Annotated in this window: 102 protein-coding genes (1 of these 102 running past the window's edge); 48 read left to right on the top strand and 54 right to left on the bottom strand. The window is 66.9% G+C overall.

The genetic code is table 11. From position 1 onward, the window contains the following. The 3 genes in view from LK542_RS11120 to LK542_RS11110 are tightly spaced (each overlapping or abutting the next) and all read right to left on the bottom strand, a layout consistent with a single transcriptional unit that may run on beyond the window. Nucleotides 1-388 carry the 5' portion of an ABC transporter permease gene (locus tag LK542_RS11120; RefSeq protein WP_227799281.1) on the bottom strand. 836 nt of this gene lie to the left of the window's left edge, so 388 of the gene's 1,224 nt are visible here — the first part of the coding sequence; the start codon lies at nt 386-388; the stop codon falls past the left edge of the window. Then, nucleotides 385-1,131: an ABC transporter ATP-binding protein gene (locus LK542_RS11115; RefSeq protein ID WP_227811948.1), complete on the bottom strand. Its 747-nt coding sequence runs from the start codon at nt 1,129-1,131 to the stop codon at nt 385-387. The genes LK542_RS11120 and LK542_RS11115 overlap by 4 nt, the downstream gene beginning before the upstream one ends. Then, complete coding sequence (locus tag LK542_RS11110) at nt 1,131-2,345, bottom strand: efflux RND transporter periplasmic adaptor subunit (protein WP_227811947.1); 1,215 nt, start codon at nt 2,343-2,345, stop codon at nt 1,131-1,133. The genes LK542_RS11115 and LK542_RS11110 overlap by 1 nt, the downstream gene beginning before the upstream one ends. A 166-nt stretch (nt 2,346-2,511) precedes the next feature. Between LK542_RS11110 and rpiA the strand changes: the two genes are divergently transcribed. Together rpiA and LK542_RS11100 are read left to right on the top strand one after the other, a co-directional pair. Beyond that, complete coding sequence (gene rpiA, locus LK542_RS11105; RefSeq protein WP_227799768.1) at nt 2,512-3,189, top strand: ribose-5-phosphate isomerase RpiA; 678 nt, start codon at nt 2,512-2,514, stop codon at nt 3,187-3,189. 26 nt (nt 3,190-3,215) lie between these two features. Continuing rightward, on the top strand, nt 3,216-3,545 hold the full coding sequence (locus tag LK542_RS11100; protein WP_374040133.1) for a hypothetical protein: 330 nt from the start codon (nt 3,216-3,218) through the stop codon (nt 3,543-3,545). 18 nt (nt 3,546-3,563) lie between these two features. Here the strand turns inward: LK542_RS11100 and LK542_RS11095 are convergent, their stop codons facing one another. Then, on the bottom strand, nt 3,564-5,399 hold the full coding sequence (locus LK542_RS11095; protein WP_227811946.1) for a phytase: 1,836 nt from the start codon (nt 5,397-5,399) through the stop codon (nt 3,564-3,566). Then, complete coding sequence (locus LK542_RS11090) at nt 5,399-7,891, bottom strand: TonB-dependent receptor (protein ID WP_227799276.1); 2,493 nt, start codon at nt 7,889-7,891, stop codon at nt 5,399-5,401. The genes LK542_RS11095 and LK542_RS11090 overlap by 1 nt, the downstream gene beginning before the upstream one ends. A gap of 276 nt (nt 7,892-8,167) precedes the next feature. On the opposite strand from LK542_RS11090, the gene LK542_RS11085 reads away from it, so the two are divergent. Then, nucleotides 8,168-9,028, top strand: a complete 861-nt coding sequence (locus LK542_RS11085; protein WP_227811945.1) for a GGDEF domain-containing protein — start codon at nt 8,168-8,170, stop codon at nt 9,026-9,028. After that, nucleotides 9,025-10,053, top strand: a complete 1,029-nt coding sequence (locus LK542_RS11080; protein WP_227799274.1) for an AraC family transcriptional regulator ligand-binding domain-containing protein — start codon at nt 9,025-9,027, stop codon at nt 10,051-10,053. Before LK542_RS11085 ends, LK542_RS11080 begins: the two co-directional genes overlap by 4 nt. Before the next feature lie 34 nt (nt 10,054-10,087). Here the strand turns inward: LK542_RS11080 and LK542_RS11075 are convergent, their stop codons facing one another. Further along, nucleotides 10,088-10,363 (bottom strand): oxidative damage protection protein, encoded by a 276-nt coding sequence (locus tag LK542_RS11075; protein ID WP_027864371.1) that lies wholly within the window; start codon nt 10,361-10,363, stop codon nt 10,088-10,090. Between the two features lie 52 nt (nt 10,364-10,415). Then, complete coding sequence (argA, locus tag LK542_RS11070; RefSeq protein ID WP_227811944.1) at nt 10,416-11,729, bottom strand: amino-acid N-acetyltransferase; 1,314 nt, start codon at nt 11,727-11,729, stop codon at nt 10,416-10,418. 55 nt (nt 11,730-11,784) lie between these two features. On the opposite strand from argA, the gene hrpA reads away from it, so the two are divergent. Then, nucleotides 11,785-15,963, top strand: a complete 4,179-nt coding sequence (hrpA, locus tag LK542_RS11065) for an ATP-dependent RNA helicase HrpA (protein ID WP_227811943.1) — start codon at nt 11,785-11,787, stop codon at nt 15,961-15,963. Nucleotides 15,964-16,085: 122 nt separating this feature from the next. Here hrpA and LK542_RS11060 read toward each other — a convergent pair whose 3' ends face one another. Both LK542_RS11060 and LK542_RS11055 read right to left on the bottom strand, forming a co-directional pair. After that, entirely contained in the window at nt 16,086-16,739 is a 654-nt protein-coding gene (locus LK542_RS11060; RefSeq protein WP_227811942.1) for a PRC-barrel domain-containing protein, read from the bottom strand. A 413-nt stretch (nt 16,740-17,152) separates the two neighbouring features. Further along, nucleotides 17,153-18,178 carry an SDR family oxidoreductase gene (locus LK542_RS11055; RefSeq protein ID WP_227811941.1) on the bottom strand — a complete coding sequence of 342 codons (1,026 nt, stop codon included), beginning with the start codon at nt 18,176-18,178 and terminating at the stop codon, nt 17,153-17,155. A gap of 151 nt (nt 18,179-18,329) precedes the next feature. Between LK542_RS11055 and LK542_RS11050 the strand changes: the two genes are divergently transcribed. Then, nucleotides 18,330-18,944 (top strand): TetR/AcrR family transcriptional regulator, encoded by a 615-nt coding sequence (locus tag LK542_RS11050; protein ID WP_227811940.1) that lies wholly within the window; start codon nt 18,330-18,332, stop codon nt 18,942-18,944. A 210-nt stretch (nt 18,945-19,154) separates the two neighbouring features. Here LK542_RS11050 and LK542_RS11045 read toward each other — a convergent pair whose 3' ends face one another. Further along, nucleotides 19,155-20,057 (bottom strand): LysR family transcriptional regulator, encoded by a 903-nt coding sequence (locus LK542_RS11045; protein WP_227811939.1) that lies wholly within the window; start codon nt 20,055-20,057, stop codon nt 19,155-19,157. Nucleotides 20,058-20,163: 106 nt separating this feature from the next. Between LK542_RS11045 and LK542_RS11040 the strand changes: the two genes are divergently transcribed. Further along, nucleotides 20,164-21,381, top strand: a complete 1,218-nt coding sequence (locus tag LK542_RS11040) for an MFS transporter (protein WP_227799267.1) — start codon at nt 20,164-20,166, stop codon at nt 21,379-21,381. A 1-nt stretch (nt 21,382) separates the two neighbouring features. Here LK542_RS11040 and LK542_RS11035 read toward each other — a convergent pair whose 3' ends face one another. The 4 genes from LK542_RS11035 to LK542_RS11020 all read right to left on the bottom strand — a co-directional run bounded on the left by LK542_RS11035 (nt 21,383) and on the right by LK542_RS11020 (nt 28,281). Continuing rightward, nucleotides 21,383-24,187: an Hsp70 family protein gene (locus LK542_RS11035; protein ID WP_227811938.1), complete on the bottom strand. Its 2,805-nt coding sequence runs from the start codon at nt 24,185-24,187 to the stop codon at nt 21,383-21,385. 5 nt (nt 24,188-24,192) lie between these two features. Next, entirely contained in the window at nt 24,193-26,028 is a 1,836-nt protein-coding gene (locus LK542_RS11030; RefSeq protein ID WP_227811937.1) for an Hsp70 family protein, read from the bottom strand. After that, nucleotides 26,025-26,609, bottom strand: coding sequence for a DUF2760 domain-containing protein (locus LK542_RS11025; protein WP_227811936.1), 585 nt, complete (start codon nt 26,607-26,609; stop codon nt 26,025-26,027). Before LK542_RS11025 ends, LK542_RS11030 begins: the two co-directional genes overlap by 4 nt. 154 nt (nt 26,610-26,763) lie before the next feature. Beyond that, nucleotides 26,764-28,281, bottom strand: a complete 1,518-nt coding sequence (locus tag LK542_RS11020) for a BCCT family transporter (protein WP_227811935.1) — start codon at nt 28,279-28,281, stop codon at nt 26,764-26,766. Between the two features lie 375 nt (nt 28,282-28,656). Between LK542_RS11020 and LK542_RS11015 the strand changes: the two genes are divergently transcribed. Next, nucleotides 28,657-28,854 carry a hypothetical protein gene (locus LK542_RS11015; RefSeq protein ID WP_227811934.1) on the top strand — a complete coding sequence of 66 codons (198 nt, stop codon included), beginning with the start codon at nt 28,657-28,659 and terminating at the stop codon, nt 28,852-28,854. 63 nt (nt 28,855-28,917) lie between these two features. Here LK542_RS11015 and LK542_RS11010 read toward each other — a convergent pair whose 3' ends face one another. Genes LK542_RS11010 through LK542_RS11000 form a run of 3 tightly spaced genes read right to left on the bottom strand, consistent with a single transcriptional unit; the run spans nt 28,918 to nt 30,449 of the window. Next, on the bottom strand, nt 28,918-29,058 hold the full coding sequence (locus LK542_RS11010) for a hypothetical protein (RefSeq protein WP_227799261.1): 141 nt from the start codon (nt 29,056-29,058) through the stop codon (nt 28,918-28,920). A gap of 11 nt (nt 29,059-29,069) precedes the next feature. Continuing rightward, nucleotides 29,070-29,987 (bottom strand): DUF2145 domain-containing protein, encoded by a 918-nt coding sequence (locus LK542_RS11005; protein ID WP_227811933.1) that lies wholly within the window; start codon nt 29,985-29,987, stop codon nt 29,070-29,072. Nucleotides 29,988-29,990: 3 nt separating this feature from the next. Next, nucleotides 29,991-30,449 (bottom strand): hypothetical protein, encoded by a 459-nt coding sequence (locus LK542_RS11000; RefSeq protein WP_227799259.1) that lies wholly within the window; start codon nt 30,447-30,449, stop codon nt 29,991-29,993. 351 nt (nt 30,450-30,800) lie between these two features. On the opposite strand from LK542_RS11000, the gene LK542_RS10995 reads away from it, so the two are divergent. Then, on the top strand, nt 30,801-31,826 hold the full coding sequence (locus LK542_RS10995; protein WP_227811932.1) for an NADP-dependent oxidoreductase: 1,026 nt from the start codon (nt 30,801-30,803) through the stop codon (nt 31,824-31,826). 23 nt (nt 31,827-31,849) lie between these two features. On the opposite strand, the gene LK542_RS10990 is transcribed toward LK542_RS10995, so the two are convergent. After that, nucleotides 31,850-32,005, bottom strand: coding sequence for a hypothetical protein (locus LK542_RS10990; protein WP_227799257.1), 156 nt, complete (start codon nt 32,003-32,005; stop codon nt 31,850-31,852). Between the two features lie 212 nt (nt 32,006-32,217). Between LK542_RS10990 and LK542_RS10985 the strand changes: the two genes are divergently transcribed. Further along, nucleotides 32,218-33,309: an endonuclease/exonuclease/phosphatase family protein gene (locus tag LK542_RS10985; protein ID WP_227811931.1), complete on the top strand. Its 1,092-nt coding sequence runs from the start codon at nt 32,218-32,220 to the stop codon at nt 33,307-33,309. Between the two features lie 8 nt (nt 33,310-33,317). On the opposite strand, the gene LK542_RS10980 is transcribed toward LK542_RS10985, so the two are convergent. From LK542_RS10980 to LK542_RS10970, 3 genes are read right to left on the bottom strand one after another with little or no spacing between them, the layout of a single operon-like run. Beyond that, a complete protein-coding gene (locus tag LK542_RS10980; protein WP_227811930.1) occupies nt 33,318-33,743 on the bottom strand; it encodes a DUF4375 domain-containing protein in 426 nt (141 codons plus the stop codon). Then, the gene (locus tag LK542_RS10975; RefSeq protein ID WP_227811929.1) at nt 33,743-34,180 is read right to left on the bottom strand and encodes a HepT-like ribonuclease domain-containing protein; all 438 of its coding nucleotides are present in this window, start codon (nt 34,178-34,180) and stop codon (nt 33,743-33,745) included. Before LK542_RS10975 ends, LK542_RS10980 begins: the two co-directional genes overlap by 1 nt. Before the next feature lie 23 nt (nt 34,181-34,203). After that, a complete protein-coding gene (locus LK542_RS10970) occupies nt 34,204-35,442 on the bottom strand; it encodes a putative Na+/H+ antiporter (protein ID WP_227811928.1) in 1,239 nt (412 codons plus the stop codon). Between the two features lie 230 nt (nt 35,443-35,672). On the opposite strand from LK542_RS10970, the gene imuA reads away from it, so the two are divergent. From imuA to LK542_RS10955, 3 genes are all read left to right on the top strand, one after another. After that, complete coding sequence (imuA, locus tag LK542_RS10965; RefSeq protein WP_227799252.1) at nt 35,673-36,407, top strand: translesion DNA synthesis-associated protein ImuA; 735 nt, start codon at nt 35,673-35,675, stop codon at nt 36,405-36,407. Further along, nucleotides 36,337-37,854 carry a DNA polymerase Y family protein gene (locus tag LK542_RS10960; RefSeq protein WP_227811927.1) on the top strand — a complete coding sequence of 506 codons (1,518 nt, stop codon included), beginning with the start codon at nt 36,337-36,339 and terminating at the stop codon, nt 37,852-37,854. Before imuA ends, LK542_RS10960 begins: the two co-directional genes overlap by 71 nt. A gap of 189 nt (nt 37,855-38,043) precedes the next feature. After that, nucleotides 38,044-38,493, top strand: coding sequence for a response regulator (locus LK542_RS10955; RefSeq protein ID WP_227799250.1), 450 nt, complete (start codon nt 38,044-38,046; stop codon nt 38,491-38,493). 7 nt (nt 38,494-38,500) lie between these two features. On the opposite strand, the gene LK542_RS10950 is transcribed toward LK542_RS10955, so the two are convergent. Beyond that, on the bottom strand, nt 38,501-39,190 hold the full coding sequence (locus tag LK542_RS10950) for a GNAT family N-acetyltransferase (protein WP_227799249.1): 690 nt from the start codon (nt 39,188-39,190) through the stop codon (nt 38,501-38,503). A gap of 86 nt (nt 39,191-39,276) precedes the next feature. On the opposite strand from LK542_RS10950, the gene LK542_RS10945 reads away from it, so the two are divergent. Continuing rightward, nucleotides 39,277-39,504 carry a hypothetical protein gene (locus LK542_RS10945; protein WP_227811926.1) on the top strand — a complete coding sequence of 76 codons (228 nt, stop codon included), beginning with the start codon at nt 39,277-39,279 and terminating at the stop codon, nt 39,502-39,504. Between the two features lie 41 nt (nt 39,505-39,545). Here LK542_RS10945 and arfB read toward each other — a convergent pair whose 3' ends face one another. Then, entirely contained in the window at nt 39,546-39,962 is a 417-nt protein-coding gene (gene arfB, locus LK542_RS10940; protein WP_374040132.1) for an alternative ribosome rescue aminoacyl-tRNA hydrolase ArfB, read from the bottom strand. 115 nt (nt 39,963-40,077) lie between these two features. Here arfB and LK542_RS10935 point away from each other — a divergent pair, with 115 nt between their 5' ends. Further along, nucleotides 40,078-42,477 carry an EAL domain-containing protein gene (locus LK542_RS10935; RefSeq protein WP_227811925.1) on the top strand — a complete coding sequence of 800 codons (2,400 nt, stop codon included), beginning with the start codon at nt 40,078-40,080 and terminating at the stop codon, nt 42,475-42,477. A gap of 66 nt (nt 42,478-42,543) precedes the next feature. Then, the gene (locus LK542_RS10930) at nt 42,544-44,850 is read left to right on the top strand and encodes a hypothetical protein (protein WP_227811924.1); all 2,307 of its coding nucleotides are present in this window, start codon (nt 42,544-42,546) and stop codon (nt 44,848-44,850) included. Between the two features lie 3 nt (nt 44,851-44,853). Here LK542_RS10930 and LK542_RS10925 read toward each other — a convergent pair whose 3' ends face one another. Next, on the bottom strand, nt 44,854-46,065 hold the full coding sequence (locus LK542_RS10925) for a protease complex subunit PrcB family protein (protein WP_227811923.1): 1,212 nt from the start codon (nt 46,063-46,065) through the stop codon (nt 44,854-44,856). A 239-nt stretch (nt 46,066-46,304) separates the two neighbouring features. Here LK542_RS10925 and LK542_RS10920 point away from each other — a divergent pair, with 239 nt between their 5' ends. After that, nucleotides 46,305-46,754: a cupin domain-containing protein gene (locus LK542_RS10920; protein WP_227811922.1), complete on the top strand. Its 450-nt coding sequence runs from the start codon at nt 46,305-46,307 to the stop codon at nt 46,752-46,754. A gap of 194 nt (nt 46,755-46,948) precedes the next feature. Here the strand turns inward: LK542_RS10920 and LK542_RS10915 are convergent, their stop codons facing one another. The 3 genes from LK542_RS10915 to LK542_RS10905 form a co-directional block, all read right to left on the bottom strand. Beyond that, nucleotides 46,949-47,524 carry a helix-turn-helix domain-containing protein gene (locus LK542_RS10915; protein WP_227811921.1) on the bottom strand — a complete coding sequence of 192 codons (576 nt, stop codon included), beginning with the start codon at nt 47,522-47,524 and terminating at the stop codon, nt 46,949-46,951. A 70-nt stretch (nt 47,525-47,594) separates the two neighbouring features. After that, on the bottom strand, nt 47,595-48,704 hold the full coding sequence (locus tag LK542_RS10910) for a metallophosphoesterase (RefSeq protein WP_227811920.1): 1,110 nt from the start codon (nt 48,702-48,704) through the stop codon (nt 47,595-47,597). A 28-nt stretch (nt 48,705-48,732) separates the two neighbouring features. After that, a complete protein-coding gene (locus LK542_RS10905) occupies nt 48,733-49,422 on the bottom strand; it encodes an aspartate/glutamate racemase family protein (RefSeq protein WP_227811919.1) in 690 nt (229 codons plus the stop codon). Between the two features lie 213 nt (nt 49,423-49,635). Between LK542_RS10905 and LK542_RS10900 the strand changes: the two genes are divergently transcribed. From LK542_RS10900 to LK542_RS10885, 4 genes are all read left to right on the top strand, one after another. Further along, entirely contained in the window at nt 49,636-50,094 is a 459-nt protein-coding gene (locus LK542_RS10900) for an Hsp20 family protein (protein WP_227799238.1), read from the top strand. 362 nt (nt 50,095-50,456) lie between these two features. Further along, nucleotides 50,457-51,980 (top strand): Do family serine endopeptidase, encoded by a 1,524-nt coding sequence (locus LK542_RS10895; protein ID WP_227811918.1) that lies wholly within the window; start codon nt 50,457-50,459, stop codon nt 51,978-51,980. A gap of 48 nt (nt 51,981-52,028) precedes the next feature. Beyond that, nucleotides 52,029-52,691 carry a response regulator transcription factor gene (locus tag LK542_RS10890; protein ID WP_227799236.1) on the top strand — a complete coding sequence of 221 codons (663 nt, stop codon included), beginning with the start codon at nt 52,029-52,031 and terminating at the stop codon, nt 52,689-52,691. Nucleotides 52,692-52,705: 14 nt separating this feature from the next. Next, the gene (locus LK542_RS10885; RefSeq protein WP_227811917.1) at nt 52,706-54,043 is read left to right on the top strand and encodes an ATP-binding protein; all 1,338 of its coding nucleotides are present in this window, start codon (nt 52,706-52,708) and stop codon (nt 54,041-54,043) included. Nucleotide 54,044: 1 nt separating this feature from the next. Here the strand turns inward: LK542_RS10885 and LK542_RS10880 are convergent, their stop codons facing one another. Next, a complete protein-coding gene (locus LK542_RS10880) occupies nt 54,045-54,821 on the bottom strand; it encodes a LytTR family DNA-binding domain-containing protein (protein WP_227811916.1) in 777 nt (258 codons plus the stop codon). A gap of 5 nt (nt 54,822-54,826) precedes the next feature. Further along, nucleotides 54,827-55,930, bottom strand: a complete 1,104-nt coding sequence (locus LK542_RS10875; protein ID WP_227811915.1) for a sensor histidine kinase — start codon at nt 55,928-55,930, stop codon at nt 54,827-54,829. 145 nt (nt 55,931-56,075) lie between these two features. Here LK542_RS10875 and dacB point away from each other — a divergent pair, with 145 nt between their 5' ends. Both dacB and LK542_RS10865 read left to right on the top strand, forming a co-directional pair. Continuing rightward, a complete protein-coding gene (gene dacB / locus LK542_RS10870) occupies nt 56,076-57,551 on the top strand; it encodes a D-alanyl-D-alanine carboxypeptidase/D-alanyl-D-alanine-endopeptidase (protein ID WP_227811914.1) in 1,476 nt (491 codons plus the stop codon). Nucleotides 57,552-57,580: 29 nt separating this feature from the next. Then, entirely contained in the window at nt 57,581-59,722 is a 2,142-nt protein-coding gene (locus LK542_RS10865) for a TonB-dependent siderophore receptor (RefSeq protein WP_227811913.1), read from the top strand. A gap of 8 nt (nt 59,723-59,730) precedes the next feature. Here the strand turns inward: LK542_RS10865 and LK542_RS10860 are convergent, their stop codons facing one another. Continuing rightward, on the bottom strand, nt 59,731-59,904 hold the full coding sequence (locus LK542_RS10860) for a hypothetical protein (protein ID WP_227811912.1): 174 nt from the start codon (nt 59,902-59,904) through the stop codon (nt 59,731-59,733). Nucleotides 59,905-60,215: 311 nt separating this feature from the next. On the opposite strand from LK542_RS10860, the gene LK542_RS10855 reads away from it, so the two are divergent. Next, on the top strand, nt 60,216-61,343 hold the full coding sequence (locus LK542_RS10855; protein WP_227811911.1) for a branched-chain amino acid ABC transporter substrate-binding protein: 1,128 nt from the start codon (nt 60,216-60,218) through the stop codon (nt 61,341-61,343). An 11-nt stretch (nt 61,344-61,354) separates the two neighbouring features. Beyond that, complete coding sequence (locus tag LK542_RS10850; protein WP_227811910.1) at nt 61,355-61,606, top strand: hypothetical protein; 252 nt, start codon at nt 61,355-61,357, stop codon at nt 61,604-61,606. A gap of 104 nt (nt 61,607-61,710) precedes the next feature. On the opposite strand, the gene LK542_RS10845 is transcribed toward LK542_RS10850, so the two are convergent. Then, nucleotides 61,711-61,929, bottom strand: a complete 219-nt coding sequence (locus LK542_RS10845) for a hypothetical protein (protein WP_227799227.1) — start codon at nt 61,927-61,929, stop codon at nt 61,711-61,713. A gap of 119 nt (nt 61,930-62,048) precedes the next feature. On the opposite strand from LK542_RS10845, the gene LK542_RS10840 reads away from it, so the two are divergent. After that, nucleotides 62,049-62,858 (top strand): nucleotidyltransferase domain-containing protein, encoded by an 810-nt coding sequence (locus LK542_RS10840; protein WP_227811909.1) that lies wholly within the window; start codon nt 62,049-62,051, stop codon nt 62,856-62,858. Nucleotides 62,859-62,862: 4 nt separating this feature from the next. Here LK542_RS10840 and LK542_RS10835 read toward each other — a convergent pair whose 3' ends face one another. From LK542_RS10835 to LK542_RS10825, 3 genes are all read right to left on the bottom strand, one after another. After that, the gene (locus LK542_RS10835; RefSeq protein ID WP_227811908.1) at nt 62,863-64,587 is read right to left on the bottom strand and encodes a response regulator; all 1,725 of its coding nucleotides are present in this window, start codon (nt 64,585-64,587) and stop codon (nt 62,863-62,865) included. Beyond that, nucleotides 64,574-66,067, bottom strand: coding sequence for an ATPase domain-containing protein (locus LK542_RS10830; protein WP_227811907.1), 1,494 nt, complete (start codon nt 66,065-66,067; stop codon nt 64,574-64,576). Before LK542_RS10830 ends, LK542_RS10835 begins: the two co-directional genes overlap by 14 nt. Nucleotides 66,068-66,207: 140 nt before the next feature. Further along, nucleotides 66,208-68,616 carry a TonB-dependent receptor domain-containing protein gene (locus LK542_RS10825; RefSeq protein WP_227811906.1) on the bottom strand — a complete coding sequence of 803 codons (2,409 nt, stop codon included), beginning with the start codon at nt 68,614-68,616 and terminating at the stop codon, nt 66,208-66,210. A 254-nt stretch (nt 68,617-68,870) separates the two neighbouring features. Between LK542_RS10825 and LK542_RS10820 the strand changes: the two genes are divergently transcribed. Further along, a complete protein-coding gene (locus LK542_RS10820; protein WP_227811905.1) occupies nt 68,871-70,403 on the top strand; it encodes a methyl-accepting chemotaxis protein in 1,533 nt (510 codons plus the stop codon). 15 nt (nt 70,404-70,418) lie between these two features. Here the strand turns inward: LK542_RS10820 and LK542_RS10815 are convergent, their stop codons facing one another. The 3 genes from LK542_RS10815 to LK542_RS10805 all read right to left on the bottom strand — a co-directional run bounded on the left by LK542_RS10815 (nt 70,419) and on the right by LK542_RS10805 (nt 72,914). Beyond that, entirely contained in the window at nt 70,419-70,940 is a 522-nt protein-coding gene (locus LK542_RS10815; protein WP_227799221.1) for a PH domain-containing protein, read from the bottom strand. Further along, nucleotides 70,937-72,136, bottom strand: coding sequence for an acyltransferase family protein (locus tag LK542_RS10810; protein ID WP_227811904.1), 1,200 nt, complete (start codon nt 72,134-72,136; stop codon nt 70,937-70,939). Before LK542_RS10810 ends, LK542_RS10815 begins: the two co-directional genes overlap by 4 nt. Before the next feature lie 88 nt (nt 72,137-72,224). Then, complete coding sequence (locus tag LK542_RS10805) at nt 72,225-72,914, bottom strand: sigma-70 family RNA polymerase sigma factor (protein ID WP_227811903.1); 690 nt, start codon at nt 72,912-72,914, stop codon at nt 72,225-72,227. Nucleotides 72,915-73,058: 144 nt separating this feature from the next. Here LK542_RS10805 and clpP point away from each other — a divergent pair, with 144 nt between their 5' ends. Further along, a complete protein-coding gene (gene clpP / locus LK542_RS10800) occupies nt 73,059-73,667 on the top strand; it encodes an ATP-dependent Clp endopeptidase proteolytic subunit ClpP (protein WP_227811902.1) in 609 nt (202 codons plus the stop codon). Nucleotides 73,668-73,725: 58 nt separating this feature from the next. Here clpP and LK542_RS10795 read toward each other — a convergent pair whose 3' ends face one another. From LK542_RS10795 to LK542_RS10785, 3 genes are all read right to left on the bottom strand, one after another. Further along, nucleotides 73,726-75,543: a M61 family metallopeptidase gene (locus tag LK542_RS10795; protein WP_227811901.1), complete on the bottom strand. Its 1,818-nt coding sequence runs from the start codon at nt 75,541-75,543 to the stop codon at nt 73,726-73,728. A gap of 125 nt (nt 75,544-75,668) precedes the next feature. Then, nucleotides 75,669-76,109: an RcnB family protein gene (locus LK542_RS10790; protein ID WP_227811900.1), complete on the bottom strand. Its 441-nt coding sequence runs from the start codon at nt 76,107-76,109 to the stop codon at nt 75,669-75,671. A gap of 103 nt (nt 76,110-76,212) precedes the next feature. Next, a complete protein-coding gene (locus LK542_RS10785; protein WP_227811899.1) occupies nt 76,213-77,022 on the bottom strand; it encodes a PhzF family phenazine biosynthesis protein in 810 nt (269 codons plus the stop codon). A gap of 99 nt (nt 77,023-77,121) precedes the next feature. Here LK542_RS10785 and LK542_RS10780 point away from each other — a divergent pair, with 99 nt between their 5' ends. Then, nucleotides 77,122-80,304, top strand: a complete 3,183-nt coding sequence (locus tag LK542_RS10780) for an error-prone DNA polymerase (protein WP_227811898.1) — start codon at nt 77,122-77,124, stop codon at nt 80,302-80,304. Here LK542_RS10780 and LK542_RS10775 read toward each other — a convergent pair. Then, a complete protein-coding gene (locus tag LK542_RS10775) occupies nt 80,301-81,917 on the bottom strand; it encodes a PAS domain-containing methyl-accepting chemotaxis protein (RefSeq protein WP_227811897.1) in 1,617 nt (538 codons plus the stop codon). The two genes, LK542_RS10780 and LK542_RS10775, sit on opposite strands and share 4 nt — an antisense overlap. Before the next feature lie 177 nt (nt 81,918-82,094). Between LK542_RS10775 and LK542_RS10770 the strand changes: the two genes are divergently transcribed. The 3 genes from LK542_RS10770 to LK542_RS10760 all read left to right on the top strand — a co-directional run bounded on the left by LK542_RS10770 (nt 82,095) and on the right by LK542_RS10760 (nt 84,960). After that, nucleotides 82,095-82,604: a gluconokinase gene (locus tag LK542_RS10770; RefSeq protein ID WP_227811896.1), complete on the top strand. Its 510-nt coding sequence runs from the start codon at nt 82,095-82,097 to the stop codon at nt 82,602-82,604. A 103-nt stretch (nt 82,605-82,707) separates the two neighbouring features. Next, complete coding sequence (locus LK542_RS10765; RefSeq protein ID WP_227811895.1) at nt 82,708-84,306, top strand: mucoidy inhibitor MuiA family protein; 1,599 nt, start codon at nt 82,708-82,710, stop codon at nt 84,304-84,306. A 108-nt stretch (nt 84,307-84,414) separates the two neighbouring features. Next, nucleotides 84,415-84,960: a c-type cytochrome gene (locus LK542_RS10760; protein ID WP_227799210.1), complete on the top strand. Its 546-nt coding sequence runs from the start codon at nt 84,415-84,417 to the stop codon at nt 84,958-84,960. A 15-nt stretch (nt 84,961-84,975) separates the two neighbouring features. On the opposite strand, the gene LK542_RS10755 is transcribed toward LK542_RS10760, so the two are convergent. After that, complete coding sequence (locus LK542_RS10755; RefSeq protein WP_227811894.1) at nt 84,976-87,225, bottom strand: penicillin-binding protein 1A; 2,250 nt, start codon at nt 87,223-87,225, stop codon at nt 84,976-84,978. Between the two features lie 161 nt (nt 87,226-87,386). On the opposite strand from LK542_RS10755, the gene LK542_RS10750 reads away from it, so the two are divergent. Together LK542_RS10750 and LK542_RS10745 are read left to right on the top strand one after the other, a co-directional pair. Then, nucleotides 87,387-87,893 carry a hypothetical protein gene (locus tag LK542_RS10750; RefSeq protein ID WP_227811893.1) on the top strand — a complete coding sequence of 169 codons (507 nt, stop codon included), beginning with the start codon at nt 87,387-87,389 and terminating at the stop codon, nt 87,891-87,893. After that, on the top strand, nt 87,886-88,296 hold the full coding sequence (locus LK542_RS10745) for a DUF4352 domain-containing protein (RefSeq protein WP_227799207.1): 411 nt from the start codon (nt 87,886-87,888) through the stop codon (nt 88,294-88,296). The genes LK542_RS10750 and LK542_RS10745 overlap by 8 nt, the downstream gene beginning before the upstream one ends. On the opposite strand, the gene LK542_RS10740 is transcribed toward LK542_RS10745, so the two are convergent. From LK542_RS10740 to LK542_RS10725, 4 genes are all read right to left on the bottom strand, one after another. Next, entirely contained in the window at nt 88,293-88,829 is a 537-nt protein-coding gene (locus LK542_RS10740; protein WP_227799206.1) for a TetR family transcriptional regulator, read from the bottom strand. The two genes, LK542_RS10745 and LK542_RS10740, sit on opposite strands and share 4 nt — an antisense overlap. Nucleotides 88,830-88,864: 35 nt before the next feature. After that, nucleotides 88,865-89,401 (bottom strand): dihydrofolate reductase family protein, encoded by a 537-nt coding sequence (locus LK542_RS10735; protein ID WP_227811892.1) that lies wholly within the window; start codon nt 89,399-89,401, stop codon nt 88,865-88,867. A gap of 85 nt (nt 89,402-89,486) precedes the next feature. Further along, on the bottom strand, nt 89,487-90,647 hold the full coding sequence (locus LK542_RS10730; protein WP_227811970.1) for a YaiO family outer membrane beta-barrel protein: 1,161 nt from the start codon (nt 90,645-90,647) through the stop codon (nt 89,487-89,489). Nucleotides 90,648-90,818: 171 nt separating this feature from the next. Then, entirely contained in the window at nt 90,819-92,525 is a 1,707-nt protein-coding gene (locus LK542_RS10725) for a methyl-accepting chemotaxis protein (protein WP_227811891.1), read from the bottom strand. A gap of 280 nt (nt 92,526-92,805) precedes the next feature. Between LK542_RS10725 and LK542_RS10720 the strand changes: the two genes are divergently transcribed. Beyond that, nucleotides 92,806-94,143 carry an amidohydrolase gene (locus tag LK542_RS10720; RefSeq protein WP_227799203.1) on the top strand — a complete coding sequence of 446 codons (1,338 nt, stop codon included), beginning with the start codon at nt 92,806-92,808 and terminating at the stop codon, nt 94,141-94,143. Nucleotides 94,144-94,216: 73 nt separating this feature from the next. Here the strand turns inward: LK542_RS10720 and LK542_RS10715 are convergent, their stop codons facing one another. The 3 genes from LK542_RS10715 to LK542_RS10705 all read right to left on the bottom strand — a co-directional run bounded on the left by LK542_RS10715 (nt 94,217) and on the right by LK542_RS10705 (nt 98,233). Further along, nucleotides 94,217-95,911: a methyl-accepting chemotaxis protein gene (locus LK542_RS10715; RefSeq protein WP_227811890.1), complete on the bottom strand. Its 1,695-nt coding sequence runs from the start codon at nt 95,909-95,911 to the stop codon at nt 94,217-94,219. Between the two features lie 126 nt (nt 95,912-96,037). Beyond that, nucleotides 96,038-97,084, bottom strand: a complete 1,047-nt coding sequence (locus LK542_RS10710) for a M48 family metallopeptidase (protein ID WP_227811889.1) — start codon at nt 97,082-97,084, stop codon at nt 96,038-96,040. A gap of 12 nt (nt 97,085-97,096) precedes the next feature. Then, nucleotides 97,097-98,233, bottom strand: a complete 1,137-nt coding sequence (locus LK542_RS10705; RefSeq protein WP_227811888.1) for a YjgN family protein — start codon at nt 98,231-98,233, stop codon at nt 97,097-97,099. A 198-nt stretch (nt 98,234-98,431) separates the two neighbouring features. Here LK542_RS10705 and LK542_RS10700 point away from each other — a divergent pair, with 198 nt between their 5' ends. The 5 genes from LK542_RS10700 to LK542_RS10680 all read left to right on the top strand — a co-directional run bounded on the left by LK542_RS10700 (nt 98,432) and on the right by LK542_RS10680 (nt 103,044). Next, nucleotides 98,432-100,111 (top strand): CTP synthase, encoded by a 1,680-nt coding sequence (locus tag LK542_RS10700; protein WP_227811887.1) that lies wholly within the window; start codon nt 98,432-98,434, stop codon nt 100,109-100,111. Beyond that, entirely contained in the window at nt 100,108-100,962 is an 855-nt protein-coding gene (gene kdsA / locus LK542_RS10695; RefSeq protein WP_227811886.1) for a 3-deoxy-8-phosphooctulonate synthase, read from the top strand. Before LK542_RS10700 ends, kdsA begins: the two co-directional genes overlap by 4 nt. A 127-nt stretch (nt 100,963-101,089) precedes the next feature. Next, a complete protein-coding gene (gene eno, locus LK542_RS10690) occupies nt 101,090-102,376 on the top strand; it encodes a phosphopyruvate hydratase (RefSeq protein WP_227799197.1) in 1,287 nt (428 codons plus the stop codon). Nucleotides 102,377-102,425: 49 nt separating this feature from the next. Beyond that, a complete protein-coding gene (ftsB, locus tag LK542_RS10685) occupies nt 102,426-102,767 on the top strand; it encodes a cell division protein FtsB (protein ID WP_227799196.1) in 342 nt (113 codons plus the stop codon). Between the two features lie 16 nt (nt 102,768-102,783). Further along, complete coding sequence (locus tag LK542_RS10680) at nt 102,784-103,044, top strand: hypothetical protein (RefSeq protein ID WP_227811885.1); 261 nt, start codon at nt 102,784-102,786, stop codon at nt 103,042-103,044. A gap of 284 nt (nt 103,045-103,328) precedes the next feature. Here the strand turns inward: LK542_RS10680 and LK542_RS10675 are convergent, their stop codons facing one another. The 5 genes from LK542_RS10675 to LK542_RS10655 form a co-directional block, all read right to left on the bottom strand. Beyond that, entirely contained in the window at nt 103,329-103,835 is a 507-nt protein-coding gene (locus LK542_RS10675; protein ID WP_227799194.1) for a Dps family protein, read from the bottom strand. 164 nt (nt 103,836-103,999) lie between these two features. Continuing rightward, complete coding sequence (locus tag LK542_RS10670; RefSeq protein WP_227811884.1) at nt 104,000-104,614, bottom strand: DVUA0089 family protein; 615 nt, start codon at nt 104,612-104,614, stop codon at nt 104,000-104,002. A gap of 178 nt (nt 104,615-104,792) precedes the next feature. Continuing rightward, entirely contained in the window at nt 104,793-105,221 is a 429-nt protein-coding gene (locus LK542_RS10665) for a thioesterase family protein (protein WP_227811883.1), read from the bottom strand. A gap of 33 nt (nt 105,222-105,254) precedes the next feature. Further along, nucleotides 105,255-106,208: an Hsp33 family molecular chaperone HslO gene (gene hslO, locus LK542_RS10660; RefSeq protein WP_227799191.1), complete on the bottom strand. Its 954-nt coding sequence runs from the start codon at nt 106,206-106,208 to the stop codon at nt 105,255-105,257. A gap of 3 nt (nt 106,209-106,211) precedes the next feature. Continuing rightward, nucleotides 106,212-106,736 carry a gamma carbonic anhydrase family protein gene (locus tag LK542_RS10655; RefSeq protein WP_159702913.1) on the bottom strand — a complete coding sequence of 175 codons (525 nt, stop codon included), beginning with the start codon at nt 106,734-106,736 and terminating at the stop codon, nt 106,212-106,214. A 145-nt stretch (nt 106,737-106,881) separates the two neighbouring features. Between LK542_RS10655 and LK542_RS10650 the strand changes: the two genes are divergently transcribed. The 8 genes from LK542_RS10650 (at nt 106,882) to LK542_RS10615 (ending at nt 112,987) form a co-directional block, all read left to right on the top strand. Beyond that, nucleotides 106,882-107,778, top strand: a complete 897-nt coding sequence (locus tag LK542_RS10650; RefSeq protein WP_227811882.1) for an alpha/beta fold hydrolase — start codon at nt 106,882-106,884, stop codon at nt 107,776-107,778. Nucleotides 107,779-107,888: 110 nt separating this feature from the next. Further along, nucleotides 107,889-108,560: a hypothetical protein gene (locus LK542_RS10645; RefSeq protein WP_227811881.1), complete on the top strand. Its 672-nt coding sequence runs from the start codon at nt 107,889-107,891 to the stop codon at nt 108,558-108,560. Between the two features lie 7 nt (nt 108,561-108,567). Beyond that, complete coding sequence (locus LK542_RS10640) at nt 108,568-109,116, top strand: FlgO family outer membrane protein (RefSeq protein WP_373889510.1); 549 nt, start codon at nt 108,568-108,570, stop codon at nt 109,114-109,116. Between the two features lie 84 nt (nt 109,117-109,200). Further along, nucleotides 109,201-110,031, top strand: a complete 831-nt coding sequence (locus LK542_RS10635; protein ID WP_227811880.1) for a 3',5'-nucleoside bisphosphate phosphatase — start codon at nt 109,201-109,203, stop codon at nt 110,029-110,031. Between the two features lie 118 nt (nt 110,032-110,149). Beyond that, on the top strand, nt 110,150-111,025 hold the full coding sequence (gene htpX / locus LK542_RS10630; RefSeq protein ID WP_227811879.1) for a protease HtpX: 876 nt from the start codon (nt 110,150-110,152) through the stop codon (nt 111,023-111,025). An 18-nt stretch (nt 111,026-111,043) separates the two neighbouring features. After that, on the top strand, nt 111,044-111,667 hold the full coding sequence (locus tag LK542_RS10625; protein WP_227811878.1) for an L-threonylcarbamoyladenylate synthase: 624 nt from the start codon (nt 111,044-111,046) through the stop codon (nt 111,665-111,667). Nucleotides 111,668-111,745: 78 nt separating this feature from the next. Then, nucleotides 111,746-112,405 (top strand): site-2 protease family protein, encoded by a 660-nt coding sequence (locus LK542_RS10620; RefSeq protein ID WP_227799184.1) that lies wholly within the window; start codon nt 111,746-111,748, stop codon nt 112,403-112,405. A 15-nt stretch (nt 112,406-112,420) separates the two neighbouring features. Next, a complete protein-coding gene (locus LK542_RS10615; RefSeq protein ID WP_227811969.1) occupies nt 112,421-112,987 on the top strand; it encodes a bifunctional 2-polyprenyl-6-hydroxyphenol methylase/3-demethylubiquinol 3-O-methyltransferase UbiG in 567 nt (188 codons plus the stop codon). The last annotated feature ends 56 nt before the right edge of the window (nt 112,988-113,043 follow it).

The following is a 113,043-nucleotide window of genomic DNA, read 5'->3' as shown; positions in this document are numbered from 1 at the left end:
TGAACATGGCCGGGGTGACTCCGTGCACGGCGCTGTTCGCCGTTTCGTTGCCGGCGCTGAGTTTGAAGCTGCCCTGCAGGGCCGGCGCAGCCCCGACCAGGCTCGGCATCCGGTTCAGCGTCGCCGCGTCCTCGAGGGTGATCGACTGCACGGCGCCGGTCCGCGCGCGGCGCTCGCTGGTACGGTCGCCGCCCGGGAACACGTAGAGCATGTTGGTGCCGAGCGCCTGGAGTTCCTTGCCGATGAAGCGCTGCATGCTGTCGCCGATGGCCAGCAGCAGCACCACCGAGGCGATGCCGATGACGATGCCGAGCATGGTCAGTGCGGTGCGCAGGCGGTTTGCCGCCATCGAGCGGAAGGCCTCGATCAGGATCTGGATGAAATTCATGCCGGCACCTCCGCCGGGTGTGTGTGCACATTGGCGTTCAGCTGGCGCAGGCCTTCCGCGGCAGGGCCGTCATACAGCACGCGGCCATCCTTCAGGCGCACCAGGCGGCGGCTGTAGGCCGCCACGTCGGCTTCGTGGGTCACCAACACGATGGTGATGCCGCGCTCCTGGTTCAGCTGGCGGAAGCTGTTCATGATGTCGTCGCTGGTCTGGGTGTCGAGGTTGCCCGTCGGTTCGTCGGCCAGCAGCATCGGCGGATCGGTGGCCAGGGCGCGCGCGATCGCCACGCGCTGCTGCTGGCCGCCGGACAGCTGGCTCGGGGTGCGTTTCGCCAGCCCGTCCAGGCCGACGCGTTCGAGCTCCTGCAGCGCGCGCGCATGCGCCTTGCCGCGGCCGACGCCCGCATAGATCAGCGGCAGCGCCACGTTCTCCGCCACGCTCATGCGCTTGATCAGGTTGAAGCTCTGGAACACGAAGCCGATGCTGCGGTTGCGGATGTCGGCCAGCTGGGCGCGCGACAGCGAGAGCGTATCGACGCCATCCAGCAGGTAGGTGCCGGACGTGGCCTGGTCCAGGCAGCCGAGGATATTCATGAAGGTCGACTTGCCCGAGCCCGACTGGCCCATGATGGAGACGAAGTCGCCGCGCGCCACCTGCAGGTCGATTCCGTGCAGTACGCGGGTCTCGACGCTGCCGCTGACGTAGGTCTTGGTGACGCCGCGGATATCGATCAACGACGTCATTACAGGCCTTCTTTGGTCTGCGCCAGCGCACGCGTGACCACCTGGTCGCCCACCTTCAGGCCGCCCGACAGCACTTCGGTATAGCGGAAGTTCGACAGGCCGACGCGGATATCGACGGGCTGCGGCTGGTTCTGCGCGTCCAGCCGGTAGACCTTGAACATGCGCGCGGTCTCGCTCGCGCTGCGGAAGGCCAGGTCGTCGTCCGGCGTCGACGCCGGGCTCAGGGCGACCTGCTGCACCTTGCCCTTTTCCTTGTCCTTCTTGCGCTGCTTTTCCAGCTCTTCCTCGGGCAGGGTGAAGCGCAGCGCCGTGGTCGGGATGCGCATCACGTTCGGGCGGTTGGCCACCACCAGGCGCACCTGGGCCGTCATGCCGGGTTTCAGCATCTCGTCCTTGTTGTCGACGTCGAGCACCACGTTGTAGGTGACCACGTTCTGCACCACGTTGGCGGCCAGGCGGAACTGGCGCATGGTGGCGTGGAATTCGCGGTCCGGGTAGGCGTCGACCACGAAGCGTGCCGGTAGGCCGTCCTTCAGGGGGCCGACGTCGGCTTCCGACACGCTGGTGTCGATCTGCATCTTGGTGAGGTCGCGCGCGATCTGGAACAGGTTCGGCGTGTTGAACGAGGCCGCCACGGTCTGGCCCAGGTCGATGGTGCGCTTGATGATCACGCCGTCGATCGGCGAGCGGATCACGCTGTTGTTCAGGTCCGCGCGTGCGCGGTCGAGCTGGGCCTGCGCCAGCTGCACGTTGGCGCGCGCCACGTCCATCTCGCGCTTGCTCTGGTCGAGGACCGTGCTGGACACGAAGTTCTGCGTCACCAGCTGCTGGTTGCGGTGGTAGTTGGCCTCAGCCAGCTTCAGGTTTGCCATGCTGGAGGCGCGGCTGGCCTCGGCCTGGCGGATCTGGGCATTGAAGATGGTCGGGTCGAGCTTGAGCAGCACCTGGCCCTTGGTGACGCGGTCGTTGAAGTCGGCGTTCAGCTCGACCACGGTGCCGGACACCTGGGAACCGACGTTCACCAGCGCGACCGGGTTGATGGTGCCGGTGGCAGTGACGGTCTGCTTGATGGCGCCCATGTCGACCGCGGTGCTGCGGTACTTCGAGGGCGGCAGCTTGGGCTCGCCTTTGGGCGCCAGCCAGGCGGCTGCAGCGCCGCCCACCACGATCACCGCGGCGGCGATCGCCACCCGCTTCCTGGTAAACAGTTTCATTGTTCTCTACTCTTGCCAAGGGAAAGATCCAGTTTGCTGTAGAGCCAGGGGCTTGGCAATGCAATATGCATCGACCGGCTGATCCATGCGATGAAGCGTCGTTTTCGGGGAATAGAGCGTGCGATCCGCTAAAATGACGGCTTCCCTTATTCACTCCAACAGCATCATGACCCAGGACGAACTCAAGCAAGCCGTGGCGCGCGCCGCGATCGATTACGTGGTGGACGGCGAAATCATCGGCGTCGGCACCGGCTCGACGGCCAACTTCTTCATCGACGAGCTGGCGAAGATCAAGGACCGCATCAAGGGCACCGTGGCCTCGTCCGAAGCGACCGCGAGCCGCCTGCGCGGCCATGGCATCCCGGTGTTCGACCTGAACGAGGTGACCGAGATGGCGGTCTACATCGACGGCGCGGACGAGATCACCGCCAGCGGCGCCATGATCAAGGGCGGCGGCGCGGCGCTGACGCGCGAGAAGATCGTGGCGTCCGTCGCGAAGAAATTCGTGTGCATCGCCGACGGTTCGAAACTGGTCGAGACCCTGGGCAAGTTCCCGCTGCCGGTGGAAGTCATCCCGATGGCGCGCGCCTCGGTGATGCGCCAGCTGGCGGCGCTGGGCGGCCAGCCGCGCCTGCGCACCAAGGCGGGCAGCGATGAAGCCTTCATTACCGACAACGGCGGCGAGATCATCGACGTGGTGGGCATGTCGATCACCGACCCGATCGCCCTGGAAGAACAGATCAACCAGATCGTCGGCGTGATCGCCGTCGGCCTGTTCGCCAAGGCGGGCGCCAACGTCTGCCTGCTGGGTACGCCGGACGGCGTCAAGACCCTGACTTTCTGAGCGAGGAAAGCATGAAGCGCGCGCTGGTGCTGGTTGCCGTCCTGCTGGGCGGCTGTACGTCGTTCAAGGGCAGGGTGGCGCCGGCGCCCGCGCCGGTTGCCGCCGTCAAGCCGGCGGCGCCGGGGCTGCTCGATCCAAACGGCACACCGATCGAGCGGGTACCATTCAGGACCGGCGTGTCCTCGGCAACAGTCGAGAAGATGGCGAAGCAGGCCGGCTGCGGCGGCGGGCAGGGCGCCGGGCTGGTGACCGAGCCCGGCCCGGTCGAGGTCTACCGGATGCGCTGCGAGGAGGGCCCCATGCGCGGCAAGGTATTCACCGCGCGCTGCGAGCTGCGCCAGTGCGCGAAGATGTAGGCCGGGCCACGGTTCGCATCAGCGCGCGCCGTCGTCCAGTCCCAGGGCGGCGGCGATATCGTTCCAGGCGACCGCCTTGAAATTCTGCGCTCCGTCCGGCAGTCGCTTGAAACCATCCTGCACCACCAGCATGCCGCGGCCATAAGCGCCGCCCAGGTTCGCCGAACTCACCTCCAGCCCGTCGGTCTCCGACGCCCCATCGATGCCTTTCACGGCATCCATGCCGATCCGGAATGCCCCGCGCACCGCGAACGGGGCTGCCGCATCCAGCACCACATAGCTGTTGTTACCCTGGCTTGACACGACCAGGTAGCTCCGCTTCGACCCATGATAGATCCCCATGCCCTCGACATCCGCGTGCAGGAGCGGGCCCACCGGCATCACCATCTTCAGGGACGCCGGCTGGTCTGCGCGCGCCGAGGTCACCCATACGCCGCGCCGCTCCTCGCCGACGAACAACAGGCCGCTGCGATCGTCCGCCACGCAGCCTTCCGGCTGGGAAGCCAGCCGGAAGCTGCGCGCCAGCCTTGCACCGAAGCGTCCTGCGCTGCGGGTGATCCGGTAATGCTCGTAGCGTCCGTCCTTGTCGTTCACGAAGGCGTCCATCCCGCCCTCCGGGGTCCGCAGCACGCAGGCGCCATAAATGTCGTCCAGCCCGGTCGGCAGCCGCGCTGCCTCGCGCAAGCCGCCCTCGGCGTCGATCGTGAACAGCACCATGGCGTTTTCGTCGCGCTGGGTTGCCAGCGCCAGGTCGAAGCGCTCGGTCCCGAAACGGACATCCTGGCGCAGGTCGACGTTGTTCAGGCGCCCCGACTCGAGCAGCTGCACCTGGCGACCCTGCAGGTCGTAGACCAGCAGGCCCTGCTTCTTGTTGGTGCCGAGGATGCGCGACCTGGACGGGTCGGTGGGGTGGACCCAGATCGCCGGATCGTCGGCCGCGTCGCCGGCCCGCGCGACAGGCTCGGTCTGCATGCGCGGCAGCACCACGGGCAGCGTGGGCGCTGCCGGCGTTCCGGCCTTCCAGCCGAGCACAGGGGCTTGCCATCCCTTGCCGGTACGCACCAAGAGGCTGGCGGATGCGCCGGCGCCGGAGGCCAGTCCCTGCGCACGAAGCCTGCGGGCGGGCAGCGGCTGCCAGTTTGCGCCTGCACGGCGCCAGCTAAGCAGGGCGCCCTTGCCATCGACGGCGGCCAGGCCTCCCGGCAGCACCGCCAGCGCGGCGACTCCGTCCTTCAGTGCGCCCCATGGTGCGCGCAGCGCTACCGGCGTGCGTGTCGGCGGGCCTTCCGCCTCGGCGCCGTAGGCCCAGACCCCCAGGGCTTCTTCCGCCACGAACAGGGTGGCGTGCGCATCATCGACCCGGCAGTGCTCGACGCCGGTTGGCAGCGCGAGCCGGCGCACCAGGCGGTACTCGCCGCCCAGCAGCCATTGCTGGGCCTGGCCATCCTTGGCCACCAGGAAGACATGGTCGAGGCCTTGGGCGTCGCGGAACAGGCAGGCCGCTTCGATGCCGAAGCCGGTGTCGGGCAGCGCCGCCAGCGCGGCCAGGGTGCCTGCCCGGGTGTCGACGCGCACCGGTTGCAGGCGCTCGGCGTTCGAATCGACCACGATGGCGAGCGCGCCGCCGTCCAGCGGGCGCAGGTCGAGCCCCTCGCCGCGCAGGGGCAGGCTGGCCCGCTCGCGGCCGTCGGCATCCACCAGGCGCAGGGCGCGCTTGTCGAGCGCCAGCCAGGCGCCGTTGGGCAGCGGCGCCAGCTCTTCCGCGTCGCGCAAGGATGGAGGAGGCTCGGCCGCCATTACTGGGAGGGCGGCCAACAGCAGGGCCAATGCCGCGGGAATGAAGGTCCGTTTCATCAGAAGATGCTCGCTTTCAGGCCGATCTTGTAAGTGCGGCCATATTGTTCGTACTGGGCGTTGCGGGCCTTGTCGCCCTGGTACACATAGTACTTTTCATTGTTCAGGTTACTTGCATCGAAGCTCAGCTGCCAGCGCTTGTTGATGGTCCAGGACATCGACAGGTCGAGCTGCTTCTGGCTGTCCACCCAGCGGTCCTGGCCGGCGTCGAGCAGGTCTTCGCCCAGTTCCAGCAGGTAGGGCGACTTGTAGTTCATGGCCAGGCGCGCGCTGAAGGGCCCGCGCTCGTAGCCCAGCATGAGGTTGCCGACACGGTTCGATTGTCCGGGCATGCGGATGCTGCGGGCCATACGCAGGCCATCGCCGTCGGCGCTGTCGATGCTGGCGCGCGAATGGATCAGTGCACCGTTGATGCCGACCAGCAGGCCATCGAAGGGCGCCGGCAGCATGCGCAGCGGCTGCTGCCAGGCCAGCTCGATGCCGCGCACCCGGGCCTCGCCGCCATTGGCGTAGGATAGCGCGCTGGCATACTCGGCCCAGGCGCCGCTGCCGGCCAGGTTGGTGGCGTAGGTGAAGTCGCGGATCTGCTTCGAGAACAGGTAGGCGGACATGACCCCGTCCTTGCCAAGCAGGCGTTCGACGCCCAGGTCCAGGTTGTGCGAGCGCAGCGGCGCCAGGTCCGGATTGCCGATGGTGGCTTCGTCGCCGTCGATGCTGATGGCCGGCGCCAGCTGGCTGAAGTTGGCGCGCACCACCGAGTTGGTCCAGGCGGCGCGCAGGCTGGTCGCGTTATCGATGTCGTAGCGCAGGTGCAGGCCCGGCAGCCAGTTGGTGTACGAACGGGCGGCATTGCGCGCGCTGATCTCATCGTCCGCGACCTGGTTGCCGCGGGCGTCGAAGCGGGTGCGTTCGGCGCGCACGCCGGCGAGCAGCCACCAGGCGCCGCTGCGCAGGCTGGCCTGCAGGTATGCCGCGTCGATGTTCTCCTGCATGCGGAAGTCGTCCAGCGCCGATTCCGCATCCAGGCGGGCGCCGGCGCGGTCCAGTCCCGCGACCCGGGCGCGCACCAGCGCCGGCTCGATCGCGTAGCCGATCCGTCCCAGCTTGTAGTCCAGCTGGCGTCCGCCGACGAAGGCGGCCAGCGAGGTCGAGCCGGCGCCGAAATAGTCGCCGTCCTCCGGATCGTCGCTGCCGAACTCCCACTGCTCCGATTCGTTGTCCTTGTCGCGGCGGGTCGCCTTGGCGCCGAATTTCAGCGTGCCGTTCCATTCGCCGGCCCCAAAGTCGCGCTGCAGGTCCAGGCGCAGCTGGCGCGTGCGGTCGCGGGCCAAGCTGCGCTCGAGCGCGAACTCGCGCAACTCGTAGTTGGCCGGATCGAAGGCCGCGGCCGGAGCGATCAGGCGCGGTACCCTGCCGTTGGAAAAGCCGACGCCGGAGAAGTCATCGACGTTGCGAAAGCGTGCGTCGCCCAGGGCATCCGGGGTCTCGTCGGTGGCGCGGCTGGCGGCCGCTTCCAGGTGCAGTTTCCAGCCATCGCCGAAGCGGTGGTCAAGCGCGCCGGTGAGGGAGCGGATCTCCTGCGTATACTTGCGCTGGCGCAGGCGGCGTTCCAGGCGTGCCGTGTCCAGCTCTCCCTCGGCGACGTCGTCGCCTTCGAAGTCGCCGACTGTGAGGCGGTCGCGCGATTCCTCGTCGGAGAAGCGGCTGACGAAGCCGCGCAGCGCGACGCTGGTGAAGGCGTCGGGACGGTAGTCGAGGTTGAAGGCGCCGGCACGGCGCTCGCGCTGGGGCAGGTAGTCGCGCAGCTCGAAGCCCGACAAGCGCGGGCCGTCCCAGGCGCCGCCGGTCTCGACGTTGTCGGAGCCGAACTTGCGCTTTTCCCCAGACGCGCCGGCAGCGATGCCGAGTTTGCCGTCCATGAAGCGTTGCGCCCACAGCAGGTTGGCCTGCGGACTGGTCTGGCGGGTGTTGCCGTCGCGCCCGACAGCTGCGCCGACGCTGAACAGGGTGCCTGGCAGGTCGAATGCCGACAAGGTCTTGACCTCGACGCTGCCGCCCAGCGAATTCGCGTCCTGGTCGGGTGTACTCGACTTCGACACTTCCAGCGAGCGCACCAGCCCCGCAGGCAGCACGTCGAGCGCCACCGCGCGGCGCGAGGCTTCAGGCGAGGGAACCAGCGCGCCGTTGATGGTCACGCTGTTGTAGTCGGCATCCAGGCCGCGCACGACCACGTAGCGGCCTTCGCCCTGATCGCGCTGGACCGAGACGCCCGGCATGCGCGCCAGCGCTTCGGCGGCGTTCTTGTCGGGCAGGTGGCCGATGTCGTCGCTGCTCACCACACTGACGATGGTGTCCGCGTGCTCCTGCGCGGCAATGGCGTGCGCCAGGCTGGCGCGCTGTCCGGTGATGATCACGCTGGGTTCGTCGGCGGCGTGGACACCGGCCGCGGACAGCAGTCCGGCGGTGAGGGCGGGGAGGGCGAAGTAGCGCATGGGGGCACCAGGTTGTTGGGATGCGGCGGATTCTGGTGGCCGAATGTGACGTATCGGTGACGGCCGCCGCATCCGGCAGCCGATTCGGGCGCAGATGAGCTGAATTGACCCGGCCCGCGCCTTGCCGGTCGCGGCGCCAGGCAGGCTGAGGTGGGAAGATATGGCGCAGGCATGAGCCGTTCGGACCCGTGCGGCGCCGCCACGGCTTTGTCTTTCTGTCATGCTGCGGTCACACCGCTGCACTAGGGTAGGGCGATCCACGTCCCGACTTCCACCATGACTTTCGCGATCCGCCCCGTCCTCCTGCTTGCCGGCCTGTCGTGCAGCCTGCTCCTCCTGTTCATCGCCACCGGTACCGTGCTCCCGCTCGCCCAATGGAACTGGATGGATATCGCGGGCGAAGGCGGCACCGCCCTGCTGGCGGCGCTATGGTGCATGATCGTGCTGGGAAGCCGCCCGGACGGACGGGTGACGCGCCTGCTGGCGGGCGGCCTGGCCTGCATCATGCTCGGCTCCTGGGCCGACTGCCTGGACGAAGCGATCGATATCGGCAAGGCTGCCTGGTGGGACAATGCCTTCGAGGCGCTGCTGCCGCTGGGGATGCTGGTGCTGACGGCCGGCCTGTATTACTGGCGGCAGGAGCAGGCCACCTTGTCCGAGCACATGAGGAAGCGCGAGCGCCTGTTCCGCAGCCACCGGCCGTTCGACCGCATCACCCAGCTGGCCGACGCCGCCTACCTGCGCGAACAGCTGCGCCTGGAGACCCGGCGCGACGCAGCGCAGGCTTGCGTGCTGGTGCTGTTCGATATCGACGGCTTCCATCGCATTAACCGCGAACACGGCCCGGCGGAGGGCGACCGCGTACTGCAGGCGGTGGCGCACATGCTGCTGCTGAACCTGCGCAACGACGACCTGCTCTGTCGCTATGCCGGTGACCGCTTCGCCGTCCTGATGCCGGAGCGCGAGATCGACGAGGCCGCCGAGGCCGCGCAGCACCTGTGCGGGATGGTGTCGGCGATGCGTCACCACGCGAAAGGAGAAGCGCTGCAGCTGACGCTGCGCCACGGCTGTGCACCCGCGCGCGGAACGCCGGACGCCCTGCTTGCCGACCTGTGCCGAAGGATGGATGCGGCGTGATCGCCTGGCAGAGCGCCGGAGAACCCACGATCCCGGCGCACCAGCAGCCGGCGCTGGCCCTCGAGTACGGGCGCTCGCGCGATGCGGCCGACGCCGACCTGCTGCGCGATACCGGCCTGCTGGGCGGCCTGGGGCCTGACCGTCTGGTCGCGCCGGCCCAGTACCTGCAGCAGCTGTTGAACACCCTGCGCGTGCTGGACAGCCCGGACACCAGCTTCATGCTGGGCCAGTTGCTGCTGCCGGGCCACGACGGCGCGGCCAGCCACGCGCTGGTGCAGGCACCCAGCCTACGCGTGCTGCTCGAGACCCTGTGCCGTTTCCATGCGCGCCTGACGCCGCTCCTGCGTCCGCGCTTCGAAAGCCGCGGCGACGTGGCACTGGTGTACTGGGTCGATGCTTACGGCGCCCCGGGTATCCGGGCCGCGCTGGTCGAGATGCACATGACAGCCCTCGTGGGCCTGTGCCGCTGGCTCGGCGGCGAGCGCCTGCCCTGGCGCTTCTGCTTCAGCCGCGCCGCGCCGCGCCACATCGAGCAGCACCATGTCCACCTGGGCGCCGAGCTGCGTTTCGGCTGCCAGCTCGACGCGATGTTGCTGCCGTCCGCGTGGCTGGACCGGCCATGGCCGCGCGCCAGCGAACTGGCCGCGCGCCTGGCCTGGCAGCAGGCGGCAGCCGAAGCGGCGCGCGCACCGGGCCTGCTGGCTGCGCTCTATGACTATCTGCTGGAACATGTGCGCTCCGTGCCGACGCTGGAGCGAACCGCGAGCGACTTCGGCGTCAGCCCGGCGACCTTCAAGCGGCAACTGCTGCGTCACCATACCCATTTTCAGGGTGAACTGGACCAGGTGCGCACGCATGTCGCGCTATGGCTGCTGCAGGTGGAGAGGGCGGATAACGAAGAGGTGGCGCGCTATCTCGGCTTTCACGATGCGGCCAATTTCCGGCGCTCGTTCAAGCGCTGGACCGGGCTGACGCCGGGACCGATCCGGGCTGCGCTGGATGGGGTGCTGGGATGGGCCGGCTAGCGGCGCGGCGGCCGCCAGCCGGAGAAGCCGATGCTCAGGCCGCCGGCGGCACGTAACCCTGCGCCTGGTCCGCAGCGCCATCACCAAAGAAGTGACGTTCCATCTGCGTCGCCAGGTATTTGCGGGCGCGGTCGTCCGCCAGGTTCAGGCGGTTTTCGTTGATCAGCATGGTCTGGTGCTTCAGCCATGCCTGCCAGGCTTCCTTCGAGACCGACTGGTAGAGCTTCTTGCCCATTTCGCCTGGTACCGGCGGGAAGTCCAGTCCTTCGGCTTCCTTGTTCAGTTTGATGCATTGGACGGTGCGGGCCATGGTGTACTCCTGTAATCCTGTTGGTTGCGCTATAAAATCGGGTAGACCGCCATTATAGAGTCTTGATGAAAACCTGTGACCGGCGCTGCCAGTTATACATGTGCTGGCGGTCCTTCGGCAGGTCGTCCACCGTGGCAGGGACGAAGCCGCGTTTCTTGAACCAGTGCGCGGTGCGGGTGGTCAGCACGAACAGCTTGGTCAGGCCGGCGGCGCGCGCGCGGTTTTCGATGTGCTTGAGGATGCGTTCGCCGTCGCCCTGGGTCTGGGCGTCCGGGCTCACGGTCAGGCAGGCCATCTCGCCCATCTTCGCTTCCGGGAACGGGTAGAGCGCGGCGCAGCCGAAGATCACGCCGTCGTGGTCGATGACGGAGAACTGGTCGATTTCGCGCTCGATCAGCTCGCGGCCGCGATAAACCAGGGTGCCGTCGGCTTCCAGCGGTTCGATGAGCTTGATAATCCCGCCAACGTCCTCAATTGTGGCCTGGCGCAGGCTTTCCAGGTTTTCGTGGCTGATCATGGTGCCGACGCCGTCGTGCGTGAACAGCTCGAGCAGGGCGGAACCGTCCATCTCGAAGGGCACGATGTGGACGCGGTCGACGCCGCTGTTGCAGGCCTTGATGGCGTGCTGCAGGTAGAAGGCGGCGTCCGGCGGCAGGAAACCGGCCTGCAGCACGGCTTCGGCCTGGTGCGAGGACAGTTCGCGGATCTCGGTGCCGGTGGCGTCGCTCATCATGCCGGTCTCGGTGACGTAGATGAGCTTGTCGGCGTGCAGGGCGATCGCGGCCGCGGCGGCCACGTCTTCCATCGTCAGGTTGAAGATCTCGCCGGTGGGCGAGAAGCCCAGCGGCGACAGCAGCACCAGGCTGTCTTCGGTCTGCAGGATCGGCTGGATCTTGTCGGCGGCGATCTTGCGGGTCACGCCGGTGAGTTCGAAGTCGACGCCGTCGATCACGCCGAGCGGACGGGCGACGACGAAGTTGCCCGAGACGATGCTGATCTGGGCGTGCGACATCGGGGTGTTCGGCAAGCCCTGGCTGAAGGCCGCCTCGATGTCGAGACGCAATTCGCCGGCGGCTTCCTTCGCGCATTCGAGCGCCGCGCTGTCGGTGACCCGGATACCGTTGTGGAAACGGCCTTCGACGTTACGCAGGGCGAGCTGTTCGGCGACCTGCGGACGCGAGCCATGTACCAGCACCAGGCGGATGCCGAGTCCGAGCAGCAGAGACAAGTCCTGGGCCAGCACCGGCAGGGCGCCGGCGGCGACCAGTTCGCCCGGAAAAGCGACGACAAAGGTCTTGCCGCCGAAGGTGTGAATGTATGGCGCGACAGAGCGCAGCCACTGGACGAATTGGGTAGGGTTTTCCATTTGCCGCATTATAATTCGCTGCGCGTCGTGCGCACCAAATACCTCGTAAAAATCAATGTCTGAACAGAGTAACAAGCCTTCGCCGCAGCAGGCGCGCGCCGCGTCCCCGAACCCTTCCGCCAACGAGCCGCGCAAGCAACGGCCTGCGGGCGAACTGCGCGCACCCATGACGCAGACGCGCGATGGCGAACTGCAGACCAGGCGTGAGAACAGTGGACCGCGCCGCGCTCCGGCGCCGCGTGACGATAAGGGCCAGCGTCCGGCGAACGGGCAGGGTGGTGCGAAGCCGAATCCGCCGCGTGAGCGCGGCGAGCGTCCCCCGCGCGAGGACGATCGCAATCCACCGTTCCGCAATCCCATCCCGCCGATTACCTTCCCCGAAGACCTGCCGGTCTCCGGTCGCCGCGCCGAGATCGCGAAGGCGATCGAAGCGAGCCAGGTGGTCATCGTCTCGGGCGAGACCGGCTCCGGTAAAACCACCCAGCTGCCGAAGATCTGCCTGGAGCTGGGCCGCGGCCAGAAGGGCCTGATCGGCCACACCCAGCCGCGCCGTATCGCGGCATCCAGCACCGCCAAGCGCATCGCACAGGAACTTGGTTCGCCGCTAGGCGAACATGTGGGCTTCAAGGTGCGCTTCAACGACACGCTGCAAAAGGGCGCCTCGGTCAAGCTGATGACCGACGGTATCCTGCTGGCTGAAACCCAGACCGATCCGCTGCTGCGCGCCTACGACACCATCATCATCGACGAAGCGCACGAACGCAGCCTGAACATCGACTTCCTGCTCGGCTACCTGAAGCAGCTGCTGCCGCGCCGTCCGGACCTGAAAGTGATCATCACCTCGGCGACCATCGACGCGGAGCGCTTCTCGCGCCACTTCGGCACGCCGGAAAAACCGGCGCCGGTGATCGAGGTGTCGGGCCGCCTGTACAAGGTGGAGGTACGCTATCGTCCGGTGGACCGCGACCCGGTCACGACCACCAACGCCAAACCTGGCGAGCCGGCGCCGAAGGCCCAGGTCGCACGCGACAAGCGCGACCTGATGGAAGCCGTGGTCGACGCGGTCGATGAGCTGTGCCGCATCGGCTCGGGCGACGTGCTGGTCTTCCTGCCGGGCGAGCGCGAGATCCGCGACTGCGCAGAAAGCCTGCGCAAGCACCATCCGCCGCACGTCGAGATCCTGCCGCTGTTCGCGCGCCTGTCGGTGGAAGAGCAGGACCGCGTGTTCCGCACCACGAACGCGCGCCGCATCGTGCTGGCGACCAACGTGGCAGAGACCTCCCTGACGGTGCCGGGCATCCGCTACGTGGTCGATACCGGCCTGGCGCGCGTAAAGCGCTACAGCTTCCGCAACAAGGTCGAGCAGCTGCAGATCGAGCCGGTGGCGCAATCCTCGGCCAACCAGCGCGCCGGCCGTTGCGGCCGCGTGGCCGATGGCGTCTGCATCCGCCTGTACGAAGAAGACGATTTCAACAAGCGCCCGAAGTTCGCCGACCCGGAGATCCTGCGTTCCTCGCTGGCCTCGGTCATCCTGCGCATGAAGTCGCTGCACCTGACCGACGTCGAGACCTTCCCCTTCATCGAGCCGCCGCAGGGCCGCGCGATCGCCGACGGCTACCAGCTGCTGCAGGAAGTCGGCGCGGTCGACGACGCCAACGAACTGACGCCGCTGGGCAAGAAGCTGGCCAAGCTGCCGCTTGACCCGCGCGTGGGCCGCATGATCCTGGCCGCGGTCGACAACGACTGCCTGACCGAGATGCTGATCGTGGCTTCCGCGCTGTCCACGCAGGACCCGCGCGACCGGCCGATCGAATACCAGCAGCAGGCCGACGAGAAGCACAAGAAGTTCGCCGACGAGAAGTCCGAGTTCCTCAGCTACCTCAAGATCTGGGCCTGGTTCGAGGATGCGATCGAACACAAGAAATCGAACCGCCAGCTGCAGGAAAACTGCCGTGCCAACTTCCTGTCGCAGCTGCGCCTGCGCGAGTGGCGCGACGTGCATTCGCAGCTGCTCACCGTCGCGCGCGAGCAGGGCTGGCGCCTGAACGCCGCGCCCGCGACCTACGACCAGCTGCACATGGCGCTGCTTACCGGCCTGCTCGGCAATATCGGCTTCAAGGCCGAGGACGAGCCGGTGTTCCTCGGCGCGCGCGGCATCAAGTTCCACATCTGGCCGGGTTCCTACCTCGCCAAGAAGCCGGGACGCTGGGTGATGGCGGCCGAACTGGTCGAGACCACGCGCCTGTACGCGCGCACCATCGCGCAGATCCAGCCGGAATGGGTGGAGAAGATCGGCGCGCACCTGCTCAAGAAATCCTGGGGCGAGCCGCGCTGGGAGAAGCGCCAGGCCCAGGTGACGGCGCTGGAGCGCGCGACCCTGTACGGCATCGTCGTCTACAGCAACCGCCGCATCAACTACAGCCAGCACAACCCGACGGAAGCGCGCGAGATCTTCATCCGCGACGCGCTGGTGGCGGGCGACTACGAAACCCGTGCGCCGTTCTTCGCGCACAACCACAAGCTGGTACGCGAAATCGAGAACCTCGAACACAAGTCGCGCCGCCTGGACGTGCTGGTGGACGAACAGCTGATCGCCGCCTTCTACGATAACGAGATCCCGCACACGGTCGTGAATGGCGCCGGTTTCGAGAAGTGGTACAAGGACGCCGCGCGCGACAACCCGAAGCTCCTGTACCTGAACCGCGAAGAGCTGATGCGGCACGAAGCGGCCGGCGTCACCACGGAACTGTTCCCGAAGACGATGAACGTCACCGGCATCGAGATGGGCCTGACCTACCACTTCGAGCCAGGCAGCGCGCGCGACGGCGTGACCCTCGCGGTGCCGCTGTTCGCGCTGAACCAGATCCCGCAAGAGCGCGCGGGCTGGCTGGTGCCGGGCATGCTGAAGGAGAAGGTGCACCTGCTGCTGAAATCCCTGCCGCAGAAGCTGCGCCGCCACTGCGTGCCGCTGCCGGACTACGCGGCGAAGTTCTTCGAGCGCCACCAGGAACCGCTGCGCTTCGCCAAGGGTGACCTGATCGACGCCCTGATCGCCGACATCCACATGCACACGAGTGCCCGGGTGCTCACGAGCGACTTCAAGCTCGAGACCCTGCCGGCGCACCTGTTCATGAACTTCAAGGTGATCGACGAGCACGGGCGCCAGCTCGACATGGGCCGCAACCTGGCAACGCTGCAAGCGGAGCTGGGCGGACAGGCGCGCGAAAGCTTCCAGAAGATGGCGGAAGCCACGCCGGCCGCGCCCGCGAAGCTGCAGGCCTTGCAGCCGAGTGCAGCGCCGGCGCCGGCGAAAGGGAAGGGCAATGCGCCGGTAACGAAGGCGGCTGCCGCCACGGCGGCGCCGACGCCGGCGCCGGGCGCCGTCCAGCACACCGGCCTCACCACCTGGAGCTTCGGCGAGCTGCCGGAACTGCTCGAGATCACGCAGGGCAAGCTGACCCTGATCGGCTTCCCGGCACTGGTGGACAAGGGCACGCACTGCGACCTGGAAGTGTTCGACGACCCGAACGTGGCGGCGCGCACCCACCGCGTCGGCCTGCGCCGCCTGTTCGCGCTGCAGCTCAAGGACCAGCTCAAGTTCGCCGAGAAGAACATTCCCGGCCTGCAGGGCATGGGCATGCAGTTCATGGTCGTCGGCACGCAGGAAGACCTGCGCGACCAGATCATCGCCAAGGCGATCGACATCGCCTGCCTGCAGGATCCGCTGCCGATCAACTCCGGTGAGTTCAACAAGCGCAAGGACGAGGGCAAGGGGCGCATTGGCCTCCTGATCAACGAGATCGCGCGCCTGGTGGGGTCGATCCTGGCCGAGTTCCACGGCATGCCGAAGCGCATCCAGAGCCTGCCGCAGGCGGTGCAGCAGGATATCCAGGCGCAGCTGCAGGGATTGATCCACAAGCGCTTCATCGCCGACAACGAGTACAGCCAGCTGGCGCACTTCCCGCGCTACCTGAAGGCGATCAATGTGCGCATCGAGAAACTGCGCGGCAATCCCTCGCGCGACGCGCAGCTGATGGCGGAATGGCAGAACGCGGCCAGCCAGTTCCAGCGCACGCTGAAGAACCAGGCGGGCAAGAACAACGATCCGCGCATGATCGAGTTCCGCTGGATGCTGGAGGAGCTGCGGGTGTCGCTGTTCGCGCAGGAGCTGAGGACGCCGATGCCGGTGTCGGCCAAGCGCTTGCAGAAGGTGTGGGAGTCGATGATACGCTGAGTAGTGGAAGTTCGTAGGGTGGGCGGCTTTGCCGCCCACGCGGTGATACGTGCAATATGAAGTTTCGCGGTGGCGTTGACAGCGGTTGACCGCGTGGGCGGAAAATCCGCCCACCCTACAGATCAGCCGATATTGCTGCCGCGGATGCGGCTCAGGTCCTTGTCGTCGCCTTCATGACTGGGCCGTGGATCGGCGCTGCCGCCGACCCCGTACGAATCGCCATGCAGGCTGCCCGAGCCGACGCTGGCACCTAGGCTGCTGCCGGCGCCGCCGCTGCTTCCGGCCGAGCCTGCACCCACGCTGGAACCCATACCACGGCCCATCGCGGAGCCGGCATCCGAGCTGGCGCTGCCGATCATGCCGCCACCCATCGAGCTGCCCGGGCCCATCGTTGGCGCCCCGGAACGCTGCGGGTCGGTGCCGTAGAAGCTGTGGATGCTGCTGGCCCAGCTCATGTCGCTCATGTCGGGCCAGGCGTCCTTGTCGAAGCCCGGCGCGTTTTTCAATCTTTCCTTCTCGACGTTGAGCACCATGCGCTTGTTGACGGTGTCCAGGTGCAGGGCCTGCCATGGCACGGCGAACAGCTTTTCGCCGATGCCGAGGAAGCCGCCGAAGGCCAGCACGGCGTAGGCCACCTGGCCTGTCTGCATGTCCAGCATGATTTCCTTGATGTCGCCGAGGTCTTCTTCCTGTGCATTCACGACGCTGTCGCCGATCAGCGTATCGGCGCCCATCAGCGCCGGCCCGGGTCCGGTGCTGCGCGTGTGCCTGTACATGCCATATCTGTCACGATCTGCGTAGCTCATCATTCACCTCCTTGTGCATGAAATACCCGCAAGACAGCAGGCTTACCCTTCAAGGGTAGAGTCCAGCCTTGCTCGTCGCATGATATGGCTCAAACGTACCAAGGCGCGCGCGGCAGGACCGGCCGGGCTGCGCGTTAAGCGAGATAGCGCACAGAAGGTTATTTGCACTGTAGTTATTGTGCTAAGTAATGTTTCGGAGAGAAAAGAAATGACTGTGACTAAGCGCTGCCACTACACCGGCCTGTTCAGCAACCGTATTCCCACCCGTTCCATCGGTTCCCTTTTCGCCCGCCTGAGCTGGTTCGGCCGCCGCTGAACCGGGGCGCAGCGCGCGGGTCGGCCCCGGCCCGCGCGCCAGTCTCAGGACCTATTCCTGCCCAGCCTCAGGGCTGGCCGCCGCCACCGGACACCCCGTAGACGTGTCCGGTGGTATAGCTCGATTCATCCGACGCCAGCGTCACGTAGGTCGCCGCCAGTTCGGCCGGCTGGCCCGGCCGCTTCATCGGCGTATCCCCTCCGAACTTCTTCAGATTCTCCTGCGTCTGGCCGCCCGATACCTGCAGCGGCGTCCACACCGGACCCGGCGCCACGGCATTCACCCTGATTCCCTTCGAGGCCAGTTGCTTGGCCAGCGACTTGGTCATCGACACCTCGGCCGCCTTGGTCAACGCATAGTCCACCAGGTTCTCGGACGGATCGTAGGCCTGCTGCGAGGCCGTATTGATGATGCAGCTGCCCGGCTTCAGGTGCGGCACTGCCGCCTTGGTAATCCAGAACACCGCGTACACATTGGTCTTGATGGTCCAGTCGAAGTCGGCCGTCGAGATGTCGAGGATCGACTGCGCCGACTTCTGGCGCGCCGCATTGTTAACCAGGATGTCGAGCCCGCCCAGCTGGCGCACGGCTTCGTCGACCAGCTTGCGGCAGAAGGCTTCGTCGCGGATGTCGCCGGGAATCGCCACCGCCTTGCGGCCAGCCTGGCGAATCAGCTGCACCACTTCCTGGGCATCCTGCTCTTCGGCCGGCAGGTAGTTGATGGCCACGTCGGCGCCTTCGCGCGCAAAGGCGATCACGGCGGCGCGGCCGATGCCGGAGTCCCCACCCGTCACCAGCGCCTTGCGTCCGGCCAGGCGCCCGCTGCCGCGGTAGGTGGTCTCGCCATGGTCGGGGCGCGGCGTCATCTTCGCGGCCAGGCCCGGCCAGGGCTGCTGCTGGTTGGGGAAGGGCGGCGCCGGGTAGCGCGCGGCGGCTTCGCGCGCGCGGCCGGGCGGCGGCTGGCTGCCCTCGGATTGCTGGGCCAGTGCGGGGACGGCGGCGGCCGAGGCCGCGATGCCGGTGGCGACGGTGCTGACGAAGCGCCGGCGCGAAGGCGCGGGCGCATCGACGGGCTTCTTGTTCTCGGAATCCATGCATGCTCCTGAAAGTGAGGGAAAGGGCGACCACGACAGTGCGGGCGATGGTAGCGGTTCCCGGCCGGACGGGGCATCCGTTAGCCCTAAGGCAATAACAAGCAGCCAAAATTGTCCTTGTTATTTCGCACACCTGTGCTAAAGTTATCGCATGAACAGCACGACCAAAAGCGAAGCCACCTACGCGACCATCCTCACAGCCGCCTATGACATGGCGGCGAGCGAAGGCATCGGCAAGGTATCGCTGGGCGAACTGGCCAAGCGCACCGGGATCAGCAAGAGCGGCATTTTCTCGCGCGTCGGTTCGCTCGAAGCGCTGCAGTCGGCAGTGCTCGACGAATACGACCGCCGCTTCGGCGAAGAGGTATTCATGCCGGCGCTGCACGTGGAGCGCGGCCTGCCACGCCTGACCATGCAGGTCGAGCTGTGGCTGAAGAAGATCGGCAATGAGACCACGCGCGGCGGCTGCCTCTATACGGCGGGCGCGTTCGAGTTCGACGACGTGCCCGGTCCGCTGCGCGACCGCATCGAGGCCGGGGTGAACCGCTGGCGCGCATCGATGCGCAAGACAGTGCTGCAGGCGATGGAAGCAGGGCACCTGCGGCGCGATACCGAACCCGAGCAGCTGGTGTTCGAGATCTACAGCCTGGCGATTGGCGTGATGCACGACGCGCGCTTCCTGCGGGCGAATGCGGTGCCGCGGCGGGCGCAGCGGGCCTTCAACCGCCTGATATCGACGTACAAGAGCTTCAACGACCTGGAGTAGTGAATTCCCAACCGGGACGGGCCGCGCCTGTCCTTTTTTTCAACTGATTTCGCACAGGTGTGCGAAACGAGCTGTGCACAAGGAGATTGCCATGTCTGTCCTTTGGTTGCTGTTGCTTCCCCTTGCCGGATGCGCCTGGCATGTCGTGGGAGGCGTCGTGCGCGACTGCCCGGAGTGCAATGAGGATTTCGTGTTCTGCTGAGCCTGTTCTCACGCCATCCACGGCTGGCGCGGCAGGGCCTGCGCCAGGTAGTTCACCATCGACTCGATCTTCGCCGACACCGCGGACTGCCGGTAATACACGGCGTGGATCGGCCGGCTCGCCGGGATCGTCAGTTCGGGCAGCACTTCCACCAGGCGCCCCGCGGCCAGCTCGCTTGAAGTGTGGAAGTCGGAGAAGCTGGCGATGCCCATGCCCTGCAGGGCAAGCTGGCACAGGGTTTCACCGCTGGACGATTTCAGGGTCGGCTCGATGCGCACCCGCCTGCCCTCGAGATCGCGCAGCGGCCAGACGTTCAGGCTGTCGGGTTCGCTGAAGCCCAGCAGCTCGTGGCGCATCAGGTCCGCGACATCCTTCGGCGTGCCGCGCCGGTCCAGGTACTCGGGGCTGGCCACCAGCCGCAGCCGCGCGTGGCCCAGCAGGCGGCTGTGCAGGGTCGAGTCTTTCAGTTCGCCGATGCGCACCGCCAGGTCCACGCGGCGCTCCAGCAGGTCGATGAAGCCTTCGTTGCTGCTGAGGGTGAGCGTCACGTTCGGGTGCAGCGCGCGGTATTCGGGAATCAAAGGCACCAGCACGTGCAGCATGAAGGGTGTCGCGGCATCGATACGCAGCTGGCCCGACAGCTGCCCGCGCCGCTCCACAAGGCGGTCTTCGGCGGCCTGCACCGCATGCAGGATGCCGCGCGCATCGCCCACGAAGGCATCGCCCTCGTCGGTGAGATCGAGCCGGCGCGTGGTCCGGCGCAGCAGCGGCGTTGCCAGTTTCTCTTCCAGCCGGCTGAGCAGCCGGCTGACTGTCGATACCGGCTGGCCGAGGCGTTCCGCGGCCGCCGTCATCGACCCCGTGTCCACGATGGCGAGGAACACGACCAGTTCTTCCAGCTCGATCTTCATGGTTTTTATTTTCTCACTGCGCGCAAAAGTCTTTCTCGGATTACCTACTTTATCCGAAAAATGATTGCCCTGATAATGCTCGGCCTGTCACACGAAAGCCGAAGCTATGCACGCATCTTCTTCCAACAATATTTCTTCTTCCGATCAATCGACGCGCGGCGCGGGCCTGGCGCTGCTGGCGCTGGCCGTCGGCGCCTTCGGTATCGGCACCACCGAGTTCGGCCCCATGGGCATGCTGCCGACCATCGCCGGCGGCGTCGGCGTATCGATCCCGGCGGCTGGCATGCTGGTGTCGGCCTACGCCATGGGCGTGATGGCGGGTGCGCCCGTCATGAGCCTGCTGCTGGCGCGCTGGCCGCGGCGCCGTGCCCTGGTCGCCCTGATGGCCATCTTCGCGCTCGGGAACATCCTGTCGGCGCTCGCGCCGCAGTATGCCAGCCTGATGGCGGCGCGCGTGGTCACCAGCCTGGCGCACGGCGCCTTCTTCGGAATCGGATCGGTGGTGGCGGCCAGCCTGGTGCCGCGCGAGCGGCAGGCAAGCGCGGTGGCCATGATGTTCCTGGGCCTGACGATCGCGAACATCGGCGGCGTGCCGGCCGCCACCTGGGTCAGCGAACACCTGGGCTGGCGCGAGTCCTTCGGCGCGATCGGCATGCTGGGCGTGCTCGCGATGGCGGCCCTCATGATGTTCCTGCCGGCCGGCAGCCGCGGGGAGGCGCTGAACGTGCGCCGCGAATTGAAGGTGCTGGCACGTCCCGTCGTGCTGCAGGCGCTCCTGACGACGGTGCTGTCCTCGGCCGCCATGTTCGCCCTCTACACCTACATCAATCCGGTGCTGCAGACCTTTACGCAGGCTTCGCCGGGCTTCATCACCATGATGCTGGCGCTGATCGGTATCGGCTTCACGGTCGGCAATACCATCGGCGGCAAGATGGCGGACCGCTCGGTCGACCGGACCATTCTGCTCTTCCTGCTGGTCGAAGCCGCGACCATGATCGCTTTCCCGTGGCTGGCAGCCAGCAAGCTGGGGGCAGCCGTCGGCCTGTTCGTCTGGGCCGCCGCGGCCTTTGGCCTGGTGCCGCCGGTGCAGATGCGCGTGATGCGCGCCGCAAGCGAAGCGCCGGGACTGGCCTCGTCCGTCAACATCGGCGCCTTCAATCTCGGCAATGCGATCGGCGCCGCACTGGGCGCGGCCGTCCTGAATGCGGGCATGGGCTATCCCTCGGTGCTGTTCGGCGGCGCGGCCATGAGCGTGCTCGCTTTCCTGCTGGTGGCATGGGCGGCCTACGGCCGGCCCGCTGCCGCCGTGCCGTGCACGCAGTAAGTTAGCGCAGCAGCTTGAGGCCCGGGGGCAGGGCATCGCCCAGCATCCGGGTCTCGACCGCCTGGTCGAGTTCCACCACCTCGCGCACCATGGCCGACCAGGCCGGCGGTGCGCCAGTCGCGGACAGGCGGCGCAGCACCTCGTCGCGCACCGCCTGGCCGATGTCGCGCGAACGGTCGCCCGTCATGCGCGCGATGTGGGCGGCAGCAAAACCGGCTGGCTCGATCTTCTTCCAGTCCAGCTGCAGGAGCTGGGTCAACCAGCTTTCCGCCGATGCGCTCGGCGCCACTTCGTGCGCCGCGCCGTGGAAAGACTGGCGCGCACCGACACGGCCCAGCGCCCACAGGTAGCGTCCGTACCGTGCCGCTGCCCTGGCGTCGATTTTCGCGCCCGTCGGCATCTCCATGATCTGCCCGATCAGCCAGTCCCCGATCTCGGCCTTGTAGGCGGCCGGGATGCGTTCGAGCGAGGCGCCCACGCGCAGCATGTCGTCCTCGGTGCCGTCGACCAGGGTAACGGGCCGCCGTCCGCGCTCCGCTGCGTCGGCCTGCAGGTTGAAGGCGAAGTCGTCGAGCAGGCGCAGTTGGGCCTCGACAGACAGGCCGCCCGCCACCCGCCGCCACAGCGTCCACCATTCGGCGCGCACCTGGCTGTCCTTGTGGTACTGGACGCCAGTCTCGAACATGGCCCACAGCTGCTCGATGCGCCATTCGTCGAGCGGATGGCCGAAGCCCGGACGCAGGCAGTAGCCGGCCAGGTTCAGCCACGCGCGTTCGTGCTCGGCGGAGCGGCGCCGGCCCTTGGCGCGTGCCAGCAGGGCGTCGAACAGGCGGCGCAGCAGCGGCGTGGTCCAGCGTTCGCGCGAGCCGAGCAGGTGTTCCAGCGAGGCGCGCAGCTGGCGCACTTCGCGCGGATCGACCTGCTGCGAGCGGTTGCCGAAGATGCGGTCGAGGCGGGCGATTGCCTCATCGAGTTCGGCCGGCAGCACTTCCTCCTCGACCGTCTCGCCCTCCTGCGCACGCAGCTGGAATTCCAGGCGCCAGCGCTGGGATGCATCTTCTTCCGCAATACAGAAGACCTCGAGCGTGCCGACCTCGGACAACACGGCGGCCAGCTGCACCGGGATGTCAGCGCTGCGCTTGCTACGCAGGACGGTGGAGATGGCAGGCAGGCGCACGATGTCGCTTGCAGGCAGGTCCAGCAGATCGCCCGGCTGCGGCAGCACGCCGCCCGGATCGGCGGTCGAGGAAACCAGGTGGAAGCGCACTGGGCGCCCGAGGCGCAGTGCGAAGCTGCGGCTCACCAATCGCACTTCCTCGCCGGCCGGCGCCCCACGCGGCAGCAGGCAGACCGCGCGTACGGTATCGCCCGACTGCTCGGCATCGAGCAGCAGGTAGTAGTTGCGCGCCGAGCCGCTTTCGATCGATGGCGCCTGCCCGGCGCGCGCCAGCGAATAGGCGACGCCGCCGCGCGCCACGGCGACATCCGGGTCCTCGTTGTGCAGCAGCGCTACCGGCGCACCGCGCCAGTTTGAGAGCACATCGACAAGACGTTGCGCCAGCGCGGCGCCGCGGAACACGCCGCCGTTGAGCAGCAGGGTATCCGGGACCGGCAGGCTGCCATCGTCCGCCATGCCGAGGGCTTCGCGTGCGGCCTGCGCATGCTGGCGCAGGAAGCCGGCCAGGTGGCGCGTGATGGCCGGGTCGCTCGCATAGGGCAGGCCGAATTCGACGATGCCGGCGCGCGCGCGTTTCGCCGCCTCCTGGGCTTCGTTGGGCGGAAAGAAGCCGTCGAGCACGATCCGCTGGACGTCCTCGCGCGTGATCGTGGCCGAGCGGCTGGCGCCGATCAGGCGTGCGCCGGAACCGAGCAGGGTCACGGTCACCTGGTCCGGCGCATCGGGCGCCAGCAGCTGTTCCTTGGCGGCGCGGCAGCGTTCCGTCAGCTGGGCCAGGCGGCCGGCCGTCAGGCGTTCTGGCGCATTTTCATCCCTCAGGCGTGATTCGGCCAGGTGCGCCAGCGCCAGGTCCATGTTGTCGCCGCCGAGGATCAGGTGGTTGCCGACGCCAATGCGCGTCAGCTTCGGCTGGCCGTCCTCTTCCAGTTCGACCTTCACCAGGCTGAAGTCGGTGGTGCCGCCGCCGACGTCGGCCACCAGCACCAGGCGCGTGCCCGCCAGGTCTTGCGCCAGGGTGGCGCGGTGGCGGTACAGCCAGTCGTACAGGGCCGCCTGCGGTTCTTCCAGCAGGCGCAGCTCCGGCAGGCCGGCCATGCGCGCGGCCTCCAGCGTGAGGGCGCGTGCGCCTTCGTCGAAGGAGGCGGGAACGGTGAGGACGATTTGCTGGCGCTCGAGCGGCGCCGTCGGGAAGCGCCGGTTCCAGGCCGCGCGCAGGTGCGCGAGGTAGCTGGCGCTGGCCGCCACCGGCGACACCTTGGGTACTTCAAGCGCATCGGCGCCCCAGGGCAGGATCGCCGCCATGCGGTCCACGCCCGCATGCGACAGCCAGCTCTTGGCGCTGGCCACCAGCCGGCCCGGGGTCTGGCTACCCAGCACGCGGGCCAGGCGCCCGACGGCGACGCGCTCGACGCCGGCCGGGTCCTGCTGGACCCAGGGCAGTTGCAGTTCGCCGGGAGCGAGTTCGTTATCGAGCGGGTGGTAGCGCATCGAGGGCAGCAGCGCAGTTGCCGCTACTTCCCCCGGCGCCACCAGCTGTTCGATGGCCAGCAGTTCGACCGCCGCGCCGGGCGCGGCAAAGGCGAGCACCGTGTTGGTGGTGCCCAGGTCGATGCTGACGAGGTAGGTCACCGCGCTTACTGTTGGCGGACGTCGAACTCGATCTTCCAGCGCTGGCCGTCACGTGCGACCGCGGCCAGTTCCAGCGTCCCTGCGTCGGTCGCCAGCGCGTGCAGCTTGACCTGCACCACGTCGCCGGCCACGCGGCCTTCCGCCGGCAGGGTCGCCTGGATCTCGTTCATTTCCTGCAGCTCGTCCGGGCCCCAGAACTCGAGCACCTCGCCGATGCGGTCCTGGCGCCGGGTGGTGGAGCCGAAGAAGCGGAAGGTGACCGGCTCGCCCACCACCAGGCCGAATTCCTGGCCCGGCAGTTCGAGTTCGCTGCCTTCTTCCATGCCGAAGGGGGCCACGCACAGTGCCTCGATCGGCGGCTCCATGCCGGGAATCGCCGGCATCGAGGATTCGACGCCGACGTAGTAGGAACGGGCCGTGCCGCCGCGGATGCGCACGCCGCCGCCACGGCGTGCATAGCTGAAGTAGGCCGCGCCGCGCGCCACCGCGAGATCCAGGTCGGCGCCTTCCAGCATGCGTGCGGGCTCGGCGCCTTCCATGTACAGCCAGTCGTTGATGGTGTCCATTACGCGCTGAGCCAGGATGTTCGACTTGAACACGCCGCCGTTGAACAGCACCGCGCTCGGGTGCAGGAAGCTGGCATCCGGATTGACCGCGCGGCCGAAGCCTTCCAGCTCGGCGGTGGCGCCGGCCTGGCGTGCCAGGAAGGCGGCCAGGTGCTTCGTGATCGCGGCGTCCTGGGCATACGGCAGGCCGACCTGGGTCAGGCCGGCGCGGGTGCGGGTGGCAGGACGTGCGGATGCTTCCACGCGCGGGAAGAAGCCTTCGGTAATGAAGGCGGTGACTTCGTCGCGCGTCAGTTCGGTGCGGATCGAGCCGCCGATGAGTTTCGAGCCGCGGCTCGGCACCACGATCGGCCACACGGTGGCATTCGCGTCGGCCAGCAGGTGTTCCTTGGCGCTGCGGCAGCCATAGGTGAGGGCGCGCATCTGCCAGGCGTCGAGCTGGGTGCCGCTCGCCTGGAGTTTACGCGCCACGAAGTGGGCCAGCGCCAGGTCCATGTTGTCGCCGCCCAGCAGGATGTGGTCGCCCACCGCCACGCGGTGCGGCTCGAGCGTGCCCTCGCGTTCGAGGATCGCGATCAGCGAGAAGTCGCTGGTGCCGCCGCCGACGTCGACCACCAGCACGATGTCGCCGGCCTTGACCTGCTTACGCCAGGCGCCGCGGCTGCCCTGGATCCAGCTGTACAGGGCCGCCTGCGGCTCTTCCAGCAGGGTTGGGTTCATGCCCGCATTGCGCGCCGCTTCCGCGGTGAGTTCGCGCGCGCCCGGATCGAAGGACGCCGGGATGGTGACGGTGACCTGCTGCTGGTCGAAGGGCGCGTCCGGATGCGCCACATTCCATGCCTGGCGCAGGTGCGCCAGGTAGCGGGTCGAGGCCTCGAGCGGCGAAACGCGCGTGACTTCTTCCGGCGCGTCGTGCGGCAGGATGGCGGCGCGGCGGTCGACGCTCGGGTGGCTCAGCCAGCTCTTGGCCGAAGACACCAGGCGGATCGGGGTGGTGGCGCCGCGGCTGCGCGCCATTTCGCCCGCGATGAAGCCTTCGCCGCCCGCGCTCCAGGGCAGCGCGGTTTCGCCCGCCGCCAGTTCGTCCGGGTGCGGCAGGTACAGGAAGGAGGGCAGCAGCGGCAGCGCTTCGACCGTGCCGGGCGCGCTCAGCTGCGGGATGGCCAGCACGCCGTCGACGGTCTTTTCGCCGTCGCTGGCCTGCAGGTCGACATAGGACAGGGCGCTGTGGGTGGTGCCCAGGTCGATGCCGATGGCGTAACGTGGGTCGCTCACAGCTCCACCTCCGCCGGCGCCAGCACGCGCGCGTCATGCTTCTCGGCCAGCTGCGGCAGCTGGACCTTGCTGGCGCGCCAGCCGCGGTGCGACAGGGTGCCCTTGAACGGGGCCTGGCCGACCACGTTGCCGGTCAGGCGCACGCTGGCGGCGTCGAAGCCTTCTTCCAGCGTGACGCGTGCGCCTTCCGCTTCAGCACGCACCGGCTCGATAGTGAAGTGCTCGCGCAGCACGCGCGCGCAGCCTTCGTGCACCACGCGGGCGGCGGCGCCGATGTCGGCGTCGGAATAGGCGCTCAGGTTTTCCTGGGTGAAGTCGATCAGGCGCGCTTCGCGCTGGAGCAAGCTCAGCAGCTGCAGGGCCGACTCGGCGCTCGGGGCGCGCAGCGGGGCCGCGGTCGGGGCGGCGGTAGGCACGGGCGTCGGGGCCGCGGTCGGTGCCGGTGTGGGCATCGCCACCGGGTCCACCCCATCATCGCGCACGCGCGCTGCAAACTCGGCATCGCCGAGCGATTTGAAGAAGGCGCCAAAGGCGATCGAAAGCCGGCTGAAGAAGCCCGGCAGATTGGTCGGAGTAGTCATTCTTGATGTTCTGTAGGGTAAGGGACGGGCGCGCTGTCGGACAGAGTCCGGGCCACGGTCCGGAAAACGCGCATGATACCAGTTTGGCTACAGCCGAGGCACGCGTGCGGTAGGGTGGTCGGCATAGCCGACCACCCTACGGATCACGCAAAACCTAGTGCGCCGCCATTTCGCGCATCCGGCGCCGCAGCGCGCGTTCGCGCCGCGCCTCTTCCTGCCAGTCTTCGCGCAAGGCGCGCCACAGGGCAATCACCATCAGCACGATCACCAGCGCGAAGGGCAGGGCGAACAGGATGGTGGCCGTCTGCACCGCGTCGATCCCGCCCGCCAGCAGCAGGCTGATGGCGATGCCGGCGATCAGGATGCCCCAGACCAGCTTGGTACGGGCCGGCGGGTTCGGGTCGCCGCCGCGGCTCATCATGCCCAGCACCAGCACGGCCGAGTCGCCCGAGGTCACGAAGAAGACCACCACGAGCAGCGTGGCCACCATCGACATGATGCTCCCAAAAGGCAGGGCCTCGAACATTGCGAACAGGGTCGTGGCCAGGTCGGCCTTGACGGCGTCGGCCAGCGGGATGTGCTGCCAGATCTCCAGGTAGAGCGCGGTGCCGCCGAAGATCGAGAACCAGACGAAGGCCGCCAACGACGGAGCCAGCACGGTGCCGATGATGAACTCGCGGATGGTGCGGCCGCGCGAGACGCGCGCGATGAACAGGCCGACGAAGGGCGACCACGAGATCCACCAGGCCCAGTAGAAGATGGTCCAGTTGGCCACCCAGCTGCTGTCGCGGAAGGGCGTGGCGCGCAGGCTCATGCGCACGATCTCGCTGGCGTAGCTGCCCAGGGTATTGGTGAAGGTGTCGATGATCGCCACCGTGGGGCCGAGCAGGAATACGGCGAGGGCGAGTAGGGCCGCCATCGCCATGTTCACGTTGGACAGCAGCTTGACGCCCTTTTCCACGCCGCTCACGGCCGAGGCAATGAACATGGCGGCGGTCACGACGATGATCGCGACCTGCGAGGCGGGACTGATGGCGAGCCCGAACACGGCGTTCAGGCCGCTGTTGATCTGCAGTGCGCCGACGCCGAGCGAGGCGGCCACGCCGAAGGCCGTGGCCACCACCGCCAGACCATTGAACAGTCCGGACATGGCGCGCACGGGGCGCCAGGGCAGCGAGCTGGTGACGGTGCTGATCAGGGAGTTGCCGGCGCGGCGGTACTGGAAGAAGGCGATCGCCAGCGCCACCACGCTGTACACGGCCCAGGGGTGGATACCCCAGTGGAAAAACACATAGCGCATGGCGGCGTTGGCGGCCTCCGGGGTGCCGGCGGTGACGCCTGGCGGCGCGGTGACGTAATGGGAAATTGGTTCAGCCACGCCCCAGAACACCAGGCCAATGCCCATGCCGGCGGCGAACAGCATGGCGAACCAGCTGCCGACGCTGAATTCCGGTTCGTCGTCCTCGCCGCCGAGTTTCAGGCTGCCGTAGCGGCTGAAGGCGACATAGGCGGCGAACAGCACCAGCCCGAGGACCACCCACAGGTAGAACCAGCCGAAGTTGCGGGTGAGGGAAGCGAGCATGGTGTCGAACACGGACGCCATGTTGTCGGGGGCGAGGATGCCCCATAACACGATGAGAAAGATAAAGCCCGCAGAGCAGAGCATTTGCATGAGTTCTCCTTATTGATGCGTGCGGACGCTGCCGCAGGCAGGCAAGGCGGGCGTGGCGTGGGCACGACACGGCTCGGCACGTGTGGCCACCTTGCACTTTGACGGATAGCCTGCATGACAGGCTTCAGAGGGGCACGCATCGCGTTGCTGTGGCAGCGACGCGATGACCCGACTGGCGAGAGGAATAGTAGGGCTGGCCTGGGCCAGCAGGCTGCAGTGTAACACATCGTGCATTTGCACAAATGTTTTAGCAAATGTACACGGGAATGGGAAGATAGTCGATCGGTGAATGGCGATCATCATGGATCGCAATTTGATTTCTATCTGGAAGGGGTCATACTGGAAGCATCCAAAACGATTCCAAGAGAGAAGATCATGCCCAGCTCCCTGCCCGTGTCCGCCCAGGTCATCAATACTGCCTTCGGTTTCATCCAGAGCCTGTTCCGCCGCCCGGCGCCTGCCACCGTGCACGCCAATGCGCCCGACCTGTTTACCCTGTACCAGATGAGCCGCGGCCGCGATTCCGTCTCGCCCGCAGTCCTGCGCAAGCTGGCCGACGCTGCAGCGAAATAAGCGTCCGGCAAACCCCTCTCGAAGCCTGCCTCGCGCAGGCTTTTTTGTATCCGAGGATCTAGGTCAGGAAATTGGGCCTTTCATGCAGGCGTAGATGATCCGCGCGATCACGGCGAGGAGAATCAGCCACACGATCCAACGTACGGTGCGGTATCGTCTGGCGGCTATTTCACCGAAAACGTTCAAGATCAGCTCGGCAAGCATGTTGTCTCCTCTTATTCCAGCACAGTCACTTCGTCATCTGGTCCTGGCTCGCAGGCCGCGCCCAGCGGCTCCCAGCCGCGCCGCACCACGATGCGCTCCTGCGTATGGCACAGTTCGACGCGGCGCGCCTGCGGCGCCTGGCGGCGCACGAAGGCTTCGATCGAGGCCGGCACGCTGACCTGCAGCGCGAGCGCCTCGACGTCCTGGTCCGGGTGGTCGTCCAGGTGCACCAGCGGCACGAACTGGCCGGCGAACATCATCCAGCGCGACGGAATAGTGACCGGCCCGGCGGCATAGCCCTGGGCGCGCAGCCATTGCTGGGCATCCTCGCGTGGGTGCTCGCTTGCGTTTCCGTCGGCGCGCGCATGCGCGCGCGCGCCCCAGGCGCTGGCGAGCACTTCCGCCACCCACTGGTTACAGTTCTGGTAACGGGTGCCATAGGCATAGGCGTTGGCGCTGTACTGGCCGGCCAGCAGGGCCAGCGCCAGGCGCTTGTCGAGCGCGGTCCGGGCCAGGCGCGCGCCGTCTTCTTCGGGCAGGAACAGCAGCGAGACATGGCCGCGCGCAGGCGCATCCGCGCCCAGCGCGAAGCCGGCAATGCCCTGGTCGAACAGGCGCGGGCGCGATTCGTCGCAGGCATAGTAGAGCTGGCGCACGGCCCAGGGACCGCCGGGATTGTCGCGCAGGGCGATGCCGGCGTGCGAGTACAGCTGGCCGAAGCGGCTCAGGTCGAGGCCGGCGCGCGAGATCAGGGCGACATTGCTGCCTGAGCGTTCCAGTTCGGCCTTGACCACGCCGGCGAAGCGCAGCACGCGGTCTTGCCCGGCGGCGCCGATATCAAGCGACTGCTGGCAGAAGACAGGGAGGCCCGCCCATGCGCCGGCGCTCGCGCCCAGCAGCAGGGCGCCAAGGGCAAGCTGGCGGAACATCGATCAGATGGTGACTTTGCGCGAAGCCAGGTCGCGGTACCAGTCGTCCTGGAGGGCCAGGAAGAAGGAACGCTTGGTGTCGGCGTGCGCGAACTCGAAGCCATAGACGCGCTCGCTGACCTGCACCAGTTCGCCCTTGTCCACGCCACGATCCGTCAGCGCGCGGTTCGGCACGTCGAGCGTGAATTCGCGCGCGCCGGCGACCGCACGCAGGGTCATGCGGGTAGTGTCCGGCTTGGCCGGCGCCTGGGCGATGTCGATCACGCGATAGTCGCCCGCGGCCACGCGGTCGTCGCCGCTAGAGCTGTTGCTGGAAGCGCCGATCGAATCGGAAATGCTGCCGGACGAGGCCGAACCCGCGCTGGAAGCGGAGGAGGTCAGGCTGGTGGCCTGGGTTGGGGCGGCACAGGCGAGCGCGAAAGCGGCCAGGCACAGGGCGCGCGAGAAAGTACTGGTGTTCATGATGTGTCTTTCGATGAGATCGGACGGATGGCGCCTATGGTACAAGCCGCGCGAACCCTTGAGAAGGCGGCTGTCGAGCTAAATCTGTAAGTTCTTGTAATGGCTCATCCTGGGGTGGCTCCGGAAAGAATCCGCGATCCGGCGTAGCATGTTCCTTTTGCTAAGTACTCGACAAGAAATCAATGAGTTTTGGCAAACAGAACCGGAGGTGCGGCTTGCCGATGTGATGCAAGGCGGCGAGTGCGCCGCAGTGCGAGCACTGCAAGCAGGAGCCAACGCAGCAGCGCGCCGGTTATGGCAGCCAAAAACACATTGATTTCGGGGCGAGTACGTAACCACCAGGAGGTGCCGATGACACAAGCCATGAACCAGCGGGTCCTGCTCGCTTCCCGTCCCGAGGGCCTGCCGCGACTTGAAAACTTCCGGATCGTGGACGAACCTGTCCCCGTTCCCCTTGAGGGCCAGCTGCTGCTGGAAGTCCTGTACCTGTCGCTCGACCCCTACATGCGCGGCAGGATGGACGATGCCAAGTCCTATGCCAAACCGGTCGAGATCGGCGCTGTGATGGAAGGCGGTACGGTGGCGCGCGTGGTCGCTTCGCGCCTGGATGGCTACGCCGTGGGCGACATCGTGCTGTCGCATTCGGGCTGGCAGCGCTATGCGCTGTCGGATGGCGCCGACCTGCGCAAGCTCGACCCAGCCGCGGCCCCACCCAGCACCGCACTTGGCGTGCTCGGCATGCCGGGCTTTACGGCCTGGGCCGGCCTGTTGCAGATTGGCCGACCGGCGCCGGGCGAGACCGTGGTGGTGGCTGCGGCCAGCGGCGCGGTGGGCTCGGCGGTGGGGCAGATTGCCCGCATCAAGGGCGCGCGTGCGGTCGGCATCGCGGGCGGACCGGACAAGTGTGCCTTCGTGCGCGATGAGCTGGGCTTCGACGCCGTCATCGACCACCGCGCGCCTGATTTCGCACAGCAGCTGTCCAGCGCCTGCCCGGCAGGCATCGACGTCTATTTCGAAAACGTGGGCGGCAAGGTATTCGATGCGGTGTTCCCGCTGCTGAACGATTTCGCCCGGGTGCCGGTCTGTGGCCTGATCTCGCAGTACAACGCCTTGCCCCAGGCCGAACCGGGACCGGACCGTCTGGCGCTCGTGATGCGCGATGTGCTGAAGAAAAGTTTGACGATTCGCGGTTTTATCCAGCGCGAATTTGCCAACCTGCGGCCTGCCTTCCTGCAGGAAGCCCAGGGCTGGATTGCCGACGGCTCACTGCGCTACCGGGAGGATATTGTCGAGGGCCTGGAACGGGCACCGGCCGCCTTCATCGATTTGCTGCAGGGGCGCAATTTCGGCAAGCTGGTCGTCAAGCTGGGCGAATGAATCTGGCTGTTCGGAGGGGGGCGTCAGCCCCAGAGCAGGAAGTAGAGGGCGCCGTAACCGAGCACTGCCGCTAGCGCGACAAGGAGCAGGCCCAGCAGCGGATAGACATTAACGCGCTGCTTGCGTCCTGGCCGGCGTTTCGGGAAATGTCTCGCTTGTGCTATGTGAATGGTATTCATAGGGCCGCCTCTGGAGTTCGGTTAAGGGTGAGATTACGGCCTCTGCCAAAAGTTTCAAGTGTTACGGCCAAACTGAAAAGAATTCTTACAAATTTCCAGAATGCACTACATTAGTTGCTGCGCATACGCACGCTAACGCACAGACGGCTACGCCGGAAAGGAGCATATTCGAGGCATTGTATTGATGAGCCATAACCGACTTTGAGATCGCCATGCTGCTGCCTACCTTCGTGACCCTGGTTGCCATCATCGTCCTCGCGACGCTGCTGCCCTTGTTGCGATGTACCGGGTGGTGGATCCGCGACCTCGATTTCCCGCGCCTGCAGCTGGCCATCCTGTCGCTGGCGGTGCTGGTCGGGCAGTTCGTGTTCCTCGACTGGCGCGACAGCCATTTCCACTGGCTGCTGGTGGCGAATGCCGCCTGCCTGGCCTACCAGGCTTGGTGGATCATTCCCTATACCAAAGCCTATCCCCGTGAAGTGAAGCCCGCCGTGATCGCCGACAGCAGCCGGCAGTTCCGCATCCTGACCGCGAATGTCCTGATGCCGAACCGGAATGCCGAAGGCCTGATCACCCTGATCCGTGTGCACAATCCGGACATTTTCGTCACCCTGGAAACCAATGCATGGTGGCAGGAAAGGCTGGATGTGCTGGAAAAGGACTATCCGTATTCGCTCAAGTGCCCGCTGGAGAATCTGTACGGAATGCACGTGTATTCGCGCTATCCGCTCGAGGACAGCGCGATCCAGTTCCTGGTCGAGGACGACATCCCCTCGATGCATACGCTGGTGGTGCTGCCGTCCGGGCACAAGGTGCGCATGCACTTCCTGCACCCGACGCCGCCGAGCCCGACCGAGCACATGGAATCGACCCAGCGCGACGCCGAACTGTTAGTGGTGGCCAAGAGCGTGGCCGAGGCCGGCCTGGCGACGCCGGTGATCGTCGCCGGCGACCTGAACGACGTGGCGTGGTCGACCACGACCCGGCTGTTCCGCAAGATCAGCGGCCTGCTCGATCCGCGCATCGGACGCGGCATGTTCAATACCTTCCACGCCGGCTTCTGGTTCGCGCGCTGGCCGCTCGACCACCTGTTCCACAGCGAGCATTTCACGCTGTCCTTCATCCGGCGCCTGCCGTCCTTCGGCTCGGACCATTTCCCGATGCTGGTCGAACTGACCTATGACAGCAAGCACGGCGCCGGCCAGGAAGGACTGGTCGCGGATGAGGAAGACCATGCGCTGGCCGATGAAAAGATCGCCGCCGAGGATGTGACGGTGGACGACGTGCACGAACCCCAGGCGTGAGGCCGGGCTTATGCTGCCCTTGAACGCTTGAGGAAATCTTCCACGACAGAGTCGAGGTCTTTGCGGGCATAGATGAGATCTTCCAGCCGCTGCATGGCCTGTTCGAATTCGTCGGAACTAGCCTCGAGAAAGCGCTGGCGCCGTTCAGCAGACTGGTGTGGCGCTTCGAACGGAAACATTGCAAGCAGGGCGGCAAGACCTTGCGCGATCTCGTTCAAGCCGACGCGCTGGAATGCGTCGACAAAGATCCCATAGTCGGGATTGTCCGGGAAATTTGCCTCGAAAAAATACTGAAATCCGCCATTGCCAATGATGCCGAGAGCAGTGTCGACGATGATGGCGCTGCGGCAGGGATCGTTGAGGTGCTCGAGCGGCTTGCCTAGCTGTTCGAACATGGTATAGCAGGTCGACAGCATATCCTTGCCCTGCACCATTATTGGTCTCCCGGCCTTCCTTCCACGCTGGCGGCGCCGGCGACCAGGGCTTGGGCATACAGGGTGAAATCATCCAGCCCCCGCTTGATGATGGTCACCAGGGCCGGCAGCGGCGCTTCCTGGTAATCCCATTCGGCGCGGCAGAATTCGCCGGTGCGCTTGAGGTCCTCGGCCAGCGTCGGCTGGATCCAGCCGTGCTCGGCCAGCAGGGTGATGACTTCGCGCTCGTCGTGCGGCAGGCCGAGCCTGGCGTTGCCGATCACGTAGTCGCCCATCTCGATGGCGGCTTCCCAGGCGCGGATCACGTTGAGGGTGGCCGCGTCCTGGCGCGTCAGGTCGGTAACAAACGTGGTCGGGTCCTTTTCGTACTCTTCTCGTGCGCGCCGGCAGCAGCGTTCGATGGTGCCGGCCTTGTGTACCAGGATGTCGTCGTCCACTACGTCCTCCGCTTGTGCTTTCTTTAGATCAGAAACATGAGCGCCGCCACGCAGGTCGGCCCCAACGCTCCCAGGAACAGCCCGCCCATGCCGATCGAACCGTCATTGAAACCCTCGCGCAGCAGGGCGGCGCCGGCCGGGTTGGGGGCGTTGGCGATCACGGTCAGCCCGCCGCCGCCGACCGCGCCGGCCACCAGCATGTACTTGGCGTGCTCGGACAGGCCTTCGATCAGCGAACCGAGGTAGGTCAGTGCCGCATTATCGGTGATTGCGGTCAGGGCCAGCGCGCCGAAGAACAGCGCGGTCGGCTCCAGGCTGGAGACCAGCGGCTGCAGCCACCACTGCTGCATGCCGCCCAGCACCACCAGCCCGGCCAGGAAGAAGCCGACCAGCAGGCCTTCCTTCAGGATCAGCGGCGACTGGTGCTTGGGGTAGGCCTGGGTATAGCCGAGGAAGAGCAGGAACAGGCCGATGAACAGCACCGGGTGGTGCGCCAGCAGCACCACGCCCGCCAACAGCAGCAGGTGAACTAGCGACACGACGACCGGCATGCGGACATCTTCCACCACGGCGCCAGGCGCCAGGTGGCGGCGCAGCAGCAGGGTCACGACCGTCGCGTTGATGCACACCGCCAGCGCGGCGCGCCAGCCGAAGGTGGCGGCCATGTAGGCGCTATCCCAGCCCCAGGTGCCGGCCACCATCAGCACCGGCGGCGCGGCATAGGCGGTGAGGGTGCCGCCGATCGAGACGTTGACGAACAGCACGCCCAGCGCACCATACTTCATCCATTCCGGAATGCCGGGACGGAACACCTGGGGCGCCAGCATCAGGGCCGCCAGGGTCATCGCGGCTGGCTCGGTGATCAGGGAACCGGCCAAGGGCACCAGCGCCAGGCCGAGCCAGCACAGCGCCACTTCGGTGCGCACCGGCGCCAGCCGGGCGAGCAGGGCGAGCAGGTCGCGCACGGCGTCCAGCACCGGCTTCGAGGCGGCGATCACCATCACCACGAACACGAACAGCGGCTCGGTGTACTGGCGCGTTTCCGCATAGCGGATGGCCTCGCTCCCGCCGGCCAGCAGGGCCATAGCCAGGATCAGCACGAAGGCCCAGAAGCCGAACACCACCTCGACTTCGCCCAGCAGGTGGAACAGACCGGCATGGCGCGGATGGCGCCGCGCCAGCGAATGGAACAGCTTGGTGGAAAAGGTATGGACGAGGGCGATCGCAAACAGGATGGCGCCGGTGAGCTGGAGCGTGGTCACGGATGGACTCCGTGGCGTGCGGGAGACAGATTGCGCATTGTCTGGATGGTAATGAACGAAGCCGCATTATTCCATGTTTCGCAGCGACGGCCTTGGATTGTCGGGCAGAGAGCACCTTTAGCTTCTGTCAATACCAATCACCCAACTGGTATGGCCGAAATGAATACACCTTGCCAAACCCGAGCTCAACGAGTACTGTACGTTTATACAGTATTTGTTTGCCAACCCATATGAATTGCTCATCCACACCGGGGGTATCCCCGCTGGCTGCGCCGGAGGCTTTGCACCCTTCGCTGTGGCGCGCCTCGCAGCTGGCGCGCTCCGGCACGCGCTGCATCGACACCGGTCATGCGGCGCTGTCGCCCCAGCTGCCGGGCGGCGGCTGGCCCGTCGGCACCCTCGTCGAACTGCTGCAGCAACAGCCCGGCATCGGCGAGATGCGCCTGCTGCGCCCGGCCCTGCAGGCCTGTGCCGAACGCCGCATCGTCCTGCTGCAGCCGCCCCATCCACCCCAGGCCCTGGCGCTGGCCGCGCTGGGACTGCAGCCGTCGCAACTGCTGTGGCTGCGCACCAGCCGCAGCGCCGACGCGCTGTGGGCGGCCGAGCAAGTGTTGCGCAGCGGTAGCTGCGGCGCGCTGCTGTTCTGGGCCAACCATGCACGCGGCGAAAGCCTGCGCCGCCTGCACCTGGCGGCCCAGGCCGGCGAAACCCTGTTCTTCATGCTGCGCCCGCTGGCCGCGGCCCAGGATGCCTCGCCCGCGCCGCTGCGCCTGGCCCTGCGACCGGCGGCCGGCGGCGTGCACATCGACTTCGTCAAGCGCCGGGGGCCGCAGCGCGATGCGCCGCTGTTCCTGCCGCTTGGTTTACCACTTGCTTCTTCTCTCCTGCAACGACATGCGTTTGTGGATCGGCCTGTCCCTACCCCAGCTGGCGCTCGAAATCTTCAGCCCCAACTGGTGCAATGACGCGGGCAGCGTCGTGCTCGAGCAGGAGCGCGTGCTGGCGGTCTCGCCGCTGGCACGCGCCGCCGGCGTCGGGCGCGGCATGCGGCGCGGCGGCGTGCTGATGCTCATGCCCGAGGCGCGCCTGCACGAGCGCGACCCCGCGCGCGAAGCCGAGGCCCTCGATGCGGTCGCGCTGGCGATGTTGCAATTCACGCCCCAGGTCGCGCTGGCCGAGGAAGCGACGCTGCTGCTCGACATCGGCGCCAGCCTGCGCCTGTTCGGCGGCATCCGTGCCCTGTGCGCACGGGTGCGCGCCAGCCTGCAGGCGCTCGGCTTCACGGCCTCCATCAGCTGTGCGCCGACGGCGCGCGCGGCCTGGCTGCTGGCGCGCGCCGGCGCCAACCGGCTTGCCCATGGCCAGCGGCAGGGCCGCGGACGTGCGCTGCGCATGGCCTCGCTCGAGCGCCGCCTGGAACACTTGCCGGTGGCGCTGCTGCCGCCGGCCCGGCCCTACATGTCCTGGTTCGAAGGCATCGGCTGCGAGCGCCTGGGCGAGCTGCGGCGCCTGCCGCGCCCCGGCCTGCAACGGCGCTGCGGGCGCGAACTGCTCGACACCCTCGACGCCGCCTACGGCATGTGTCCCGAGCTGTTCGAATGGGTCGCGCCGCCCGAGAGTTTCCGCGCCCGGCTGGAACTGTTCGACCGCATCGAGCAGGCCGATCTGTTGCTGGCCGGCGCCCGTCACCTGGTGCTGCAGCTGGTCGGCTGGTTGTGCGCGCGCCAGCTTGCGGTCGAGCGCATCACGCTGCTGATGGAACACGAGCGCGGACGGGTGGCGATGCCGCCCACGCCGCTCGAGATCGCCCTGGCCGAGCCGAGCTGGCGCGACGAGCACCTGGTGCGCCTGCTCAAGGAACGCCTGGCCCGCCAGGAACTGCCGGCGCCGGTCATCGGCCTCGGCCTGGAGGCGCGGCAGGTGAGGGCGATGGCGCCGCCCACCGAATCGCTGTTTCCCGAGCCGGGCGGCAGCGAGGAAGACCGCATGCGCATGCTCGAGCTGCTGGTGGCGCGGCTAGGCGCCGACAACGTGCTGCAGGCGCTGCCGCAGGCCGACTACCGGCCCGAGGTCGCCAACGAATGGGTGCCGGTGCAGCAGAAGGCCGAGCGTGCGGCGCAGGCTGCGGCGCGCCTGCCGCCGGACGTGTCCAGCCTGCCGCGCCCGAGCTGGCTGCTGGCCAAGCCGATCGCGCTGCTTATACGCAACCACCGACCCTTCTACGGTTCGCCGCTCAAGGTGGCCTCGACGCCCGAGCGCATCGAGGCCGGCTGGTGGAGCGACACGCAAACCCGGGACTATTTCATTGCGGAAGGCCAGGACCATACGCTGTACTGGATCTACCGCGAGCGCATCGTCGGGTCGGGCGAGGATGCCGAGCCGCGCTGGTACCTGCACGGGCTGTTCGGCTAGCACGGCGGCTGCGGCCTGCTGCGCGAGGCGCGGGCCGCGTGTCCCATGCATATCCGCGCGGGGTCATGGTGCGGCTAACCGGGCGCTTCAATTTGCGCGTTTGCGCGATACTAGCGCCAGGTCGACAGGCGGCGTGCATGTTGCATTGCGCCTGCGTCGGCAATCGATCATGCATGGGATGGAGGCTGAGTGTTCGGCTTGATGAGCAGCCGCTGGTGCAGCGCGGGACATCCGGGATTCCCTCCTGGTGCTGGACAGCCCTACGGGGAAGACACGGAAGCGCAGGTGGGCGGCATCCGCAAGGTGCTGGTCGTCGATGACGAAGCCGACGTCGCCGACCTGGCCGAGATGTTGCTGTCGGCGCATGGTCTGGATGCCATGGTCGCCTATTCCGCCGCCCAGGCCCTCGAGCTGCTGGCCACCCATCCCGACATCGACGCCGTCATTTCCGACGTCATGATGCCCGGCATGAATGGCCTGGAACTGGCCGAGCGGATTTCACGCAACTATCCCAAGGTCAAGATCATCCTGGCATCCGGCTACATGGCCCCGTCCATGTTCAACGGCCAGCCGCTCAAGCAGCTGTTCATCGCCAAACCCTACCGGATCGACCATCTCCTCAAGCTTCTGCACACCTGAGCCGGCATCAAGGCGCCAGCGCAACACGCGTCAGGTGCAGCTGGGTCCGCACCACATAGCCCAAGGATTCGTACAGGGCGATCGCACCCTTGTTGCTCGGATACACATGCAGGAAAGGCTGGTCGCCCTGCGCGGCGATGCGGCGCGTGCGCTCGGCCAGAAGCTGGCGCGCATAGGCCTTGCCACGGAAATCCGGATGCACGCACACCGCGCTCACCTCGACCGCACCCGTCGGGCGCATCCGCTCTCCCGTCATCGCCGCCAGCCGCCCGCCTGCGCGGATGCCGAGGAACTCGCCCAGCTCGTGGGTGCGCCCGGCAAACGGTCCTGGATTGGTCAGCTCGGCCAGCGCGCGCATGTCAGGCGCGTCCGCCGCACCCAGCACCAGCAAGGGCAGCGTGGATGGCTCAGGCGCACGCGTGGCGATCATCTGCAGCACCGGATCGAGCGGAGTGAGCGCAAAGCCGGCTGCTTGCGGCGGCGCCGAAGGCGTGACCAGCATGACGGCCTCGCCGGGCTGCAACAGCGCGCCCAGGGCATCCCAGGCTTCCCGGCTGTCGTCGGCAAGGGCGGCGAAGGGACCGACATCGCGCGGGTAGCGTTTGGCCAGCGCAGCGCCGAGGGCGAAGTGGCGGTGGCCGCCGGTGAGGGCCGACCAGACCGGCCGGTCGAGCGCAGCATGCAGGGCAGGGGACATGGGTGTGCTTCCGTAATGTCGACGGCAAGATGATAGCGCCGACCGCATGCTATTGTCCCGGTCTGGATGAAGCGGATGAGGAAGCGATGGAAACCAAGACGACCGATTACAGCGAACTGCTGTTTGCCTACCATGTGCGCGAACTGGCGATGAAGCGCCTGGTGCACGAAACGCCGGAAGGCTTGAGCGCCGAAGCCGCCACCCAGTACATGTTCGAACGATTCGAGCCCACCGTCATCGGCGTGGTGCGCGAGCTGCAGAACGTCGCCGCCATGATCCAGAAGGCGGGCCCGGGCGGAGCCACCCAGGGTTAGACGGCCCGGCTGGGCGCCCCTGGCTACGCGCCCGCGCTTTCCTACTCGCTGACCTTGCCGCGCAGCGCCTTGACCCGGCTGCTCTTCGCCTTCGAGTCGAGCCGGCGCAGCTGCGATCCGCGCGTCGGCCGGGTGGCGCGGCGTACCAGGGGCACGCTTGCCGCACGGTCGACCAGCGCCTGCAGGCGCGCCAGCGCATCGAGCTTGTTCTGCTCGAGGCTGCGCGAGCCCTGGGCCTTCAGGACGATCACGCCTTCCGCGGTGATGCGCGCGTCGCGCAGCGCCAGCAGGCGCTCCTTGACGTCCGCCGGCAGGGACGAGGCGCCCACGTCGAAGCGCGCGTGTACCGCGCACGACACCTTGTTCACATTCTGTCCGCCCGGACCCTGCGCCCGGATCGCGCTGAATTCCACCTGCGCCGGATCGATCACCACCGTTGCCTGTCCCATGTTGCGCATTGTAAGGCAGCCTGTCCTCGCGTGCGACCCGGCAGTGGCGCGCTGCGCTATGATGTATTGACAAAGTACGTTCACTGCGCGCCGCCCCCCCACATGCGGCCATCCAGGAGAAGCGTTGAACCTCTCGCCCTTGCCCCTTGCCGTGTTCGTCGTCGATGCGGCAGGCACCGTCAGGAGCTGGAACAAGGCTTGCGAAAAGCTGGCCGGCTACGGCGCGGCCGACATCCAGGGCATGACCCTGGACCGCATCGTCGAGTTCGACGAGCCGCCGGGCGCCGCTGCGTCGGGGGCAAAGCAGCGCCTGGCGGCGCGCGCCGATGCCGAGAACGAGGGCGTGCTGAAAACCGCCGACGGCCAGCGCCTGCCGGTGCGCATCACGGTCGCGCCCCAGTCCTTCGACCCCGATGCCCCCGGCACCTACAGCGTCATCCTGATCCCGCGCAATGGCCGCCATCCGCCGCGCTACGCCCTGATCCAGGACCTGCCGGTGGCCGACCTCATCGAGTCGCTGCCCTGCGTGTTCTATGTTATCGACCAGAGCGGCCACCTGCTGCTGTGGAACCGTGCGCTGGAAGAAGCGCTCGAGATGCAGGCCGGGGAGCTGCCGAGCACGAACGTCAAGTTTTTCTTCGACGACAAGGACCGGCCCCTGATCGTCGACAAGATCCTCGGCGCCTTCGAGACCGGCTGTTCCACTCATGAGGCCGAGCTGGTGAGCAAGCACGGCAAGCGCAGCTCCTTCCTGTTCCAGTGTGCCCGCAGTACCCTGGGCAATGTACCGGTCGTGTTCGGCACCGGCCTGGACATCACCGCGCGCCGGCAGGCCGAGCACGGCCTGCGGGTGCGCGAGCGCGCCATCTACTCGAGCCTGAACGCGATCGTCATCACCCATTGCGAAGAAGGCGAGCACCGGATCGAATACGTCAATCCCGCTTTCGAGCGCATCACCGGCTACACCCTGGCCGAGATCCGCGGCTCGGACCCGCGCTTCATGCGCATCGACGGCTGCGACGAGGACGAGCGCAGCCGCATCCGCGAGGCCCTGCGGCGCAAGGAAGGCGTGCGCGCCGTGCTGCGCAACGTGCGCAAGAACGGCGAGGTGTTCTGGAACGACCTGCGCATCGACCCGGTGGCCAACCTCGACGGCGACATCACCCACTTTGTCGGGGTCATCAACGACATCACCGAAGCCCGTCACTACGAGCGCAGGTTGCACCACCTGGCCCACCACGACCCGCTCACCGGCCTGGCCAACCGCAACCTGCTGCAGGAGCGCCTGCGCCACGCCATCGAGTGCGCGGAGCGCGACGGCTTCATGGTGGCGCTGGCCTTCCTCGACCTCGACAACTTCAAGCACATCAACGACAACTTCGGCCACGACGCCGGCGACGCGGTGTTGCGCGAAGTGGCCCAGCGCCTGCGCGCCAGCATGCGCGAGGAAGACACCATCGCCCGCATGGGCGGCGACGAATTCGTCCTGCTCATCTGCGACCCGGCCAGCCACGCCGAGGTCGCCGAACTGATCGAGCGCATCCGCCGCAGCATCACCGCGCCGGTCCGGGTCGGGGAGCACGAGATCGTCCCCGGCACCAGCATCGGCGTCAGCGTCTTTCCCGACGACGGCGACAGTCTTGAGAAGATGATGCGCGCCGCCGACGCCGCCATGTACCACGCCAAGACCCTCGGCAAGAACAACTTCCAGTTCTATTCGGCCGAGCTGAACCAGATCGTGCACGAGCACCTGATGCTGGAAGCGAACCTGAGCCGTGCCATCCGCGACAACGAAATGGTGCTGGATTACCAGCCCAAGGTCGACCTGCGCAGCGGCAAGGTCGTGGGGGCCGAAGCACTGGTGCGCTGGCGCCACCCGGTGGACGGGCTGATTCCGCCCGAGCGCTTCATCCCGGTGGCCGAGGAAACCGGACTGATCGTGCCGCTGGGCGAGTGGGTGATCGACGAGGCCTGCGCCGCGCTCAAGGCCATGGCGGCGCTCGGCGTCGACGATTTCGTCATCGCGGTCAACCTGTCGGCGCGCCAGCTGCGCCAGCGCCAGTTCGCCGAGCGGCTCGGGGAGCGCTTGCGCCGCCACGGGGTCGACCCGCGCAAGCTCGAACTCGAGGTGACGGAAAGCCACCTGATGGACCATCCGGAAGAAGCGCTGGAGGCGCTGGCCCAGCTCAAGGCACTCGGCGTGCGCCTGTCGATCGACGACTTCGGGACCGGCTATTCGAGCCTGAGCCACCTGCAGAAATTCCCGGTCGATTACATCAAGATCGACCGCTCCTTCCTGGGCGACGTCGGCCACGACGGCCAGCTGGTCATCACGCGTGCCATCATCGCGCTCGGCCACAACCTCAGGCTCAAGGTGATCGCGGAAGGCGTCGAGACGCGCGAACAGATCGCCTTCCTGCGCCAGCACGAGTGCGACGAAATGCAGGGCTATTATTTCAGCCCGGCGCTGCCGCGCGAGACGCTGCAGGAGATGGTCGCGAAGGACGCCCGCTTGCCGGATTGAGCCTCTCCCGAATGGGAGGGGGTGTTGCAGGTTCCTGTTGTCAAAGGCACATGCTACACTCGCCGGTTGTCCGCCTCTTCTTCTCCGAACGTGTCGCGCTTCCCGTATCGCCTTCCTGGTATCGCCCTGAGCATCCTGCTTGCCGCCGACGCTGTCGCTGCCGACGAGCGCCATGGCCTGCGCGCCGTGCGCAATGCCGGCCCCGCTCCCGCCATCGACGGCCGCCTCGACGACGCCGCCTGGCAGCGCGCCCCGGCCTACGACGGCTTCCACAAGCACGCCCCGCGCGACGGCAAGGAGGCCGCAGGCGGCCTGCGTACCACGGTGCAGCTGCTGGTCGACGACCAGGCCCTGGTGTTCGGCATCCGCGCCTGGGACGACGCGCCGGACAGGATGCGCGGGGCGCTGGCGCGGCGCGACAAGGTCGACCTCGACCAGGACTTCATCGGCATCTGGATCGACCCGGTCGGCCACGGCCGCGCCGCCCAGTTCGTGCGCGTGAACCTGGCCGGCGTGGTCAGCGACGGCCTGCACCGGGCGGACGACGATGAATCCGACCTCGGTCCGGACTTCCCGGTCGAAGCCGCGGTCACGCGCCTGCCTGACGGCTACAGCATGGAAGTGCGCTGGCCGCTGTCGAACCTGCGTTTTCCCTACCGCGGCGGCAAGGACTGGCGCCTGCTGGTCGAGCGCAGCGTGCCGCACGCCGACGGCACCCTGCTGGTCAGCGCGCCGCTGCGCCTGGACGCCTTGAGCCACCTGTCCTTCCTGCGCGACGTCGAGGGCATGGACGACACCGTGGCCGCGGTGCGCGACCGGCGCTTTCTCGAGCTGCGCCCCGAACTGACCCTTCGCGCCGAGCGTGGCGCACACGAAGGCCTGCCCAGACGCGGGCACCAGGCCGAACTGGGCCTGGAGATCAATGCGCGGCCGCGCGCCGACTGGGTGTTCAACGCCACCATCAACCCGGACTATTCGCAGGTCGAGGTCGACCAGCCGGTGTCCCAGGGCGCCGGCAACATCGCCCTCAGCCTGCCGGAAAAGCGCGGCTTCTTCCTCGAGAGCGCCGACGTGCTCGGCCTGCCGCTGCCGGCCTTTTATTCGCGCACCGTGGGCAACCCGGCCTGGGGCCTGCGCGCCACCTGGCGCGCGGCCGATGCTGACGCCACTGCCATGAGCCTGCGCGACCAGGAGGGCGGCCTGGTGCTGCGCGGCCGGCCCTACGAGACCCTCGAGTATATCCAGCCGCGTCCGACCCGGGCCAGCCTGTGGCGCGGGCGCTGGCACGGCGATGGCCTGCTACTGGGGGCCTTTGCCTCGCAGCGCGCGGTCGAGGACCTGGGGAGCAATGACGTGATCGGCATGGACGCCCAGTGGCGCGGCGACACCTTCGGCGGCGCCCAGGGACAGGCCGTCGTCACCGCCATGCATGCGCGCGCCACCTCCGGCTTCGACGAGGATGGGCGGCCGCTGCGCCGCGGCCGTCAGTCGGGCGGCTACCTGCATGGCAAATACATCCACAGTTCGGATGACTGGTGGAACGAGTTCGCGCTGGAAGCGATCGCGCCCGGTTTCGTGAACGACAACGGCTTCGTGCCGCAGGCCGGTATCGTCAAGGGCACGGCCGAAATCGCCCGCAAGCGCGGTCAGCAATCCTTCGCGGGGCTGGAGCTGTACGAGTTCGAGACCCTGCTGCAGCTGGCCGAGGTGCGCACCCTGCACGACCGCGCCAGCGGACAGCCGGGCGGCGAAGTCGTCACGCGTGAACTGCGCCCCGGCATCTGGATGATGGCACCGCGCCAGACCGAGTTCTGGACCCTGCTCGGCTTCGACCGCCAGCGCGCCCGCCCCCGGGGCAGGCTGCACGACACGCGCGCGCTGCACCTTGGTTTTGCGAGCACGCCGCTGCCTTGGGTCTCGAAGATTGCGGGAGAAATCGCGCTCGGACGCCAGCTCGATGCCGACGCCGACCGAGTCGGCCCGGGCGGCAACGTGACGCTGGACGTCGGCCTGCGCTTCCCCCTGCGCCGGGGCTGGTCGCTGGAACTCGACCACCACTTCAATCGCGCCTGGGTCCAGGGCACGCTCGGCCACCCGGCCTTTGCCGACAATGCCTGGCGCTGGCTCGCCAACCTGCACTTCAGCCCGCGCGACTCGCTGCGCCTGCTGGCCCAGAACACCTGGGCCGCACGGCGCGACGATGGCGTGACAAGGCTCGAAGCCTGGAACGAACGCCAGGTGCACCGCTCGCTGCTGTACCGCTACCAGTGGCGCCACGGGCGCATCGCCTCGGCCGGCTACGTGGATGAAAAGATGCCGCTGGTCGGCACGCGCAGCAAGTCGCTGACCTTCAAGCTGCAGTGGGAGCTGTAGCGCCTACTTGAGCGTGCGCACCAGGGCTTCGAAGCTGACCGCACGCTCGCTGCGGTCGACCACGACCAGGTGGGCCGCCGAGGTGAAGGCCTGGGTGCAGGCGACGCCGGGGCCGGGCTCGGTGTCGACGTGCACGACCATCAGCTTGTCGCCGGTCAGGGTCAGGCGTTCGATGCTGGTGCCGTAGCAGCCGCTGGGCCGCGATCCCAGGAAGACCCCGATCACCATCTTGCTGTCGAAGTCGACGTCCGGCACGACGGTGGCGCCGGCGTGTTCCGCCCACAGCGCGGCCCAGGTCGCGCCATCGCGCACCACCAGCTTGCGCGGCGTGGCGATGCGGGAGTAGGCACGCTGGTCGAGGGTGCGGAAGGCCAGGCGCTCGATCGTCACCTTGCTGAACTCTACCGGCGCATCGACGCGTGCGAGCTGCACGATCTGCATCGGCTGGCCGACCACCTGGGCGCAGGCCTCCACCTGGCTGGTGTCACGCTCCACGTATTCGACCACCAGCTTGCCGCCGCGCGAGACGATGTGGGCGACGAAGCTCGTCGTGCACGCATCGGCCGTATTGCCGGCGAAGACGCCGACCAGCATGTGCTGGCTGAAGTCGACTTCCGGCAGCGGGCGCGCCTGGCCATGCTCGGCCCAGAGCGCGGCCCAGGCGGCGGCGTCGCGCACCACGACCTGGCGCGGCTGCGCGATCTTCGAATAGCTGTCTTCCACCAGCGGCGTGAACGAGAGCGAGGTGTCGGGCTTCGGCAGGAAAGGAACGTAGTCGACGCGGTGGCTGCTGCCCAGGCCGAGGTCGGGCTTGTCGACGTTCTTGCGCATGGTGTCGAACAGCGGCAGGAGCTTGTCGTCGCTGCAGCTGCTGCGCGGCCCGGCGATGCCGTCCGCCGCTTCGCACAGCACGGCGCCCGGCGTCGGTCCCATCAGCTTGAGAGCGGCGGCATTGTCGGCGCACTCGCCGGCACGGTCCCACAGCACATATTTGCCGTCGACGACGAACAGATTGTTGCGCGTGGTGGCGCAGCTCGCGTCCTGGGCCAGCTTGATGAACTCGGAGACGACTGGGGCGCCGCCGTTCGGCTCGCCGACGGCGATGCCGTTGCCGGCCAGGCGGTCCGGCATGGCCGGACTGTCACTGCCGCCACCGCAGGCGGCGAGGGTGGCGCAGAATGCGGCGCCGATAAGAATGAATCCGGTTTGTTTCATGGTATTCCCTTTGCAAAATAGAGTTTATGCGGATGAGCTTGATTAATTCAATCGCGTAAACATGCTAGGGATTCGATCGCCGCATTTCTTTCCTAAACTGTCGATAAATTGTCCCTGATTTGTAGGGCCCATTCCAAAGGAGAGAGCTGCCGTCGCATTCGCGACAATGCCTGTATTTTTGTGTTGACAGTGTGCGCGTCACAATGTCATAGTGTGTGACATTCATGATGGAGGAAGAGATGTCGAATCAAGCGGTCATCACGCGGCAAGGCGAGGGCAATGCCCTGTGCATCCTCGGCACGCAAACGCGTTTCCTGTGCACGGCAGCCCAGACGGGCAATCAATGGTCTTTGATGGAAGTCACCCTGCCCAAGGGTTCGGGCGCGCCGCCCCATTCCCACCCCTGGGGCGAAGCCTATTACGTCATCAGCGGCGAAGTCGGTTTCCTCGTCGGCGGCGAGCGTCACCTGATGCGGGCGGGCGACTTCCTGTACGCCCCGGCGGACACCGAACACGCCTTCGAAGGACAGTCCGACACCCCGGCGCGGGTGATCATTTTCGATGCGCCGGCCCATGCCGAAACCTTCTTCCGGGAAGTCGATGCGCATGTCAGGAACATGCCTGCCGACCTGGACAAGATGCTGGCGATCGGCGAGCGTCACCAGGTCCGTTTCTCCCCGCCGGGCTGATCGGTTTAATGCCTGGAATAATGATGATATTGCCCGAGCAGTTTCCGGACATATTCACGGAAATAAACAGAAACCCCGATCCGGAATTCATCGGGGCTGAATTGCCGCTGTTATTTCCCTTGTTGGCGCTGGCGCCCTGGATAATCAACCTGGCCTGGGTCGGCAGGCTATTACTCTCATAATCCAGCCCCCGTTTATTTGCGCTTGACGCCGCCAATACCGTCCAGCGCCTGGCGCACCGCCGCTTCCGCGCAGGCAATGCATTCCTCCAGCTCGAAGCCGAAGGCGCTGCGGTAGTAATTCCACGAGCTTGCCGTCAGGTGGTAGCAGATGTTCGCCGCCGCGATACGCTGCTCAGCCGCGCCGGCCTTCGGGGCGATCGCGGCCAGCAGGCGCGACACGGCCTCCCAGCGGCCATTGGCCTGCAGGGCGCGGATCCGGCCGATCAATTCGGGATGGAGCGCCGCGCGCGTCGTGTCGGCGCGGTCTTCGAACGCCTGGTACAGCAGGCGCGGCGCGCCCAGCAGGCCATCGCGCGATTCCGGGACAGCCGGAATCGCCATCCGCTCGAGCAGCCAGGCAGCGACCGCGTCGAGCAGGGCCTCGCGCGACGGAAAATAGCGAAACACCGTGCGTTCCGAGATCACCGCATGCTGGGCGACGGCGCGCACGGTCAGTTCGCTGACGGCGCCCTCGCGCAGCAGTTCGAAGGCGGCGTCGAGGATGAGGCCGCGCGTCATGTCCTGGCGCTTCTCGCTGAGTGTTTTCATGCTGGCATTGGTTGTGACTCGATGTCGCAGTATATGACATGCGGGTGCCGGGCCACAAGGCGCGGCCGCTTCAAGCGGGCGTGCGCAAGGTCAGGCGGATGATCTCGCCCGGCTTCCACAGGCGCATGCGCGGGCCCCAGCTGCCGGCGCCGCGCGTCACGTACAGCAGCATGCCCTCGACGTCGTAGGCGCCCGCATACCTGGCGAAGCGCTGCTGCACTGCATAGCTGAAGGGCCAGATCTGGCCGCCGTGGGTATGCCCGGACAGCATCAGGTCGACGCCGCGTTCGCGCGCTTCCTGGATGATGTCGGGAGCGGGGATGTGCGACATCAGGATGGTCGCGGTATCGGTGCGCGTCGGGATGGTGCGCGCCAGGCCGCCCGTGTAGTCGCCTTCATTGCGCATCGTGCGGCCGATGTCCTCGATCCCCGCCAGCACCAGGCCCGGCGCCAGTTCCACCTGGCGGTCGCGCAGCCAGCGCACGCCGCCTTGCTGGAATTCGGACACGGTGGTCTCGACGTCGCCGTAGAACTCGTGGTTGCCTGTCACCGCCCACACGCCTAAAGGAGCACGCAGGCCGCGCAGGGTCGGCGCCAGCTGGGGCTCTCCCACCGGATTGTCCTCGACCTGGTCGCCCAGCAGCAGGACTGCCGCGGGCTGCAGGGCATTGATCTGCGCAACCCGCGCAGCCAGCCATTCCGAGCGGCGCTGGGCGCCGAGGTGGATGTCGCTGACGGCCACGATCACGGTGCCGTCCAGCGCGCGCGGCAGGTCCTTCATCACCACTTCCTGCTCGACGATGCTAGGTGCGCGCATGCCCTGGAACAGGGCGAAGGCCGCCAGCAGCACGCCGGCGATCGCGCCGATCGCGCGCAGCTTCTGCGTATGCGCGCGCCACCAGAACCCGAAGCCGCTCGCCAGGTCCGCTGCCAGGAGGCACAGCGACATCACGAAGGTAATCCCGAGCCAGGTCAGGGCGAACTGCCCCGGCCACCAGCGCCAGTCGAGCGCTTCGTCGCCGACGCGCACGCCGACGAAATACAGCAGCCAGACCAGGAAGGCGCCGATCCACCAGGCGCGCCGCGGGATGTGGGTGCGCACCGCATCGAGCGAGTACAGGCGGGCCGCGACGTACAGATGGAACAGGGTACCGACGATATTCAGGACGATCGAAAACATGGAAGCATAGGGGCGTGGCTCGGGGGCCTCACCTTAGCGCAAATTCGGCGGCCTTGCGCGCGTGCAGTGCGGTGGTGTCGAACACCGGCACCGGGCTGTCGGCGGGACCGACCAGCAGAGCGATCTCGGTGCAGCCGAGGATGACGGCTTCGGCGCCCGCGTCCACCAGCTCCTGGATGACGACGCGGTAGGCATCCCGCGAAGCATCGAGCACCTTGCCCTGGCAAAGCTCCTCGTAGATCACGCGGTGCACCAGCGCGCGACCCGCTTCTTCCGGCACCAGCACCTCGAGGCCGTGCTGCTGGAGGCGCGCGCGGTAGAAATCCTGCTCCATCGTGAAGCGCGTGCCGAGCAGTCCGATTCTGCGCAGGCCCTGGGCGCGGATCGCTTCCGCGGTGGGATCGGCGATGTAAAACAGCGGGATGCCGGCAGCCGCTTCGATCGCAGCCGCCACCTTGTGCATGGTGTTGGTGCACAGGACGATGAAGTCGGCGCCAGCGCTTTCAAGACTGCGCGCGCAGTCGGCCAGGAGAAGCCCGGCCCGGTCCCAGTCGCCGGCGCGCTGCAGGCGCTCGACCTCGTCGAAGTCCACGCTCACCAGCACCAGTTTTGCCGAATGCAGGCCGCCGCGCAGCTCGCGCACGGTCTCGTTGATGCTGCGGTAGTAGGGGACGGTCGACTCCCAGCTCATGCCGCCGATCAGGCCGATGGTCTTCATGTTTGGTCGCTCCGGAAGAGTAAAAACCGGTCGAGTTTAGCACGCTAGCAATGTTTCAATCCCTCATGCATATGCAAATAATATTTGAAAAACGTACTAAAAATCCATATTTCGTATGTCTTGAAAGTGCATTAGGGTGGCACTAGATTGGACTCACCGGATGCTCACGATGAGGTCCGGCAACTTATCGCTTAACTTAAAAGGATATTTATCATGCGTACTTTCGACCTGACTCCCCTGTACCGTTCCGCCATCGGTTTCGATCGCCTGGCCAGCCTGCTCGAGCAGCGTGGCGAGCCGAGCTACCCTCCGTACAACATCGAACTGGTGAGCGAAGACAACTACCGCATCGTGATGGCCCTAGCCGGCTTCACCCGCGACGAGATCGAGATCGTGACCGAGCGTGACACCCTGCACGTCACCGGCCGCAAGCAGAAGGACGAGACCCAGCGCACCTTCCTGCACCGCGGTATCGCCGCTCGCGACTTCGAACAGCGCTTCCAGCTGGCGAACCACGTGAAGGTCACCGCCGCGTCCTTCGACAACGGCATGCTGACCATCGAACTGGTGCGCGAAGTGCCGGAAGCCTTCAAGCCGCGCAAGATCACCATTGGTGACGCTAACGGCAATACCGGCAACGTCCAGGCGCTGGAACAGCGCGAAGCAGCGTAAGTCCAAGCAAGGGACGAACGCCCGCAGTACAGAGTAGTAGCTTGAAAGAGGGCGTCCCACGGGGCGCCCTTTTTGACGATGTGCTCAGGGTTTCCGTAGGGTGGGCGGCTATGCCGCCCACGCGTTCAACGTTCGTGCGCGTACTACGACGCGTACCTGCCAAGGTGATTTGAACGCGTGGGCGTTCGTAGTGCCGGCCACTGGCCTGCACTACCCCGCCCACCCTACGAACGACAGTGCATCTTAAGAGTGATGTAAGGGTGAAAGTTGCCAGCTTAAGCATTGTCTAAGCCAGCTTTGGGACACTACACCCATCGATAGACAACATCATCGGTCAACCATTTTCCATCAGGAGCACATACATGCGTAACGAAGGTGCCGTCACTGCCATCACTGCCAAACGCCTCACGCTGGCCCTGTGTGCCGCGGGCGTCATCGGCGGAGCGGTCGGTGCGCTTGCCGTCAACCATAACAACGTGGCCGCCGAAACGGCCGCCCCGGCCCCCGTGCAGGCGGCACCTGCGCCTGCTGCCGTCACACCGGCCGCCGCACCCGCCGGCAGCGTGACCCTGCCCGACTTCACCCGCATCGCCTCGCAGAACGGCAAGGCGGTGGTGAACATCCGCGTAGTCGGTGGCATGAAGACCGCGAACCGCGGCAACACGCCGCAGATCCCGCCGGGACACCCGCTCTATGAATTCTTCCGGCAGTTCCAGGACCCCCGCTACGGCGGCGGCCGGGAAGCGCCGGCTCCCGTTTTCGGCGCCGGATCGGGCTTCATCGTAAGCCCGGACGGCGTCATCCTGACCAACGCCCACGTCGTGCAGGGCGCCGACGAAGTCACCGTCAAGCTGCAGGACCGCCGCGAATTCCGCGCCAAGGTCCTGGGCTCGGACCCGAAGACCGACGTGGCCGTGCTGAAGATCGACGGCAAGAACCTGCCGACGGTACCGGTCGGTAAATCGCGTTCGCTGCTGGTGGGCGAGTGGGTGCTGGCCATCGGTTCGCCCTATGGCCTGGAAAGCACCGTCACCGCCGGCGTGGTGAGCGCCACCGGCCGTTCGCTGCAGGACAACCAGGTGCCCTTCATCCAGACCGACGTCGCGGTCAACCCGGGCAACTCGGGCGGGCCGCTGTTCAACACACGCGGCGAAGTGGTGGGCATCAACTCGCAGATCTACAGCCAGACCGGCGGCTACCAGGGCCTGTCGTTTGCGATCCCGATCGACGTCGCGGTCAAGATCAAGGACCAGATCGTCGCTACCGGCAAGGTGCAGCACGCCAAGCTGGGCGTCGGCGTGCGCGAAGTCGGCCAGGCCTTTGCCGATGCCTTCCGCCTCGATTCGCCGGAAGGCGCGCTGGTCGAGAGCGTCGAGCGCGGCAGCCCGGCCGAGCGCGCCGGCCTGAAGTCGGGCGACATCATCCGCCGTATCAACGGCCAGCCGATCGTGTCTTCGATCGACCTGTCGAGCAACATCTCGATGTCGAAGCCGGGTGAGCGCGTGGCGCTCGACGTCTGGCGCGACGGCAAGCTGGTGCGTGTCGATGCGACCCTGGGCGACGCCAACGCGAAGGCCAAGCGCGCGCCGCAGGAAGAGCTGGCGCAAGCGCCGGACAACAGCGCCAAGCTGGGCCTGGCCCTGCGTCCGCTGGAACCGATCGAGCGCCGCCAGAGCGGCATCGCATCGGGCCTGGTGATCGAGGATGTACAAGGCGCCGCGGCGATCGCCGGCGTCGAACCGGGCGACGTGCTCGTGTCAGTCAACGGCCGGGTGGTGAACTCGCCCGACCAGGTCCGCGACGTGGTGGCCAAGGCCAGCAAGTCGGTGGCCTTGCTGATCCAGCGCGGGAATGACAGAATCTTCATTCCGGTGCGGATTGGTTAAGGGAAGCGTAGCGTCCTCGACCCGCACGGTTTCAAGAACGGGGAATTCATGCGGCTATTGCTGGTAGAAGACGATACGATGATCGGCGAAGTAGTGCTCGACCTGTTACGGGCCGAGCACTACGCCGTCGACTGGGTCAAGGACGGCGAGATGGCCGACACGGCCCTCCTGCAAAACCAGAACTACGACCTGGTCCTGCTCGACCTGGGCCTGCCGCGCAAGGACGGGCTCGAAGTGCTGCGCTCAATGCGCACGCGCAAGGACCGCACCCCGGTGCTGGTCGCCACCGCGCGCGACTCGGTGGCCCAGCGCATTGCCGGACTGGACGCCGGCGCAGACGACTACGTCCTCAAGCCCTACGATCTCGACGAACTGCTGGCGCGCATCCGCGCGCTGCTGCGGCGTGCCGCCGGGCGTGCCGAACCCATCTTCGAATACAAGAACATCTCCGTCAACCCGGCCACCCGCGAAGTGCTGGTGGACGGCGTGGGCGTTGCGCTGTCGGCGCGCGAATGGGCCGTGCTCGAGGCCCTGGTGGCGCGGCCGGGCGCCGTGCTCTCGCGCGCCCAGCTCGAAGAAAAGCTGTACAGCTGGCGCGACGAAGTCTCCAGCAACGCGGTCGAAGTCTACATCCACGGCCTGCGCAAGAAGCTGGGCAGTGACCTGATCCAGAACGTGCGCGGCGTCGGCTACATGGTACCCAAGGCATGAGGTTTCGCCCTCGGATGACCCACTCGCTGCGTGGGCGCCTGCTGTGGTACCTGCTGGCGGCGATCACCATCGCCGCGCTGGCGCAGGCCTCGATCGCCTACCGCACGGCGCTGCACGACGCCGACCAGATCTTCGACTACCACATGCAGCAGATGGCCTTGTCGCTGCGCTCGGGCACGCCGCTGTCGAACACCGAGGCGCAGCGCCGCCTCGAAGCCCAGACCGACAAGCCCGGCACCAACAACGACGACATGGTGGTGCAGATGTGGTCCCCCGACGGGGTGCAGGTCTTCCACAGCGTCTCGCGGGCCAAGCTGCCGCAGCGCGCGGTGCTCGGCTTCTCCAACGTCAAGGCCAACAACACCGTTTACCGCGTGTTCTCGATCCAGACCGAGAACCAGACTGTGCAGGTGGCCCAGGACCTGGCCGTGCGCCGCAACATGGCGGGTAACCTGGCGCTGCGCACCCTCGGTCCGATCGCGGTGATGATGCCGATCCTGATGCTGGTCGTGTGGTGGGTGGTGAGCGGCTCGCTCGATCCGGTGGCGCGGGTGCGCTCGCAGGTCGCGTCGCGCCAGGCCGACGACCTGTCGCCGGTGTCGGAAGCCGGATTGCCGGACGAGGTGCGCCCGCTGGTGCAGGAACTGAACCTGCTGTTCGGGCGCGTGAAAACCGCTTTCGACGCCCAGCAGACCTTTGTCGCCGACGCCGCCCACGAACTGCGCACCCCGCTGGCCGCGCTGCGCCTGCAGGCGCAGAGCCTGGACCGTGCGGAATCCCCGGAAGCACGCAAGCTGGCCGTGTCGCGCCTGACCGCCGGCATCGACCGCGCCACCCGCCTGGTCGAGCAGCTCTTGGTGCTGGCGCGCCAGGAAGCGGCCGCCACCAGCACGGCCGCGCGCCCGGTCGACCTCAGCGACCTGGCGCGCCGCACCGTGGCCGACCTGGCCGGCGTGGCCGCGGCCAAGGGTGTGGACATGGGCGTGCACCATGCCGACCCGGCCACCGTGGAAGGGCAGCCGGATGCGCTGCACATCCTGCTGCGCAACCTGGTCGACAATGCGATCAAGTACACCCCGCAAGGCGGCACCGCCGACATCTCGGTGCGCAGCGAGGCCGGGAACATCAGCGTCACGGTCGAGGACAGCGGACCCGGCATCCCGCCGGAGGAACGCGAGCGCGTGTTCGACCGCTTCTACCGGGTGGCCGGCAGCGAAGCCGCCGGCAGCGGCCTGGGGCTGGCCATCATCAAGGCCATCGCTGAACGCCATGGCGCCACCCTGGCCCTGGGCCAGTCCGAACGCCTGGGCGGACTGTCGGCCACGGTCAGCTTCAAGCCGACCGGCGCCTGACTCAGGATTCCTGGCCGGTCAGGATGGTTTTCAGCGCGCCCGCATAGCGCTCGCTGACCGCCACCGTGGCGCCGCAGCGCAGGGTGAGGGAGTAGCTGCCGTCGCCGCCGATCGCAAGGCGCGCGATCTCGCTGCGCCGCACGATCGTGCCCCGGTGCACCCGCACGAATTCGTCCGGCGCCAGCAGCCCCTCGAGACGGCTCAGGGGAATGCGGTGCAGGACGGAACGTCCGGCCAGGTGCAGTTCGACGTAATTGCCCGCGGATTCGATGCGCAGGATCTCGCGCACGCTGACCTGCTCGATGCGGCCGACCGAGCGCACGCCGATGGCGTCGGGGTAGCGTGTCTTTTCCCCCTTGTCCGCATCCACGTAGCCGCGCACGGCCGCCCCGTAGGCCTCGCGCTGGCGCTGCCTCAGCATCGCCGCGCTGCGCTCGACAGCCTGCGCCAGCCGCGCATCGTCGAGCGGCTTGAGCAGATAATCGAGGGCGTGCACCTCGAAGGCTTCGATCGCGTGCTCGCTGTAGGCGGTCACGAAGACGATCAGCGGCGGTTCAAGCATGCGGCTGATCTCGCGCGCCAGCGTCAGGCCGGATTGTCCCGGCATCTGGATGTCGAGGAATACCAGGTCGACCGCATGCCGCGCCAGCGCTTCGCGCGCAGCCGCCGCGCCGCCGCACTCCGCCACCAGCTCCCAGCCCGGATGGGCCGCCATGGCCAGGCGCAGGTTCATCCTGCCCGGCGCTTCGTCGTCGACGATGAGGTAGCGGATCGTCATGCCTGTCAGTCCGCGCTTGCCAGCGGCAGCCGGATCTCGGCCACGAAGCGCTCGCCCTGGCGCCCGGCGCTCAGCGACGCCTCGGAATGCATCAGCCGCAGGCGGTCCTGGGTGTTGGCCAGCCCGAGCCCGGCGCCGGGATTGGGCGGCGCATCCTGCCCGACCGGATTGGTGACCCGGACCAGCAGCACGTCCTTCTCCCGGATGAAGGCCAGGCGGATGTCGCTCGCGCCTTCAGTGCAGTCGAGCTCGTGCCGCAGCGCGTTCTCGACCAGCGGCTGCAGCAGCAGTGGCGGGCAGGGGACCTCCTGCAACAGCGCATCGGCGCCGTCGACGTGCATGCGCAGCCGGTCGCCATAGCGCAGGCGCTGCAGGTCCAGGTAGTCCTGCACGAAGCGCAGCTCGGCGGCGACGGTGGTGGTGGTGCCGGCGCTGGCCGACAGGACGTAGCGCAGCAGGTCGCTCAGCAGATTGATCCCGTGCAGGGCCAGCGGCCGGTCGCCGCCGCGCACCAGGGCGCTGATCGCGTTCAGGGCATTGAACAGGAAATGCGGCTCCAGCTGGGCGCGCAGGGCCAGCATGCGCTGTTCTTCGAGCGCGAGGCGCAGGTTGAGCATGTCGGTCTGCGAGCGTTGCCATGCCAGTTCGCGCTCCCTGGCCTGGCGGAAGTAAAAGAAGGCGAGGATGGCGGCAAAGGTGCCGGTGGTCGAAAACCAGCCGACCAGCAGCATCTTCAGCAGCAGTTGCCAGGCATCCTGGACGCTGGCGATCTGCAGGAGCCCGCGCTGCCACGCCATCCACGTCCATTGCGCGGGCTGGAACAGCAGCACCAGCACGGCGAACAGGGCCACCACGTTGCGCGGTCGCGCAATCAGCGTCGGCCAGCGCGTCAGCGCACTGCTCAGGACAATGCTCAGGACGATCAGCGGCACGGCGTATTCGACGAACCAGGTGGCCAGCAGCGCCGGATAGTGGCTGTCGACCCCGGCGCGCAGGTTGTCGCTGTAGGTCTGGAGTGCACCGAGGACGCTGATGGCGGTCCACAGGCAGGCCGTGACGGCGACGATCCGCGCAAAGGGCTGGAGGCGGTGGTAGAGGGAAGACTTCATCGGGAAAAGTATAGCAGCGCGCCATCGCCGCCAAGACCGCCGCCGGGCCCGGCCATCACACGGAACCCGGCATTCGTCACATAGTTGATGGCAGGGCGCCACGGCGCTGCGCAGAATGGCCGCTACTACTACCCGAGAGGCCACCATGCCCATGCTTGTCCCTTCCTTGCTGCGTGCCGCCGGCGCCTTCTGCGTGCTCTTCGCCCTGGCGGCGCAGGCCGCCGACCCGGTGCCTGCCGCCGTGATGCAGGAGCTGGCGCGCCAGGAGATCCCGGCCGGCGCGCTGAGCTACCGGATCGAGCCCCTGGGCGCAGCCGCGGCCCCTGCGCATGGGCTGGACGAGCGCCGAAGCGTCAACCCCGCGTCGGCCATGAAGCTGGTCACGACCCTGGCCGCCCTGGATACCCTGGGCCCCGCATACCGCTGGCGCACGGCGCTGCTGTCGGACGCCCCGCCCGCGCACGGCGCGCTGAAGGGGAATCTGTACCTGCTCGGCGGCGGCGAACCGAATCTCACCTGGGAGCGGCTCGGCGCCATGCTGCGCAGCGTGCGCGACGAGGGCATCGTCTCCATCACGGGTGACCTGGTGCTGGACCGGTCCCTGTTCGAGCCGTCCCGAACCGATATCGGCGCCGCGCCCTTCGACGACACCCCGGACGCGTGGTACAACGTGATTCCCGACGCCCTGATGGTGTCGGACGGCTTGATCAGCTACACGCTGTCTTCCGATGCATCGACGCTGCGCGTGCAGGCTACGCCGCCCTTGTCCGGGGTGCGCGTGCTGAACCGGATGACGCTGGACGACCGGCCCTGCGCCGACTGGAGCGACACCTGGCGCCAGCCGCTGGTGCAGGCCCGGGCCGACAACGGCCTGCAGATCGTGCTGACCGGCTCCTTTCCACGACACTGCAGCAAGACCGTCGACCTGGCGACGCTCGAGCGCGACGAGTACCTGGAACGGCTGGTCCGCGCCCTGTGGCAGGAAATGGGCGGGCAGTGGCGCGGCAAAGTGCGCGCAGGCAGGGTCCCGCCCGGAGCGCAGATGCTGGTCGAGCGCCGGTTCGAGACGCTGGCCGAGACGGTCCGCACCGTCAATAAGAACTCGGATGCGGTCAAGGCGCGCCTGCTGCTCCTGACCATGGGCGCCACTTCCAGCGCGGGTGAAGCTCGGCCGACGCTCGAACGCGCGCGCGGCCGCGTCCTCGACTGGATTGTGGCGCAGGGTGTCGATCCCGCCGGCATCGTCATCGAGAACGGCGCCGGGCTGTCGCGCCATGAACGGATCAGCCCAGCAGCCTTGTCCGCATTGCTGAAGCGTGCCGCGGCGAGCCGCTGGCAGCCCGAGTTCGCCGCCAGCCTGCCGATCGCGGCGCTGGACGGCACCATGAAGAATCGCCTGAAGGCGACTCTAGCGGCCGGCAATTCGCGCCTGAAGACGGGCACCTTGCGCGATGTTGCCGCCCTGGCCGGCTACGTGCGCGACCTGCACGGGCAGGAATGGGCCGTGGCGGCCTTCATCAACGATCCCCAGGCCGAGAAGGGGAGGGCGGTGCTGGATCGCCTGATGGCCTGGGTCGCCGAAGGCGGCGCTGCCGCGCAGCAGCAAGCGCACGACCGCTAAACCATCACCACCTACACCACATCCACACCATGCACACGATCCGAACCTGCAGCGCCTGCGCGCTGCTGCTGGCGGCGCACGCCTGCGCCAGCGCCCAGACTGCCCCGCAAACGATGCAGCAGGTCCTCGTCACGGCCGGCGCCGCCAACGGCCGGGCGCAGTCGACCACCACCGCCATCATCGTCGGCCGCGAGGAAATCCTGCGCCAGGGCGACGCCAGCCTGGCCGAGGTACTGAAACGCCAGCCCGGCATCACGGTCGACGCCGTTCCCGGCAAGGAGGCGGCGATCCGCATGCGCGGGATGGGCGGCGGCCATGTCGCGATCCTGCTCAATGGCTTGCCCGCGCCCAGCGGCTTTTCGCTGGAATCGATCAGTCCCGACCTGATCGAGCGCATCGAGATCCAGCGCGCCGCCACGGCCGAGACCAGCAGCCAGGCCATGGCCGGCGCCATCAACGTGATCCTGCGCCGCGCCGGTCCGGCGAAAGGCGCCGGCGCCAATGAATTCAAGGCCGGCAGCGCCTTCGTGGATGGCCGCGCGGCGCCCCAGCTGCTTGCGCAGCACAGCGGCCGCAGCGGCACCCTGGCCTACACCGTGGCAGCCACCTTCAGGCGCACCGTCAATCCGGTCGCCGCCCTCAGCATCGAGGAAGGAAGCGATCCCGCCCTGCTGCGCCGCACGGCATGGACCGACCGCCAGGTCGAGGACGTGCTGGAACTGGCGCCGCGTTTCTCATGGCAGCCGACGGCGCGTGACAGCATCACTTCTCAGAGCTATGTGCGCCGGCGCCACATCGACAACCACAAGCGCGAAGACGAGACCACGCTGGCAGGCAGCCCCACCGCCTTCCCGCACGCCGCCCAGCACTTCGAGACACGCCCGCTGCACCTGTATGCCGACCTGGCCTGGACCCGCAGGTTCGAGGGCGGCGCACGCCTGTCCACCAAGCTGGCGGGCTTTCACATGCAGCGCGAGGCGGACTTCAGCTATCGCGGCATGGACCTGCAGGACCGGCTGCTCGAATCCCACTTCGTCGCTTCCGGGCCGAGGGAGCGCGAATGGAACTTCAGCGGCAGCTGGCGCCGCCCCCTGTGGGGCAGCCATTCGCTGGCTGCGGGCTGGGAGTTCGGCCGCAGGCAGCGCAGCGAATTCCGGCGCGAACGCCACGCCAATCCCGCCGGCGCCCAGCTGTTCTCCAGCGACGAGGACTACCGCGCAACGGTCGCGCGCAGTGCGCTGTTCATCCAGGACGAATGGGACATCGACGAGCACTGGTCCGCCTACGCCGGCCTGCGCCGCGAAGACCTGCGTACGACTGGCGCCGGCAACGCGGATGCGGCGGTCGACGTCGCCGCCGGCGCGTGGAGCCCGGTGTTCCAGGCGCTGTTCAAGCCGGGCAAGGTGGATGGCAAAGGGGGCGCGCGCGACCAGTTCCGCTTTGCGCTGGGCCGCACCTACAAGGCGCCGAACATCGTCCAGCTCATGCCGCGACGCTACACGGTCGACAACAACAACAGCGCCACCAACCCGGACCAGCAGGGCAATCCGAGGCTGCGCCCGGAGCTTGCGCTGGCGGTCGACCTGGCCTGGGAGCGCCACATGGACGGCGGCGCGATGCTCAGCATCAGTGCCTTCCACAAGCGCATCCGCGACATCACGCTCGTGCGCATCAGCGAGAGCAGGGGTGTCTGGACCTCCATGCCTGAGAACGGCGGCGGCGCGACCGTGCGCGGCATCGAGTTCGAAGGCCGGACCACCCGCGGACCGCTGTCGGTACGCGTCAACCTGGCGCGCAACTGGTCGCGGCTGGATAGTGTGCCCGGGCCGGACAACCGCCTGGAGGGCCAGCCGGCCTACAGCGGCAATCTCGGGCTGGATTACGCCGCGCTCGGCGGCCGGGCCGACCTGGGCGGTACCTGGAGCTACCGCGCAGCAGCAGCCAGCCGTGCGAGCGCGCTGATCTTCAGCGATACCGGCGCCAGGCGCCAGCTCGACCTGTATGCGGTGTGGAAGCAGGGCGCCGCCTCGCGCCTACGGCTATCCGTGGCCGACCTGCTGCAGCGCGACTACCGGGAACGCATGGTTTACGAGGGCAGCAGCCTGCTCGCACGCTCGACCGTCTATCGGGTGCGTCCGACCTGGCGCCTGATGTGGGAACAGTCCCTGTAGGCGGGGCCTCAGGCACGGGCGCCGGACTGGCAGCCCAGCCTGCGGAAGCGCTTGCGCAGGATGAGGAGGTCCTGCTGCACCGATTCCATCATCGCGGCGCGCATGCGCCGCTCCGACTGTTCCGATTCCACGATGGCCGTGCGCAGGCGCCGGCATTCGTGCTGCTGGGTGCTGCTGCGCACGCGGGTGGCGGCAGAGGTTTTGCTGGAGGGCTGCTCGGCCTGGGCCGGGAGGCAGGAAAGCAGGGCGCCGGCCGTGAGGACGGCAGCGCGTGTAGCGATTGTAAGGATGGTGGTCTCCGTGAACTGGGGGATGCTCGGCTGTGCCGGCTCCCCTCGTATTTATGCAAGCGGGGGAGGATACAAGAGTTTGCGCCTTGGATTCTCTCCAATTCTCACACTTGTGCTGCGCCCCGCCGGCAGGCCGGACGCGCAAACGGTAGAATGGCCGTTTTGCCTATCCGGGCCCGGCCCGACGAATTGAAGAGGAATCGATGAAGAAGCAAGCAGCCCTGTTGGCGACTGTGGCACTGGCCGGCACGGCCTCGGCGCAGGAAGTGGTGAAAATCGGCCATGCGGCCGCCGTGACCGGCCCGGTGGCCTACTTCGGCAAGGACACCGAGAACGGTGCGCGCATGGCGATCGAGGCGCTCAACGCCAAGGGCGCCGTCATCGCCGGCAAGAAGGTGCGCTTCGAGCTGGTGGCCGAGGACGACGGCGGCGACCCGAAGCAGGCCACCGCCGTGGCCCAGAAGCTGGTCGACGGCCGGATCAACGGCATGGTCGGCCACGAAACCTCGGGCACCACCATCCCGGCCTCGAAGATCTACCATGCGGCCGGGATCCCGCAGATTTCGCCTTCCTCGACTTCGCCGCAATACACCCGCCAGGGCTTCAACACCGCCTTCCGCGTGGTGGCCAACGACGTGCAGCTGGGGCAGGCGCTGGGCCGCTACGCCATCGGCAACATGAAAGCCAAGCGCGTGGCCGTGGTCGACGACCGCACCGCCTATGGCCAGGGCCTGGTCACCGAGTTCGCGCGCAGCCTGCAGCAGCAGGGCGGCAGCGTCGTGGCGCGCGAGTTCACCAACGACAAGGCGACGGACTTCAGCGCCATCATCACCCGCATCCGCGCCACCAAGCCCGACCTGGTCTTCTTCGGCGGCATGAGCGCGACGGCCGGCCCGATGCTGCGCCAGATGAAGCAGCTCGGCATGAACGTGCGCATGATGGGCGGCGACGGTATCTGCTCGGACGAGATCCACAAGCTCTCCGGCGGCACCATGACGGACGGCCAGGTGGTGTGTGCGGAAGCGGGCGGGGTGCAGGGCGAAGCCCGCGCCGGCATGGACAAGTTCCGCGCCGATTACAAGAAGCGTTTCGGCATCGACGTCCAGATCAACGCGCCCTATGCCTACGACGCCGTCATGACCATGGCCGAGGCGATGGTCAAGGCCGGCTCCGCGCAACCGGCCAAGTACCTGCCGGTGCTGGCGAAAATCCAGTACAAGGGCGTGACCGGACCGATCGCCTTCGACCAGCGCGGCGACATCCGCGACGGCACCATCACCCTGTACTCGTTTAAGGGCGGCAAGCGCTCCTTGCTCACCGTCACCAAATAAGGAGCGGCGCCATGGAGAGCAACGACCCGATCAAGCCGGACGCCTTTGCTGCATTGAAGGAGCGTTTCGGCCAGCAGTCGCGCAAGGCGCAGGCCTATTACACGGTCATGCACGAAGTGCGCGGCATCCTGGGCAGTGACGATGCGGCCAGCGCCTGGATGGACGAGCCACGCGAAGCGCTGGGCGACAAGAGCGCCGCCCAGGCGGTGGGCGAGGGGCGGGAAGATGAGGTCCTCGCCTTTGTCCGTTCGCTGAAGAAGTAGGCTCTTAAAACACGCCGAAGATCAGCAGCAGAACCAAGGTGAGGACGATCGAGACCGCGATCGAGCCGAGGCAACCGAGTTTGTTCGAGAAGAATACGAACATATCAGTCGCCCGGTCCTTCGCCCGGCATGGTATCGGCCATCAGGCGTAGTTCGTCCGGCGTCAGGTCTTCCGGCTTCTTGTTGGCGAGGGCGTCCAGCTCGGCGGCGGCCTGCTGCTGCGCCTTCTGCTGGCCTTGCGGCTGGGCCGCTTGCTCGCCCTGCGGCGCCCCTTGCTGAGCCGCGCCCTGCGGCTGCTCCTGCGATTTCTGTTCGTTGTTCATGATGTGCTCCCGGATGGACAGTCCAAACCTTGATGGATCCAGTGTGGCACAGCGGCGTTTTGGACGGCGTCCGGCTCGGTGTCTGTACAATACGGCAGAGTTCAACCAGGATGCATGCCATGAGCCTTCCCACCACCCTGCCTGCAGCGCACCGTCAGTTCATCCAGCACGCCCTCGAGGTCCTGCGCCTTGACCCCCGCATCGTCGGCCTGGCCGGCGCCGGTTCGCTGCTTACCGGAGAGATGGACGAGTTCAGCGACGTCGACCTGTTGATCGTCACCGAGCCGGACCAGCATGCGGCTCTGATGAGCGAGCGGGGCACGCTCGCGGCCCGGCTGGGCAGCCTGCTGGCGTCCTTCTCGGGCGAGCACGTGGGCGAGCCGCGGCTGCTGATCTGCCTGTACGACGCGCCGCTGCTGCACGTCGACCTGAAGTTCGTCGCGCTGGGTGACGTCCACCAGCGAGTGGAAGATCCGGCCGTGCTGTGGGAGCGCGACGGCCGCGTCACGGCAGCGCTGGGGCAGGGCGAGGCGCACTATCCGCAACCCGATCCCACCTGGATCGAAGACCGCTTCTGGATCTGGGTGCACTACGGCGCCGGCAAGATCGGGCGCGGCGAGCTGTTCGAGGCGATCGACTTCCTCTCCTTTATCCGCTCGGCGGTGCTGGGACCGCTGGCCCTGCGCCGCGCCGGCGCCCGGCCCCAGGGCGTGCGCCGGATCGAAACCCGCGACCCCGCTTTCGCCGCGGCGCTGGCGGCGACCGTCCCGCGCTACGACGCGCTCGACTGCCTGCGCGCGCTGCAAACCTGCATCGCCCTGTACCGCGAGCTGCGCGAAGAGCGGCCGCGGGGTGCAGCCGAAGCGGCGGCCGTCGCCTACGTAGAAGGAATCCGCGCGCGCCTGCTGGAGCAGGGCGCGACCGCTTGACGGCTCAGTGCTGCGGCGCGGCAGGCCCGCCGCGGCCCAGCGCGCGCTGGACGCTGCGGGCCAGCTCGGCCAGCTGGAAGGGCTTGTGTAGCAGGATGTCGTCGCCCAGCACCTCATCGATCGCATGCATGTCGGCATAGCCGGTGGCGATGATCATCGGGATGCCGGGAAAGACCTCGCGCGCCCGCAGCATCAGTTCGGCGCCGGTGATGCCTGGCATCAGGTAGTCGGTGATGATCAGGTCCGGGCGCCCGCGCTGCAGTTCGCGCAGGGCGGCTTCGCCACTGGCGGCCTGGGTCACCGCGTGCCCGAAGGCTTCGAGCGACAGCACCATCGACTCGCGCACGAAATTGTCGTCTTCCACCACCAGGATATGGAAGCCCGGTCCCGTCTCGGGCGCCGCGGCCGGCGCCGGCGCCGTTTCCAAGGCGCTGCCGCCGTCCCAGGCGCGCAGCCAGATCTCGACCGTGGTGCCGACGGCGGGCTGGCTCAGGATGCGCGCCACGCCGCCGGATTGCTGGGCCATGCCGTACACCTGGCTCAGGCCCAGGCCGGTGCCCTTGCCGACCGCCTTGGTGGTGAAGAAAGGCTCGAACACCTTGTTCACCAGCTCGGGCGGCATGCCGGGGCCATTGTCGGTGACCGCGATGCGCACATAGTCCCCGGGCGGCAGCAGGCCCTCCGGCGGCGCCGCGTTCGCGGCCTCGAACAGCAGTAGTCCGCTGCCATCCATGGCGTCGCGCGCATTGATGGCCAGGTTCAGCAGCGCCATCTCCATCTGGTTGGCGTCCGCGAACACGCGTGCGCAGCCAGGGGCGACCTCGAAGCGCAGGCCGATGCGCGAGCCGAGCGAGGTGGCCACCAGTTCGCGCACGCCGTCGAACAAGGCATCCACCTCGGCCGGGCGCAGGTCCAGGTTCTGGTTGCGGGCGAAGGCCAGCAGCTGGCTGGTGAGCTTGCCGCCGCGCTGGCAGGCGCGGCGCGCGATCTCGGCGCGCTGGCGCGCCACCTCGTCTTTCGACAGCAGCAGGATCAGGTCCATGCTGCCCTGGACCACGTTGAGCAGGTTGTTGAAGTCGTGGGCAATGCCGCCGGTCAGGCGGCCCACCGCTTCCATCTTCTGGAACTGCACCATCGCCTGCTGCACACGTTCGCGCTCGATCACCTCGTTCATCAGGCGGTCGTTGGCCTGGGCCAGGGCGCGCGTGCGTTCTTCGATGCGCGACTCGAGGGTTTCGTTGAGCAGCAGGAGGGCCTGCTGGCTCTGCTGCAGGCGCGCCGCCGTGCCGGCGCTCTCGGCCAGCAGGTCGCGTGCCCCGTACTGGCGCCGCCGAGCGCGCAGCGCCGAACGCGCCGCGCTGCGCAGGGTCTGGGCGTTGAGCGGGCGCTCGAGCAGGATGATGTTGCCCAGCTCTTCCAGCCGCGCCCTCGCGTCGCCCGCCGCCAGGCCGACCGGCTTGCCCAGCAGGAGAACGAAGGGAAAGTCCGACCAGGGCTCCTGCGCCGCCAGCCAGGCCTGCAGCGGGGCGAAATCGACGCCGTGCAGGGCTTCCTCGGCAACGATGGCCATGCCGGCGCCTTCGCCGATGGCGGTGGCCAGCTGGGTGAAATCGTGGATGATGGCGCAGCCGGCGCCGTCCTGCGCCAGCACGGCGCACATGACCTCGGCGTCGCGTCCGCGCGGCGCGAGGATCAGGATGCGTTCGTCCTGCCGCTCAGGCGTCGACATTGGGGGGCAGGTCCGACATCATCGGCGTCTGGCCGCGGTAGCTGGGCAGGCCGGTCAGCACGCCGTCGAAACCTTCCAGCGGCGCGCCGATGCGGATGCCGTCGGCGCCCAGCTGCAGTTCGTGGATGGTGAGCGCGTGCTCGGCGGTGCGGCTCTTGATGACGGTAATCGCCCGGCGCAGGCGGCCGTTCGACTCGAAGAAGCGCATCAGGACCGTGCTGTCGCTCAGGTAGCTCAGGTCGACATCGGACTTCACTTCGCCGATCATGCCGTGCTGGCCCAGCACCAGCACCGTGGTCACGCCCTGCTGGTTCAGGTAGGACAGCAGTTCGTGCATCTGCAGGATCAGGTACTGCTCGCCCGGCATCGCCTGCAGGTAGGCGTTCAGGCTGTCGATGACGATGAAGCCGACCTTGGACAGTTCCACCGCGTCGCGCAGCATCTGCGCGAATTCGCCCGGCGACAGCTCGGCCGGGTCGATGTGGTGGATGCGCAGCTGGCCACTGTCGACGTAGCCGCGCAGTTCCATGCCGAAGGCGCGGTTGCGTGCGAAGAAGGTGCCGAGGCCTTCGTCGAACAGGTAGAACGAGGCCTGCTCGCCGCGCTCCAGGGCGCTCAGCAGGCAGCGCGTCGACAGGGTGGTCTTGCCGATGCCCGAGGGGCCGACCATCAGGGTATTGGTGCCACGCACCAGGCCGCCCCCGAGCAGGGCGTCCATGCCGCTTGAACCGGTGGGATGCACCGTGGGGACGAAGTCGCGTATGTGTTCGGCCGCGACCAGGCGCGGGAACATGGTGATGCCGCCGGTGTCGAGCAGGTAGTCGTGGTAGCCGCCGCGGAAGCGGATGCCGCGCATCTTGATGATGTTGACGCGCCGGCGCTCCTTGCCGAATTCCTTGGCGATCTGCTCCAGGCTGATCACGCCGTGCGCGATGCTGTGCAGGTGCTGGTCGGACTCGCTGGTCTTGTCGTCCAGGAGCAGCACGGTGCAGGCGCGCGCCGCGAAGAACTGCTTGAGCGCGAGGATCTGGCGCCGGTAGCGCAGCGGGTTCTGCGCCAGCAGGCGCATCTCCGACAGGCTGTCGAACACCACCCGCACCGGCCGCACCGCGTCGATCTGGTTCATCACGTTGCGGGTGGTCTCGCCCAGTTCGATTTCGGAAGGGTGGAACACCGACTGCTGCGCATCCGGATCGAGCTCACTGTCGCCGGCCAGTTCGTACACCGACAGCGCACCGATGTCCCAGCCGTGGCTGGCCGCCACCGCCGCCAGTTCGTCGGCGGTTTCGGACAGGGTGATGTACATCCCGCTTTCGTTTTTTGCCGCCCCGTCGAGCAGGAACTGGAGCCCGAGGGTGGTCTTGCCGGCGCCGGGCGAGCCTTCGACCAGGTAGATGCGCTGCGGCGTGAGGCCGCCGCCGAGGATGTCGTCGAGGCCGGCGATGCCGGTGGAAATGCGGGTATTGACAGCGGTACTCATCGTGCGGCCTTGCGTGTGCCGCGGCAGCGGCGGGGGTAGTGGCCGTCGCTTGCTGCCGACGGAATATGCAAGGCATTATACGCAGTACAACAAAAAAAAGGGCCCCATGCGGGGCCCTTGTTGTGTGCGGGAATGCCGCGTCAGAAGCGGTGCGCCAGGCGCGCGAACCAGGCCGCGCCGTTCAGGCCGAACTGCACGCTCTCGTACTTGAAGCCATTGTCGGTTTCGTTCGGATCCTGTTCGCTCGGCTTGACGTTGAAGATGTTGGTGCCGCCGACAGTGAACTTGGTTTTGTCATTCAGAGACCAGGTGAGGGACAGGTCGGCCGAGGTCCTCGCCTTGTAGTACTGGTTCGGCACCGGCGGGCCCGAGAAGGTGCCCAGGGTCTGCGGACCGAAATGGATGATGCGCAGCGCGGTTTCCCATTTGCCCTGGCTGTAGTCGAAGCCCAGCGTGGCCTTGCGGCGCGGCGCGCCTTCCTCGATGAACAGGCGTTCGCGCTCGGACAGCAGCACGTCTTCGAAGCCACGCAGGGCGCTCGGCGCGTGCACGCCGGTCACTTCGGTCTTGCTGAAGTTGAGCGCCAGGAAGGTGTTCAGCCGGCCCGCGCCCACGCTGGCGCGGTTCGACACCGTCACGTCCAGTCCCTCGGTCTTGGTGTCGACCGAGTTGACGAAGAACTGGGCCTGGCCCACGCCGAGCTGCTGCAGGGTGGCGCCGAGGGCCGGGTAGTTGTCGGCGTCGAAGCGGCCCGACAGCACGATGCGGTCGTCGATATTGATGCGGTACAGGTCGGCCGTCAGCGAGGTCGCTTGGCTCGGCGACCAGGTCAGGCCCAGCGTGTAGCTCTTCGATTCTTCTTCCTTCAGGCGCGGGATGCCGGCGGCGTTGGCGACGCGCCCGCCGTTCGGCGCCAGCACCACGTCGAGCGGCTGGCCGCTGACGAAGTCGGTGAAGGTGGACGAGAAGTAGACCTGCTGCAGCGACGGCGCGCGGAAGCCCGTGCTGGCCGAACCGCGCAGCAGCAGCGTCGGCGCCAGCCTGAAGCCGCCGGCCAGCTTGCCGGTGGTGGTCGAACCGAAGTCCGAATAGCGCTCGTGGCGCAGCGCGGCCTGCAGCTTGAAGCGCTCGGACAGGTCGGTCTCGACGTCGAGGTAGGCGGCGTTCGAGTGGCGGTCGCTGTCGGTCGCGTCGCTCGGCTGGAAGCCGGGGAAGCCCTGGCTGCCGGCGTTGCCGCCCACACCCACGCCGTCGGCGTCGATGTAGGAACCCGGTTCGCCCGCGCGGATCTTGTAGTTCTCGCGGCGGTGCTCGAGGCCGAAGGCGATGTTGGTGCCCATGCCGAGGCCTTCATAGAAGCGCGAGAAGTCCAGGTTGGTGGTCGCCTGGCGGAACGAGAAGCCGCCGGCGTCGAACTGGCGCGCGCTGATGCCGCGACCGCCGCGGCTCAGGTCGAGGTTCGCGATCGAGGCGTTGAGCGTGTTCGCGATGTTGTAGCGCATGCGGTTGTAGCCGATGGTCTGCGACAGGTCGGTGTTCCACTCGCCCAGCTTGAAGCGGTAGCCCGCGGTGCCCCAGCGGTCGTCGATGTCGCCGTTGATGAAGGGAACGAAGCCGTTCGGGTACATCGCGGCCGAGTTGCGCGAAGGGATGTCGTCGGAGCCGATGCCTTCGCGCGCCCAGGCGGCCGAGGACGCGTCGCGGTTCTGCACGCCCGCGGTGACGTAGGCCTTGCCGGGGCCCGCCGGGAATTCGCCGTTCAGGTAGAGGGTGCTGTTCTGCGACTTGGTGTCGCCGATGATGCGCGGGTTGCCTTCCTCGGCGCGGTTGGAGCGCCCGCGGTCGTAGTATTCGCCGGTGATGCCCAGCACGCCGCCACCCACGGCCACGCCGCAGTAGGCCGAGGCCAGGTAGTTGTCGCCATCGCCTTCGGTGTACTGGCCGAAGCCCGTCACCAGCTCGCAGCCCAGGTTCTTCTTCAGTTCGATGTTGATGACGCCGGCGATCGCATCCGACCCGTACTGGGCGGCGGCGCCGTCGCGCAGCACCTGCACGTTACGGATCGCCATGACGGGAATCGCGTTCATGTCGGTGCCGGTATTGCCGCGGTTGCGGGCGCCGAACAGGTTCACCAGCGCCGTGGTGTGGCGGCGCTTGCCGTTCACCAGCACCAGGGTCTGGTCGGACCCGAGGCCGCGCAGGGCGGCGGAGTCGACCAGGTCGGCGCCGTCGGCGCCGGTCTGGCGCGTCGAGTTGAACGAGGGCGACACGTTGGTCAGGATCTGGGCCAGGTCGAACTGGCCGCCCTGTTCGGTGGCCTTGGTCATCGAAATGGTATCGACCGGCACCGGCGTATCGATGGCGGACGAGCTGCCGACGCGGCGCGAACCGACGATGCTGACGCTCTGCATGTTGCTGCCCTCGGCCGCGGCCGCGGCCGGCGGGATGGGCGCCGTGGGAGCCGTATCCTGGGCGTGGGCGGGAAGCAGGAAGGCGCCGCCATACAGGGCGAGCAGGAGCGACTGGGGAAGGCGTTTGAGTGTGAGCACCGATGTCTCCGAGGCAAAATTGAATACTAATCAATCGTCGGAGCAGCACCAAGGCGCTGTAGCATTAACACAACGTTGTAGCAATATAACCTGTATTTATCAAGCATACTGCACGAAACAATCCGAATTGCCACAAGGTAATATAATTGTTTTGTAGGAATTGTCTTACATGCGCTACTATGATTTTAAAAGGTGCGCACCTCTCTTTAGTGAGATCTTGCGTAACAGCTCATCACATGAAGAGAAAGACAAGGATGTTGAAGAACCTGAAAATCGGCGCCCGGCTCGCATGCGGTTTCGGCGCCATCGGCATGCTGACACTCCTGCTGGCGGCGATCGCCCTGGTGCGCATGGGGGACACGGCGCACATGGTGGCCGAAGAGAAGCAGATCCGCACCACCCAGCTCGCACAACTGATCGAGCTTCGCGAGGCGCTCGGTCAGACCGGCCTCGCAGCGCGCAATGCCTACATCTACGAGCGCGACGAGGACGCGCTCAGGGAGCTCGACGTGCTGGACCAGCAGCGCGCCATCTTTGTCGATCGCCTGCAGAAACTGGAACCCATCCTCGGCGAGCGTCCCGACTTCCGCAAGGCCAGCGCCGGACTGCATGCCATGGCGCGCGAGCTGGCGCGACCCCGCCAATACCGCAGCGCGAAACAGATGAGTGAGTTCGGCGTCTTCCTCGTTGCCGAATGCAGCCCCTTGCGCCGCCAGATCGTGGCCGATCTCGATGTGGTCATCAGGAATATCGAGACCCGGATGAATACCGCCAGCGACCGTGTCGATTCGGTAGTGGCAAGCTCGCGCACCATCGTGGTCGCCATTGCGGCGATCGCCCTCGCGATCGGCGCGGCCCTGGCCTACTGGGTCACCATCAGCATTACCCGTCCGCTGCGCGAGGCGTCCCGGTTTGCCGAGGCCGTGGCGGTGGGCGACCTGACGGCCCGCATCGATACCTCGGCGGGCGACGAGATCGGCACGCTGTCGCGCTCCCTGGCAGGGATGAGCGCCGGCCTGGCGACCATCGTCAACGGCGTACGCCAGGGAACCGGATCCATCACCACCAGCAGCCGCGAGATCGCGTCCGGCAACCAGGACCTGTCGGCCCGCACCGAGTCCCAGGCCAGTTCCCTGCAGCAGACTGCCAGCACCATGCATGAGCTCACCGATGCGGTCAACCGCAACGCAGAAGACGCACGTTCGGCCAGCCTGCTGGCGACCGAAGCATCGCGGATCGCGGACCGCGGCGGCGCGATCGTCGGGGAAGTCGTCAAGACCATGGGCGACATCAGCCACGCCTCGAGCCAGATCGTCGACATCATCGCGGTCATCGACGGCATCGCCTTCCAGACCAATATCCTGGCCCTGAACGCGGCCGTCGAGGCGGCCCGCGCGGGCGAGCAGGGAAGGGGATTCGCGGTTGTGGCTGGGGAGGTGCGCCTGCTTGCGCAACGCTGCACCAGCGCCGCAAGCGAGGTCAAGGCGCTGATCCATGCATCGGTAGCAAAGATCGACGACGGCACCAGCCTGGTCGACGAATCCGGCAAGACCATGCGTGAGCTCCTGGGCAGCGTGCAGCGCGTCAGCGTGCTGATCGAACGGATCGCCGCTGCCAGCGACCAGCAGGCCGCGAGCGTCCGCGAGATCAATACCGCGGTCGGGCAGGTGGACGACCTGACCCAGCAGAACGCATCGCTGGTGGAACAGGCAGCCGCGGCGGCCGAATCGATGCACGACCAGGCCCGGGAACTGGCGCGCCAGGTCGAGGTGTTCCGCGTCGCCTGACGCGCGGCGCAAGCCTTATTGCCTGTTGCGCAGCAGCTGTGCGATCTCGTCCAGCTTCGCCTCGATCGCACGCAACGCGGCCAGCTGGGCATCGCCGCCACTTTCCTGCGGGCGCTGGCGCAGCGCTTCGCGCGCCTGCAGGATGCGGGTGCGGAAGGCTTGGGCGTCGATGATGCCGGTCAGCTGCATGTCGGACGCCTGGCCTGCACTGTGGCCCGCCGTCTCGAACTTCAGGGTGCTCAGGTCGAATCGCCGCAGGATCGGGCCTTCGATGAAGGTCACGTCCTGGATGTTCTCGAGCGGGATGGTCTTCTCGGTCGTGACCAGGATGCCCTTCCGGTAGCGCAGGCTGCGCTCGTCGAGGTGGCATTCCAGGCGGTCGAAATAGTGCTGGGCCCACCAGCGGCCCACGCCCAGGAACCAGACGATCGCCAGCGGGATGCCGACGATGGTCGACATCATGACGACGCCGATCTTCAGCACCAGGAAGGGCTTGATCAGGGGATTGAACTGCGCGCGGGTGCCGGTGTCGGTCATGAGGCGACTACCTGGTCCTGGCCGAGCGTCGATGGTCCGGGCTTGTCCTGCCGCCTGCCGTTGAGCAGCACGCCGATGAGCGTATGGCGCACCAGCAGCTGGTAGCTGAGCAGGCAGACGACGGTGGTCGCCAGCACGTTCAGCGCCATCTTGGTCATCGCGTTTGCCGGCAGCGTGTACAGCATGGCGCCGAAGCCGATCGTGCACAGCATGTGCACCAGGAAGACCCAGTAAGAACTCTCGGAGACGTAGCGCAGGACGCGGTTCTGGTGCGGCAGGTAGCGCAGGAACAGGCCGATGAGGGCAAAGCTCCACAGCCAGCTGGCGAGGTTGTAGGAGAAGGCGATACCGGCTTCGAGGTGCGGAACGGATGCCGGCTGGGTGGTGAAGACCTTGAAGCCGGCGAGGGCGACGACGAACACGACGAAGCCGGCGAGCAGTTTGCGCCAGCAGGTCCGGGTAAGGTAGGGCAGCAGCGTGTCCTGGTGGCGCCAGGCCAGCAGGCCGCACACGAAGTACATGCCGTTGTACACCAGCTCGGTCAACTGCGGGATGAAGGAGCCGTTCGGGGCGAGCATGCCGGCGCGGTAGAAAGAAGCGACGATCGCCAGTGGAATGGTCAGCACCAGCGGGCCCCACCAGCTCTTGGCGAGCTTGCGGAAGACCGCATCGACGCCGTCACGGACCGGCGCCGGCAGCCTGCTCCACAGCGGCGCCAGCGCCGCGGTCAGGATGCAGAACCAGATCAGGTAATACAGGAACCACATGTGCATGGTGTTGAAGGGCGAGGCGCCGGCGCCCTTGCGGGCCAGCAGCGACATGTCGATGCCCACGGTACCGCGCGCCATCACGTGCAGGTAGACCAGCATCATGACGGTGGTGCAGACGATCAGCACCGGCCAGAAGATGACAAAGGGTAGGGCCAGGCGGCGCATGCGGTGCGCCAGCATGCCCCTGGGTCCGCGGCGCGCGATCAGCAGGGCCACGAAATAGCCGGCCAGGATGAAGAACACCGGCATGCGGAAGACGTGGATAAAGACCAGGATCAGGTCAGCGACCGGCGTGGTCTGCGAATCGCGCCACGGCAGGGGCAAGGTACCGGTGGTGTGGTTGATCGCCACGTGGAGCAGGATGCCGAGCCACATCATCACGGCGCGAAGGTTGTCGAATGCGTGAAGCCGGCTGGGCTGGTCCATGGTGTTCCGTGTGATGGTGGAGGCCCTGTATGGACGCTCTCCGGAAAGAGAGATGACTATATGCCAATTACAAGCTGGTGTCTCTATTTCATGCGGCCAGGGTAAGCGTGTAATGCGCATCGTTGGCGCAGGCACGGTGTCCCATGCTGGCAGGCGCCGCATACACCGACAGCGGCTGCTCGCCGGCGAGCAGATTCACGACCGCCGCCACGTCCATGCCGTTGATCGCGGCCTGGAAGCGGCGCAGCAGCTCGCGGCACAGCTTTTCTTCCAGGCGCACTTCGTCAGGCAGCACGCGCAGTCGGCGGCGCGCACGCGCCAGGTGCTGGCGCGCATTCGCCGTCCCAGTGCCCAGGATGGCCGCGATGTCGGCATGGCTGCAATCGAGCACCTCGTGCAACACGACGGCCAGGCGCTCGGCCGGCGACAGGCGCGCCAGCAGGAGGCCCAGCGCCTCGGCGAGTTCAGCCTGGCGCAGCAGGCCCTCCTCGGGCAGCGCGGGCGGCGCGCAGGGCAGCAGTTCCAGCGCGATGTGCGCGGCCGCCTCGTCGCGGGCGCGCCGGCGCAGGCGGTCGATCGACTGGTGCTGCACGACGGTGGTCAGCCAGGCGGCCGGCGTGGCCAGCGTGCCTTGCTCGGCGCCATGCCACTTCAGGAAGCAGTCCTGCACGATGTCCTCGGCCTCGGCACTGCTGCCGACGATGCGGCAGCTGATTGCCGTCAGGCGCGGGCGCAGCCGTTCGAATACGGCGCCGTCGGGATCGGAAGTGGATGGCATGGCGGTCTCCTGTCGCGGTGGTGTCCCACTTGACGCTCGAGAAGGGCCGGATGTGACAGGCGCGATAAAGATTTTTTTATTCGTCACATGGCGCCGGCGGCGAGCGTCAAGCGGCTGTTACTACTTTACCGCGAAAGGACGACCATGATGTTGCAAGCTCCAACAGGACTGGGCCTGGTGCCCACCGTGATCGAACAGACCGGGCGCGGCGAACGCGCCTTCGATATCTATTCGCGCCTGCTCAAGGAGCGGGTGATCTTCCTGGTGGGCGAGGTGACCGAGCAGTCGGCCAACCTGATCGTGGCCCAGCTGCTGTTCCTGGAATCGGACAACCCCGACAAGGACATCGCGCTCTACATCAATTCGCCCGGCGGCTCGGTGTATGCCGGCATGGCGGTCTACGACACCATGCAGTTCATCAAGCCGGACGTCTCGACCCTGTGCACCGGCTTTGCCGCCAGCATGGGTTCCTTCCTGCTGGCGGCGGGCGCGCGCGGCAAGCGCTACGCCCTGCCGAATGCCCGCATCATGATCCATCAGCCGCACGGCGGCTCGCAGGGCGTGGCGGCCGACATCGAGATCCAGGCGCGCGAGATCCTGTACCAGCGCCACCGGCTCAACAGCCTGCTGGCCGAACGCACCGGGCAGCCCTTGGAGCGGATCGAACGGGATTCGGACCGCGACAATTTCATGTCGGCCGGGCAGGCGGCGGAGTATGGGCTGATCGATCGGGTGCTGGAACAGCGCCCATGAAAAAACCGCGGCGCCGGTGGAGACCGGGGCCGCGGCTTTTGCGGAGTACGTCGAAGGATTACTGCTTCTTCGCGTCCTCCTTGGGCCAGGCGACGCCCAGCAAGGCTGCGTTCATCGCCTGCTGCGCGCTGCTTGCCTTGTCGAGGGCCTTGATCTTGGCCTTGCCTTTCGGGCGCTGCTGCGGCGTGATCGGCATCTCGACCAGCTCGTCGCGGCGGAACAGGTGCAATTTGAACGGACCGGCTTTGGAGAGCGACATTTTGTCGCCGATGTCCTTGGCGGAGACGCGCAGGCCGTTCACCGCTACCAGGGTGTCGCCCGAGACCACGCCGGCCTTCCATGCCGGGCTGTCGCGTTCGACGACGGTAACCACCGCCGGGTCGCTGCCTTCGCGCAGGGTCCAGCCGGCCCACCATTCGGTCTTCTGTTCCTGGTCCTTCGGCACGTCGACCACTTTTTGCAGGCCGACCTGGGCCAGCAGGCTGTCGAACGGGATCTCGGCGGTGCCGTCCACGTACTGGGCCCACCAGGCGCTCCAGTCCTGGCCGCTCACGGCGCGCAAGGCCGCCAGCACGGCCGGCACGTCATAGCCGCCCTGGGCGGTCGAGTGCTTCTCGAACAGGATGCGGTGCACGTCTTCCAGGCCGCGCTTGGCGCCGGTCTGGCGGCGCAGTTCGATGTCCATCATCAGCGCCAGCAGCTGGCCCTTGGAATAGATGTTGACCGAGGCATTGCGGGCGCGCTCGCCGCCGACCGCGATCCATTCGTCGAAGCTGGCGTCGGCCGCGCTTTGCTGCAAGCGCCCCGGTTGGTGCTGGTAGTCGTCGACCAGCTTGGCGTACTCCTCGAGGAATTCGTCGCGCTTTTCCAGGCCTGCGCGCAGCACGATCAGCTCTTCGAAGTAGGAGGTGTGGCCTTCGGCGATCCACAGCAGGCGGTTGTAATTCTCGTTCTGGTAGTCGTAAGGGACCATCTCTTTCGGACGGTAGGCCTTGACGTTCCAGGTGTGGAAGAACTCGTGCGCGGCGACGCGCAGGAAGTCGAGGTAGCCCTTGCGCGGCGCGTAGGTCCAGCGCGGTTTCTGGATCACGGTGGAATTCGCGTGCTCGGTCGCGCCGCCCACGCCGTCGGTGGCGTGGACGATGAACAGATAGCGCTGGAAGGGATACTTGCCGCCGTAGAGCTTCGCGGTTTCAAGCACGATCTTCTTCAGGTCGGTCATCATCTGCTTGCCGTCGTGGTTGCCGCGGCCCCAGATCGCCAGCTCGATGGTGCGGCCATCGACTTTATCCGTGTAGAACTCGTGGATGCCGGTCTCGATCGGCGCGTCGATCAGCACGTCGTAATTGGGGGCGACGAAGCAGTGGTCGCAGCTACCTGCGTCCATGCCCGAGCGCGACTTCCAGTTCTGCGGCACGTCCAGCTTCACCTTGACCGGCTCCTTGCGGAACGGGGCGGCGTAGACGAACACGCCGCTGGCATCCAGGTAGGCGTGGGTGTCGTCGATGTGGCGGGTGCGTTCGCCCAGCAGGTTCGCGTACAGCTCGTACTGCACCGTCACCGCGTCGCCCGGTTTGGTACGGACCTGCCAGGTGCCTTTGTCGGTCTTGGCGACCGGCAGCGGCTGGCCCTTGGCGTCGAAGGCCTTGAACAGGCGCACGCCGTTGGCGAGGTTCAGGATGTTGTAGCGACCGGTGCGCCAGTTCGGCATTTGCACGTCCAGCGTGGTGCCGGACGTCGCCGGGAAGCTGGCGCGCACTTCGGCCAGATGCTGGGCCGCGTCGGTAATCTTGAGCTGGTAGTCGACGTCGGCGCGCGCGCTGGCGGTCGCACCGAGCAGGAGCAAGGGGAGGGCGTAGGAAAAGAGTGGTTTCATGTCCGCAGAATGGATGAGCTCTGGTAGAGCGTGCGCGGAAGTGTATACCAGCTCGCGCGCGGCGGACAGCCTTGCCTGGTGTAAGTACGGCCACGCCGTGCTGGACGGCGTGGCCCGGCTGCTCCCTAGTTGCTCAGCAGGACCTGTGCGATCAGGCCGGTGGCGATGGCCGCCAGCACGTAGTCGTTGCCGGCGCGGACCCAGTGATGGCCACGCGGAGGCGCGCTCAGGTGGCGCGCACGCCAGTCGGTGACGACGTAGCGGCTGTCACGGTATTCCCGGTCCAGGCGCTGGCCGCGGCGCAGGTCGTGGCGCGGTCCGCCGCCGCGACGGTCGTCGCGATGATATTGACGGGCGTCGTAGTAGCGGTCGTTATGGCGGCGGTCGTTGTCGAAGCGGCGATCGTTGTCGCGGCGGTCATTGTCGTAACGGCGGCTGTCCTGCCCGTAGGCGTGGCCATTGCGGTTGTCACGGTCGTAGCCATGGTCGCCGCGCTGGGCGTACGCGCTGCCGCTGGTGGCCATGGTCAGGGCAATCAATGCCGATGCGAACAAAGTCGATTTCATTTTCACTCTCCTGTTGACGCGCTGTGCTTTCGCGATGGGTTCATTACACCGCGAACCGGGCCGAACAGGTGAAGCGAAGCGGTAAGGATTGCTACCAAACGTATCAGGGCCGGCCGGCGATGGAGTCGACCACGGCGCATGGTTCTGCGCGGCCGCCAACCAGGATCGCGCCATCTTCCACCTGCGTCTGGATCAGGCACGACTGGCCAGTGGCCCGTCCCTGCAGCAGGGTGATGCCGTGTCCCAGCAGGGCGGTGAGCGCGCCGGCCGCCACGCCGGTGGCGCTGTCTTCCAGGGCCGGGTCGAGGTGGTTGAAATTGCGGCCTTCGTAGCGGTCCGCATCGGCACCACCTTGCAAGCGGCACCAGGCATAGATGCCGTTGACGCCGGCGTCCTTGCCCCAGGCGGTAATCGCTTCCAGGTCCGGATGCAGCGCGTACAGGGTCGCTGCATCGGCGACTTCCACCAGCAGTTTCGGGCTGCCCACCGAGGCTAGCTGCGGGGGCGATACCGGCACCAGACCGGGATCTGCCAGCAGGCGCGCGGGCAGGTCGGACGCGAGCGCCGGCTGCACCACCTGCTGCGCCTGCAGGCGGATGTAGAAGACATCCGCGTCGCGCAGCAGCTCCAGGCGCTGGCCGCGCATGGCCGTCGTCACCGCCAGCATGGGGGCTTGCGGATGGCGCGCGAACAGCACGTGGGCCACGGCCAGCGTGGCGTGCAGGCACAGCGGGCTGCGCATGTGCGGGTAGTAGAAATCGACGACATCTCCGTCGAGGTAGACACAGGTGGTGTTGCGTGCCTTGGCGAAGGCGCGGCGCGTGTCTTCGTTTGACGCGTCTCCTTCGATCACGAGGGCGGGATTGCCGGTGCCTGGCGTGGCCCCAAAACACTTCAGTGCACGGATCTGCATGCGATTTCCTTGTCGAACAAGCCGTCTCGGTTATACTGTGTTTTTATACAGTATTGCTGGTTTGACTAGCATTGTATCCCCTTTGCCTAGTGCCTGCCGATGACCGATCCGCTCTCCACGCCACCCCAGGTTTTGCCTCCCTATGCGGAGCTGTTCTGCCTGTCGAACTTCTCCTTCCTCGAAGGAGCCTCGCATGCGGAAGAACTGGTGGCGCGGGCGGTCCAACTCGATTACTTCGCCCTGGCGCTGACGGACGAATGCTCGCTGGCCGGCGTGGTACGCGCCCATGCCGAAGCAAAAAAGGCCGGCCTGCCGCTGGTGATCGGCGCCCACTTCCACCTGAAATACCCGGACGGCAGCCCCGCGCTTTCCTTGATACTGCTGGCCAAGAACCGCAACGGCTACGGCAACCTCTCCGAGCTGATCACACTGGGCCGCACGCGCAGCGCCAAGGGCACCTACTTCCTGACCCTGGACGACCTGGCCCGGCCCGCGCCCGCCTACGCGCACCTGAAGCACATGCCGGACTGCCTGGCGATCCTGCTGCCGCACTATCCCTCGCACGAGGCGGCAGACGTGGACCGCCTGCACCAGCAGGCCGCCTGGATGGCGTCCACCTTCCCGGGGCGCGCCTGGCTCGGCCTGGTGCTGCTGCACCGCGCCTTCGACGAGCCGCACCGTGAAACCGTGGAAGAGGTGGGCTGGCAGCACGGCCTGCCGATCACGGCGCTCGGCCACGTAGTGATGCACGTGCGCTCGCGCAAACCCCTGCAGGACACGCTCAGCGCCACCCGCCTCAAGAAGCCGGTGGCGGAATGCGGCTACGGCCTGGCCCAGAACGCCGAGCAGCACCTGCGTTCGCGCCTGCGCCTGGCCAACATCCATTCGCGCGAGGCGCTGGCCGAGACGGTACGCATCGCGCGCCTGTGCACCTTCTCGCTCGACGAACTGCGCTACGAATACCCGGACGAAGTGGTCCCGTCCGGCCACGATGCCACCAGCTTCCTGCGCCAGGAAACCTATATCGGCGCGCACCGGCGCTTCCGCGACGGCATCCCGGCCAAGGTGCAGGCCCAGATCGAGCACGAACTTGGCCTGATCGCCGAGATGCAGTACGAGCACTACTTCCTCACGGTGTACGACATCGTGCGCTTCGCCCGCTCGCAGCATATCCTGTGCCAGGGCCGCGGCTCGGCCGCCAATTCGGCGGTGTGCTACTGCCTCGGCATCACCGAGGTCGACCCGGCGCGCGCCAGCCTGCTGTTCGAGCGCTTCATCTCGAAGGAGCGCAACGAGCCGCCCGACATCGACGTCGACTTCGAGCACCAGCGCCGCGAAGAGGTGATCCAGTACATCTATGCGAAATACGGGCGCGAGCGCGCGGCGCTGGCGGCGGTGGTGATCAGCTACCGCCCCAAGAGCGCGCTGCGCGACAGCGGGCGTGCGCTCGGCATCGACCTGGCCATCGTCGAGAAGGTGGCCAAGACCCACCACTGGTTCGACAGCCGCGCCGACCTGGTGGGACGCCTGGCCGAAGCGGGCCTGGACCCGGAATCGCGCCTGGCGCAGCAGTGGGCCACGCTCGCCCACAAGCTGCTGAACTTCCCGCGCCACCTGTCGCAGCACCCGGGCGGCTTCGTCATCGCGCGCGGCAAGCTGTCACGCCTGGTGCCGATCGAGAACGCCACCATGGCCGACCGCAGCGTCATCCAGTGGGACAAGAACGACCTGGAAGAACTCGGGCTGATGAAGGTCGACGTGCTGGCGCTGGGCATGCTGTCGATGATGCGGCGCGGCCTGGAACTGGTGGGCCAGCGCTACGGCAACCTGTTCGAGATGCAGGACATCCCGCCCGACGACAAGGCCACCTACGACATGATCTGCGCGGCCGACACCGTGGGCGTGTTCCAGATCGAGTCGCGCGCCCAGATGAGCATGCTGCCGCGCATGCGCCCGCGCCGCTTCTACGACCTGGTGATCGAGGTGGCGGTGGTGCGCCCCGGCCCGATCCAGGGCGGCATGGTGCATCCTTATTTGCGGCGGCGTCAGGGCCTGGAACCGATCCATTATCCGAGCGACGAAATGAAGCTGGCGCTGGAGCGCACCCTGGGCGTGCCGATCTTCCAGGAACAGGTGATGCAGGTCGCGATCCTGGGCGCCGGCTTCACGCCGGGCGAAGCAGACCAGCTGCGGCGCGCGATGGCGGCCTGGAAGCGCAAGGGTGGCCTCGAAAAATACTACGACCGCATCGTGCGCGGCATGCTCGAGCGCGGTTACACGCTCGAATTCGCCGAGGCGATCTTCAGCCAGATCCAGGGCTTCGGCGAATACGGCTTCCCCGAATCGCACGCGGCCAGCTTCGCGCTGCTAGCCTATGCCAGCTCCTGGCTCAAGTGCCACGAACCGGCGGCTTTCCTGTGCGCGCTGCTCAACAGCCAGCCGATGGGCTTCTACAGCCCTTCGCAACTGGTGCAGGACGCGCGCCGCCATGGCATCGAAGTGCGCCCGGCGGACGTCGCCATCAGCGGCTGGGATTCGACCCTGGAAGAGCTGGATCCGACCGACCGCTCGCGCCAGCCGGCGGTGCGCCTGGGCCTCTCGCTGCAGCGCGGCCTGAAGCAGGAAGTCGCCCTGCGCATCGAGATGGCGCGCGCGGTGCGTCCTTTCGACAGCGTGGCCGACCTGGCGCGCCGCGCCCAGCTCGACCGCGGCGACCTGCAGGTGCTGGCCGGCGCCAACGCGCTGCAGTCGCTGGCCGGGCACCGGCGCGAAGCGCTGTGGCAGGCGGTGGGCGCGGTGCCCGACCGCGACCTGCTGCGCCCGACCACGCCGCAGGAAGAGCAGCCGCAGCTGGCCGCACCGTCGGAAGCCGACGAGATCGTGGGCGACTACCGCGCCCAGGGCCTCACCCTCGGGCGCCATCCGCTGGCCCTGCTGCGCGAAGGGCTGCTGGCCAGGCGCTTCATGCCGGCTTCCACGCTTGCGGATTACGCCGACGGCCAGCTGGCGCGCGCCTGCGGCCTGGTGACGGTGCGCCAGCGCCCGGGCACCGCCAAGGGCGTGCTGTTCATGACGCTGGAAGACGAGACCGGGAACATCAACGTGATCGTCTGGCCGACCCTGGTGGAGCAGCAGCGGCGCGAGGTATTGAATGCCCCGCTGCTCGGGGTATACGGCATCTGGCAGAAGCAGGGCGAGGTACGCCACCTGGTGGCCAAGCGGCTGGTGGACATGTCGCACCTGCTCGGGAAACTGCGCGCCCCGAGCAGGGATTTCTGTTAGGCCGCGAGGCGCAGCTGCGCCTTGCCGCGCACGGGCAGGGCAGGCGCCGACGCGCCCATGTGCAGGCGGAACACCGCCAGCGCGTCGGCCACGCTGTCGGCCTGTTGCGCCAGCGATGCCGCGGCCGCTGCCGCTTCCTCGACCAGGGCGGCGTTCTGCTGGGTGATGGCATCGAGCTGGCCGACCGCCTGGTTGACCTGCCCCAGGCCGCCGCTCTGTTCGATCGTGGCGGCCGCGATTTCTTCCATCACGCTGCGCACGCTATCGACCGCGTCGATAATCTCGCCCATGGTCTGGCCGGCCAGCGCGGTCAGGCGGCTGCCGCTGTCCACGGTGGCGATCGAAGCGTTGATCAGCCCCTTGATTTCCTTGGCGGCGGCAGCGCTGCGCTGCGCCAGGTTGCGCACTTCGCTGGCGACCACGGCGAAGCCGCGGCCCTGTTCGCCGGCGCGCGCCGCCTCGACCGCCGCATTCAGCGCCAGGATGTTGGTCTGGAAGGCGATGCCGTCGATCAGGCCGATGATGTCCAGCACCTTGTGCGAAGAGCTGCTGATCGCCTCCATGGTGCTGACCACTTCGCCGACAGTGCCGCCGCCGCGGGCCGCCATGCTCGCCGCGCGCATCGCCAGTTCGTTCGCGGTCTTCACGTTGTCGCCGTTCTGCGCCACGTTCTGGGTCAGCTGCTCCATGCTGGCGGCGGTTTCCTCCAGGCTGGAAGCCTGCGATTCGGTGCGGCCGGACAGGTCCATGTTGCCGCTCGCGATTTCGCCGGTCGCATGGCGGATCCCGTCGAAATTACTGCGCACGTCGCCGATCACGCTGAACAGGTTAACCGAGGTCTGGCGCAGGGCGGCCACCAGTTGGCCCATCTCGTTGTCGCTGCGGTTGTCGATGCGGGCGGTCAGGTCGCCACCGGCCAGGCGGCGCGCGAAGGCGGTCGCCTCGTCGAGCGGCGCCAGCACGTTGCGGCGCAGGCTGAGCCAGAGGTTGACGGCGACGCCTAGCGAGACCGCCATCGCCAGCAGGCTCCAGGGCGCGGCGCCGAGCCGCCAGCCTTGCGCCAGGTTGACCAGCAGGACAGTCGCCAGCACGCCCATGCCGGCGTTGACCTGGGTCCGCAGCGGCAGGTTGCGCAGTGCTGCCAGGCGGCCTGCCAGACCGCTTTTCAATACGCGCCCATGGCGCAGCACCAGCTTGCGCGGGTTGCCCGCCTTGAATTCCGCATACAGCGCGGCGGCCGCCTCGACCTGTTGGCGCGAAGGCTTGGTGCGCACCGACATGTAGCCGCATGCCTTGCCATCCTCGAGTACTGGCGTCACGTTCGCATAGACCCAATAATGGTCGCCGTTCTTGCAGCGGTTCTTGACCATCCCGCTCCATGGCAGGCCGGCCCGGATCGTCGCCCACAGGTCGGCAAAAGCTTCTACCGGCATGTCGGGGTGGCGCACCAGGTTCTGGGGCGCGCCGATCAGTTCTTCTTCGGTGAAACCGCTGACTTCGATGAAGTAGGGGTTGGCATACCGGATGTTACCCTGCAGGTCGGTGGTCGAGACGATGGTCCGGCCATCGGCAAGGAGGTATTCCTGGTTGGTGATGGGGGTATTGACGCGCATGGGGGGGAGATCCTCATATCCGGTGCAAAATCGACAAAAAATGACGAATTCATACGATTTCACACATGAAAACGCGCCATTTACTGTTGAGTAGTATAGTCATCAATCAATTTTGTCATATACAAGAATTGCTTGATGGCACCAAAATACAACGCATGAATACGAGATATGCATGAAATGAATCCGCCGCTATGGGTCGTCATGGGCGTGAGCGGCTGCGGCAAGAGCGACATCGGCCGGCGGCTGGCGCAGGCCCTGCAGGCCCGCTTCATCGAGGGCGATGCCTTCCACCCGCCGGAAAACGTGACGAAGATGGCGGCCGGCGTGCCGCTCACGGACGAGGACCGGCGCGGCTGGCTGCTGGCCCTGCGCGCCGAGCTGCAGCGGGCGGCAGGCGCAGGAGAGGGGGCGGTGCTGTCCTGCTCCGCCCTGAAGCGCATCTACCGCGATGTCCTGCGCGGGAGCGATGCCGGCGCGGTCTGCTTCGTCCACCTGACCGGTCCGCGCGAGCTGATCGCCCAGCGCATGGCCGCGCGCAGCGGCCACTTCATGCCCGTGTCGCTGCTCGACAGCCAGCTGCGCACCCTCGAACCCCTGCAGCCGGACGAATGCGGCCTCACGCTCGACCTGCGCGAGTCGCCGGCGCGCCTGGTGGAGCAGGTGCTCGCAGCCGCCCGGACCAGCTGAAACGTCTCGTTACACATGAGTTGCCCCGCTGTGGCTTTGTGTGTTTTTCTGGCGCCCCGGCTCTGTTACGCTTCCTGCATCACCAATAACAAAAAGGGATTCCATGGACATCAAGCCGCAATGGACAGCCGTCCTGGCGCTGGTCGCTTCCAATGCCTTTGCCATCGAGGCACCGATCCAAAGCGTTACCCTGTATCCCGGCAGCGCCACGGTGGAGCGCGTGGTGCAGGTCACACCGGGCATGACCCAGGTCGAGATCACGGGCCTGCTGGCCAACTTCAGCACCGACACCCTGCGCCTGCAGGCCGACCCCGGCATCCAGGTCGGGCAGGTGGTCACCCGCGACCAGGCCTCGGCCGACAGCCGCAATCCGCGCGAAGCGGAGCTGGAAGCGAAGATCCAGGCACTGCAGGACCAGCTCACCGTCATCGATGCGGACTACAAATCGGCGCAGCTGGTCCAGGGCTACCTCGAGCGCCTGGGCGGCGGTGAGGGCAGTCGCACTGGCCCCAGCGATCCCAAGGCCTTGCTGGGCACGCTCGATGCGATCCGCAAGGGCGGCAGCGACGCCCTGGCGCGCATGCACGAGGCCGAAGTCAGGAAGCGTTCCGTGGCCAAGCAGCTGGAAGCGCTCAAGAGCGACCTGGAGAAGGTCCAGGCGAATTCGCGCCAGAGCCGCACCATGACGGTGTCCGTGTCGGCGAAGCAGGCGGGCCGGCTGGTGCTGAGCTATCAGGTCAACCGCGCCGGATGGAAGCCGCTGTATCGCGCCTCGCTCGATTCGAACGCCTCCAGCATCGAGCTGGAACGGATGGCCGCGATCTCGCAGAAGACTGGCGAGGACTGGAGCAACGTCAAGTTGCGCCTCTCCACCGGCCAGCCAAGCCAGACGGCCTACGCGCCCGATCCCCAGCCGTGGCTGCTGACCTGGCGCCCGCCCCGCGAGCAGCAGGAAATGATCCGCTACCGCTACGCTCCCGCACCGGCTCCGCCGCCGGCGCCGGAAGCTGTCACGGTGGCGAGCTCGCGCAACATCCGGCCTGCGGATGACTACGTGGCGCCCATCGTGGAAACGCAGGGGAATTTCACCACCGAATACGAGGTGCCGGCCAGGGTCAGCCTGGCGGCGGACGGCCGCGAGATCTCGGTCGGACTGGCGAAGCAGAACCTGGCGGTCAAGCAGCTGGTGCGCATCGCGCCGCGCACCAGCAGGGACACGGCGGTGCTGACGGTCGACGCGGCGCGACCCGAGGGCGTCTGGCTGCCGGGCCAGGTGCAGCTGCGCCGCGATGGTTCCTATGTCGGCGCGCTGTACTGGAATCCGCAGGACAGCGAACGCTTCACGATGTCCTTTGGCCGCGATCCGCTGGTGCGCGTCACCGTCGAGAACCGTGACGCGAAAGCGGGGCAGGTCGGCATCTTCAAACAGGAGAACCAGAAGCGCATTGCCGACACCTATGTGGTGACGAGCTTCCACCGCCAGCCGATCGACATCCTGGTGCTGGAGCCGACCCCGGTCAGCCAGGACGACAAGATTGCGGTGAAGGTGGCGCTCAGCCCGGAGGCGAACCTCAGGGACTGGCAGCAGCGCCGCGGCCTGGTCGGCTGGGAGCGCAGCCTGAAGCCGAACGAGACGGCGCGCTTCAACGTCGACTACGTGATCGACTATCCGAAGGAGGGGACGGTCCAGGGCCTGCCCTGAATCAAAACCGGGAAATATGTACACATTCCCCCCCGCGTGGGGCTGCCGCGGATGGCGAATGGCGATTATCGTGTCGCCATTCGATCAGCACACCCCGAACGGACCACCATGATCAAACTTATTTACAAGACCTCGCGCGCACTCTCCCACGCGGCCAAGCACGCCGCCGTGCACGCAGCCATGCTGCTGGTGCTCGGCATCCCGGCCCATGCGGCCCAGAACACTCCCGCTGGCGCGAACGCGTCGGCGCAGGGCAAGTACATCGAACGCGGACGCTACCTGGTCAAGGTCGGCGGCTGCAACGACTGCCACACCGCGGGCTATGGCATGAGCGCCGGCCAGGTGCCGGAAAAGGAATGGCTGACCGGCGACCAGCTGGGCTGGCACGGCCCGTGGGGCACGACCTATCCCACCAATTTGCGCCTGTCGATGAACGCCATGAGCGAAAACGACTGGATCAGGATGGCCCAGACCATGAAGGCGCGCCCGCCGATGCCCTGGTTCACCCTGAACACCATGGACAAGGAAGACCTGCGCGCCATCTACCGCTTCGTGCGCCACCTCGGCCCGGCCGGCAAGCCGGCGCCGGCGGGACTGGCGCCGGGCGTCAAGCCGGCCGGTCCGGCGATCCTGTTCCCGGCCCCGCCGAACTGAACCTGCCGCGGCGCTTCATTGCGCCATGATCGCCGCTGCAGCCGCTTCCGACGATGGGGGCGGCTGCTCGGCAAATTCCGCATACACCCAGTCCCCGCTAGAACGCACCAGCCCCTCGGGCGCGGGGCGCTCGCGTTGCGGCGTCTTCGCCAGCGCCACCCGCATGTAGTCGACCCACACCGGCAGCGCCATCGTCGAGCCGTATTCGCGCCCGCCCAGCGAGCGCGGGTCGTCGTAGCCCATCCACGCCACCGCAACCACATTGCCGCCATAGCCCGCGAACCAGGCGTCGATGGCATTGCTGGTGGTGCCGGTCTTGCCCGCCAGGTCGCCGCGGTTCAGCAGGCGCGAGGCCTGGGCGGCGGTGCCGGCCCTTGCCGCGTCGCGCAGCATGGAATCCACGATAAAGGCGTTGCGCGCATCCAGCACGCGCGCGTTTTCCTGCGGCGCGCCCGGCTTGCCGCTTTCGAACAGGACCTTGCCGTCACGGTCCTGGATCGTCATGCCGAGCTGCGGCTCGACGCGGTAGCCGCCGTTGGCCAGCACGGCGTAGGCGCCGGCCATCTGCAGCGGCGTCACCGCGCCGGTGCCGAGGGCCAGGGTCAGGTTGCTCGGGTGACGCGCCGGGTCGAAGCCGAAGCGTCCCAGGTGCTCGCGCGCATGCTCGACCTCGACGGCGCGCAGCATGCGCACGGTGGGCACGTTGCGCGAATGGGTGAGCGCATGGCGCATCGTCACCGGACCCTCGAACAGGTTGTCGTCGTTGCGCGGCGACCAGTTGGCATAGGCCTTCTCGCCCGACAGATCGAGCGGCTCGTCGAGGATGGTGGTGCCCGGGAAGAAACCGCGCTCCAGCGCCGCCGAATACACGAAGGGCTTGATGCTGGAGCCGGGCTGGCGCCAGGCCTGGGTCACGTGGTTGAGCTTTTGCAGCTGGAAGTCCACGCCGCCGACCAGCGCGCGTACGCTGCCGGTCTGGGCGTCGAGGGCGACAAATGCCGCAGCCACCTGCGGCAACTGGGTGATCGCCCAGCCATCCTTGCCGTTGCGCGCGATGCGGACGACGGCGCCCGGCGCCAGCTTGACGCCGGCCCTGGCCGCGGGCGTCAGGGCCGGCGCGGCGAAGGCAAGCCCGGCGCCGCTGATCTCGACGGTATCGCCGTCGCGGGGGGCGACGCGCACCCGCTTGGGCGAGGCCGACAGCACCACAGCCGGCGCGAAACCGCTCACCGCCGGCTGCTTCTGCAGCGCTTCCTGGATCGCCTCGGTGCGCGCCTCGCCCGCCTTGGGCAGGGCGATGCGCGCTTCCGGGCCGCGGTAGCCGTTGCGGCGGTCGTAGGCGATGGCGCTGCGGCGCACCGCCTCGTAGGCGGCGGTTTGTTCGGCCGCATGGATGCTGGTGGTGACGGTGTAGCCGTGCTCGTAGGCAGCCTGGCCGAAGCGGGCGTAGGCCGCCTGGCGCGCCAGCTCGGCGACGTATTCGGCGCCCGCGCCCGGACCGCCGCCGTCGCGCCGCACGCGCAGCGGCTCGGCCAGCGCCTTGCGGTACTGGGGCTCGCTGATCTTCCCGAGCTCGAACATGCGCTTCAGGACCGCGCGCTGGCGCTGTTGCGCGCGCTCCGGATTGGCGACCGGGTTATGGCGCGAGGGGTTTTGCGGCAGCCCGGCCAGCATCGCCATCTCGGCCACGCTCAGCGACTCGAGCGGCTTGCCGAAATAGGTGCGTGCGGCGCTGGAGAAGCCGTAGGAGCGCTGGCCCAGGTAGATCTGGTTCATGTAGACCTCGAGGATCTGGTCTTTCGATAAGGCCTGCTCGATCTTGTAGGCCAGCGCCACCTCGGTCAGCTTGCGCGGCAGGGTCTTGTCGCGCGACAGGAAGAAGTTGCGCGCCACCTGCATGGTGATGGTGGAGCCGCCCTGGGCGTGACCCATCGCAGCGATGTTGGCCTTGGCCGCACCGAGCGCGCGGATCCAGTCGATGCCGCCATGCTCGTAGAAGCGCGCGTCCTCGATCGACAGCACGGCTGCCTTCATCAGCGGCGGGATCTTCGCGATCGGCACGAAGTCGCGCCGCTCGGCGCCGAATTCGCCGATCAGGACCTTGTCGGCCGAGTACACCCGCAGCGGGATCTTGGGACGGTAGTCGGTGACGGCGCCGATGTCCGGCACCTCGTCCAGGATGCCGGCAGGGGCGGCGGCCGGCAGCAGCAGGGTGGCGAGCAGCGTGGCGCGGGCGGCCAGGCGGGGCAGGGAAGCGTGGAACATGAGCTAGAAAAGGGAATGGTTGAATGCGGCGCGATCTTACCGCCATCGCGCGGCAAGCGCAGCAGGAACCGCGAAGGTAGCGCAAAACGGCTTGCCGGGGCTCAGGTATCGCTACCGCAGGCCGCCCCGCACTGCGGGTTATACTGGGTCGAGCCGTCACGATGGGAGGAATGCATATGCCGCGCACCGGCGAACGGGATGGATACCTGGTGATCGACTGGTCGTTCGCGTGGGATCCCTCGCTGGCCGACCTGCTGGCGGTCGCACCTGAGCTGGTGCTGGGCCGGCGGGTGGCGATCGTCTCCTGCGACAGCGGCGCCTACCCCCCATCCGCGGCCGAACTGGAAGCAGGGTGGTGCAGGGAAGGCGATGTAACGCTCAGCGCCGGCGTCGCAAGTATCGACTGCCTGCCCACGCCGGGCTTCGACGAATGGTACGTGTTCGACGACGCCCCCGCCGTGTTCCCGGTGCGGCAGCACGTCAATGTATTCGGCTTTTCCGTATTGGCCGAGAACGACGAAGCCAGGGCGTTCTGGGAACAGGTCCGCCAATGCAGGCCGCGCCACGTGCTGGGAACAGGCACGCCACATATGTTCGTCGTCACCCGTGACGGTGGACTGTTCGAGCGCCTCCGAAACCGTGAGCTCCTGGAGGATACGGATGACTAAGGCTGTGCACACATCGCTCTATCGGGTAAAACGGCTGAGCCGCCACGTGTTGCGCCTGCCGCTGTACTGCATCCTGGCACTGCTGGTCGTCATCTTCATCGACCTCGCCGTGCCCGCGCGAATCACAGTGACGGTGACCAACCGCGGCAGCGAACCCCTGCGCGGCGCTGTCGTCCACGTAACCGGAAACGCCTATCCCATCGGCTATCTCGCGCCCGGCGAACGCAAATCGGTGTTCGTGGAGCCCCAGGGCGAGAGCGACGTCGAACTGGCGTTCGAACCAGGCCGACGCTTGACCATCGGGTGCTACCTCGAACCTGGTTACCAGGCCCTGGTGACGGCCGAGGTCACGGCCGACCGGGTGCTCGCCGATACCTGCGAGATCGATTTCTCGCTGTTCTAGGTACGATTACCGGCGACAGGATCTGCGAGCCGCTCCAGCATGCAGTCCAGCGCCCGTCCGTACTGCACGCGCATGGCCTCAAGCTGGGCGCCATCGCCGCGCGCCGCGCACAGTGCGAGGCCGCTGCCGTGCACATGGTCGACCAGGATGTCGCGCCACAGCAGATGCCCGGGCGTGAGGGACGACAGCAGTCCGGTGAGGTGCTGGGTGATGCGCTGCGCCGTGCCGGCGAAGGCGGCAGGTTCGGCGAAGACTGCCAGGGTCAGCTGCGGATGGCGGCCGACGGCGTCGTGGTAGCGGGTGAGCAGCGCCCGAACCTGTGTGCGCGCGTCGGCGCCGGCATCGTTCTCGTCGAGCACGGCGCCGTACACACGCTCGCACAAGGCCTGCAGCAGGGACGCGCGGTCGCCGACATGGTGGTAGAGGCTCATCGGGGTGACGCCCAGGCGCGTGGCAAGCGCACGCATGCTGACATTGGCGCCGTTCTCGTCGAGCAGGGCCAGCGCGGCGCCCAGGATGGCCTCGCGCGTCACGCCCGCGCCTCCTGGGGGGCGGCCACGGGGCCGGCTCATCGCAGGAAGCGGTAGGTGGATTGCACCAGGCCCGAAGGGAAGCTGCGGCTGGCTACCAGGGCCAGTGCCACGTCCCGCGCCAGCGCGCCGAACAAGGGGCAGCCGGCGCCGATCAGGACTGGGACGGTGCTCAGCACCACGTCTTCGACCAGGCCGGCGCGAATGAAGGACTGCACCAGCTGCCCGCCGTCGACATAGACCCGGCGCACGCCCTGTGCTGCCAGCTGCGCCATGGCCTGCTGGGGCGTGGCGTCGGAAAAGCTAACCCTGCCTTCGAGGGCCGCTGGCACCGCCGTTCCGGCCAGCCGGCGCGACAGCACCAGCACGGGGCGATCATAGGGCCACGGGTCGAAGCCGAGCGCCTTCTCGTAGCTGCCGCGGCCCATCACGATGCAGTCCTTGTCCGCGATGAACTCGTCATAGCCGTGGTCTTCGGATGGATCGTCACGCTGCAGCAGCCAGCCGATGTCGCCGTCGGGACGGGCGATGTAGCCGTCCAGGCTGGTGGCGATAAAAATGTGCCCAGTGATCATGTAACGCCTCGTCGTTATTTATACAGCGTATATTTTAGTTGGCGAAGGGCGAGGGCGCGATCGGTCAAAAGACAGAGCGGCCGGCTTACCAGCGGCGATACAGCCCGACGCTGAGGCCGCGCTCGCGCGCCTCGCTCGCGCCGCCCGCGCCGCTCCTGGCGAATCTGGCGCCGACCTTGCCGCCCCAGTGGCGCGACAGGTAGTGGACCCAGGTGAGGCTGCCACCACCGGAGCGCGCGCGGCCCCCGGTGAGCGAGAGCGGGTCGTCGCTGCGGCCGCGGTTCGCGCTCATCTCCAGGTAGCTGGCGCCGTCGCCCGCGCTGTCGCCGGCGTAGTACCAGCGGGCCAGCAGGCGCTGGCCCGCGCCGCGCGAGTTATCGGAGACGATGTTCTGGTGGCGCAGCTGCACATAGAAGTCGCCGGCATATTTACCGAGGCCGACCCCATGGATGTTCACGCGCGACTCGAAGCCGAGCACGTCCTCGCTGAGCGATGCTTCCCAGCCCCTGCCCAGCGACTGGTACAGCTCGACGCGACCCGAATTGGCCGGGAACAGGCGCCCGGCCGGCGCGCGCTGGTAGCGCAGGTTGGCGTACGCGCCGTCCCACAGGCTGGCGTAGGCGTCGACGGCCCATGCGCGGCCGCTCTGGTCGAAACGGTGGGCGCGCAGCGCTTCGAAGCCGATCGAGCCGCGCTTGCCGTAGTGGCGCAGGCTCAGGGTCTGGTCGTTCCAGCGCGGGCCGGCGCCAACGTCCTGCCAGCTGCCGGACAGACCCGCGGTCCAGGTATAGCCCGAGGCGATCGCGGCTTGCGGCGTGCCGGGACGCGGCTGCATGGCGCGCAGGGCGCGCTCGCGCGCCGCCAGCGTCGCGGCATCACCGGGACGCAGCACTGCGGCGCGCCCGTAGGCCTCGGCGGCGCGGGCCGGCAGGTCCTGCCATTGATAGAGATTGCCGAGTGCGAACCAGACATCGGCATAGTCGGGCGAGGCCTTGGCCGCCGCCGTCAGGTCGGCTTCCGCCTCGCTCCAGCGCTCCAGGCGGCTGAGCACGATGCCGCGTCCGAGCAGCAGGTCCACGTTGCCGGGTGCGCGTGCGAGCAGGGTGTTGTAGGCCGCCAGCGCGAGTCCGGGCTGGCCGGCATTCGCCAGGCGGCGGGCTTCTGCGTACTGTTCATCGAACGAGGTGGTAGCGGCAGGCTGGACCTGGGTGGTTTCGGTGGGCGGCTGCTGGTAATCGAAGGGCATGGGCAAGGAAAAATGGGCGCTGTGCAGGCAAAACTTTGCCGCAGTGCCGCTAGTGCGTCAAGGAAACACAGGGTGAGTGTCGCGCGAAATCGTCAAATTCTAAGCACTGACCAGCGAAAAGCAAAACGCCCGGCGCGCAGGCCGGGCGTTTCGTCATTTTATGCGCAGCGCTTAGAACGCTTCCCACTCTTCAGCCTTGTCACGGGCAGCCGCGCGCGAGTTCGCCGGCGCCGCTTTGGAGACCGGCTTCGCGGCTTTGGCCGGCAGCGCCAGCGTACGCGCCTTGGCTGCTGCCGGGGCGGCGGCAGGCGTTACGGCAGGAGCGGCACCGGCGCCGAGCTTGAACACGCCAACCACCTGGGCCAGGCGGGCCGCCTGGTCCTGCATCGAGGCGGCGGCTGCGGCCGATTCCTCGACCAGCGCGGCGTTCTGCTGGGTCACCTGGTCCATCTGGCCGATGGCGCCGTTGACCTGCTCGATGCCGCCGGTCTGTTCCTGGCTGGCCGACGCGATCTCGGCCATGATGTCGGTCACGCGGCGGATCGAGGTCACCACCTGGTCCACGGTCTCGCCGGTCTGGTCGACCAGCCTGGTGCCCGCTTCGACCTTGTCGACCGAGTCGCCGATGAGTAGCTTGATTTCCTTGGCCGCCGCGGCCGAGCGCTGCGCCAGGGTACGCACTTCGGACGCCACGACCGCGAAGCCGCGGCCCTGTTCGCCGGCGCGCGCCGCTTCCACCGCCGCGTTCAGCGCCAGGATGTTGGTCTGGAAGGCGATGCCGTCGATGACACCGATGATGTCGACGATCTTCTTGGACGAGTCGTTGATCGAGCCCATGGTGGCGATGACCTGCTCGACCGCAGTGCCAGCCTGCAGCGCGACATCGGACGCCGTGATCGCCAGCTGGTTGGCCTGGCGCGCGTTGTCGGCGTTCTGGCGCACGGTGGTCGTCAGTTCTTCCATCGAGGCGGCGGTTTCTTCCAGTGCGCCGGCCTGCTGCTCGGTGCGGGCGGACAGGTCGAAGTTACCGGCCGAGATTTCCGCCGAGCCGGTAGCGATGGTGTCGGTGCCGCTGCGCACTTCGCTGACGATCTTTGCCAGGTTGTCGTTCATGTTGCGCAGGGCACGCAGCAGGGCGCCGGTCTCGTCTTTCGAATCGGCGTCGATGCGGTGGGTCAGGTCGCCCGCGGCCACGGTCTCGGCGGCCAGCACGGCGGCGCGGATCGGGCGCGTGATGCCGACCGTGAGCAGCCAGGAGAGGATGGCGCCGAGCAGCACGGCGCAGCCGGCCAGCACGGCGATGACGGTGCCGTCCTGGCTGGCGCTGGCGTCGATCGCCTTGGCGGTCTGGTCGATGCTGTTACGCTGCATGAGCACCAGCTCCTGCAGGAGGTCCTGGTACTTCTGCGCCGACGGCGTGAAGCCCTGATCGAGGATGCGCGCCGCTTCCTCGGCATTGCCGTCGGCCTTGGCCTTGATGGCGCCGTCGCGCGAAGAACTATAGGCCTTGCGCTGCTCGAGGATCTTGTCGAACAGCGTCTTTTCCGCACCTTCGACGATCAGCGGCTCGATCTGCTTGAGCAGTTCGGCGGCCTTCTTGACCGAGGCCGCGGCGTCTTCCTTGAAGTAGGGGCCGAGCGCAGGGTCGGTGCTCTTGACGATCGCTGCGGTGCGGCGGATCGAGGCGAAGTTCAGGCTGTACCAGTCGGTGATCAGGCGTTCCTTGGTAAGGGGAGCCGCCATCATGTTGCGGGTCGAGGCCGCAACTTCGTTCAGGCGCGAAATGCCGGCGATGGCAATGAGGAGTGTCATCGCCAGGATCACGGCAAAGCCGAGACCGAGGCGGCGCCCAATCCGGATATTCGAAATGAAACCCATTGTTGCTTCCTTGGTGTGGGGGAGGTGAGACGTGAGGCGCCAGCGCCGAATGGGCTGGCGAAGTCACAAACAAGGCAGGGATTTTACGGGTAAGCGCATACCCAAGGGAAATAAAAAATGCAGTTGAAAAATTTTTACGACACTTTTTCTACGTAGTTTTCACTATACCAATTGTTAAATATTGCCGCACGGAAATCGACCTGTTATGGTTGCGCCCTTCGGTAAATGACCTTAAAGTCAGTCCGATCCGCTTCCCGTTTCCCCGCTTTTCAAGATAATCATGAAACATTCTTCCCGTCTCCTCCCGCTGTTGAAACCGCTGCTGCTGGCCGGCGTATTCGCCGCCGGCAGCACCCAGGCCGCCCCCCTGCCGCCTGAATTCACCGCCCAGCTCGACAAGATGTTCCCGTCGGTCGAAGCCCTGTACCAGGACCTGCACCGCAATCCGGAGCTGGCCTTCAATGAACACCAGACCGCGAAGAAGCTCGCCGAACGCGTCAAGGCGCTCGGCTTCGATGTCACGACCGGCGTCGGCGGGACCGGTGTGGTGGCGATCCTGAAGAACGGCCCCGGCCCGACCGTGATGCTGCGTACCGAAATGGATGCGCTGCCGGTCCAGGAAAAGACCGGCCTGCCGTTCGCCAGCACTGCCCTAGGGAAGAACGCGGCCGGCGAGACCGTCCCGACCATGCACGCCTGCGGCCATGACGTCCACATGTCGGCCTGGTACGCCACCGCCAAGCTGATGGCGGACAACCGCAAGGCCTGGAGCGGCACCCTGATGCTGGTCGGCCAGCCGGCCGAGGAGCCGCTGACCGGCGCCGCGGCCATGCTGAAGGATGGCCTGTTCACCCGCTTCCCGAAGCCCGACTACGCGCTGTCGATGCACGACGAAGGCACGCTGCCGGCCGGCCACGTGGGCTACCGCGCGGGCCCGTTCCGCGCTTCGGCCGACACCATCACCATCACCATCTTCGGCCAGGGCGGCCACGGCGCCACCCCGCACGAGACCCGCGACCCGGTCGTGATGTCGGCGCGCGTCGTGATGGCGCTGCAGACCCTGGTCTCGCGCGAGAACAACCCGGCCGACCCGGTCGTGATCACCGTCGGCAGCATCAATGGCGGCACCCAGGCCAACGTGGTGCCGGACCAGGTCAAGCTGATGCTGACGGTGCGTACCTTCCGTCCGGAAGTACGCAAGCGCGTACTGGCCAGCATCGCCCGTGAAGTGAAGGGCGAGGCGATCGCCGCCGGCGCACCGAAAGAACCGACCATCGATATCAAGCCGGGCGCCGACTCGGTCTACAACGATCCGGAACTGACCGCACGCGCGGTCGCCGCGATCAAGGGCGCCATCGGCGAACAGAATGTGAGCGAGATGCCGGCCAAGATGACCTCGGAAGACTTCGCCAACTACGGCCAGGCCGGCGTCAAGGCCATCCTGCTGCACGTTGGCGCCGTCGAACCGGGCAAGCTGGCGGCCGCACGCCAGGCCGGCAAGTACCCGCCGGGCACCCATTCGCCGCAGTGGCAGCCGGACTTCAAGCCGACCGTGCGTTCCTTCATCGCCTCGGAAACCGCGGTGCTGCTCGACCTGATGAAGCCGGGCGCGAAGTAATCCAGCTCCAGTAATGAGAAAGGCCGGGTCCTGTGCAAACAGGCCCGGCCTTTTTTACCGTCTGGTCAAACGATCAGAAGGTTTCCCATTCTTCCGTTTCGACAGGCTTGGCGCGTGCTGCCGGCTTGGCGCCGGCCATGCGCGGTTCCTTGCGCGCTGCTGCTTTCGGCGCGACCGTCAGCGCACGTGCAGCTCGCGCGGCCGCCGGCGCCGCCATCTGCGCATCCAGTTTGAACACGCCGACCAGTCCGGCCAGGCGCTGCGCCTGTTCCTGCAGCGCGCCCGCGGCGGCGGCCGATTCCTCCACCAGCGCGGCGTTCTGCTGGGTCGATTCGTCCATCTGGCCGATGGCGCCGTTGACCTGCTCGATGCCGTGGATCTGTTCCTGGCTGGCCGACGCGATCTCGGCCATGATGTCGGTGACGCGCTGGATCGAGGTGACCACCTGTTCCATGGTTTCGCCGGTCCGGTCGACCAGCCTGGTGCCCGCTTCGACCTTCTCGACCGAGTCGCCGATGAGAAGCTTGATTTCCTTGGCTGCCGCCGCCGAGCGCTGCGCCAGGGTGCGCACTTCCGAGGCGACCACGGCGAAGCCGCGACCCTGTTCGCCGGCGCGCGCCGCTTCCACCGCCGCGTTCAGCGCCAGGATGTTGGTCTGGAAGGCGATGCCGTCGATGACGCCGATGATGTCCACGATCTTGCGCGAGGATTCGTTGATCGAGCCCATGGTGGTGACCACCTGGCCCACCACGCTGCCGGCATCGACCGCCACATTGGAGGCAGTGATCGCCAGCTGGTTGGCCTGGCGCGCGTTGTCTGCGTTCTGGCGCACGGTGCCGGTGAGATGGTCCATCGCGGCGGCGGTTTCCTCGAGCGAGGCGGCCTGCTGTTCGGTGCGGCTCGACAGATCAAGGCTGCCGGCGCTGATCTCGCCGGAGGCGGTGCCGATGGTGTCGGTGCCGCTGCGGACTTCGCTGACGATCTTCGCCAGGCTGGCGTTCATGTGGCCGAGGGCGCGCAGCAGGGCGCCGGTTTCGTCGCGGCTGTCGGCGTCGATGCGCTGGGTCAGGTCGCCCGCGGCCACGGTCTCGGCGACCTGCACCGCGGTGCGGATCGGACGCGTGATGCCGCGCGTGAGCAGCCAGGACGATAGCACCCCGAGCAGCACGGCGAACACCGTCATGCCGCCGATGACCATCTGGCCGCGCCTGGCGATGCCGTCGATGTCCGCGGCGGTGGCGGCGATGTTGGTGCGCTGCATGGCAACCAGTTCCCGTACCGATTCCTGGTAGGCCTTGGCGGCCGGGGTGAAGGCCTCGTCGAGGATCTTGTCCGCCAGTTCGGGATTGCCTTCGGCCTTGGCCTTGACGGCATTGTCGCGCGCCGTGCTGTACTGCTTGCGCTGGTCCTGGATGCGCTGGAACAGGGCGATTTCCTTGTCGCCGACGAGGAGCGGCTCGATCTGCTTGATGAGATCCGAGGACAGCTTGGCGGTGGCCGCCGAGTCTTCCTTGAAGTAGGCCGTCAATGAAGGATCGCTGCTCTTGACGATGGCAGCGGTGCGGCGCACGGCGGCAAAGATCTGGGTGTACCACTCGGCGATCAGGCGTTCCTTGGCCAGCGGGGCGGCGAGGGTGGCCTGGGCGGCCGTATCGACCTGGTGCAGGCGCCACATGCCGGTGCCGGCGATCAGGAGCGACATGGCGATGGTCAGGGCGAAACCGGCGGCGAGACGCAGGCCGATGCTGAGGTTGTTGAAAGTGCGCATAGGTCGGATGGGCTGGCGAGCCTTGCCCGGCCCGCCCTGTTCACTATTAAAAGTAACAATTATTGCCCAACCGAAATGTAAACGCAGCATAATGCTGCTTCTGTATAGACAATTTACAACATTTGTCTATCGCTCATCTCCGGCCTCCGACTCGCGCAGGCGCCGGCCGCGGGCGTAGCCGTCCGGATGGGTGGCGGCATAGGACATCGCCTGGCGGAAGAATTTCGGTATTTTCTCTCTGCGCTCGTCGAGGTAGTCGAACAGGTCCGCCAGTGGTCCGGTCGGGATGCCACGGGCCTGCAGGGTACGCGCCGCATAGTCGTCGGCCGCCAGTTCCATGGCGCGCGAGTACTCCATGTTGGTCAGCACCGCCGGCAGGCCCGCGGCCACCGCGCTGAAGTCGCCGAACAGGGTGGCCGACAGCGCTGCCGTCAGTGACGAACGCGTGATCGCGCGCACGCTGTGGCGCTCTTCGATGTGGCCGACTTCGTGCGCCAGCACGCCGGCCAGTACCGCCGCCGCTTTAGCGTCGAGGTCGTTGTTCTTGCCCATCGCGAGGCGCACCATCTCGTCGGTGAGCACGATGGTGCCATCGGGGAAGGCCAGGGCATTCGCCCCCAGCCGGGGCGCATCGGCCACGCGCAGGCGCAGCGGGATGCGCGGCGCGGCCGGCTGCACCCGCTGCAGGATGGCCCCGATGGCCGCGATCCGGTCCTCGCTCAGGCGTGACGGCTGCAACAGGCCCTGGCGCTCGAGCAGTGACAGGGCGTTCCGGCCCAGGGCCTGGTCGGCCTGGGGCGGGACCTGGGTCGAGAGGCGCTCGGCGGCGGCCGGGATGCCCCAGTGCCAGGCCGACAGGATCAGGGCCACCAGCAGGGCCAGCGCCACCAGCACGGCGGCGGTGTGCTCCTGCCAGCGCACCACCCAGCTCTTGCGGTAGCCCAGCGCCGCGGCCAGTACCGGACGCATGGCCGGGTCGTGCAGCTCGGCGTGGGTGCCGTCCGCGAAATACAGCACGGTCGGTGCGTGCTCGAAGGGTTCGGCCAGGCGTGTGCCGGCCAGGGAATAGCTGCGCGTGGTCTCGCCGCGCAGGTGGATGGCGCCGTCGCCGGTGGACAGGTTGACCACATGCAGGCGTGCGCTGCGGCCGTCGAAATAGTGTGCAGTGCTCATGAGTGGTTTTCCTTACCAGCTGAGGTCGATGCCGAAACCGTCGGCGATGCTGTCGCCGGCGGCGCCGCCCCGCGTCGCCACGTGCGCGGCCGTGGCTTCGATGTCGCCGTCGACCTCGATCGCCAGGTGCGCCAGGCGGAAGCGGTACACGCTGACCACGGCAAAGGGACGGTACAGGCCCAGGGTCAGGATGGTGAGCAGCGCGTTCTTCGTCTGCAGCTTCATGAAGGCACGCGCCGGCAGGGTCGAATGGATGCGCAGGCCCGGGAAGCTCGTATTCGACCAGGCCAGGTTGGACACGCGCACCACCATGTAGGGCCCGATGAAGAGGTAGGCCAGATACACCATCAGCAGGCCGACGAACACGCCGATCGCCACCGCCACGCCGGCCTTGCTGCCGGCGGCGGCGCCGACGACGCCGGCCAGCACGCCGGCGCCGATCATCGCCGCCAGGCTCAGGCCGCCCGCCACCAGGTAGAAGCGGTAGAAGCGGCGCGACTTGACCGTGTAGTCCGAATGCTGGTCGCCGAACAGCAGGTGGGCATGCTGGAAGCGCCGGATGCGCGCGTGCATCAGTGGCCACAGCAGGTAAAGCGGCACCGGCAGCGCCGCCAGGTAGGGCTTTTCCGGGTACAGGGCCAGCAGCACGCCCGGCATCAGGAAGGTGAAGGCGGGCGGCAGCCAGGCCAGGTAGGCAGCCGGGACCGAGCCGTCGAAGCCCAGGCGCAGGCCGCGGTAGCTGGTGTTCCCGAGGCGGAAGCGCAGCGCGCCGCGCATCAGCCAGGGGAAGGCGAGCAGCAGGCCGATGATCACGACCATGCCGAAGGTGCTCGAGAAGCCGAAGGCGTAGTGGTAGGCCACCAGCAGCACCACCGACAGCAGGCGCCCGACCAGCACCGCGCGCGGGTTGCCGTGGAAGTCGAAACTGGCGCCGGCCAGCAGCGTGTTGCGGTCAAAATACTGCAGACGGCGCACCTTTGCCCAGGCCGAATAGATACCGAAAGTCGCCAGTGTGAGCAGCAGGTTGACGACCCAGATGCGGAAGTATTCGCGGCCGTCGCCGGTAAAGGCCAGCGTCAGGCGCCGCGGCTGGGCGGCGGCAGGTGCGTCGAAACCGGGCTCGGCGCGCGGGTCGGTAAGTAGGTGCATGGTGGCCAGGCAAAAAGCCCAGTATAGGTGGCCACCCGGCAGGTCGGTCAATTGATGGGGCATATTCTTGCGCGGCATCGCGCGCGTTCGCGGCGATGCGGGCTTTTTGCGGATCTTGGCAGGGTGACCAGAAGTATTTGCGCCGATTAAGGTATAATTTCAATTTCCCGCGCGTGCCATTCGGCACCTTCAGTACAAATGACCAAATTCGTATTCGTCACTGGCGGCGTCGTGTCTTCCCTGGGCAAAGGGATCGCGGCCGCCTCCCTCGCCGCGATCCTCGAATCGCGCGGCCTCAAAGTCACCATGCTCAAGCTCGACCCGTACATCAACGTGGACCCGGGCACGATGAGCCCTACCCAGCACGGCGAAGTGTTCGTCACCGATGACGGCGCCGAGACCGACCTGGACCTGGGCCACTACGAGCGCTTCATCAGCACCCGCATGAAGAAGGTGAACAACTTCACCACCGGCCAGATCTACGAATCCGTGATTCGTAAAGAGCGCCGCGGCGAGTACCTCGGCAAGACCGTGCAGGTGATCCCGCACATCACCAACGAGATCCAGGACTACATCCGCCGCGGCGCCGAAGGTGTGGACGTGGCGCTGGTCGAGATCGGCGGTACCGTCGGCGACATCGAGTCGCTGCCCTTCCTGGAAGCCGCGCGCCAGCTGTCGCTGCGTTCGGGCCGCAAGGGCGCCGCCTTCGTGCACCTGACCCTGGTTCCGTATATCGCATCGGCCGGCGAACTGAAGACCAAGCCGACCCAGCACTCGGTGCAGAAGCTGCGCGAGATCGGCATCTCGCCGAACGCGCTGCTGTGCCGCGCCGACCGCCGCATCCCGGACGACGAGCGCGCCAAGATCTCGCTGTTCGCCAACGTGGAAGAGCAGGCCGTGATCTCGGTGTGGGACGTGGACACCATCTACAAGGTGCCGCAGGTGCTGTGCGACCAGGGCCTGGACGACATCATCCTGGAAGCGCTCGGCATCGACGCGCCCAAGGCCGACCTGTCGATGTGGACCAAGCTGATCCACACCCTGGAAAACCCGAAGCACGAAATCACCATCGGCATGGTGGGCAAGTACGTCGACCTGATCGAATCGTACAAGTCGCTGACCGAGGCGTTGCGCCACGCCGGCATCCATACCGAGAGCCGCGTCAACATCGAATACCTCGACTCGGAAGAGATCGAAAGCCGCGGCTGCGAGCACCTGGCCAAGTACGACGCCATCCTGGTGCCGGGCGGCTTCGGCAAGCGCGGCGTGGAAGGCAAGATTCAAGCCGCCCGCTACGCCCGCGAGAATGGCATCCCCTACCTCGGCATCTGCCTCGGCATGCAGGTCGCGCTGATCGAGTACGCGCGCCACGTGGCCGGCCTGCCGAACGCGAACTCGACCGAGTTCGATCCGGAAACCGACCAGCCGGTGGTGGCACTCATCACCGAATGGCAGAACCATGACGGCAAGGTCGAGAAGCGCGACGTCAACTCGGACCTGGGCGGCACCATGCGCCTGGGCGCCCAGACCTGCGCCGTGAACCCCGGCACGCTGGCCGCCGACATCTACGGCAACGTCGTGACCGAGCGCCACCGCCACCGCTACGAGGGCAACAACTACTACCTGCCGAAGATCGAAGCGGCCGGACTGGTGGTGTCGGCGCGTACCCCGAACGAAGACCTGCTGGAGATCATGGAACTGCCGCGCGAGGTCCACCCGTTCTACATCGGCGTGCAGTTCCACCCGGAGTTCAAGTCGACTCCGCGTAACGGCCACCCGCTGTTCACGGCGTTCATCCAGGCCGCCCTGAAGCACCAGGCAGCCAACACCAACGTGGCGGCGAACAGCTCGTCGGCACTGCAAGGAGATGCAGCATGAAACTCGCCGGATTCGATGTCGGCCTCGACAAACCGATTTTCCTGATCGCAGGTACCTGCGTGATCGAATCGCGCCAGATGGCGCTCGACACCGCGGGCACGCTCAAGGAAATCACCAGCGCGCTGGGCATTCCCTTCATCTACAAGTCGTCCTTCGACAAGGCCAACCGCTCGTCGGGCAAATCCTTCCGCGGCCCGGGCCGCGAGAAGGGCCTGGAGATCCTGGCCGACGTGCGCAAGCAACTCGGCGTGCCCGTGCTCACCGACGTGCACGACGAAGAGATGATCCCGGAAGTGGCGAGCGTGGTCGACGTGCTGCAGACCCCTGCCTTCCTGTGCCGCCAGACCGACTTCATCAACGCCTGCGCGCGTTCGGGCAAGCCGGTCAACATCAAGAAGGGCCAGTTCCTGGCGCCGGGCGACATGAAGAACGTGATCGACAAGGCGCGCGCGGCCGCACGCGAAGCGGGCCTGCCGGAAGATAACTTCATGGCCTGCGAGCGCGGCGCCGCGTTCGGCTACAACAACCTGGTGTCGGACATGCGTTCGCTCGCCATCATGCGCGAATCGAACTGCCCGGTGGTGTTCGACGCGACCCACTCGGTGCAGCTGCCGGGCGGCCAGGGCACCTCGTCCGGCGGCCAGCGCGAGCACGTGCCGGTGCTGTCGCGTGCGGCGGTTGCCGCCGGTGTCTCCGGCCTGTTCATGGAGACCCACCCGGACCCGGCCAACGCGCTGTCGGACGGCCCGAACGCCGTGCCGCTGGGCCGCATGAAGGAACTGCTCACGACCCTGGTCGAGATCGACCGCATCGTCAAGAAGACCGGCTTCCTGGAAGCCAGCTTCAAGTAAGACTGCATCACGAGAATGCGCGCATGCGCCCGGCGGCCGGGTGTGTGCGCGCATTTGTTACAATGCCAATCGTTTTGGGCTAGCCTGCTAGCCGCACCAGATTCTTACCTTCCGGAGACTGAAAAACATGAGTGCTATCGTTGATATCATCGGCCGCGAAATCATTGATTCGCGCGGCAATCCGACCGTGGAATGCGACGTCCTGCTGGAATCGGGCGTGATGGGCCGCGCCGCCGTCCCGTCGGGCGCCTCGACCGGTTCGCGCGAAGCCATCGAGCTGCGCGACGGCGACCCCAAGCGTTACTTCGGCAAGGGCGTGCTGCAGGCCTGCGAGAATATCAACACCGAGATCTCCGAAGCGATCATGGGCCTGGACGCCAATGAGCAAGCCTTCCTGGACCGCACCCTGATCGATCTCGACGGCACCGAAAACAAGAGCCGCCTGGGCGCCAACGCGATGCTGGCCGTCTCGATGGCCGTCGCCAAGGCCGCGGCCGAGGAAGCCGGCCTGCCGCTGTACCGCTACTTCGGCGGTTCGGGCGCCATGCAGTTGCCGGTCCCGATGATGAACGTCATCAACGGCGGCGCGCACGCCGACAACAACCTGGACATCCAGGAATTCATGATCATCCCCGTAGGCGCACCGTCGTTCAAGGAAGCGATCCGCTGGGGCGCCGAGGTGTTCCACACCCTGAAGAAGATCCTGCATTCGAAGGGCCTGAACACCGCGGTCGGCGACGAAGGCGGCTTCGCCCCGTCGGTGGCCAACCATGAAGAAGCGATCAAGCTGATCATGCAGGCGATCGAGCAGGCGGGCTACGTGGCCGGCCAGGACTTCGCACTGGGCCTGGATTGCGCGGCCAGCGAATTCTACAAGGACGGCAAGTACGTCCTGGAAGGCGAGGGCGGCATCCAGCTGAGCGCGCAGGACTTCACCAACATGCTCGCCACCTGGGTCGACAAATACCCGATCATCTCGATCGAGGATGCGATGGCCGAAGGCGACTGGGAAGGCTGGGCGACGCTCACCGCCGCGCTGGGCAAGAAGGTGCAGCTGGTCGGCGACGACCTGTTCGTCACCAACACCAAGATCCTCAAAGAGGGCATCCAGAAGGGCATCGCCAACTCGATCCTCATCAAGATCAACCAGATCGGCACCCTGACCGAGACCTTCGCCGCCATCGAGATGGCCAAGCGCGCCGGCTACACCGCTGTGATCTCGCACCGCTCGGGCGAAACCGAAGACTCGACCATCGCCGACATCGCGGTGGGCCTGAACGCCCTGCAGATCAAGACCGGCTCGATGTCGCGTTCGGACCGCATGGCCAAGTACAACCAGCTGCTGCGCATCGAGGAAGACCTGGGCGACGTCGCCAGCTACCCGGGCCGCGACGCGTTCTACAACCTGAAGTAAGTCCGATGCCGGGCAGCCCTTGTGGGTTGTCCGGCTCGTTTGTACGTCCATGCGACTCATTACCATTGCACTCGCCGTCCTGCTGCTGCTGATCCAGTACCCCTTGTGGTTGGGGAAGGGCGGCTGGCTCGACGTCGCCGACATGCGCTACCAGGTCGAGCAGACCCGCCGCAAGACCGAGATGCTGGAAGCCCGCAACGGCAAGCTCGAATCGGAAGTGCGCGACCTGCGCGACGGTTTCGGGGCGGTCGAAGAGCGCGCCAGGTATGAGCTGGGCATGATCAAGCAGAATGAAATCTTCGTGCAGGTGCTGCGCAAGGATGAACAGCCGGCGGAATCGATGACCGTGCCGCCGCCACCGCCACCACCGAAGGACAAGACGAAGCACTGATCTTCGTCGGCAGTATATGACCCAAGAAAAATCCCTGGATTCGCTCGACGCGATCGCCGATTGCCTGGCCGATGCTTTCGAGGACGGCGAGGGCGCCGCGATCACGGCGGCGATGCGCGCCGTGGCGCAGGCCCCCGCCCTGGGCGAGCTGGCGGCGGCCGTCGGCATGCCGCGCGAGGAACTGCAGGCCGCATTGATGGCCGACGAATTCAACCTCGATCTCACGCTCGAGATCATGAAGGTGGTCGACCTGCACATGTCGGGCGGCCGCGGTTGAAACGGGCCCCGCTTCAACGAAAAACGCGCCCTCCGGCGAATGCCGATCACTTAGAAACCGCGGCTCATCCGTAGGGTGAGCGGGGGAATATAGTCCAGTGGACTATATTCCGCCCACGCGGTCAAATCACAGTACTGCAGCCCGTGCGGCTGTCCATATCACAACTATCACCGCGTGGGGTGAATCGTGCCAGTGGCACGATTCACAAGCCGCCCACCCTACAATTCTTCCCTGGAAACGAAAAACGCGCCTTTCGGCGCGTTTTTTGTTGGCGTATGCCGCGATCAGTCCGACGAAGCGTCGCCCTGTTGCGCGCCGGCACCTTGCTCCAGGAAGGAGCGCAGCATCCAGGCGTTCTTCTCGTGCACTTCCATGCGGGTGGTCAGCATGTCGGCGGTCGGGAAGTCGTCCAGCTCGTCGGCTACCTTGACGCTCGCACGCAGGGTGCGGATCAGGACTTCGTTGCCCTCCACCAGTTGGCGGATCATTTCCTTGGACGACAGCACTTCGGGTTCTTCCTTGATGCTCGACAGTTCGGCATAGCGGCGCGACGTCGCCGGTGCGAAGTGGCCCAGGGCGCGGATGCGCTCGGCGATCTCGTCCAGGGCATTCCACTGTTCGGTGTACTGTTCCTCGAACAGCACGTGCAGGGTCGAGAACATCGGCCCGGTGACGTTCCAGTGGAAATTGTGGGTCTTCAGGTACAGCATGTAGGCGTCCGCAAGGACGGTCGACAGCGATTCGACGATCTTGGCACGGTCTTCGGTGCCGATTCCGGTATCCATGTGCATCGTGTTTCTCCTCAGGTCAACGGTGAGTGTTTGTATGGAATGACAACACTGTCAAAGAGGCATCAGCTTAGCACCCTTGGAGAAAATACGTATTTTGAGTGTCCCGGTTCGTTTCTGGTGCAGGAGGCGACGGGACCCTGTGGATCCCGTCATGAGGCGCAGGCTTATGCGCGGGTGGCGCGCTTGCGGCGTGCCGCCGCGACACCGGCGAGTCCGGCGCCCAGCAGCAGCAGGGACGCCGGTTCCGGCACCTCGGAGACGGACACGCCATCTAGCGCCACGTTCGACAGCGTTCCGCCGCTGGCGGTCATGGTCAGGCGCCAGGCGCCGAAGTTCTCGTTCCCGATGAAGGCATCGTAAGGGCGGTTGGCTTCGAAGCCGCGCAGGGCTTCGTGCGCGAAGTAGGTGCCCTGGCCGATCGTGACCATGTAGGTACCGGCCTGTGCGAAGGTCCAGCGGATGGCGGCATCGAAGTGATGGACCGAGCCGTCAGCCGTGGCGCCCGGCGCATCGTCGTTGATGGTCAGCGTCCTTCCGGCAGCGTCGAACAGCATCATGTAGCTGTCGAAACCGGTGATGTGTCTGTCGCCGTTCAGGTCAACGCCAGTCGATTCGCGTACCAGGGAATCGAAGAAGACCTGGGTGCCGGCACTCACGGTGAACGTGATCCGCGCGATGTTCAGGTCGTCCGCGACGCCATCCTTGTCACCATCGAAGTTGGCGATCGTACCGTTGAGTACAGTCGCTCCGGCGACCGACGAGGCGGCGATGCCGGCCATCAAGCATAAACCTGCTACAACCTTGCGCATTAGGAACCTTTCCTTACGTTAAATTCCAGTCATGTAGCACAATCCATGCCAGACTGTAAAATGTTAAACGAATCAATGACTTACTTAAAAGTCATTAACCGTAGGAATCATGTTGTAAGGAATCCCGACAGGATCGGGCAAGACCTGTTCAGGCGGGCATGAGGCGCTCGAGTACGGCGCGGGCCCTGGCGGGGATCGGCGTTGGCCGATCGGTCGCGCGGTCGACGTAGACATGGACGAAGTGCCCGGCCGCGGAGGGCAGGGGATCGTCGTTGCGATACAGCGCAATCTCGTAGCGCACGCTGGAGTTGCCTAGTTTTGCCACCCGTACGCCGGCGTGCACCGTGTCCGGGAAAGAGATCGAGCTGAAGTAGGAACAGCCGGTTTCCACCACCAGGCCGCCGATGCCGTCCTGGTGGATATCCAGGACTTTCTCGTCGATCAGGTAGCGGTTCACCGCCGTGTCGAAGAAGCTGTAATAGTTGACGTTGTTGACGTGCCCGTAGCTGTCATTGTCCATCCAGCGTGTGGGGATCGCCAGGAAATGGGGGAATGCGCTACGGGGCGTGTCCTTCATCGTCCAACAGTCCTTGCTTGACTCAGTTGATGCTCAGTTGATGGAACCGCTCGGCGGCATCATGGTTTCGACCGGGGTATCGCTGGCGAACAGCTGGGCGCAGTCGACCTTGTCGAAGGCGTAGTGCTTGCCGCAGAAGTCGCAGTTGATCCCCAGCTCGCCCAGGTCGGCCAGGGCCGAGTCGACTTCTTCCTGGCCCAGCATCTTGAGCATGTTGCCGACCTTCTCGCGCGTGCAGCTGCAGTGGAACTGCGGATGCTGCGGGTCGAATACGCGAATCGTCTCTTCCCAGAACAGGCGCTTGAGCAGGGTTTCGATGCCGGTGCTCAGGAGTTCGTCGCGCTTGAGGGTCTGGCCCAGCATGACGGCGCGGTTCCAGGTCTCCAGGTCTTCCGCTTCCGACGCCTGCTTCTGCTGGTCGTCCTTGCCGCTGTGGCGCGGGAGCTTTTGCAGCAGCATGCCGCGCGAGACCTGGTCGTCGGCCGCCAGCCACAGTCGTGTGTCCATCTGCTCGGAGCGCAGCATGTAGTTCTCGATGACGGTCGCCATGTCCTCGCCGATCAGCGGCACCACGCCCTGGTAGGGCTGCTGGCCCGGCACCTTGTCGACCGGGTCGAGGGTGATCACGAAGCGGCCCTTGCCGTGGGCATTGAACATCTGCTCCAGGGTCGCGTTCTCGCCGATCTCGGCGTCCGGCGCCAGCTTCGCGGTGGCGCGGATGCGCAGGTTGGCGTCGCACTCGACCACCAGCAGGCGCACCGGGCCGTCGCCGAAGATCTGCATCACGATGGCGCCGTTGAACTTCAGGTTGGCCGAGAGCAGGGCGCTGGCCGCCACCATCTCGCCGAGCGCCGTGCGCACCGCCTTCGGGTAGGCGTGGCGGGCCTGGATCTCGCGCCAGGTGTCGGAAATCTCGATCAGCTCGCCGCGGACGGCAGCGTTATCGAAGATGAATTTTTGCAGGGTATCGCGGTTTTCAGTGGTCATTCTTTATCCGATTTTCTTGAGCTGCGCCTTGAACATCTGGCCGCGCGCCACATAGCTCGCGGCGCTGGCCTGCAGGCGCAGCAGGTCTTCTTCCGTCAGGGTGCGCACCACCTTGGCAGGGGAACCGAGGATCAGCGATCCGTCCGGGAACTCCTTGCCCTCGGTGACCAGGGCGCCGGCGCCCACCAGGCAGCCCTTGCCGATCCGGGCGCCATTCAGGATGACTGCCTGGATGCCGATCAGCGAGCCATCGCCGACCGTGCAGCCGTGCAGCATGGCCTGGTGGCCGACGGTCACGTTCTTGCCCAGCGTGAGCGGGAAGCCCATGTCGGTGTGCATGACCGTGCCTTCCTGCACATTGCTGTTCTCGCCGATGGTGATGCGTTCGTTGTCGCCGCGCAGCGTCGCGCCGTACCACACCGAGGCATTGGCCTCGAGCGTGACCTTGCCGATCAGGGTTGCCGAATCGGCCACGAAGCTTGACGCGTCGATCTCGGGGGCGTGCTCGCCCAGCTGGTAAATCGCCATGGATGTGCTCGTTGGAAGCGTGGGAATGCCGCTATTGTAATCCCTGCGCCTGCCATCGTCCGGTCGGTGGAAGATGGGGCTGGCGAGCGGAATATCAAGCGGGGCGCTATAATGCGAACGGTCGTACTTTTTTGGCATAAAATCCATGATCCCGTCCCGTTCCGAATTCCTCACCGTGCGCGGCCTGCGTACCCACGTGCGCCACTGGGGCCGCGAAGGCGCCCCGAAGATCTTCATGCAGCACGGCTGGATGGACGTCTCCGCTTCGTTCCAGTTCGTGGTCGACTGTCTCGCGGGGGATTGGCACGTGATCGCGTTCGACTGGCGCGGCTTCGGGCTGAGCGAACGCGCGCAGTCGGACACCTACTGGTTCCCCGACTACCTGGCCGACCTGGAAGCGGTGCTCGACCATTACGCACCGGATGAGAAAATCAATCTGCTCGGCCACAGCATGGGCGGCAACATCGTCAGCCTGTACGCGGGCATCCGGCCGCAGCGCATTGCCAAACTCATCAACCTGGAAGGCTTCGGCCTGCCGGCGACCCGGCCCTCGCAGGCGCCGGGCCGCTACGCCAAGTGGCTGGACGAGCTGAAGGCCAGGCCCGAGATGCGCGGCTACGCCAGCCTGGAAGAGGTCGCGGCGCGCCTGCAGAAGACCAACCCGCGTCTTGCCGCCGAGCGCGCGGCCTTCCTGGCCGGGCACTGGTCCGCCCTGGACGCCGACGGCCAGTGGCGCATCCTGGGCGACCCGGCGCACAAGATGACCGGGCCGCTGCTGTACCACGCGGACGAAGTGCTGGCCTGCTGGACCCAGATCACGGCGCCGGTGCTGTGGATCGAGGCCGAAGAAACCGAGATGTGGCGCTGGATGGGGCCGAAGGAGCAGGCCCGGGCGGAAATCGACCGCCGCCGCGAGCACCTGGCGAAGGTTACGGCGCGCATGATGCCGGGGGCGGGGCACATGCTGCATCACGATCAGCCGGAGTTGTTGGCAAGGATGATCGAAGCCTTCCTGACCGGAGAGGACGTGCCGGCGTTGTAAGCAGCCCTCACCAAACCCAACGCGAATTGCCGCAGAGAAACGCCTGTGCTACAGTCCCATCCCGAACCCCGCGCCATCCGGCGCCATCGAGACAGACTGACAGGACACACATGCGATTTCGAGCCGGCCTCGCGCTCTGCGGCGCCATCCTGACGGCAGGCTGCGCCGTTCCCTACAGCCCGGCCCCGGTAGCCACCAATTTCCCCAGCACCCAGCAGGCCAAGCTGCAGGCAGCCGCCCACTGGGGTGTGATCGCGCGCCACATGGCGAGCCAGCTCGGCCCATCGCTGAAGGTGAATGCGCGCCGCCCGCTGTACGTGACGTCGCAGCAGTCGAGCGCGTTCGCCCAGGGCGTCAGCGCCCACCTGGTGACGGCGCTGGTGTATGACGGCTACATCGTGGTCAAGGTGCCGGACGCGAACACGCTGCGCATCGAACTCGACACCCAGGTGGTAGCGTTCTCGCCCAAGCGCCCGCAGTACAAGTTCGCCGGCGAGCGCACCGCGCTGGTGGCCGGCGCCTGGGTGCTGACCGGCATCGACCACAGCATCGAGTGGCTGGCCACGGCAGCGATCGCCGGCCAGGACGCCTATGCCTGGTTCCGCTCGCAGTTCGCCACCGGCGACACACCGCAGACCGAGATCATCGTCAACCTGTCGCTGGCCGACGATGCGCGCTACTACGCGCGCAGTACCGCGGTGTACTACACCACGGACAGCGACCGCGCCCTGTACGACGCCGCCTTCCAGCCATCCAAGACCTTCGCGGTCCGCAACCACTGAAGCCATGATGCGTTCCACGATCCTTCGCGCCGCCGTCCTGGCCCTGCCGCTGCTGCTGGGCGCCTGCTCGAGCCAGCCGCAGGAAGACACCAATTACACCTCGGTCTCGGCCAACGCCTTCGTTGCCGCCAACTACCGCGCCGCCGATGCGCTGGCGCTGCAGCTGCGCGGCAAGCTGGGCGACGAGAAGCCCCTGATCATGGCGACCATCGTCAACATCGACGCCCTTGAGCAGACCTCGATGCTGGGCCGCCTCGTGTCCGAGCAACTGTCGACCCGCCTGGCGCAGGGCGGCATGAAGATGCTGGAAATGAAGCTTCGCAACAGCGTCTACCTCAAGCGGAACCAGGGCGAACTGATGCTCACCCGCGAGATCGGCGACGTCGCCCACAGCCACAACGCCCAGGCCGTCGTCGTTGGTTCCTACGCCGAAACCCGCGAAGCCGTGTTCGTGAACATCAAGGTCATCCAGCCGACCACCAACCTGGTGCTCGCCGGCCACGACTACGTGCTGGCCAAAGAGGGCACGGTGCGCTCGATGCTGCAGTCCAACTGAGGGCAAAGAGCTTATTCCCGGCAGCACGGCAGGCCGATTGGCGCGTACAATGTGCCGCTCCAGAGCCATTGTCTTTGCCGTGACATGAAAGTCGATCTTCACTGCCATTCCAACGTCTCCGACGGCGTGCTCGCTCCCGAGGCCGTCGCGGCCTATGCCCGCCAGAGCGGGGTCGACGTCTGGGCGCTGACCGACCACGACGAAATCGGCGGCATCAAGGCCGCACGCAAGGCGGCGGGCGAGCTCGGCATGCGTTTCGTGGCCGGGGTCGAGATCTCGGTCACCTGGGCGAACGAGACCGTGCACATCGTCGGCCTGCAGGTCGACGAGGACAACCGGGACTTGATCGAGGGCCTGGCCGCCACCCGCAACGGGCGCCAGGCACGTGCCAAGGAAATCGCGGCCCAGCTGGCCGATGCCGGCATTCCAGGGGCCTACGAAGGCGCGCTGCGCTACGTCGGCAACCCGGACCTGATCTCGCGCACCCACTTCGCCCGCTACCTGGTGGAGATCAGCGCCTGCGGCTCGACCTCGGAAGTCTTCCGTAAATACCTGACCGAAGGCAAGCCGGGCTATGTGCCGCACCGCTGGGCGACCCTGGCCCAGGCGGTCGGCTGGATCAAGGGCGCCGGCGGCATTCCGGTCATCGCCCATCCGGGACGTTACCCCTTCAGCGACACGGCCGAAGGCGCGCTGTTCGACGAGTTCCGCCAGCTGGGCGGCAATACCATCGAAGTCGTCACCGGCAGCCATACGCCGGACCAGTACCAGACTTATGCCGAGCTGGCGCGGCGCTACGGCTTCCTGGCCTCGCGCGGGACCGACTTCCACGCGCCGGGCGAGTCGCGCGTCGAGTTCGCCGAGCTGCCGCCGCTGCCGGCCGGCCTGACGCCGGTCTGGCACGACTGGTTCTAGGTAGGGTGGGCGGCGACCGTTGACCGCGTGGGCGGAATCCGCCCACCCTACTTGAAAATCCTGCTGAACAGCCCAATCTTGGCAGCCTGACATCTTCAAGCTGCCAGGAGGCCCGTCCATGAAACGCATCGTTCTGTTCCTCGCCACCAACCTCGCCGTCGTGCTGGTGGTGTCGCTCGTGCTCAACCTGCTCGGGGTGGGCCGCGCCGTGACGGGGCAGGGGATCAACGTCGGCGCACTCGCCGTGTTCTCGCTGGTGGTCGGCTTCACCGGTTCGATCATCTCGCTCCTGATGAGCAAACCGATGGCCAAGTGGTCGACCGGCGCGCGCGTCATCGAACGTCCCGCCAACGGCACCGAACAATGGCTGGTCGATACCGTGCGCCGCCTCAGCGAGCGCGCCGGCATCGGCATGCCGGAAGTCGCGGTCTACGAGGGCGAGCCGAACGCCTTCGCCACCGGCGCCTTCAAGAATTCGGCCCTGGTGGCGGTGTCCACGGGGCTGCTGGCCAACATGAACCAGGACGAGGTCGAGGCCGTGCTCGGCCACGAAGTGGCGCACATCGCGAACGGCGACATGATCACGCTGACCCTGATCCAGGGCGTGGTGAACACCTTTGTCGTGTTCCTGGCGCGCGTGGTCGGCTTCTTTGTCGATAAGCTGATCTTCCGCAGCGAGGACCGCGGTCCCGGCATCGGCTACATGGTGACCGTGTTCGTGTGCGAAATCGTGTTCGGCATCCTGGCCTCGATCATCGTGGCCTGGTTCTCGCGCAAGCGCGAATTCCGCGCCGACGCCGGCTCCGCCAAGCTGATCGGCTCTTCGGTGCCGATGCAGCATGCGCTGGCCCGCCTCGGCGGCCTGGCGCCCGGCGCGCTGCCCTCGTCGATGGCCGCGTCCGGCATCTCGGGCAGCGGCGGCGGCTGGGGCGCCCTGTTCTCGACCCACCCGCCGATGGAGCAGCGCATCGCCGCGCTGCAGGCGCTTCGCTAACAAGAAGAAAGACCACCGATGGCCCAACATTTCCAGATCCACCCCGAGAACCCGCAGCCGCGCCTCGTGAAGCAGGCTGCGCAGATCATCAGCTCGGGCGGGATCGTCGCCGCGCCCACCGACTCGGCCTATGCGCTGGTGTGCCGGCTCGACGACAAGAACGCGGTCGAGAAGCTGCGCCGCATCCGCGGCGTCGACGACAAGCACCACCTGACGCTGCTGGTGCGCGACCTGTCCGAGATCGCGCACTTCGCGCGCGTCGACAACACCCAGTACCGCCTGCTCAAGGCGACCATGCCGGGGCCCTACACCGTCATCCTGGAAGCGACGCGCGAAGTCCCGCGCCGCCTGTCGCACCCGTCGCGCAAGACCATCGGCGTGCGCGTCCCCGAGAACCAGATCCTCCTGGCGCTGCTCGAAGAACTGGGCGAGCCGCTGATCGGCACCACGCTGCAGCTGCCGGGCGACGACCACATGCTGTCCGATCCGGACGAAGTGATCGAGCGCCTCGGCAAGCAGATCGAGCTGGTGATCGACGGCGGCGCCGGCACCCTGGAAGCGACCACCGTCATCGACCTGACCGGCCCGGCGCCGGAACTGGTGCGCGAGGGCAGGGGCGACCCCGCCGCATTCGGCCTGTAAACCGTCCATTCACGAACCCGGCGGGGGCCTTCAGCATCCCCTAATGGCCGGGCTCCCCGCCTCTGATAGAATCCTGTCATGGATGAAATGATTCGGGCCGTTACGGTCTATGCACTACCCCTGATCTTCGCAATCACCTTGCACGAAGCCGCCCACGCCTTCGCAGCCAAGCGATACGGCGATGCCACCGCCTTTGTCGCGGGCCGCATGACGCTGGATCCGTTCAAGCACATCGACCCCTTCGGCACCGTCGCCATGCCGCTGCTGCTGTATTTCGGCACCCAGGGCGCGTTCACTTTCGGCTATGCCAAGCCGGTGCCGGTGGACTTCGGCGCGCTGCGCAATCCGCGCCTGCACTCGGCCCTGGTGGCGTTCGCGGGTCCGGCCGCCAATCTCGTGATGGGCTTCGGCTGGCTGGTGCTGGCGACCCTGGTGGCCAACTTCTCCGGCAACGACGGCTTCCTGCACGAGGTGGCGGTGGCCGGCGTCAAGGTCAACCTGCTGATGTTCGCCTTCAACCTGATTCCGATCCTGCCGCTCGACGGCGGGCGGATCCTGACCAGCGCGCTGCCGCGTCCGCTGGCCTACCGCTTCTCGCAGCTCGAGCGCTATGGCTTCATCATCGTGCTGGCATTGGTGTTCCTGCGCCTGCTCGATTGGTGGATCATTGGCCTGCAGAACATCGCGCTGCAGCTCTTGCTGGTGCTGTCGCTGCCCTTGCAGTTCCTGTTCGGCTGATCCGCCATGAACATGATGAACCTGCCGGTCTCGCCCTGGGTCGCGCGCTTTGCGCCTCTGGCGACAGCCGGCGAGGCGCTTGACCTGGCCTGCGGCAGTGGCCGCCACACGCGCTACCTGGCGGCGCGCGGCCTGCAGGTGACCGCGCTCGACCGCAATGCCGAGTTCTTGGCCGCGCTGGCCGGTCCGAAGGTCGCCACGCTGCAGCACGACCTGGAAGCCGAGGGTGCCGTCTGGCCCTTCGAAGCGGGGCGCTTCTCGCTGATCGTGGTCACCAATTACCTGCACCGCCCGCTGTTCGCGCAGCTGGCCGCCAGCCTGCGCCCGGACGGGATCCTGGTCTACGAGACCTTTGCGCAGGGGAACCAGATCTACGGTAAGCCATCGAATCCAAACTTCCTGCTGGCGCCTGGGGAATTGCTCGGCCTGGCACGCGAGGGCGGGCTGCAGGTGCTGGCCTATGAAGACGGCCATGTCGACCGCCCGCATCCGGCACAGGTACAGCGCCTGTGCGCGGCTGGCCCGGCCTTTGCCAAAACCGAGGCAAAGCTCGACCATAATGTGGTCGCGAATGAACCATAGTGGCGGGCGATCCGCTACAATCAGACTTTTATTTACTTTCCGGCACGGCCAACGCA

Origin of the sequence: Massilia sp. IC2-477 (genome assembly GCF_020707265.1) — a bacterium.
In the GTDB taxonomy this organism is placed as follows: Bacteria; Pseudomonadota; Gammaproteobacteria; order Burkholderiales; family Burkholderiaceae_D; genus Telluria.
Note: the sequence above shows the minus strand (reverse complement) of the source record. Positions and strands in the feature narration are given on the sequence as shown.

Excerpts from the sequence above, each read along its gene's own strand:
- LK542_RS11115 (WP_227811948.1), bottom strand. The coding sequence starts at position 1,131 with ATGACGTCGTTGATCGATATCCGCGGCGTCACCAAGACCTACGTCAGC.
- LK542_RS11110 (WP_227811947.1), bottom strand. The coding sequence starts at position 2,345 with ATGAAACTGTTTACCAGGAAGCGGGTGGCGATCGCCGCCGCGGTGATC.
- rpiA (WP_227799768.1), top strand. The coding sequence starts at position 2,512 with ATGACCCAGGACGAACTCAAGCAAGCCGTGGCGCGCGCCGCGATCGAT.
- LK542_RS11095 (WP_227811946.1), bottom strand. The coding sequence starts at position 5,399 with ATGAAACGGACCTTCATTCCCGCGGCATTGGCCCTGCTGTTGGCCGCC.
- LK542_RS11090 (WP_227799276.1), bottom strand. The coding sequence starts at position 7,891 with ATGCGCTACTTCGCCCTCCCCGCCCTCACCGCCGGACTGCTGTCCGCG.
- LK542_RS11085 (WP_227811945.1), top strand. The coding sequence starts at position 8,168 with ATGACTTTCGCGATCCGCCCCGTCCTCCTGCTTGCCGGCCTGTCGTGC.
- LK542_RS11075 (WP_027864371.1), bottom strand. The coding sequence starts at position 10,363 with ATGGCCCGCACCGTCCAATGCATCAAACTGAACAAGGAAGCCGAAGGA.
- argA (WP_227811944.1), bottom strand. The coding sequence starts at position 11,729 with ATGGAAAACCCTACCCAATTCGTCCAGTGGCTGCGCTCTGTCGCGCCA.
- hrpA (WP_227811943.1), top strand. The coding sequence starts at position 11,785 with ATGTCTGAACAGAGTAACAAGCCTTCGCCGCAGCAGGCGCGCGCCGCG.
- LK542_RS11060 (WP_227811942.1), bottom strand. The coding sequence starts at position 16,739 with ATGTACAGGCACACGCGCAGCACCGGACCCGGGCCGGCGCTGATGGGC.
- LK542_RS11055 (WP_227811941.1), bottom strand. The coding sequence starts at position 18,178 with ATGGATTCCGAGAACAAGAAGCCCGTCGATGCGCCCGCGCCTTCGCGC.
- LK542_RS11050 (WP_227811940.1), top strand. The coding sequence starts at position 18,330 with ATGAACAGCACGACCAAAAGCGAAGCCACCTACGCGACCATCCTCACA.
- LK542_RS11045 (WP_227811939.1), bottom strand. The coding sequence starts at position 20,057 with ATGAAGATCGAGCTGGAAGAACTGGTCGTGTTCCTCGCCATCGTGGAC.
- LK542_RS11040 (WP_227799267.1), top strand. The coding sequence starts at position 20,164 with ATGCACGCATCTTCTTCCAACAATATTTCTTCTTCCGATCAATCGACG.
- LK542_RS11025 (WP_227811936.1), bottom strand. The coding sequence starts at position 26,609 with ATGACTACTCCGACCAATCTGCCGGGCTTCTTCAGCCGGCTTTCGATC.
- LK542_RS11020 (WP_227811935.1), bottom strand. The coding sequence starts at position 28,281 with ATGCAAATGCTCTGCTCTGCGGGCTTTATCTTTCTCATCGTGTTATGG.
- LK542_RS11015 (WP_227811934.1), top strand. The coding sequence starts at position 28,657 with ATGCCCAGCTCCCTGCCCGTGTCCGCCCAGGTCATCAATACTGCCTTC.
- LK542_RS11010 (WP_227799261.1), bottom strand. The coding sequence starts at position 29,058 with ATGCTTGCCGAGCTGATCTTGAACGTTTTCGGTGAAATAGCCGCCAGA.
- LK542_RS11005 (WP_227811933.1), bottom strand. The coding sequence starts at position 29,987 with ATGTTCCGCCAGCTTGCCCTTGGCGCCCTGCTGCTGGGCGCGAGCGCC.
- LK542_RS11000 (WP_227799259.1), bottom strand. The coding sequence starts at position 30,449 with ATGAACACCAGTACTTTCTCGCGCGCCCTGTGCCTGGCCGCTTTCGCG.
- LK542_RS10995 (WP_227811932.1), top strand. The coding sequence starts at position 30,801 with ATGACACAAGCCATGAACCAGCGGGTCCTGCTCGCTTCCCGTCCCGAG.
- LK542_RS10990 (WP_227799257.1), bottom strand. The coding sequence starts at position 32,005 with ATGAATACCATTCACATAGCACAAGCGAGACATTTCCCGAAACGCCGG.
- LK542_RS10985 (WP_227811931.1), top strand. The coding sequence starts at position 32,218 with ATGCTGCTGCCTACCTTCGTGACCCTGGTTGCCATCATCGTCCTCGCG.
- LK542_RS10980 (WP_227811930.1), bottom strand. The coding sequence starts at position 33,743 with ATGGTGCAGGGCAAGGATATGCTGTCGACCTGCTATACCATGTTCGAA.
- imuA (WP_227799252.1), top strand. The coding sequence starts at position 35,673 with ATGAATTGCTCATCCACACCGGGGGTATCCCCGCTGGCTGCGCCGGAG.
- LK542_RS10960 (WP_227811927.1), top strand. The coding sequence starts at position 36,337 with ATGCGTTTGTGGATCGGCCTGTCCCTACCCCAGCTGGCGCTCGAAATC.
- LK542_RS10950 (WP_227799249.1), bottom strand. The coding sequence starts at position 39,190 with ATGTCCCCTGCCCTGCATGCTGCGCTCGACCGGCCGGTCTGGTCGGCC.
- LK542_RS10945 (WP_227811926.1), top strand. The coding sequence starts at position 39,277 with ATGGAAACCAAGACGACCGATTACAGCGAACTGCTGTTTGCCTACCAT.
- arfB (WP_374040132.1), bottom strand. The coding sequence starts at position 39,962 with ATGCGCAACATGGGACAGGCAACGGTGGTGATCGATCCGGCGCAGGTG.
- LK542_RS10925 (WP_227811923.1), bottom strand. The coding sequence starts at position 46,065 with ATGAAACAAACCGGATTCATTCTTATCGGCGCCGCATTCTGCGCCACC.
- LK542_RS10920 (WP_227811922.1), top strand. The coding sequence starts at position 46,305 with ATGTCGAATCAAGCGGTCATCACGCGGCAAGGCGAGGGCAATGCCCTG.
- LK542_RS10915 (WP_227811921.1), bottom strand. The coding sequence starts at position 47,524 with ATGAAAACACTCAGCGAGAAGCGCCAGGACATGACGCGCGGCCTCATC.
- LK542_RS10910 (WP_227811920.1), bottom strand. The coding sequence starts at position 48,704 with ATGTTTTCGATCGTCCTGAATATCGTCGGTACCCTGTTCCATCTGTAC.
- LK542_RS10905 (WP_227811919.1), bottom strand. The coding sequence starts at position 49,422 with ATGAAGACCATCGGCCTGATCGGCGGCATGAGCTGGGAGTCGACCGTC.
- LK542_RS10900 (WP_227799238.1), top strand. The coding sequence starts at position 49,636 with ATGCGTACTTTCGACCTGACTCCCCTGTACCGTTCCGCCATCGGTTTC.
- LK542_RS10895 (WP_227811918.1), top strand. The coding sequence starts at position 50,457 with ATGCGTAACGAAGGTGCCGTCACTGCCATCACTGCCAAACGCCTCACG.
- LK542_RS10890 (WP_227799236.1), top strand. The coding sequence starts at position 52,029 with ATGCGGCTATTGCTGGTAGAAGACGATACGATGATCGGCGAAGTAGTG.
- LK542_RS10885 (WP_227811917.1), top strand. The coding sequence starts at position 52,706 with ATGACCCACTCGCTGCGTGGGCGCCTGCTGTGGTACCTGCTGGCGGCG.
- LK542_RS10880 (WP_227811916.1), bottom strand. The coding sequence starts at position 54,821 with ATGACGATCCGCTACCTCATCGTCGACGACGAAGCGCCGGGCAGGATG.
- LK542_RS10875 (WP_227811915.1), bottom strand. The coding sequence starts at position 55,930 with ATGAAGTCTTCCCTCTACCACCGCCTCCAGCCCTTTGCGCGGATCGTC.
- dacB (WP_227811914.1), top strand. The coding sequence starts at position 56,076 with ATGCCCATGCTTGTCCCTTCCTTGCTGCGTGCCGCCGGCGCCTTCTGC.
- LK542_RS10865 (WP_227811913.1), top strand. The coding sequence starts at position 57,581 with ATGCACACGATCCGAACCTGCAGCGCCTGCGCGCTGCTGCTGGCGGCG.
- LK542_RS10855 (WP_227811911.1), top strand. The coding sequence starts at position 60,216 with ATGAAGAAGCAAGCAGCCCTGTTGGCGACTGTGGCACTGGCCGGCACG.
- LK542_RS10850 (WP_227811910.1), top strand. The coding sequence starts at position 61,355 with ATGGAGAGCAACGACCCGATCAAGCCGGACGCCTTTGCTGCATTGAAG.
- LK542_RS10845 (WP_227799227.1), bottom strand. The coding sequence starts at position 61,929 with ATGAACAACGAACAGAAATCGCAGGAGCAGCCGCAGGGCGCGGCTCAG.
- LK542_RS10840 (WP_227811909.1), top strand. The coding sequence starts at position 62,049 with ATGAGCCTTCCCACCACCCTGCCTGCAGCGCACCGTCAGTTCATCCAG.
- LK542_RS10835 (WP_227811908.1), bottom strand. The coding sequence starts at position 64,587 with ATGTCGACGCCTGAGCGGCAGGACGAACGCATCCTGATCCTCGCGCCG.
- LK542_RS10830 (WP_227811907.1), bottom strand. The coding sequence starts at position 66,067 with ATGAGTACCGCTGTCAATACCCGCATTTCCACCGGCATCGCCGGCCTC.
- LK542_RS10820 (WP_227811905.1), top strand. The coding sequence starts at position 68,871 with ATGTTGAAGAACCTGAAAATCGGCGCCCGGCTCGCATGCGGTTTCGGC.
- LK542_RS10815 (WP_227799221.1), bottom strand. The coding sequence starts at position 70,940 with ATGACCGACACCGGCACCCGCGCGCAGTTCAATCCCCTGATCAAGCCC.
- LK542_RS10810 (WP_227811904.1), bottom strand. The coding sequence starts at position 72,136 with ATGGACCAGCCCAGCCGGCTTCACGCATTCGACAACCTTCGCGCCGTG.
- LK542_RS10805 (WP_227811903.1), bottom strand. The coding sequence starts at position 72,914 with ATGCCATCCACTTCCGATCCCGACGGCGCCGTATTCGAACGGCTGCGC.
- clpP (WP_227811902.1), top strand. The coding sequence starts at position 73,059 with ATGATGTTGCAAGCTCCAACAGGACTGGGCCTGGTGCCCACCGTGATC.
- LK542_RS10795 (WP_227811901.1), bottom strand. The coding sequence starts at position 75,543 with ATGAAACCACTCTTTTCCTACGCCCTCCCCTTGCTCCTGCTCGGTGCG.
- LK542_RS10790 (WP_227811900.1), bottom strand. The coding sequence starts at position 76,109 with ATGAAATCGACTTTGTTCGCATCGGCATTGATTGCCCTGACCATGGCC.
- LK542_RS10785 (WP_227811899.1), bottom strand. The coding sequence starts at position 77,022 with ATGCAGATCCGTGCACTGAAGTGTTTTGGGGCCACGCCAGGCACCGGC.
- LK542_RS10780 (WP_227811898.1), top strand. The coding sequence starts at position 77,122 with ATGACCGATCCGCTCTCCACGCCACCCCAGGTTTTGCCTCCCTATGCG.
- LK542_RS10775 (WP_227811897.1), bottom strand. The coding sequence starts at position 81,917 with ATGCGCGTCAATACCCCCATCACCAACCAGGAATACCTCCTTGCCGAT.
- LK542_RS10770 (WP_227811896.1), top strand. The coding sequence starts at position 82,095 with ATGAATCCGCCGCTATGGGTCGTCATGGGCGTGAGCGGCTGCGGCAAG.
- LK542_RS10765 (WP_227811895.1), top strand. The coding sequence starts at position 82,708 with ATGGACATCAAGCCGCAATGGACAGCCGTCCTGGCGCTGGTCGCTTCC.
- LK542_RS10760 (WP_227799210.1), top strand. The coding sequence starts at position 84,415 with ATGATCAAACTTATTTACAAGACCTCGCGCGCACTCTCCCACGCGGCC.
- LK542_RS10755 (WP_227811894.1), bottom strand. The coding sequence starts at position 87,225 with ATGTTCCACGCTTCCCTGCCCCGCCTGGCCGCCCGCGCCACGCTGCTC.
- LK542_RS10750 (WP_227811893.1), top strand. The coding sequence starts at position 87,387 with ATGGGAGGAATGCATATGCCGCGCACCGGCGAACGGGATGGATACCTG.
- LK542_RS10745 (WP_227799207.1), top strand. The coding sequence starts at position 87,886 with ATGACTAAGGCTGTGCACACATCGCTCTATCGGGTAAAACGGCTGAGC.
- LK542_RS10735 (WP_227811892.1), bottom strand. The coding sequence starts at position 89,401 with ATGATCACTGGGCACATTTTTATCGCCACCAGCCTGGACGGCTACATC.
- LK542_RS10730 (WP_227811970.1), bottom strand. The coding sequence starts at position 90,647 with ATGCCCTTCGATTACCAGCAGCCGCCCACCGAAACCACCCAGGTCCAG.
- LK542_RS10725 (WP_227811891.1), bottom strand. The coding sequence starts at position 92,525 with ATGGGTTTCATTTCGAATATCCGGATTGGGCGCCGCCTCGGTCTCGGC.
- LK542_RS10720 (WP_227799203.1), top strand. The coding sequence starts at position 92,806 with ATGAAACATTCTTCCCGTCTCCTCCCGCTGTTGAAACCGCTGCTGCTG.
- LK542_RS10715 (WP_227811890.1), bottom strand. The coding sequence starts at position 95,911 with ATGCGCACTTTCAACAACCTCAGCATCGGCCTGCGTCTCGCCGCCGGT.
- LK542_RS10710 (WP_227811889.1), bottom strand. The coding sequence starts at position 97,084 with ATGAGCACTGCACACTATTTCGACGGCCGCAGCGCACGCCTGCATGTG.
- LK542_RS10705 (WP_227811888.1), bottom strand. The coding sequence starts at position 98,233 with ATGCACCTACTTACCGACCCGCGCGCCGAGCCCGGTTTCGACGCACCT.
- LK542_RS10700 (WP_227811887.1), top strand. The coding sequence starts at position 98,432 with ATGACCAAATTCGTATTCGTCACTGGCGGCGTCGTGTCTTCCCTGGGC.
- kdsA (WP_227811886.1), top strand. The coding sequence starts at position 100,108 with ATGAAACTCGCCGGATTCGATGTCGGCCTCGACAAACCGATTTTCCTG.
- eno (WP_227799197.1), top strand. The coding sequence starts at position 101,090 with ATGAGTGCTATCGTTGATATCATCGGCCGCGAAATCATTGATTCGCGC.
- ftsB (WP_227799196.1), top strand. The coding sequence starts at position 102,426 with ATGCGACTCATTACCATTGCACTCGCCGTCCTGCTGCTGCTGATCCAG.
- LK542_RS10680 (WP_227811885.1), top strand. The coding sequence starts at position 102,784 with ATGACCCAAGAAAAATCCCTGGATTCGCTCGACGCGATCGCCGATTGC.
- LK542_RS10675 (WP_227799194.1), bottom strand. The coding sequence starts at position 103,835 with ATGCACATGGATACCGGAATCGGCACCGAAGACCGTGCCAAGATCGTC.
- LK542_RS10670 (WP_227811884.1), bottom strand. The coding sequence starts at position 104,614 with ATGGCCGGCATCGCCGCCTCGTCGGTCGCCGGAGCGACTGTACTCAAC.
- LK542_RS10665 (WP_227811883.1), bottom strand. The coding sequence starts at position 105,221 with ATGAAGGACACGCCCCGTAGCGCATTCCCCCATTTCCTGGCGATCCCC.
- hslO (WP_227799191.1), bottom strand. The coding sequence starts at position 106,208 with ATGACCACTGAAAACCGCGATACCCTGCAAAAATTCATCTTCGATAAC.
- LK542_RS10655 (WP_159702913.1), bottom strand. The coding sequence starts at position 106,736 with ATGGCGATTTACCAGCTGGGCGAGCACGCCCCCGAGATCGACGCGTCA.
- LK542_RS10650 (WP_227811882.1), top strand. The coding sequence starts at position 106,882 with ATGATCCCGTCCCGTTCCGAATTCCTCACCGTGCGCGGCCTGCGTACC.
- LK542_RS10645 (WP_227811881.1), top strand. The coding sequence starts at position 107,889 with ATGCGATTTCGAGCCGGCCTCGCGCTCTGCGGCGCCATCCTGACGGCA.
- LK542_RS10640 (WP_373889510.1), top strand. The coding sequence starts at position 108,568 with ATGCGTTCCACGATCCTTCGCGCCGCCGTCCTGGCCCTGCCGCTGCTG.
- LK542_RS10635 (WP_227811880.1), top strand. The coding sequence starts at position 109,201 with ATGAAAGTCGATCTTCACTGCCATTCCAACGTCTCCGACGGCGTGCTC.
- htpX (WP_227811879.1), top strand. The coding sequence starts at position 110,150 with ATGAAACGCATCGTTCTGTTCCTCGCCACCAACCTCGCCGTCGTGCTG.
- LK542_RS10625 (WP_227811878.1), top strand. The coding sequence starts at position 111,044 with ATGGCCCAACATTTCCAGATCCACCCCGAGAACCCGCAGCCGCGCCTC.
- LK542_RS10620 (WP_227799184.1), top strand. The coding sequence starts at position 111,746 with ATGGATGAAATGATTCGGGCCGTTACGGTCTATGCACTACCCCTGATC.
- LK542_RS10615 (WP_227811969.1), top strand. The coding sequence starts at position 112,421 with ATGAACCTGCCGGTCTCGCCCTGGGTCGCGCGCTTTGCGCCTCTGGCG.